The organism is Lysobacter sp. ISL-50, from assembly GCF_018612875.1.
Lineage (GTDB): Bacteria > Pseudomonadota > Gammaproteobacteria > Xanthomonadales > Xanthomonadaceae > Lysobacter.
In genome coordinates, this window is sequence record NZ_JAGGRI010000034.1 from 1 (window position 1) to 84,255 (window position 84,255).

An 84,255-nucleotide genomic window follows, 5' to 3' on the forward strand; every position below is an offset into this window, starting at 1 on the left:
GGCCTTGGTGGCGTTGGCGATAACGCCACCAAAGATCAAACGCTAAAAGCAGATCAAACGCGTAAAGCTTCCGCCATGAAGCGGCGGGTCACTTTCTTTGTCCGAAGCCACAAAGAAAGTAACCAAAGAAAGGGCTTTAGGCTGTTTCGAATCAAAAGCCACGAGTGCGATGCTTGCGCAGGCAGGTGCCACATTGGGCATCCTGCCCAAGGTGGCACCCGGCGCACGTCCTTGTGCGCCGCCCTCCGGGTGTCCTTCGGTCTCGCGAGTTACAGGCGGCGCCCGGCAACAACAACAGCAACAGCAACAACGATGGAGCAATGGCATCAAGGCGACAGCGTTAAAGCAAAAGCGGTGGAGCAACAGCAGCAAGGCAACGGCTGTAGGGCAACGGCTGCAGGGCAACAGCGGTTAGGCAATGACAGTGCGACACCAGCGCAACGGCAAAAAGCCGAGCCGAACCAAGAGCAATGGCGCGCCCGCTCCGGGCCAAAAAACCCGCCAGCCCACACCACTACACACCCATCACCCACCCAGCGCACAATTCCCGCATGACCGACCCCCGCAGCGCCCAAGCCGATGCCCTCATGGGCGAACTGCAACGCCAGGGCGCCGGGCGGTTGACGATCTTCCTCGGCGCCGCGCCCGGCGTCGGCAAGACCTACACCATGCTCGGCCGCGCCCGCGAACTGCAGCGCCGCGGCATCGACGTCGTCGTCGCCATCGTCGAAACCCACGGCCGCGCCGAAACCTCGGCCCTGGTCGAAGGCCTCGACGTGCTCCCACGCAAACGCCTGGACTATCAGGGCCGCACGCTCGAGGAAATGGACCTCGACGCCGTGCTCGCGCGCAAGCCCAAGGTCGCGCTGGTCGATGAACTCGCCCACCGCAACGCCCCCGGCAGCCGCCACGAACGGCGCTGGCAGGATGTGCTGGAACTGCTCGACGCCGGCATCGACGTCTACACCACCATCAACATCCAGCACCTGGAAAGCCTCAACGACGTCATCCACCGCATCACCGGCGTGCGCGTCAGCGAAACCGTGCCCGATGCGCTGTTCGACCGCCTGCGCGACATCGTCCTGGTCGATCTGCCGCCGCGCGAACTGATCGAGCGTCTGCAACAGGGCAAGGTCTACGTGCCCGAACAGGCCGCGCACGCGCTGCAGGCGTTCTTCTCGCCCTCGAACCTGACCGCGCTGCGCGAACTGGCGATGCAGACCGCCGCCGATCGCGTCGATAGCGACCTGCGCGAGGCCCAGACCGCGCGCGGCCTGCCCGGCGTGCCGCTGCGGCGCGCGGTGATGGTCGCCATCGACGGGCTCGGCCAGTCCGAATACCTGGTGCGGGTGGCGCGCCGCATCGCCGAACGCCGCGATTCGCCGTGGATCGTGGTCACCGTCCACACCGGCGGCGCGCCCGACGAGGCGCGCCAATCCGAACTCGACCGCGCCTTCGCCCTCGCCCGCCGGCTCGGCGGCGAGGCGGTGGTGCTGCACGGCAACAGCATCGTCGATGCCCTGCTCGATCACGGCGAACGCGCCGGCGTATCGACCATCGTGCTCGGCCGCACCCGCGAGCGGCCGCTCGCGCGCATGATCAATCGCACCCTGACCCAGCAGCTGATCCAGCGCGGCGCGCACTACGAACTGACCATCGTCAGCACGCCGGAAGCGCGCGCGAAGGCGCGGCGGTCGATGCGCGACAGCGGCGGACGCCTGCGCGGTCTGCTCAATCGCAGCGACGCGGCGCTGGCGGTGGTCGCCGCCACCCTCGCCACCGCCCTGGCCTGGGTCGCCGAGCGCTGGATCGGCCTGGGCGATCTGTCGCTGATCTTCATCGTCGCGGTGGTCGTGGTCGCCGCGCGCACGCGCATGACCGCGGCGGTGATCGCCTCGGTGCTGTGCTTTCTCGCGTACAACTTCTTCTTCATCGAGCCGCGCTTCACCCTGCTGATCGGCGCGCGCCAGGGCGTGGCCACGGTGATGCTGTTCCTGGCCGCGGCGCTGGTCGCCGGACGCTTGGCCTCGAAGTTGCGCATGCAGGTGCTGGCCTTGCGCGCGTCCAACGCGCACGCGACCGAGCTGCAAAGCCTCGGCCGCGAATTGTCCACCGCCGCCGACGTCGGCCAGGTCGTGCGCGCCGGGCGCAACGCGCTCAAGCGCTCGCTGGGCGTGGAAGCTTTCGTCTACATCGGCGACGCGCCGCTGCGCGGCGAGCAGTTGCCGGAGATGAACGACAAAGATCGCGCCGCCGCCGACTGGAGCCTGAAGCATCGCCAGCCCGCTGGCCGCTACACCGATACCTTGGCCGGATCGGATTGGTGGCTGTTGCCGTTGAAAGGCAGCAACGCCGACGCGCCGGCCGCGGGCGTGGTGGGACTGCGGTTCGCGCCGTCGTTGACGCGACTGGGCGCCGAGCAACGCCGGCTGGCCGAAGCGATGACCGACGACGTCGCCCAGGCGGTGCTGCGCACCCGCCTGGTCGCCGATCTGGAAGATTCGCGCGTCAGCGGCGAAACCGAACGCCTGCGCTCGGCGCTGCTGTCCTCGGTCTCGCACGATCTGCGCTCGCCGCTGGCTTCGATCATCGGTGCCGCCAGCAGCCTGGACAACTACGCCGAGGCGATGCCGCGCGAGGATCGCCATGCCTTGCTGGAAACCATCCGCATCGAAGGCGAACGGCTGGATCGCTACATCCAGAATCTGCTCGACATGACCCGGCTGGGCCACGGCGGGCTGGCGCTCAATCGCGACTGGATCGGCGTGGACGAGTTGATCGGCTCGGCGGTCACGCGCCTGCAGCGCTACGAACCCGGCGCGCGCTTCGAGGTGCGGCTGCAGCCCGAACTCGGCCCGATCTGGGTGCATCCGGCGCTGATCGAGCAAGCGCTGTTCAACGTGATCGAGAACGCGGTGAAGTTCTCCCCGCCCGACACGCCGGTGAGCATCGACGCGCGCCGGGTCGATAACGAGCCCGGCGCCCAGCCCGAGCAGGTGCTGCGCATCGACGTCAGCGATCGCGGCCCGGGCATTCCCGAGGACGAGCGCGCGCGCATCTTCGACATGTTCTACAGCGTCGAGCGCGGCGATCGCGGCCGCCAGGGCACCGGCCTGGGGCTGGCGATCTGCCAGGGCATGATCGGCGCGCACGGCGGCAACGTCGTCGCCCTCCCCGGCCAGCCCGATGCGCAGGGTCGCCGCGGCACCACGATCCGCATTACCCTGCCGCCTATCGAACCCGAGCCCGCCGCCGCGCCATGACCGAGGACCACGCTCCGCATTCGCACCCGCAGGCCGCGCCGCCCGCGCGCGTGCTGGTGATCGACGACGAGCCGCAGATCCGCAAGTTTCTCGACATCGCCCTGCGCGCCCAGGGTTATGCGGTCGAGCTGGCCGAGAACGGCAACGGCGGCCTGGAAACGCTGGCCACGCGCGGCGCCGACCTGGTGATCCTGGACCTGGGCCTGCCCGATCGCGACGGCCACGACGTGCTGCGCGAGCTGCGCCAGTGGTCGGGAGTGCCGGTGATCCTGTTGACCGTGCGTTCCAGCGAATCGGAAAAGGTCGCCGCGCTCGATGGCGGCGCCAACGACTACGTGACCAAGCCCTTCGGCGTGCAGGAGCTGATGGCGCGCGTGCGCGCCCTGCTGCGCGCGCACGGCCCGCAGGGCGAGACCCTGCCGGTGTTCGACGACGGCCATCTGCGCATCGACCTGGCGCGGCGCGAGGTGCATCTGCACGGCGAGCCGGTGGTGCTCGCGCGCAAGGAGTACGCGCTGCTGGCGATGCTGTTCCAGCACGCCGGACGCGTCGTCACTCAGCCGCAACTGCTGCGCGAGCTGTGGGGGCCGACGCATCAGGAGGACACGCATTACCTGCGCATCCTGGTCGGCAAGCTGCGCCACAAGCTCGGCGACGACGCCGCGGCGCCACGCTACATCGCCACCGAGCCGGGCGTGGGGCTGCGTTTCATCGAGACGCGCTGAAAGCGGGGTTCGACCGGCGCGTGCGGCGCACGCGCCTGGGCGGCCGCTTCAATTCACGATCGCGTATCGGCCGCTCAATCCGTGGCGCGCACGAGCGCGCCGAGCGTTCGTGCGCGACTACATGCTTTACGCGGCCTTGGCGCGGAATTGCGCGTACAGCGTCGGCGGCGGCGCATCGAAGTACTTGAGCAAGGCCGGGCACAGCCAGCCTTCCATGCCGATCGATTCGCTGCGATACCAGTTGCCGCTGAGGTCGGCGCGCTGCCAGTCCAGTTGCAACTGATAGCCCGGAAACGGGTGGGTCGAGAACAGCAGGGTGAAGCCGTTCTGGGCGCCGTCGATGCCGGCGACCATGTGATCGATGATCGTGTCGGCGCCGGAGACGAACGGCTCCTCGCGCAGTCCGACCGCGAGGTCGTCGAACACCCACATGCCGTGGGTTTTGTACGGATGAATCGCGACGATGGCGTTCATGGCGAGATCCTTTGGCCAGAAAGGCCGGGACTATGTTGGCAAGCGCGTGCGCAAGGCATCGGTTCGGGCCGGTGGCGCGTGCGCCGGATGAACCCGGAGATTGGAGCCGGCGTATTCGCGCAGCGGCCGCGACGGCATCCGGAACTCGACACCTGCGCCGTGCGTCGTTGACCGATGCGCTTTGCATTCGAGCGAACGCCGATACACACCATCGGATCGGCCACTTCGCGCCGCGCGAACAAGACAAACAAAACACGCAAAGAAAAAGCCGGCAATCTTTCGATTGCCGGCTTTCTTTGTAGTGGCGCGCCCGGAAGGATTCGAACCTCCGACCCCCAAGTTCGTAGCCTGGTGCTCTATCCAGCTGAGCTACGGGCGCCTAGTTGGAAAATTATGACGATTAATCAGCGCATCGTCAACATTTTTCAAACTCTTTTTTGCTGATCATCGATACCGCCAAACCGACAATCAGCAAAGAAAAGCCGCCATTGGCGGCTTCCATTTGTAACTGGCGGAGAGTGAGGGATTCGAACCCTCGATAGAGCTTTTGACCCTATACTCCCTTAGCAGGGGAGCCCCTTCAGCCTCTCGGGCAACTCTCCGCATCTATTGAAGCAATGCGGGCGGGAAGCATAACGGCTCACCCGTTTTACGGCAACGCTTGCGACAAACTTTTTTTATCAGCCGCCGGCGTTTTTGCCAGAATCGTCCGACGCGTCCTCGCCTCGCTGGATGCGCTGATAAATCTCCTCGCGATGGACCGCGACATCTTTCGGTGCGGTAATACCGATACGCACCTGGTTCCCCTTGACGCCGAGCACGGTGACGGTCACCGAGTCGCCAATCATCAGGGTTTCGCCGACGCGACGCGTCAGGATCAGCATTGAAAACCTCCTCGAGCCGGGACCGTAGTACCGGCGTTGGCATTCTTTTCCATCAGGAAGAATGCTTCAATTTGTACACAAACGTGAACCATCTTAGCGACCGGTCAAACTAGGTCGCAAGCGATAGAGGTCACTGTTCGCCATTCAGACAAGCTTACTCTCAACCCAGTGCGCAACGCCCGCCAGAGCCTGGATCAGGGCCGGGCCGTCATCGCCTCCGCCCTGCGCCATATCCGGACGGCCGCCGCCTTTACCGTTGATCTGACTGGCCACGTGAGCGAGGAGTTCCCCCGCCTTGACCTTGCCAGCCGCGCTTCCGTTCACTCCAGCGACCAAGGCCGCCTTACCGTCGCTGGCGCCCGCCAGCACGATCACCGCGTCGCCAAGCTGCTGCTTGAGGCTGTCCACCGCCTCGCGCAACGCCTTGGCGTCAAACCCTTCCAGCCGGGTCGCTATCAGCTTGACCGCGCCGATCTGGGCCGCCGAGGCGACCAGGTCGGAGGCGGCGCCGGAAGCGGCCTTGGCTTTAATCGATTCCAACTCGCGTTCGAGCTTCTTCTGCCGGTCCAGCAGCGCGCGCAGCTTGTCGGCCACATCGCCGGCGTTGCCGCCGAGAAGGCGCGCGGCCTGCTCCAGGCGCTGCTCCTCTTCGGCCACATAGTCCAGCGCGCCCTGTCCGGTCAGCGCCTCGATCCGGCGCACGCCGGCCTGGACGCCGCTCTCGGCCACGATCTTGAACAGGCCGATGTCGCCGGTGCGTGACACGTGGGTGCCGCCGCACAGTTCGGTCGAGGCCTCGCCCATGCGCAGCACGCGCACGCGGTCGCCGTACTTCTCGCCGAACAGCGCCATGGCGCCGAAGTCGATGGCTTCCTGCATGCCCATCTGGTGGACTTCGGCTTGGTAGTTACGGCGCACGTCGCTGTTGACCTGGCGCTCGATCTGGGCGAGCTCGGCGTCGGTCAGCGGGTTGAAGTGCGAGAAGTCGAAACGCAGGCGGTCCGGAGCGACCAGCGAGCCCTTCTGGGTCACGTGGTCGCCGAGCAGGCGGCGCAGGGCCGCGTGCAGCAGGTGGGTCGCCGAATGGTTGAGCACGATCGCCGAGCGGCGGGCTTCGTCCACGGCGCCCAGGACGCGGTCGCCGCGCTTGAGGCTGCCGGCGGTGAGCGTGCCGATGTGGCCGTGGAACTGGCCGGCGAACTTCTGCGTATCGCCGACCACGAAACGGGTGCCGGCTTCGTCGAGCTCGCCGGTGTCGCCGACCTGACCGCCGCTTTCGGCGTAGAACGGGGTGCGGTCGAGGATGACCACGCCTTCGTCGCCGGCGTCGAGCTGTTCGACCGGCGCGCCGTCGCGCAGCAGCGCCACGACTTGCAGGCCGCCTTCGGTGAGGTGGTCGTAGCCGAGGAATTCGGTCGGCGCCAGCTGCGCGGCCAGTTCGGCCGGCATCGTGGTCGCGTTGCCGAACTTGCCGGCCTTGCGCGCGATGATGCGCTGCTTTTCCATTTCGACTTCGAAGCCGGCCATGTCCACCGACAGGCCGCGCTCGCGGGCGATGTCGGCGGTCAGGTCGGCCGGGAAGCCGTAGGTGTCGTAGAGCTTGAACGCGTCGGTGCCGGCGATGGCGCCGTGCGAGCGCGTCGCGATCTCGTCGAAGATGCGCATGCCCGAATCCAGCGTCGCGGCGAAGCGCTCTTCCTCGGCGGCCAGCGCGGCTTCGACGAATTCGCGCTTGGCGGCCAGCTCCGGATAAGCGTCGCCCATCACTTCGACCAGCGCCTTGACCAGCTTGTGGAAGAACGGGCCCTTCTGGCCGAGCATCCAGCCATGGCGCAGCGCGCGGCGGATGATCCGGCGCAGCACGTAGCCGCGGCCGTCGTTGGACGGCAGCACGCCGTCCACGATCAGGAACGAACACGCGCGGATGTGATCGGCGATAACGCGCAGCGATTTGTTTTCCAGATCGGCGGTGCCGGTGGCCTTGGCCGCGGCCGCGATCAGATGGCGGAACAGGTCGATCTCGTAGTTGCCGTGCACGCCCTGCAGCACCGCCGCCAGACGTTCCAGGCCCATGCCGGTGTCCACGCACGGCGCCGGCAACGGCAGCAGCGTGCCGTTGGGCTGGCGGTCGAACTGCATGAACACCAGGTTCCAGATTTCGATGAAGCGATCGCCGTCCTCGTCGGGCGAACCCGGCGGGCCGCCGGCGATGTGCGCGCCGTGGTCGTAGAAGATTTCCGTGCACGGGCCGCAGGGGCCGGTGTCGGCCATCTGCCAGAAATTGTCCGACGCGAACGGCGCGCCCTTGTTGTCGCCGATGCGCACGATGCGTTCGGCCGGCACGCCGATCTTCTTGTTCCAAAGATCGAAGGCTTCGTCGTCGGTGTGGTAGACCGTGACCAGCAGGCGTTCGGCCGGAAGGCCCCACACCTGGGTCAGCAGTTCCCAGGCCCAGGTGATGGCGTCGTCCTTGAAGTAATCGCCGAAGGACCAGTTGCCGAGCATTTCGAAGAAGGTGTGGTGACGCGCGGTATAGCCGACCTGATCGAGGTCGTTGTGCTTGCCGCCGGCACGCAGGCAGCGCTGCACGTCGGCCGCGCGCACGTAGCCCGGCTTCTCGCTGCCGAGGAATACGTTCTTGAATTGCACCATGCCCGAGTTGGTGAACAACAAGGTCGGGTCGTTAGCCGGCACCAACGGTGCCGACGGCACGATGGTGTGGCCCTTGCCCCGAAAAAACTCGAGGAAATCGCTGCGGATTTCAGTGGTGGTCTTCATGCCTGGGAGATAGTCGCCTGGTCGGGAGCGGACCGCTCGACCGAACCCATGCCACCACGATGGGGGCATCGACTGGAACAGGCAACCCGGGAACCCGAAAGCCGCGTAGCCTAGCAGGCCCGGGGACTTTATGCGCAAGGCTACGCGGCAAATATGCCCAGCCGTTCAGTCCTCGGCGCAGGAACGACTGGCATTACGCACGGTTTCGCCGTCGAAGCCGCGCCGTATCAGCAGATCCGCGGCCTTTCGGCGCAATGCCGGGTCCAGAAAATAGCCCTCGCCGTAGCGCCTGCGGGCCAATTCGCGGGCATTGTCGAGCCAATCGCCTTCGTAGTTCTGCAGCGCCTCGGTGACGATCTGACTGTCCAGACCGTGCATGGCCAGCTCGGCGCGAATATGCACCGGGCCGTAGCCGTTGCCGGCGCGGCTGCGAATCATGCTCTCGGCGAAGCGGGCGTCGTTCTGCCAGCCGGCATCAGCGAGCCGATCGACGGCCGCTACGACCTCCTCGCGATCGAGCCCGCGCGAGGTCAGTTTCCGGGTCAGTTCCTTGCGCGAATGCTCGCGCCGGGTCAGCAGGCCCAAGGCGCGCTGGGTCGCAGTCTGCTCGCGCGCCCCCCGCCGGCGCGAACCGCGGGAGGAGTCGCTTAGACTTTCGTCGAATAACGGGGTGTAGTCGTTGTCGAAAGCAGCCTCGGCGTCGGAATCCGGGCCGGGTTGCGGCTCGGGCGCAGCCGGTCCGCCGGCGTTTGTCGGCCCCTCGCCCGCTCCTGTTGGTCTCGGCGATTCATCTTCGGCATCGCGGGAGCCCGGCCGGTGCGGCCAAGTAGCCGGCCACCTCGGTCGCGCCGTGGCGTCCCGCCCTGAAGATGCGTGGCTTCGTTTGGGCTCGTCTTCTGACTCGTTCACCTCCGAGCCGTACCCGGGCCGCTTCGGGCGGTTTCGGCGCTGGCCGAAGCCGCCGCCGCCCAGGCCGGAGCGACGCGGCCTGCGCCCGGCTTCCGCCTCGAACGCTGACGATGTTTCATCGTCTTCGGTTCCGGCGCCGGCAGCTGTGCCGGCCTCGGCCTCGTCGGATCGGGCCGCCCGACTCGCGCGGCTGCCCGGGTCGCCGTCGCGGCCGGCTTCATCGCGAAGCGAAGCCGCCGCCTTGACGTTGCTTTCGATCGCACGCATCCGCGCGCGCAATTCATCGAGATACGCACCGCTACGGCCGGGCGAGGGCTCATCGCCCTGCCCGGCCGTGCCGTCGGCGCCACCACCATGGCGCCGTCCGTCATCCCGATCGGAACTCATCTGACCGTGCCGGCGAGGATCAGTCCTCGGCGGCCTCTTCGCGCGGTGCGTCGTTGGGGACGAACTTCTCGCGCAGTTGCGCTTCCAGGCGCGTGGCGACCTCGGGGTTTTCCTTGAGGTACTGGCGCGCGTTTTCCTTACCCTGGCCGATGCGCTCATCGCCGCAGCTGTACCAGGCGCCGGACTTCTCGACCAGCTTGGCTTCCACGCCCATGTCGATCAGCTCGCCTTCGCGCGAGATGCCTTCGCCGTAGAGGATTTCCGTGACGACCTGCTTGAACGGCGGGGCGAGCTTGTTCTTGACGACCTTGATCTTGGTCTGGTTGCCGATGATCTCGTCGCCCTTCTTGATCGCGCCGATGCGGCGGATGTCCAGGCGCACCGAGGCGTAGAACTTCAGAGCGTTGCCGCCGGTGGTCACTTCCGGGCTCTGGCCCGGCATCATCACGCCGATCTTCATGCGCAGCTGGTTGATGAAGACCACCAGGGTGCCGGAGCGCTTGATGTTGCCGGTCAGCTTGCGCAGCGCCTGGCTCATCAGACGGGCCTGCAGGCCGGGCAGCTGGTCGCCCATTTCGCCTTCGATTTCGGCCTTGGGGGTCAGCGCGGCGACCGAGTCGATGACGACGATATCGACCGCGGCCGAACGCACCAGCATGTCGGCGATTTCCAGCGCCTGCTCGCCGGTGTCGGGCTGCGACAGCAGCAGATCATCGACGTTGACGCCGAGCTTGGCGGCGTAGATGGGATCGAGCGCGTGTTCGGCGTCGATGAACGCGGCGGTGCCGCCGTTCTTCTGGCACTGGGCGATGGCCTGCAGGGTCAGCGTGGTCTTGCCGGAGGATTCCGGGCCGTAGATCTCGACCACGCGCCCCTTGGGCAGGCCGCCGATACCCAGCGCGATGTCGAGCATCAGCGAGCCGGTGCCGATGACCTCGGTGGCTTCGACCGCGCGGTCGCCCATGCGCATCACCGAGCCCTTGCCGAATTGCTTTTCGATCTGGCCCAGGGCGGCCGCAAGCGCGCGCTTTTTGTTCTCGTCCATCGCTGTATTCCTTAAGTCTGTCGTGGTGAGGGGAAGTTAGAGGACGCGCATCGCAGAGACTGAGACCGTCGCGCCTGGACCTAAATTATCGCCCGCCACCGTGGCGGTAAGCCGGGGCACGGCCTGCGCGGGGGTCGGATTTTTCCTCGAAATCGAGGCGGAAATCGACTCATCCAGGCCTTGCAATGCCGCTTGCGCGGCGTGTACGGGCGCGCAGGCGCGCACCGAGCCGTAACGATCGACGTTGGCCTTTGCGCGCCCCATGATTCAGCGATTGGGCCGGACCAGGCCGCAGTACAGGCCTTCGATCGCGAAGTCCTGATCGGGCTGCACCTCGATCGGCGCGTAATCGGGATTGCGCGGCAGAAGACGGATGCGGTCCTTGCCGATCTTGAGCAGCTTGACGGTGATTTCATCGTCGATGCGCGCGACCACGATCTGGCCCGAGCGCGCGTCGTGGGTGCGGTGCACGCCGATCAGGTCGCCGTCGAAGATGCCCTCGTCGCGCATCGAGTCGCCCTTGACCTTGAGCAGGTAGTCCGGCGACGGGAAGAACATGTTGCGGTCGAGCAGCACGTAGTTGTCCGGCTCGACGCCGGCGCCCGAGCCGATCGGCGAACCGGCGGCGACCCGGCCCAGCACCGGCAGGCGGATCGCTTCCTCGTCGTTGGCCGAGACCAGGCCGAGCTCGCGCTGCGCCTGCTGCGGCGGCTGCAGGACGCGGATGCCGCGGGCCCGGCCGGGGGTGCGCTCGATCGCGCCGGCCGCCTCGAGTGCGTCGAGGTGGTACTGCGCGGCGCGCACGCCCTTGAAGCCCAGGGCCTTGGCGATCTCGGTCTGGGACGGCGGGATGCCCTCGGCATCGATCCGTTCCGCGATCAGCGCGAGGATGGCTTGCTGGGTGTCGGTCAGATTCATGGTTAGTAGTATTACTACTAACGACCCGTGACGGCAAGGCCGTTGAGGCGGAAATTTATTTGACATAGTCAAACAGTTATCCGAATCTGCGGCTCTGCCCTATCGAGACGCCGCCATGGCCAGCGATATCGAAACCGCCGAAGTGGACGCCATCCGTGCCTTCAACCGGTTCTACACCCGGCGTATCGGCGTGCTGCACGAGGACTTGCTGGACAGCCGCTTTCCGCTGACCCAGGCGCGGGTGTTGTTCGAACTGGCCCAGCGCGAACCGGTCGCGGCGCGCGACATCGGCGACACGCTGGGCCTGGACCCGGGTTATCTGAGCCGAATCCTGCAGACCTTCGCCGACGCCGGCCTGGTCGAGAAAACCCGCTCCGAGCTCGACGCGCGCAGCTTCGTGCTGACCCTGTCGGCCAAGGGCCGCGAGGCCTTCGCCCTGCTCGACCGCAGTTCGCACGAGGCCACCGCGGCGATGCTGGCGGCGTTGTCGCCGCTAGAGCGCGACCGCCTGCTGCGCGCGATCGGAGAAGCCGAACTCGCGCTGTCGCCGCAGACGCTGCCGGCGACGCAGCGGGTGCGGATCCGCACGCACCGGATCGGCGACATCGGCTGGGCGATCGAACGCCACGGCCGCCTGTACGCGGACGAATACGGTTGGAACGGCGATTTCGAAGCGCTGGTGGCGGGCCTGTTCGCGCGCTTCGCCGCAGCGCACGATCCCGAGCGCGAGCGCTGCTGGATCGCCGAGCTGGACGGCGAACGCATCGGCTGCGTGTTCGTGGTGCGCAACGAGGACGATGCCGATACCGCGCAACTGCGCTGCCTGTTGGTCGATCCGCGCGCGCGCGGACTCGGTGTCGGTCGCAGGCTGGTGCAGACCTGCATCGAATTCGCCCGCGCGGCCGGCTACCGGCGCATGCTGCTGTGGACCAACGATCTGTTGACCTCGGCGCGGCGGATTTACGAAGACTGCGGCTTCAAGCTGATCGAGGAAGAGCGCCACCACAGCTTCGGCCACGATCTGGTCGGGCAGGTGTGGACGCGCGAGCTGGATTGATCGCGGCGCGCGCTTTCGAGGCGCGCCGAATCTCGCGGGCGGGCTCAGGCGGCCAGCGCCTGCATGCCCATCAAGGCCGCGGCCACGGTCTGGCGGCGCACCGCCTCGCGATCGCCGTCGAAGTGGAAAACTTCCGCGCGCGGATAGCCGCCGCGGCGCTTCCAGGCGATCCAGACCGTGCCGACCGGCTTGTCCTCGGTGCCGCCGCCGGGTCCGGCGATGCCGGTCACCGCGACGCCGATGGTCGCGCCGGTATTGGCCAGGGCGCCGGAGACCATTTCGATCACGGTCTCGCGGCTGACCGCGCCGAACTGTTCCAGCGTCTGCGGCCGCACGCTGAGCAGGGCCTGCTTGGCCTCGTAGCTGTACGCGACCAGCCCGCACTCGAACCAGGCCGAGGAACCGGCGATATCGGTCAGGGTCTTGGCGATCCAGCCGCCGGTGCAGCTTTCGGCGGTGACCAGCATGTGGTGATTGAGGCGGGCGTCCTCGCCGATCTGCTGGGCGAGGCGCTGCAAGGCGATGTCGGAGGCGTCTACGGTCATGGCGCCCACTATAACGGGCGAAGGCGGCGCGGCTTTGCTGAGTGAGCGGATGCGCTTGCGAGCCACGGGCTCGCGCATCCGCGAACGCCAGGGCGGCCAGCCCTGGCCGGGTCGCCAACCAATCGGGAGCGATGCCGCCTGACTTCAGACGACCGCGTCTCCACCCGAAAGCTTCGTCGCGACAAAGCCCTGGACCCCCGCCTTCGCGGGGATGACGAGCGTGGACCTGCGCCACCCCTGCCGCGCCCGACGAAACTCCGCGAAGGATTCGCCTGCCCCGCTCCCGCCATGCCGCATGCGCGGCGGCGGGAGCATCGCCGGTCCCCAAGCCTCAGTACATCACCCGGAAGGTCATGCCATAAGTACGCGGCGCACCGAGGAAGGCATTCCACGAACCGGTCTGCAGCGGCGCATCGAAGCCGACTTGCTTGTATTCCTCGTCGAACAGATTCATCGCCCAGGCCTCGATCATCCAACGCCGGTTCTTGGCGCCGAAGCCCAGACGCGCGTTGACCACGGTGTAAGCGTCCTGCGACTTCTCCGGGTCGAGATCGGAACCGGTGTTGTAGTCGGAGGAATACTTCGCGCCGATGTTGAAGCGGCCGATCAGGTCGGAACCGAAATCCCACTGATACGTCACCGATGCCGAGGCCGACCACAACGGCGCGAAGCTCGCGCGCGCGCCGGGCAGCTTGGCCAGGTCGGCGTCGGGCAAGGGATCGTCGCCGTACTTGGTGTCGGCGTACATCACGCCGCCCTGCAGCATCAGGCCCTTGAGGCCGGTCTGCCAGAGGATTTCGGTGTCGATGCCCTGCGACACCACTTCCGGAATCGAACGCACCACGAAGCTGGTGCCGAGGAAGCTGTTGAGCTGGAAGTCGGTGTAGGTCTGGTGGAACAAGGTCGCGTTGAGCAACAGGTTGCCGCCGGCCCAGGTGGTCTTGGCGCCCACCTCATAGCTATCGACGAACTCGCCCGGGAACGAGGTGTCGTTGACCGGGGCGATGCCGGCGGTGCCCGCCGACAGGCCGTTGGAGGACTGCACGCGATCGAGATTGAAACCGCCGGCCTTGTAGCCGCGCGCGGCCGAGGCGTAGCCCATCACGTGCTCGTTCCAGCGGTACGCGGCCTTGAGCGTGCCCGACCATTCCTTCTCGTCGCGTTCCTGATTGGTCACCCGGCCGTTGTGCAAGGTGTTGGCCCACGGCAGGCACATGAAGCCGACCACCTGCGGCACCAGCGCACCGAGCGCGGCGACCGGCACGCCGCGCGCGGCCAGCGCCTGGCCGACCCGCGCCGGGTTCGACAGCGCCGCGCCGCAGCCCAGGCCGCCGTTGGGATTGCTGTAGACCGAGTCGAGTTCCTTGTTTTCCTTGGTGTAGCGCAGGCCCACGGTGATATCGAGCTGATCGGTCGCGTGCCAGGTGTTGTTCGTGAACAAGGCCACGCTCTTGCTGTTCTGCTGATAACGGTCGAGCGCGCCGAGGCCGCCGAAGCTGCTGCCGAACGGACGCCCCGCCGCCTGCGACAGGAAGGTCGCGGCGTTGGCGGTGTTGACCATGCCGGCCGGGAAACGCGCGGCGATCTGGCTCAGCACGGCGGTGGACAGATACGGCTCGTAGTGCGCGCCCAGGCTGTAGGAGTCGTTGCGCTCGAGGTCTTCGTCGGCATAGAACAGCCCGACCATCCAGTCGAGCTTGTTGGTCGCGCCGGTCAGGCGGAATTCCTGGCTGAACTGCTTGAAGCCGGTGAACGATTCGTCCGGATCGGCGTCGCGGTAGATCATGTCGGCGGTGGTGAAATCGAAGTCCAGGCCGTTGATCGCCTGCCAATCGCGCGAGGCGGTGATCGAGGTCAGGGTGGCGCCGCCGAACCACGGCGTGATCCAGTTGACTTCGGCGGAAACGCCCTTGTCCTTGATGTCCTGCGTGGTCGGGCGGTTGCTCCAGGCGCGGCGCGCGAACGGGTCGGCCACCGGCGCCACGCCGATGCCGCCGACCAGGCCGTTGACGATCGCCGAAGTCGGCCCGCGCACCGTGGTCAGGCCGACGCAGCAGTTTTCTTCGCGGCTGGTGAAATCCGCGATCAGGTTGATGTCGAGGTTCTCGGTCGGCTCCAGCAACAACTGGCCGCGCAAGGTGTGGAAGTTCTGGTCGCCGTCCTCGCGCTCGCCGCGCGGGCCGCGGCCGACTTCGACATCGGTGAAGCCGTCGCGCTTGCGCTTGGCGCCGTAGATGCGGAACGCGGCGTTCTCGCCGATCGTGGTGTTGAGCGAACCGGCCGCGCCGAGCGCGCCGTAGTTGCCGATGGTGAGTTCGCCCTCGACCGTGGTGTCGTAGCTCGGGCGGCGGGTGATCACGTTGATCACGCCGGCCGAAGTGTTCTTGCCGAACACCGTACCCTGCGGGCCCTTGAGCACTTCGATGCGCTCGATCTCGCCCAGGTCGCCGAAGCCCACGCCGTTGCGCGGGCGGTACACGCCGTCGATGACCACGCCGACGGAGGATTCCAGACCGGCGTTGTCGCCGACCGTGCCGATGCCGCGGATGCGCGCCACCGTCTGCACTTCGCTCTGGGTGCTGCTGACGGTCAGGCCCGGCACCAGCAGTTGCACGTCCTTGACGTCGCGCACGCCGGTGTCGCGCAGCAGTTGCTCGGGCAAGGCGGTGATCGAGATCGGCACGTCCTGCATCGCCTCCTCGCGTTTTTGCGCGGTGACGGTCAGACCGGCGAGCGTCTTGGCTTCCTCTTCCTGCGGCGGCGCGGCGGCTTGTTGCGCCTGCGCCTGCGAAGCGAATGCGGCCAAGCCGAACGCGATGGCCAAGGACAAGGACTTGCGACCCGGCGAGCGAGCGATCATCTGGTATTCCCCCATGTGAAAACGTTTCGTCGAAAACGTTCGGACTTCGATGTCTGCGATGCGATGACGGTGATGCGGCCTGCCTGTGTCCGGTTCCCATCCGGCACGCGCCGCGCCAGGCGTCCAGGTCGCATACGCAATCCACGCGCGATGCGGCCTTGATGTGCGAGGCGGGTATCGAATGTGCGTCCGGAAATTAGCATGACGACGGCACACGTCATGCGGCGTCGCAACACCTTTGTGTCGGCAAGTAATTGCGCTGGCGAATTCGGCGGGATAAACGAACGAACGTTCGGGTTTTAGCTGCCTGTAGGCAGCATCGATCGAAGCGGCGCGAGTTCGCTTGTTCGTATAGGCAACGAGGTCTATTCGTGATGATCGCGAGCGCGCAATCGCGAGCCATCGGATCGGGCCGCCAGTCAAGCTACGTGAACGACAGAAGCGTCGAACAGCCTCTCTCCCGCTTGCCACCCAAGGCGACTTCCCTCGGGAAGAGGGCTGGGGTGAGGGAGAGGGAGAAGACGCGGTTTCGTCAGCGACTCTTTCAGCCGCCCCACCCAATCCCGAACCAGAGTCGATTTCCCGAACAGACTCTCCACCAGATTGATCGCCACCAACGCAGTGCCGTTATCGCGATCCAGGATCGAATCGAGCTCGACGATGTCCAGCGACCCCGCCCGCTCTCGACGATCATCTCCATCGCCAACTACGCCTCGCGATAGTTGGGCCCGCCCGCGACCACGGTGCCGACGCCCGGCGCGATGCCGGGATCAAGGAAGTCCGCCGCCATCGCATGCCTGCGTCCGCCGATGTCCACGGGACGTCGATCGCGCAGTGTCGGACCCAGCGCGCATCCACCCGCGCACATCGCCACCTTGGCCCGCGACTCGTCCCCGCATCCGCGGCGTTCGTCCCGCAAAAACACAAACTCGCAACAGCGGCCCTCGCATTCGCGCGGCAGTGTTGCTAGGGTTACTACTAGCTGGCGCCACACGCTGCAGTATCGTGACAATGCCGCGCAGCGTGACCGGGTTAACGCCAGACGGACCAAGGCGGACCGGTGCGGCTTGCCGACAGCAACACATAACGATTAGCGCCTAAGTGCGCATCGCCGCCCAGCGCGGCAGTTTGACTCGGGACTCCATGAAAACGACCCTCGGCGTAGCGCTTACGCCTCCGTCTGCGGCTGCGTTGATCGCGGGAGCGTGCGTGCTCGCGGCCGCGTTCATGCCCTCGTGCCAGGTGCGCGGCCCGGGCGCGGCCGAGCCTCCGCAACTCACCGCCGTGGCCGACTTCGATGCGGCCGCGGCAGCAAAGCCTGCCGAATGCGCGACGCCGCAAGCCAAGCGCGCCGACAAACCGGCGCCGACGCCGGCGCTCGCGCGGCCGGCGCCGCGGCCGGAATCGAGCAACAACACGCGCAGCCGCTGACCCGCGGCGGCGCCCCGCTCAGCCCGCCGGCGCCCGCGCCAGCTTGCTGTGGCGGATGCCGTAGCCGAAATAGACCGCGCAGCCGATCAGCAGCCAGATCGCGAAGCGCTCGAAGGTGATGTACGGCAGGCCCGAGATCAGCCACAACGAGAACCCGATGCCGATCAGCGGCACCAGCGGCGACCACGGCGTGCGGAACGGCCGCGGCAGTTCCGGCGCGCGGTAGCGCAGCACCAGCACCGCGCTGCAGATCACCACGAACGCGCACAACACCCCGATGTTGACCAGCTTGGCCAGTTCTTCCAGCGAGAACAGCCCGGCCGCGACCGCCGCGACCGCGCCGATCAGCCAGGTCGTGCGCCACGGCGTGCGCCAACGCGGATGCGCCTGCCCGAACCAGGCCGGCAGCAGGCCGTCGCGCGCGAGCGCGAACCAGATCCGCGCGCCCGCCAGCAGATTGGCGAAGATGACGCTGGTGATGCCGCAGATCGACGCCAGCGAGATCGCGACCATGACCTTGGGCAGGCCGATCGCGGCGAACGCGTTCGCGACCGGCGCGTCGTTGCCCAGCGTGGTATACGAGACGATCCCGGTCAGCACCAGGCAGATGCCGACGTACAAGGTCATCGCGATCGCCAGCGACAGCACCACCGCGCGCGGCAGATCGCGTTGCGGGTCGATCGCTTCCTCGGCCGCGGTGGTCATCATTTCGTAACCGAACACGGCGAAGAACACGATCGAGGCGCCGGCCACCACGCCGCCGACGCCGAACGGCATGAACGGCTGCCAGCGCGCGGGATCGACGTAGGCCACGCCGGCCACGATGATCAGCACGGCCGCGCCGATCTTGATCGCCACCACCACGGTGTTGAAGCGCGCGCCCCATTCGGTCTGGAACGCCAGCAGCGCGGTGATCGCCAGCGACACGAACACCGCCGGCACATTCACTACCTGCCCGGTCTTGCCGCCGAACCAGCCGCCCTGCGCCCACAGCGGCAGGTTCACGCCGGCGGCGTCGAGCAAGGCCTGCACGTAGCCGGACCAGCCCACCGCCACCACCGCGGCGATCAAGGCGAACTCCAGCAACAGATCCCAGCCGATCAGCCAGCCGGCGAATTCGCCCAGCACCGCATAGCCGTAGGTGTAGGCGCTGCCCGACACCGGGATCAGCCCGGCGAACTCGGCGTAGCACAGCGCCGCCGCTGCGCTGGCGATGCCGGCCAGGACGAACGACAGCACCACCGCCGGCCCGGCGGTTCCGGCCGCGACCGTGCCGGTCAATACGAAGATGCCCACGCCGATGATCCCGCCCAGGCCGATCGCGGTGAGATGCCACAGGCCCAACACCCGCCTCAATTCGCCGCGCGTCATTGCTTCGGCCTGCAACAGCTCTACCGACTTGCGTCGGCTCATGCGCGCGACAAGGCTCATTGCGTCTCCCGCTGTGGTGGCGGCCGTCGCCCCCGCGACGCGCCTGCCGGCCCCGAATGCTGGCACCGGCCGGCGAACGCGGAATAGCGACGGTTCCCCTGCTGGGGCGCGGAAGTCCGCACAAAGGCGGCGCAGATGCCGGCGATGCAGGACGGTTTTTGTGGAACGGCCTCTGCGCCCGGTAAGCACTACCCTTGCGCCGGCCTTGCCTGTTCCTGGAAGGATGCGATCACAGATACCGTAGCCAGGCCCAGTCACGACGTCGTGCTTTCAGTCTGGCAAACGCCTGCGTGGGCAGCCACAGCGCCAGCGCGACAACGGCGGTAATGCCCCACACGGCGGTCACCGTGCCGACGCCGAACACGGCGCCTTGACTAGGGCCCCACGACCACAGCGAGACGAGATACAGCGCTTTCAACAGGTACAGGTGGACCAGATAGAAGAACATCGGCGCGGCGCCGAAAGTCGCCAGCGGCAGTAACGCGCGAGCGATCCTGGGCCGCTCGAACAGGCACAGCAGGCAAGCGCCCACGCCCAGCGTCAGCAACACGAATTGCAGCGACGGCGGGTATTTGGTCACGTTGAAGAAGCTCATCGCGGTCGCGGCCAGGCTGTCGCCCCACCGCCACGGCGCGTCGCCATAGGCGTTAACACCCCGCACGGCGAAGAAGCCCGCCAGCAAGAGCAGTCCGGCCATCGCGAGCCCGCGCCGCCTCGCGGCGTCGCCGGCCGAGGCGTACCAGGCGCCCGCGACGTAGCCCAACGCGATCACGCCGATCCACGGCAGGACCGGATACGAGGTCCGCAACCGAACGCCGGCGATCTCGAACCAGCCGCGCTCGTGGAGGATCAGCCACAGCGTGTGCGCGGGACCGGGCGCGCCGCCTTGGTAGCCGTCCAGAAGATTGTGACCCGCCACCAACGCCGCGCCGATTGCCAGCAACCACGGCCGCGGCAGCCAAAGCAGCGCCGCCAGCGCCACCATGCTGATGCCGATCGCCCAGATGACCTGAAGGTAGACCACGCTGGGCGGGAATTCCGCGGTCCAGGCGAAGTTGACCACGCTCAGCTCCAGCACGATCAGGAGCGCGCCGCGCTGCAACAGGAACTCGCTGGCCGCGCGCCGCGGGGCCGGTTGCTTGCGACCGTACAGGAACGCCGACATTCCAGTGAGGAACACGAACGCCGGCGCGCATAGATGGGCCAGCATCCGTGTCACAAACAGCGCCGGCTCCACCGATCCGACGTCCATGGGGTCGCTGACCTGATGGTGGAAGAAGAAGGTCTCGCGCACGTGGTCGAGCAGCATCAGCAGCATGACCACGCCGCGCAGGATATCGATCGCGGGCAACCGTTGGCTCGGCGCACCGGTTATGGAACCCGCAGGGACAGCAGACGACGCGGCCACGATCACATCTTGAAGTTCAAGGACAAGTAAGCCGAGCGTCCCGGCGCCGCCGAGAACATGGCCTGGTCGTTACCGCCCCAGAAGAAGTTGTCGTACCAGACGTACTCGTAGCGTTGGTTGGCCAGGTTCTTGATCTGGAAGTCCACGCTGAGCCGCTCGGAGGCCTGGTAGCGGGCGTTGACGTCCAGCACCTTGTAACCGCCGTATTTTCCCTGCCGGTTGAGCTCTTCGATGTAGTAGTCGCCCTGCATGCGGGCCTGCAGACCCAGCTTGAGCCGGTCGTTCCACTGGTAATCCGCGCCGAGGTTGCTGATGCAGCGCGGCGTGGCGAACACCTCCTTGCCGGCCAACGGTACGCCGCCGACGGTGTAGGCGCTGACGACTTTCGCTTCCTGCAACGCGTGCGAGGCCCACAGCGTCCAGCGCTCGCGGACTCGCGACGACACTTGCAGGTCCAGGCCTTGCCGGCGGGTCTGCCCCAGCCCGACCGAGGTGCCGGTGGCGGGCATGTTGGCGACCTCGTCGGTCGCATCCTGCCGCCATACCGCCAGCCGCGCCTCGGCCCCCGGCGCGGGCTTGAACTTCAGCCCGAGCTCGCTGCCGGTGTTGATCGAGGGCCGGTAGGTCTGTTGCCCCTGGCTAAGGTAGGCGGGCGCGGTGGAACCGGTCAGAACCTGGAACGTCCGCCCCCAGTTGGCGTAAATGTTGGCCTTGGGCCCGATCGCATAGACGACGCTGAGTTTGGGCTGCCGGATCCAGCCATAGCGCTGCAGCGGCGCGCTCACACCGCCCGGCAACTGCGTGTCGCCCGAGAATCGGTCCACGCGGTAAGCCGGCACCACCTTCAACGCCTCGAATGGCCGAAGCACCGCCTGGACGTAGCCGCCCAGGTTGTCGAGGGTGTAGCGGTCGTCGTTCTGGACGCGCGCCGGCGCGGCGTCGAACTCGGTCGGGATGTTGAAGCCATAGCGGTAGCGCCGGTATTCGTTGTCCTGCTGCTCGATGTTGGCGCCGGCTTCCAGCGTGATCCAGTCGCTGGCGATCCAGGTGACCGAACCGATCCAGCCGAGCTGTTTTTCATCCCATTGGCGGCGTTGCCGCGGCGCGTTGCCGACGGGGTAGTCGCTGAAGGTCACCTTGCGATCGTCGCGGTAGCTGTTGGCGTATAGCTTGGTACTCAGGCTGAGCCGGTCGCTCAAGGCCAGATCGACATGGGCGCTGAGCTGCCACATGTCGCGGTCGTCGCCATCGTTGGCGTTTTTGGCCGGCGACTGATGGCGGTCTGCGGCGATCTGCCTGGCGGTGAGGAACCCGGGTTCATCGGCCTCGTGGTGGTAGGAGCGAGCGATCAAACCCGCGCGCAGCGCCTGATCGTCGCTGGTGTAGAACCACTTGCCCGACAGGGTGTGCTTGCGCGAGGTATCGTGATCCCGGTAGCCGTCCGAGGCCTGGATTCCGACGAAGTAGTTCTGGGCGAAGCCACCGCCTTCCTTGCCGAAGGCCACCTGCCCTTCGCGGGTGTCGAAGCTTCCGTAGGTCAGGCGGCTCTCCAGGTAATCGCCGCCCTGCCGCGTGGCGAAGTTGAGGTTGCCGCCGATGTTGTGCAGCCCGTAGCGCGGGTCGTTCGTGCCGCGCACGACTTCGATGTATTCCACTTCCAGCGGGAACACCATGTCGATGAAGCGCTGGTTGCCGCTGTTGACGTTGCTGGGAATGCCGTCGATCAAGGTCTTGATGCCGTTGATGTAACCCTCGCCGTTGAAGGCGCGGAACGTGGCCTTGCCAGACTCCGCGCCCTGGCGCGTTTCGGTCAGCTGCACCCCGGGCATCTGCCCCAGCAGTTCCCAGCTGTTGAGGACGTTCTTGTCCTCCACCTTGTCGCGCCCCATGACATCTACCGAGGTCAGCACGCTATGGGCCTGCAGCGGCCCCTTGGCGGCATGCCGGACCTCGACATTGCCCAAGGTGATGGCGGAATCGCTGGACGGGGCCTGCGCCTGGGCAAAGGTCGCACATTGGCCGGCCAGGAGGACCGGCATGCAAAGGAGGAATCTCACTGGAACAGGTACTCAGACGATGGTTGGGAGGCAGGCTGCTGGCGCGATGGCAGTCGATCGCCCATCGCAGCCACCCGCCGCAGATGAAACATAATAACATTACACCAGAGCATTCCGAAGCTCGCATCTCCCACTCAGCCCGTATCAGGCTCAGGAAAGCGAGCGCGCGATAACGGCTGTCACCAACGCGTTACAACCGAGCGCAACAAGTCCACACCCACGCAGACCGAAGTCCATAGCCGCGGCCTAGGTAGAGAGTTGCGTGCGCCGTTGCTTCGTAGTGCGCTCCCGATGGCTATCGAAGATCGCATAGCGCTTGTGCCCCGTATTCGGGGCAGAATTGACGATCTTGCCCGTGCCGCCGATTACAGGAATACGGGCGAAAGAAAGCGGTTCCTCGATCATGGCCGCGTTGAGCACCGCCTTGATGGACCGCGTACTTTCCATGGGTAGCTGCATGTTCCCTATCATCACCCCGACGTTGCCGTCTGCTGGACCGGCGCTGCACGGCGGCGTGTCTAAACGCCCTCGGTTGTCCATACTTGCGTGCATTGCGCCGAACTAAAAAAATCATAAAACCTTGAATCAGATGCAAAAAAACCAGAAAGCCAGCTCAGCCTCGGGGTCCGAAGAGCACACCCCGCTGATGAAGCAGTTCTTCGCCGCCAAGGCAGAGCACCCCGATGTGCTGCTGTTCTTCCGCATGGGCGATTTCTACGAATTGTTCTACGACGACGCCCGCAAGGCGGCGCGACTGCTCGACATCACCCTGACCCAGCGCGGCGCCTCGGCCGGCCAGCCGATCCCGATGGCCGGCGTCCCGCACCATTCGGCCGAAGGCTATCTGGCGCGTCTGGTCGCGCTCGGCGAATCGGTGGCGATCTGCGAACAGATCGGCGACCCGGCCCTGGCCAAGGGCATCGTCGAACGCAAAGTCGTGCGCGTGATCACCCCGGGCACGGTCACCGACGAAGCCCTGCTCAACGAACGCCGCGACACCCTGCTGCTGGCGGTCTCGCGCGGCAAGCACGGCTACGGCATCGCCTGGGCCGATCTGGCCGCCGGCCGCTTCCTGGTCAACGAAGTCGCCAGCGAGGACGCGCTGGAAGCCGAAATCGCCCGCCTGGAACCGGCCGAAGTGCTGATGCCGGACGAAGACGGCTGGGCCCCGTTCCTGGCCGAACGCAACGGCATGCGCCGGCGTCCGCCGTGGCTGTTCGACGTGGACAGCGGCCGCCGCCAGTTGCTGCGCTTCTTCGGCCTGCACGATCTGTCCGGCTTCGGCCTGGAAGACAAGCCGCTGGCCACCGCCGCCGCGGCCGCGCTGCTGGGCTATGTGGAAGAAACCCAGAAGCAGCGCCTGCCGCACCTGACCTCGATCGCGATCGAATCCGGCGACGGCGCGATCGCGATGAACGCGGCCACCCGCCGCCATCTGGAACTCGACAGCCGCATCGACGGCGACAGCCGCACCACCTTGCTCGGCGTGCTCGACAGCACGGTCACGCCGATGGGCGGACGCCTGCTGCGGCGCTGGCTGCATCGCCCGCTGCGCGAGCGCGGCGTGCTGCGCCATCGCCATCAGGCCGTGGCGACGCTGATCGAAAGCCGCGCCGGCGACGACGTGCGCGAGCGCTTCCGCGCGCTCGGCGATCTGGAACGCATCCTCTCGCGCATCGCCCTGCGCAGCGCGCGTCCGCGCGACCTGTCCACCTTGCGCGACGGCCTGGGCCTGCTGCCCGACGTGCGCAAGATCCTCAGCCCGCTCGACGCGCCGCGCCTCAACGAACTGTGCGCCTCGCTCGGCGAACACGACGAACACGCCTATCTGCTGGCGCAGGCGATCGTGCCGCAGCCGCCGGTGCTGGCGCGCGACGGCGGCGTGTTCGCCGCCGGCTTCGACGCCGAGCTCGACGAACTGCGCACGCTGTCGACCAACGCCGACCAGTTCCTGGTCGATCTGGAAGCGCGCGAACGCGCCAGCAGCGGCATCCCGACGCTCAAGGTCGGCTACAACCGCGTGCACGGCTATTACCTGGAAATCAGCAAGGCGCAGTCCGACAAAGCCCCCACGCACTACACCCGCCGCCAGACCCTGAGCAACGCCGAGCGCTACATCACGGAAGAACTCAAGCAGTTCGAAGACAAGGTGCTGTCCGCGCGCGAGCGTTCGCTGGCGCGCGAGCGCCTGTTGTACGAACAACTGCTGGACGCGCTCAACGAACGCCTGGAAGCGCTCAAGCGCTGCGCCGGCGCGCTGTCGGAACTGGACGTGCTGTGCGCCTTCGCCGAACGCGCCGCTTCGCTCGACTGGTCGCGACCGGAGTTGGCCGAATCGCCGGGCTTGCGCATCGAGCGCGGCCGCCATCCGGTGGTGGAGGCGGTGCGCAAGGAACCGTTCGAACCCAACGACCTGATCCTGGATGAAGACAACGGACGCCGCATGCTGGTCATCACCGGCCCGAACATGGGCGGTAAGTCCACTTACATGCGCCAGAACGCCTTGATCGTGCTGCTGGCGCATATCGGCAGCTTCGTCCCGGCCGCGCGCGCGGTGCTCGGGCCGATCGACCGCATCCTCACCCGCATCGGCGCCGGCGACGATCTGGCCCGCGGCCAATCGACCTTCATGGTCGAGATGAGCGAGACCAGCTACATCCTGCATCACGCCACCGACCAGTCGTTGGTGCTGATGGACGAAATCGGCCGCGGCACCTCGACCTACGACGGTCTGGCCCTGGCCGAAGCCTGCGCGCGCCATCTGGCCCACAGCAACCGCGCCTACACCTTGTTCGCCACGCATTATTTCGAACTCACCGCGCTGGCCGAACCGGGCAACGGCATCGCCAACGTGCATCTGGACGCGGTCGAGCACGGCGAGCAACTGGTGTTCATGCACGCGGTCAAGGACGGCCCGGCCGATCGCAGCTTCGGCCTGCAGGTCGCCGCACTGGCCGGCTTGCCCAAGTCGGTGGTGAAGCAGGCGCGCGGACGCTTGATCGAACTGGAGCAACAGGGCCGCGACACGCCCAAGCCGTCCTTCGCCAAGGCCGCGCTGGATGCGCCGCAGCAGTTCGGCCTGTTCGCGCCGGCGTCGTCCGCGGCGTTGGATGCCTTGGCCGAGGTCGATCCGGATGAGCTGACGCCGAAGCAGGCGTTGGAAGCCTTGTATCGGATCAAGGCGCTGGCTTGAGGTTGGCTCGCGAAGCGATCTGAGCGAAAGGCTTTCGGGGCTGAAGCCCCTCCTACAAAAGACCTCGCGGCTTCGCGATCTTTTGTGGGAGGGGCTTCAGCAGCCCCGACGCTTTTGTATCCGATCGCCGATCGGCTCTGCGTCCCAATCCCGCCCGCGAGCGACCCGCTAAACTATCGCCCGGAATGGAGACCGGGAGGTTGTGTGGAAGCATTGTTGCTCGTCGTCGGCGTATTGACCGGCCTGATCCTCGCTCGTCTTTGTCGCCCCGATGCCCAAGCGGCGTCGGATCAAGGCGCTGGCTTGAGGTTGGCTTGCGAAGCGATCTGAGCGAAAGGCTTTCGGGGCTGAAGCCCCTCCTACAAAAGACCTCGCGGCTTCGCGATCTTTTGTGGGAGGGGCTTCAGCCCCGACGCTTTTGTACCCGATCGCCGATCGGCTCTGCGTCCCAATCCCGCCCGCGAGCGACCCGCTAAACTGTCGCCCCGAATGGAGACCGGGAGGTTGTGTGGAAGCATTGTTGCTCGTCGTCGGCGTATTGACCGGCCTGATTCTCGCTCGTCTTTATCGCCCCGATGCCCGAGCGGCGTCGGATCAGGGCGCTGGCTTGAGGTTGGCTTGCGAAGCGATCTGAGCGAAAGGCATTCGGGGCTGAAGCCCCTCCCACAAAAGACCTCGCGGCTTCGCGATCTTTTGTGGGAGGGGCTTCAGCCCCGACGCTTTTGTACCCGATCGCCGATCGGCTCTGCGTCCCAATCCCGCCCGCGAGCGACCCGCTAAACTGTCGCCCGGAATGGAGACCGGGAGGTTGTGTGGAAGCATTGTTGCTCGTCGTCGGCGTATTGACCGGCCTGATCCTCGCTCGTCTTTACCGCCCCGAGACTCGAGCGGCGGTCGCGGACACGGCCGCGCCTGTGGCGGAGGAGTCTTCGCGATCGGGGCTGGATGAAGCCAAGGCACCGGTCGATACGGCTTCGGAAACGATCGAATCTTCTCAGGATCAACTTTTTCGGTTGGTGCGCGAAATCGACGCCGTCGACGATCGCATCCAGCGCCCGCAGGATCTGCTCGCCCTGCCCGAGTTCCACCAGGGCGTGGAGCTGATCGCCAGCGGCGCCTTCGACGCCGACGAACTGCTGCGCCAACTCAGCGGCACCGGCTACGTGCTGCAGTCGATGATCACCAAGGCGCTGCCGCGCCGCGGCGATGTCGCGCTCGACCCGATCATCGACCACGCCGGCCAGTTCGGCGGTTATCCGCTGCACTTCCTGATTGAACACTTGCGCACCCGCGAGGACGCGCAAGCGCTGCCGCGGCTGATGCGGCATGCGCAGGCGTGGTGGTGGGACTTCGCGCCGGTGCGCCAGCAAGTGCGCGACTACCTGCAGTGGGCGGAGCAGTTCGGCGACGCCCCGGCGGCGCCGGCGCTCGACGAGATCGAGGAAAACCAGGCCAACCAGTTGCGCGAGACGCTCAAGCGCTTCAATTCGCCGGCGCTGCAGCCGCTGCTGGAGCAAGTGGACCGCGCCGCCAGCGCGCGCCGCGAAGGCCGCGTGCTCGGCGCCTTCGGCCGGGTCAACGCCGCGCCCAAACCGCAGGTGCGCATCGCCCACGACGCGCTCGCGCGCCAGCTCGAACGCCTGCACGAACTGCTCAGCGGCGACGACGCCGCCTCGGTGCTGGTGTCGGGCGAACACGGGGTCGGCAAGAGCGTGCTGATCGACCTGCTCAGCGAACGTCTGCTCGCCGACGGCTGGCTGGTGTTCGAAGCTTCGGCCGCCGAAATCCTGTCCGGCCAGAGCTACATCGGCGAGTTGGAAGAACGCGTGCGCGAAATGCTGTCGGTGCTCGACCGCAAGCGCGCGCTGTGGCGCGCGCCGGAGTTCTTCGACCTGCTGGCCAAGGGCTCGCACTCGCGCGATCCGCGCGGCCTGCTCGATCTGGTGCTGCCGGCGATCGAACGCGGCCGCTTGCGCGTGATCGGCGAAATCACGCCGCGCCAGCTCGCCCAGTTGCTGGTCGCGCGGCCGGTGATCAAGCATCACTTCGAAATTCTCAACCTGGCTCCGACCGAAGCGCCGGCGCTGGAGCCGATCGCGGCCGAATGGGCGCGCATCGAAAGCGCGCGCCTGGGCCGCGCGGTCGCCGACGCGCGCACGCTGGCCGAAGCCGCGCGCATGGCCGCGCAGTATTTTCCCGAACAGCAGGAACCCGGCCGGCTGCTGCGTCTGCTCGGCGATGCGCTGCAGACCGCGTGCGCGCAGGAGCCGGCGCAACTGCCGCTCGACGCCGAGCGCCTGCTCGCCACCATCGCCCAGCGCAGCGGTTTGCCGCTGGAGGTCATCGACGATCGCCAGAGCCTGGACCTGGACCGGCTGCGCGCGTTCTTCCGCCAGCGCGTGATCGGCCAGGACGAAGCCGTCGATGCCCTGCTCGACCGCATCGCCATGCTCAAGGCCGGGCTGACCGATAACGGCCGCCCCATCGGCGTGTTCCTGTTCGCCGGCCCCACCGGCACCGGCAAGACCGAGCTGGCCAAGGCGCTGGGCGAATTGCTGTTCGGCAGCGACGAGCGCCTGCTGCGCCTGGACATGAGCGAATTCCAGTCGGAAGACTCGGCCTGGCGCCTGACCGCCGACGAAGGCGGACAAGGCGGCGTGCGTTCGCTGACTTCGCGCATCCGCGAGCAGCCGTTCTCGGTGGTGCTGCTGGACGAATTCGAAAAAGCCCACCCGAAGGTCTGGGACTTGTTCCTGCAGGTGTTCGACGATGCGCGTCTGAGCGATCGCAGCGGCCACACCGCCGACTTCCGCCACAGCATCATCATCCTCACCAGCAACGTCGGCTCGACCATCTCGCGCAGCGCCGGCCCGGGCTTCACCTCGGTGCGCGGCGGGTATTCGCGCGACGCGGTGGAGAAGGCCCTGTTCGAAACCTTCCGCCGCGAATTCATCAATCGCCTGGACCGGGTGGTGCTGTTCAATCCGCTCGATCGCAGCCTGATGCGCGAGATCCTGCACAAGGAACTGGGCCGGGTGCTGACCCGGCGCGGCCTGCGCAATCGCGACTGGGCGGTGGAATGGGAGCCGTCGGCGATCGAGTTCCTGCTCGACCGCGGCTTCACCCCGGACCTGGGCGCGCGCCCGCTGCGGCGCGCGATCGAGCACTACCTGCTGGCGCCGCTGGCGCGCAGCATCGTCGAACACCGCGCGCCGCAGGGCGATCAGTTCCTGTTCGTGCGCAGCGCCGGCGACAAGCTCGATGTGGTGTTCATCGATCCGAACGCGCCGCAGGCGCTGGAAGCCGCGCCCGCCGACGACACCATCGCGCCGGCGCTGGCCGGCGATCTGCGCGATCTGGTCTATGCGCCGTCTTCGTCCGCCGAAGCCATCGCGCGCTTGAACGCGCGCCTGGACGAACTCGACGCCACGGTCGAATCGCTGCAGTGGGTGGCCGCGCGCGAAGCCGATTACGCGCGCATGGCCGAGTCCGACTTCTGGTCGGCGGCCGATCGCCACGGCGTGCTCGACCGGATCGAACGCCGCGACCGCATCGAAAGCGCGCTCGACACCGCCCAGCGCATGCGCCAGCGCCTGCGCCAGGACCGCGGCAGCGACGAATTCGCCGGACGCATGGCGCAGTTGCTGTTCCTGCTCGGACTGGCGGTGGACGGCCTGCGCGAACACACGCCGCAGGACGCGCTGATCGAGATCGACACCGACGACACCGGCCATCTGCGCTTCGGCGCCGACCTGCGCCTGTGGTGGCAGCAATTGCTGTCGATGTACCTGGGCTGGGCGCAACGCCGCAACATGCGCGTGGAAGTGCTGCGCCAGGACGCGGAGTGCTGCAAGGCCTGGCTCGCGGTCAGCGGCTTCGGCGCCTACGACCTGCTGCGCGGCGAATCGGGCCTGCATGTGTTCGAGGAACTCGACGACGGCGTTACCCGCCGCGTGACCTTGTCGGTGCAGGTCGCGCCCGACCTGCCCGGCCGCGCGCGCGCGACGCAGGCGGCGTCCGACGGCGACAAGCGCATCTGTCGGCGTTACCGCCAGTCGCCCTCGCCGCTGGTGCGCGACGGCGTGCGCGGTTGGCGCAGCGGCCGCCTGGATCGCGTGCTGGCGGGCGAATTCGACGTGATCCAGGGCAGCTGAGGCGGCGTTCGTTCGCGCCGCGATGACGGGATCTTTTGTTTGCGGCGCCAGCCGGGGTTCGCGCCGCTCCCGCATTCGCTGATGCGGCGCGGCGCACCGCGGCGAACCCGCCGCGCATGTTGCGAAGCACCACGCTGTCGCCTTAAACGATCAGTCGCAATTCCCGCGCACGGTCACACCGTGGCAATCGCCGGGCTTACATCATCGCCCCTGCGGCGCGGATGGGCGTCGCAGCCGCAACCATAGCCCTCCCCTATCAGATACGTCGAAAGGATCGATTTCACATAGGGATCGACCCGATCTATCGTCCCGTAGTCCCCTCGTGACACGGAGCGCCAGCGATGAGCCAGCCCGACGAACGCCACACGATTGCATCCACCGCGGTCTTCGACCCCTCGGTTCGCGACGTCCGGCACCGCTCGCCTGCGCCATGCACCGATCGGCCGCCCGGCCGCCCGGCGCCCTCCTGAGCCTCGCGCCCGCGCGGGCCGTCATGCCGGCCTGCCGGCGTCGGCCGCCCGCTGCGGCCGTCCGCGCCCCGCAACCGAACCCAGTCGTTGGATCCAACCGTCAAAGGCAGATAACCCATGTCAAACGAAAGCAAGTGCCCGTTCAACCACGCCGCCGGCGGCGGTACGTCGAACCGCGATTGGTGGCCGGAACAACTCGATCTCAAGATCCTGCACCAGCAAACCCCGCAAGCCGATCCGATGGGCCAGGACTTCGACTACGCGCAGGCGTTCAAGACCCTCGACCTGGCCGCGGTCAAGCAGGACCTGCTGGCGCTGATGACCGATTCGCAGGACTGGTGGCCGGCCGACTTCGGCCATTACGGCCCCTTGTTCATCCGCATGGCCTGGCATAGCGCGGGCACCTACCGCATCGCCGACGGCCGCGGCGGCGCCGGCGCCGGGCAACAGCGCTTCGCCCCGCTCAACAGCTGGCCCGACAACGGCAACCTCGACAAGGCGCGCCGCCTGCTGTGGCCGATCAAACAGAAATACGGCAACAAGATTTCCTGGGCGGATCTGCTGATCCTCACCGGCAACGTCGCGCTGGAGTCGATGGGCTTCAAGACCTTCGGCTTCGCCGGCGGCCGCGCCGATGTGTGGGAACCGGAAGACGCGGTGTACTGGGGCACGGAAACCACCTGGCTCGGCGACAAGCGCTACAGCGGCGACCGCCAGTTGGAGAACCCGCTCGGCGCCGTGCAGATGGGCCTGATCTACGTCAATCCGCAGGGCCCCAACGGCAATCCCGACCCGATCGCGGCGGCGCGCGACATCCGCGAGACCTTCGCGCGCATGGCCATGGACGATGAAGAGACGGTGGCGCTGATCGCCGGCGGCCACACCTTCGGCAAGACCCACGGCGCCGGCCCCGAGTCGCACGTCGGTCGCGAGCCCGAGGGCGCCGACATCGCCCAGCAAGGCCTGGGCTGGGCCAGCAGCTTCGGCACCGGCAAGGGCGGCGACGCGATCACCAGCGGCCTGGAAGTCACCTGGACCAGCACGCCGACGCAGTGGAGCAACCAGTTCTTCACCCATCTGTTCGGCTTCGAATGGGAACTGAGCAAGAGCCCGGCCGGCGCGCACCAGTGGATCGCGAAGGACGGCGCGGGCGCGGGCAGCATTCCCGATGCGCACGATCCGAACAAGCGCCACGCGCCGACCATGCTCACCACCGACCTGTCGCTGCGCTTCGATCCGGCCTACGAAAAGATTTCGCGGCGTTTCTTCGAAAACCCGGATCAGCTCGCCGACGCCTTCGCCCGCGCCTGGTTCAAGCTGACCCACCGCGACATGGGCCCGCGCGCGCGTTACCTCGGCCCGGAAGTTCCGGCCGAAGTGCTGATCTGGCAGGACCCGATTCCGGCGGTCGATCACGCGTTGATCGACGAGCAGGACATCACCACGCTCAAGGCGAAGATCCTCGCCTCGGGACTGCCGCTGTCGCAGTTGGTGTCCACCGCCTGGGCGTCGGCGTCGACGTTCCGCGGCTCCGACAAGCGCGGCGGCGCCAACGGCGCGCGCATCCGCCTGGCGCCGCAGAAGGATTGGGACGTCAATCAGCCCGAACAACTGGCCAAGGTGCTGTCCGTGCTGGAAGGCATCCAGAAAGATTTCAACGCCGCGCAATCGGGCGGCAAGAAAGTCTCGCTGGCCGACCTGATCGTGCTGGCCGGCGGCGCCGGCGTCGAACAGGCGGCGAAGAACGCCGGGGTCGCGGTCAAGGTGCCGTTCGCCCCGGGCCGCATGGACGCCAGCGCCGAGCAGACCGACGTGCATTCCTTCGAAGCGCTCGAACCGCTCGCCGACGGCTTCCGCAACTACGTCAAGGGCAAGTTCGGCGTCAGCACCGAAGCCCTGCTGATCGACAAGGCGCAGTTGTTGAACCTGAGCGCGCCGGAGTTGACCGTGCTGGTCGGCGGCCTGCGCGTGCTCGGCGCCAATGCCGGCCAGAGCAAGCACGGCGTGTTCACTCAGCGCGCGGACACGCTGAGCAACGACTTCTTCGTCAACCTGCTCGACATCGGCACGCAGTGGAAGGCGACCTCCGATGCGCAGGACGTGTTCGAAGGCAGCGACCGCAAGACCGGTCAGGCCAAGTGGACGGCCACCCGCGCCGACCTGATCTTCGGTTCGCACGCGCAGTTGCGCGCGCTGGCCGAGGTCTACGGCAGTTCCGACGCGCAGGAGAAGTTCGTGCACGACTTCGTCGCGGCCTGGGACAAGGTGATGAACGCCGATCGCTTCGATCTGAACTGATCTCGACGAACCCTGTGTGACTTTCACGCCCGGCCGGAATCGGCCGGGCGTCTTTTTTTCCGCGGCGCGCGAACGCGCCGTCGCCGCGACCGGCCCGCACCATCGATGCGCCGGCGTTGCATCGCCCGGACACCGTCCCGCCACCGCCGCGCGCGGCGTCCCATCCGCGTCGCGGCCGGCATCACCCGGCACTAACGATCCGGCGCTAGCATCAGCGTTCCTCGCACCCGGAATTACCTTCATGAGCGCCTCGCTGACCGACGATCTTCTCAACCAACTCCAGGGCCAGCCGCTGGCGCAACTGGGCAGCCAGCTCGGCCTGTCGCAGCCGCAGACGCAGAGCGCGGTGAGCGCGGCGCTGCCGTTGCTGCTCGGCGCGCTCGGCCGCAACGCCAGCCAGCCGCAGGGCGCCGAAGCGTTGTTCGGCGCGCTGCAGCGCGACCATGCCGCGCCCGCGGCCAGCAGCGGCCTGGACCTGGGCAGCGTGCTCGGCGCGGTGCTGGGCGGCGGTGGCGGCAGCCCGCAGACCGACGGTGCCGGCATCCTCGGTCATATCTTCGGCGGCCGTCAGGAGACCGCGGCGCAGGGGCTCGGCCAGGCGACCGGCCTGGAGGGCGGACAAGCCAATGCGCTGTTGAAGATGCTCGCGCCGATCGTGCTGTCCTATCTGGCGCAGCGCATGTTCTCCGGCGGCGGCCAGGCCGCGGCCTCGCCGCAGCAACTCGGCGACGTGCTCGGCCAGGAACATCAGCGCATCCAGCAACAGGGTTCGGCCGGCGGCCTGCTCAGCTCGGTGCTCGATCAGGACGGCGACGGCCAGCTCGGCCTGGGCGATCTGCTCAAGATCGGCGGCGGCCTGCTCGGCGGCGGCGGACAGCGCTGACCACCGGACTCATCCCTCGCGAAACCCCAACGGCTGCGCTGATGCGCAGCCGTTTTCGTTTGTGCTTGTCGATTGCGCGTTGTCGCGCGCGCGAGCGCCGCTACAACGCGTCGATATCGCCGAGCGCCTTGATCAGGCGCCGCGCGCGCTTGTCGGGTTTGGTCTCCGGGGCGCGGTAGCCGTTGCGCTCGGCCGCGCGCATCGCGCGCGCCTGTTCGCGCGCCGCGCGCGAGGCTTCGGTTTCGGCGTACAGCGTCTGCGCCACGCTGGCCGGGCCGCGGGTATCGCTCAGACCGGTCACCGCGACTTCGAAGATTTCCTCGCCGCGCGCGATGCGCAGCGTGTCGCCGACGCGCAACGCGCGCGACGCCTTGGCGCGCTGGCCGCCGACATCGACCTTGCCGGTTTCGACCGCCTGCCGCGCCAGGCTGCGGGTCTTGAAGAAGCGCGCGGCCCACAGCCACAGGTCGAGACGGACCGAGGCGGTTTGCGGCGCGGGCGGGGTTGGGTCTTGAGGGGGCATCTGCACGAAAGATAGCACTGCTGGTGAGGGATTTTTTTGCGGTGGGGTTGATGAAGGAAGAGCAAGAGCGAATCCCCCCTGCCCCCCTTTTTCAAAGGGGGGAACTTATTCGTCTTGGGTGGTGGTGACGAAGGGCCAGGTGGTTTCGGTTTTCTTTTCGACCATGCGTTGGACATTGCCCCCTTTGAAAAAGGGGGCGAGCGTCCTGCGCAACCGCAAAGCCGCGACGAACCAACAGCGCGGGGGATTCGCTCTTCGCGCGAACCCACCATAGATAGTGCCGCTGGTGAGAGATTTTTTTGCGGTGGGGTTGATGAAGGAAGAGTAAGAGCGAATCCCCCCTGCCCCCCCTTTTTCAAAGGGGGGGAACTTATTCGTCTTGGGTGGTGGTGACGAATGGCCAGGTGGTTTCGGTTTTCTTTTCGACCATGCGTTGGACATTGCCCCCTTTGAAAAAGGGGGCGAGCGCCCTGCGCAACCGCAAAGCCGCGACGAACCGACAGCGCGGGGGATTCGCTCTTCGCGCAACCCCACCCATCCGCACACACCACGGTCCGCTAACCCACCATCCCGGCATACTGCGCCATCCCCGCCCGGACCCCGCCATGGCCTCCAGTTCCCCTCGCGGCAGCCATCTGCTCACCGAAGGCCCGATCGGCCGCACCATGATCTCCTTCGCGTTGCCGATCATGGCCGGCAACGCCGCGCAATCGCTCAACGGTTCGATCAACTCGATATGGGTCGGCCGCTACCTCGGCGAAGCCGCGCTGACCGCGACGGCCAACGCCAACAAGATCATGTTCTTCCTGATCGGCTCGATGTTCGGCATCGGCATGGCCGCGACGATCCTGATCGGACAGGCCATCGGCGCGCGCGACACCGCGCGGGCGCGCCAGATCATGGGCACCAGCGCCACGTTCTTCATCAGCCTGTCGGCGGTGATCGCCTGCCTGGGCTGGTTCATGGCCGACAAAGTGCTGCGCGCGATGGGCACGCCGACGCCGGCGTTATCGCTGGCCGAGCAGTACCTGCAAGTGATCTTCCTGTCGATGCCCTTCATCTACGCCTTCGCCTTCATCTCCGCGGCGCTGCGCGGCGCCGGCGATTCGCGCACGCCGTTCCGCTTCCTGCTGATGTCGGTGGCGCTCGACATCGTCCTCAATCCGCTGCTGATCTTCGGCTGGGGCCCGGTACCGGCGTTCGGCATCGCCGGTTCGGCCATGTCCACCTTCTTCGCCCAGGGCCTGAGCCTGGCGGCGATGCTGCTGCACCTGCGGCGCAAGCGCCATGTGCTGTGGCTCGGACGCAAGGATGCGCACCTGCTCAAGATCGATCTGAGCGTGCTGCGCGCGCTGATCGTCAAGGGCGTGCCGATGGGGCTGCAGATGGTGCTGATCTCGCTGGCGATGATCGCGATGATCAGCCTGGTCAACGCCCACGGCACCACCACCGCGGCCGGTTACGGCGCCGCGCTGCAGTTGTGGACCTACGTGCAGATGCCGGCGATGGCGATTGGCGCGGCGTGCTCGTCGATCGCCGCGCAAAGCGTCGGCGCCGGACGCTGGGACCGGGTCGGCGCGACCGCGCGCACCGGTACCTTGTTCAACTTCCTGATGACCGGCGCGCTGATCGCGCCGCTGATCCTGTTCGACCGCTACACGCTGGCGCTGTTCCTGCCCGAGGGCAGCGCTTCGTTCGAAATCGCCCGCCATCTGAACCACATCGCGGTGTGGTCGTTCCTGTTCTTCGGCGTGACCTTCGTGATTTCCGGCGTGGTCCGCGCCACCGGCGCGGTGGTACCGCCGCTGCTGATCCTGGGCTTCGCGCTGTGGGGCATCCGCGTGCCGTTCGCGACCTTGCTGCAGCCGGTGATCGGCATGGACGCGCTGTGGTGGAGTTTCCCGGTCAGTGCGCTGTGCTCGATGCTGATGTCGATGGCGTATTACCGTTGGGGCGGCTGGCGCCGCGCGCGGATGATGGCCGCGCCCGAGCGCGTGGCGGCGCCGGTGGCGACGCAGAGCATCGCGATGCCGGCCGAAGTGCCGGCGCAACCGCCGGCGCCGGTGGCGGATATGTCGCCGGAGGAACAATCGCGCGGACTTGGTCCACGCTGATGATCATGACTCCGGCGATGAGCGCGGCGACCACGGATGTGTTCAGGCCCGACTAGATTTCTTCCAGCGCCAGCGTGAACACTCCGGCCTCGCCCTTGTCGAAGGCCTCGCGCCAGATCCGGTAACCCTCAAGGTCTTCCTCGCGCACCGGCATCCAGCCGATCACGCGCGGCCCGGCTTCGGCCACGCGCGTGCCGACGATCGGGAAATGGCCGAGCAGACGCACGGTCTTGAGTTCGGCTACGTCGGCGGCGTGCTCCAGCAGCACTTCCTCGCTGGTATGGGTATCGAACTTGCGCAGCGACATGGCGTCGCGGCCGTCGGGCAAGGCATCGATGCGCTGGACCCAGAAGAATCCCCAGCTGCCATCGCTGCGCAAATACGTACAGATATCGCCTTCGGACAAACCGGGGTTCACGTTGCTCTCCTGCCGCGGGGGCGAGTTCGAACGCGGCCGGGCCGCGTCGCGAATCCTGCACGAATCTAGCGCGAACCGGGCGCGGCGCACAGCGCCGGTCCGGCCAATCGACAGGGCCATTACGGCCATATCGAGGGATACGCGGTCGCGTCCGCGGGCCGGCCGTGGCGCGATGTTTCATCGAGGCAGCGTGCGTTGGCGTCGCCCGCGCTCAGCCGGATCGATCGCCGGCTTGGCGTCGCGCGCCCGGCAAAGCGATGGCGGCAGCGCGCGGTGTTTCCGCGGAACCATCGCATGCCGCGGGACGACCGACGCGACCGCGTCCACAAACGCAAACGGCCGCCTTGCGGCGGCCGTTCGTTGCGATGCGCGTCTTGCGCGCGACGCGGGGATTACTCGGCGGCGGCAGCGGCGCTCTTTGCGCGCGCGTAAGCGGCCAGGTCTTCCTTGATGCGCGCCTTCTTGCCTTCCAGGCCGCGCAGGTAGTACAGCTTGCCGGAGCGGACCTTGCCGCGGCGCTTGACGTCGACGGAGTCGATGATCGCGCTGTGGGTCTGGAAGACGCGCTCGACGCCGAAGCCGTGCGAGATCTTGCGCACGGTGAACGAGGAGTTCAGGCCACCGTTCTTGATCGCGATGACCACGCCTTCATAGGCCTGGACGCGCTCACGGTTGCCTTCCTTGACCTTGACGTTGACGACGACGGTGTCGCCGGGGCCGAAGTCGGGAAGCTTGCGGGTGATCTGCTCGGCTTCGAAATTCTGCAGCAGGGTGTGGATAGAGGGCTTGTTCATGGTTTACGGCCTGTTGGATTAGTTGTTGCGCGAGTGCACGTGGACCCGCGTCATGGCATCGGTACAGCAAAGGGGTACAGCTAAGCGACTAATTATAACGAGCTTTTTCCCGGTGTGGCTAGGGCCTGGAGGCGTTTACTCGGGGGTTTTGCCCGATCCGGAGGCCGGAGCGGCGCTGGAAACGGTTTCCGGCGTGCCCTGACCACCCTCCCCGGCCTGGCGGGCGGCCAGTTCGGCCCGGTAGGCGTCCAGCAATTTGCGGTCGGCCTTGGACAGGGCGGCCTCGTCCAGCAGGTCCGGCCGGCGCTGCCAGGTCCGGCCCAGCGACTGCTGCCGGCGCCACTGGGCGATGTGGGCGTGGTTGCCCGACATCAGCACCGCCGGCACCGGGCCCAGTTCGTGCTCGACCGGACGGGTGTAATGCGGGCAGTCCAGCAGGCCGTCCTCGAAACTGTCCTGCACCGCCGATTCGGCGTCGCCGAGCGCGCCTTCCTGCAGCCGCGCGACCGCGTCCACGATCACCGCCGCGGCCAGTTCGCCGCCGGACAGCACGTAGTCGCCGATCGAGATTTCCTCATCGACCTCGGCCTGGATCAGCCGCTCATCGACGCCTTCGTAACGGCCGCACAACAGGATCATGCGCTCGTGGCCCGCCAGTTCGCGGACCTTGGCCTGATCCAGCCGCGCGCCTTGCGGGCTCATGTAGATCACCCGCGCCGGCGCCGGATCGGCCGCGCGCGCGGCGCGGATCGCCGCGCGCAGCGGTTCGATCAGCATGACCATGCCCGGGCCGCCGCCGAACGGACGCTCATCGACGCGGCGGTAATTGCCTTCGGCGTAATCGCGCGGATTCCAGCCGTGCAACGACAGCAGCCCGCGCTCGCCCGCGCGCCCAACCACGCCGAACGCCGCGCATTGCGCGACGAATTCGGGGAACAGGCTGATGAGGTCGATACGCATTGAGCGAGGGGTGAGTTGAGAGGAGTGAGGAACGAGTCAGGGGTGGAAGCGGCTTTCGCTCGCTTCTTGCTGCTCTCGACTCATTCCTCAGAAATCCGGGTCCCAATCGACCGTCACGAGGTTGGCCTCGAAATCGACCGACAGCACGTACTGCGGAATCACGAACGGAATCATGCGCTCGCGCTCGTCGTCGCGGGCGACCAGCACGTCGTTGGCGCCGGTGGCGAACAGGTGCGAGACGGTGCCGAGCGAAACGCCTTCGGTGGTCGCCACGCGCAGGCCTTCCAGATCGACCCAGTAGTACTCGCCGTCCTTGGGCGGCGGCAGCACCGCGCGCGGGACGTAGATTTCGGTGCCGCGCATGGCTTCGACAGTGTCGCGGTCGGCGACATCGGGGAAGGTGGCGATCAGGAACTTGCCGCTCTGGCGGCCGCGCACGCCCGACAGCTCGCGCTCGCGGCCCTGCGGGTCGCGCACGATCCAGGGCTGGTAGCGGAAAATCGCCGCGCGCGGCTCGGTCCACGACTCGAGCTTGGCTTCGCCACGAATACCGAAGGCGCCAAGCACCCTGCCCAGCAGGATGCGGCGCGAATTATCGCTCATAGGTGCGATGGAAAGGCCGCGCGGCTCGCCCCGTCGGGAGCGGCGCGCGGCCCACCGGCTCAGGCGGCCGGGGCGGCCTTGACGGCCTGCTTGTACAGATCGGCGACCTTGTCGGTCAGCTGAGCGCCCTGGCCGACCCAGTGCTTGACGCGCTCGAGGTCGAGCTCGACGCGCTTCTCGGCGCCGGCGGCGACCGGGTTGTAGAAACCGACGCGCTCGATGTTGCGGCCGTCGCGGGCGCTGCGGCTGTCGGTGACGATGATGTGGTAGAACGGACGCTTCTTGGCGCCGCCGCGGGTCAGTCGAATCTTGACCATGGGGTCTTTTTCCTGTGTTGCCCAGCCGTCGGAATGACGGGGTAAGCCGAAAAGTTTAACCGATTCCGTGGCTTGAGCAAACCCGAGTGGGTTCGGGCGCCCGGCCGGGGGCCCTGCGGCGGCTCGGAAAGCTTGGTCTTGCCTGGATTTTGGGGGCCGAGGTCCCCTGGCTTGGCGCGGCTGGCCGGCCTCTCCGCCTGCTCGCTCCGGTACTTTTGCGGGTCTGCCCCGTTGTCTTTGCCGCCATCCGGCGCGGGTGGGAACTCCTGGCTTTGTCGAGGCATGGCGCTCAAGTCGCTGGATACCCACGTTCGCGGGGATGACGGCTTGAAGGGATTCCTCGGCTTGGAGGGATTCCTCGGCTTGGGGGATTCCTCCGGCTTGGGCGACTTACGCCGCGCAACCTGCCTACCGTCGTTCCCGCGCAGGCGGGAACCCAGGGCTCTATCGAGGCATGACTCTGAAGTCTCTGCATCCCCGCCTTCGCGGAGATGACGGCAGAGACAGAAGCCGAGACAAATCAAGGCGCGCGATACCGGCCCCAGAACGAAAAACGGCGGCCATCGGCCGCCGTTCGGATTCGCAGCGCCCGCGGCGCAATCAACGGAACGGCATGCCGCCGCGTCCGCCCATCATGCCCTTCATGCCGCGCATCAAGCCCTTCATGCCGCCGCCGGAGAGCTTGCTCATCATCTTCTCCATCTGCTGATACTGCTTCATCAGCTTGTTGACGTCGGCCGGGGTCAGGCCCGAACCCTTCGCGATGCGCGCGCGGCGCGAGCCGTTGAGCAGGCCCGGGTTGCGGCGCTCTTTCTTGGTCATCGAGTTGATGATCGCGACCATGCGCGGCACTTCCTTGCCGGTGACCTGATTCTTCACCGACTCGGGGATCTGGCCCATGCCCGGCAGCTTGTCCATGAGGCCGTGCAGGCCACCCATGTTCTGCATCTGCTCGAGCTGATCCTTCATGTCGTTGAGGTCGAACTTCTTGCCCTTGGCGACCTTCTCGGCGAGCTTTTGCGCCTTGTCCTTGTCGACCTGCTGCTCGACCTGCTCGACCAGCGACAACACGTCGCCCATGTCGAGGATGCGGCTGGCGACGCGATCGGGATGGAACACGTCCAGGCCGTCGGGCTTTTCGCCCACGCCGATGAACTTGATCGGACGGCCGGTGACGTAACGCACCGACAAGGCGGCGCCGCCGCGGGCGTCACCGTCGGTCTTGGTCAGCACCACGCCGGTCAGCGGCAGCGCTTCGCTGAAGGCCTTGGCGGTGGTCGCCGCGTCCTGGCCGGTCATCGAATCGACCACGAACAAGGTTTCCACCGGCGCAACCGCGGCATGCAGCGCCTTGATCTCGGCCATCATCGCTTCGTCGATGGCCAGGCGGCCGGCGGTATCGACCAGCAGCACATCGACGTAGGACTTCTTCGCGTCGGCGATCGCGGCGCGGACGATGTCCACCGGTTTTTGCGAGGCGTCGGAGGCGAAGAACAGTACATCGACCTGCTGCGCGAGCTGCTTGAGCTGCTCGATCGCGGCCGGACGGTAAACGTCGGCCGAGACCACCATCACCTTCTTCTTGCGCCGTTCCTTCAGGTGCTTGGCCAGCTTGCCGACCGTGGTGGTCTTGCCCGCACCCTGCAGGCCGGCGAGCAGGATCACCGCCGGCGCCGGCACGTTGAGATTCAGGTCGGCGGCCTGCGAGCCCATGACCGTGGTCAGCTCGTCGCGCACGACCTTGATCAGGGCCTGGCCCGGGGTCAGCGACTTGAGCACTTCCTGGCCGACCGCGCGCACCTTGATGCGTTCGATCAGCGCCTGCACCACCGGCAGCGCGACGTCGGCTTCGAGCAGGGCGATGCGCACTTCGCGCATCGACTCGCGGATGTTTTCCTCGGTCAGACGGCCGCGGCCGCGCAGGCGCTCGATGGTGCCGGAGAGGCGTTGGGTCAGTGATTCGAACATGGCGTGGTCGTGATCGCGGAACGACAGGGGCGGCAAGTATAGCTGGCGGGGCGAGGGGCGGATGGGAGGCAGTCAAAGGAGCGAGTTCAGAGGAGTGCATTCAGAGGAGTGAGTTGAGAGGAGTGAGCAAAAGCGGAAGCAAGGGCCGGACGCCCGCCTTTACTCACTCCTCTGAACTCACTCCTCATGCGACACTCCTGCGATGACAATCGTTCTCATCGCCGTCGTTCTCTACCTGACCGCGACCGGATTGCTGGTTTCGGCCGTGCGCCAGGACCGCGGCCGCAGCGCGCGGCTGTGGCTGGCACCGGCCAATCTGGCGGTGCTGCTGCACGGCGCCGCGCATTTCCTGGCCTGGCGCAACGCCGGCGGCGCCGACCTGCATTTCTTCGCGGCCTTGTCGCTGGTCGGGCTGGGGATGTCGGTGCTGACCGCGATCGTCGGCGCCTCCGGGCGCATGGCCGCGCTGGGCGTGCTGGTGTTTCCGCTGTCGGCGCTGATGCTGGTCGGCTACCAGATGTACGGCCACGTCCAGCACCCCGAGCCGCTGGACTGGCGCCTGCAGTTGCACGCCTGGATGGCGCTGCTGGCCTACGCCACCTTGGCGGTCGCGGCCTTGTTCGCGCTGATGCTGTGGGTGCAGGAAGGCGCGCTGCGCCGGCGCGAGTTCCACGGCTGGCTGCGCGCGCTGCCGCCGCTGGTGGAGCTGGAAAGCCTGTTGTTCCGCACCATCGCGGTCGGCTTCGTCCTGCTGACCGCGACCTTGCTGACCGGCGTGCTGTTCGTGGAGAACCTGCTGGCCCAGCACCTGATGCACAAGACCGTGCTCAGCGTGCTGTCGTGGCTGGCCTTCGGCGGCCTGCTGCTGGGCCGCTGGCGCTACGGCTGGCGCGGGGTGGTCGCGGTGCGCTGGACCCTGGGCGCGATGGCTTTGCTGATCCTGGCCTTCTTCGGCAGCAAGTTCGTGCTGGAAGTGATCCTCAAACGGGTCTGACGAAGCCCTGGTCCGCGGCTATCCGATCGCCGCCCTGCGCGACAAGCGCTCGACGTGGGCGGCGATCCACTTCAGCACCGCGATCCGCATCGCCTGTCACCTGTACCAGGGCAGCGCCGGGGTGGCCTCGATCGTGCCGATGGCCCTGGCCTACGCCTGGCTGTAGGCGCGCACCGGTCGGCTTTGGCCGCTAGTGCTGGCGTATGCCCTTCTCGACCCCGAGCCTTGTCCGTGGCCGGCTGAACGGGTGCCAGCGCGCTCGCGATCTACACGGATTCCACACCTCTCTGGCACTTGCCTGAACAGGCCCTTGCCAGATCAATATTTGCCTTGACAACTATTGCGCGGGCGCAGATTATTCCGCGCCATGACGACCTCGACCCCCAACCAGCCTTGCTCCACGTCCAACCTCGGCCTGCTGTTCCGCCAGGTGCGCGACGCCATGTGGGCGCAGATGGAACGCGAGCTGGCGCAGGCCGGCCACGATCTGACCTTCAGCCAGTTCATCACCCTCAAGGAGCTGGCGATCGGCACCGCCGGGGTGACCGAACTGGCGCGCGCGGCCCAGCTCAATCCCGGCGCCATGACCCGCCTGCTCGACAAGCTGGAAAGCCGCGGATTCGTCATGCGCGTGGCCGATCCCGACGATCGCCGCGCGCTCAACATCCACCTGACCGAAGCCGGTACGGCGATCTGGGAAGACATCGACCAGTGCGGAAAGCGCGTGCGCGAGCGCGCCATGGCCGGCCTCAGCGATTCCGATCGCGACCAGTTGTACCGCTTGCTCGAACAGGTTCGCGACAACCTCACTCTCTCCGGTTCCTGAGCCATGTCACGTCTCGACACTCGCCCGCGCCGCGGGCTGCTTTACGTGCTTACTCCCCTGGCCGCCGCGCTGATCCTCGCCGGTTGCGCCAGCACCCACGGCCTGCAGCCCGCCGGCCACGCGCTCGACGCCGACAGCCTGCAAGCCAAGCGCAGCCTCGCCGACGTGTCGGCGGCGCAATTCCCCAAGCGCGACTGGTGGACGGCGCTGGGCGACGCGCAACTCAGCGGTTTGATCGATGAAGCCCTGGCCGGCACGCCGAGCCTGGACGCCGCCGATGCGCGCGTGCGCCAAGCCATCGCCCAGGCCGGCCTCGCCGACGCCGCGCGCAAGCCCACCGTCGGCGGCGACGCGCAGTACTCCGGCGTGGAACTGCCCGAGACGCTGGCGCCGGAACCGATCGGCGGCAAGTACCTCGGCGCGCACGTGCTGATGCTGCAATTCAAGTACAGCCCGGACCTGTGGGGCGGCAAGCGCGCCCGCTGGCAGGCCGCGCTGGGCCAGGCGCGCGCCGCCGAAGTCGAAGCGCAGGCCGCTCGCCTGACCTTGTCTTCGAACATCGCCCGCGCCTATGTGTCGCTGGCGCAGTCCTTCGAAGCGCAGGACGTGGCCACTTCGGAGAAGCAACGCTCCGAGCGCCTGCTCGGCCTGGGCCAGCAGCGCGTCAAGGCCGGCCTGGACAACCAGTTGCAGATCCGCAACGCGCAGAGCGCGAGCGCCAGCGCCGACCAGCAGATCCAGGCGGCGCAGCAGCAGATCGACGCCGCTCGCAACGCGCTGGCCGCGCTGCTCGGCAAGGGCCCGGATCGCGGCCTGGATATCGCCCGCCCGACCCTGCTCGCGGCCAAGCCGCCGGCGGTGCCGGCGGTATTGCCGAGCGAACTGCTGGGCCATCGTCCCGACGTGGTCGCCGCGCGCTGGCGCGTGGAAGCCAGTTCGCACGGCATCAAGGCGGCCAAGGCCGACTTCTATCCGACCGTGAACCTCAGCGCGATCGTCGGCCTGGGCAGCGGCCATCTGTCGGATCTGTTCTCCAGCGACGCCAAGCTGCTGCAAGGCGGCCCGGCGATCAGCATGCCGATCTTCGACGGCGGCCGTCTGCGCAATCAACTGGCGCAAAGCGACGCCGAGTACGACCTCGCCGTCGCCAACTACAACCAGAATCTGGTCGGCGCGCTGCGCGAAGTCGCCGACGCGTTGCAGGCCTCGCGTTCGCTCGACGGCCAGCTGGTGTCGGCGCAGCAGGCGCGCGATGCCGCGCAGCAGGCCTGGCAGATCGCCAGCACCCGGTATCGCGCCGGCCTGGGCACGCAGCTCGATGTGCTGTCGGCGCAGCGTCCGCTGCTGCAACTCGATCAGCAGCTCGCCGGCCTGCGCGCGCAGCGCCTGGCCACGCAGATCGACCTGGATCGCGCGCTCGGCGGCGGACTCGAACTGACTTCGCCCGACCCGGTCGCGTCCACGGTTCCCAACGAATCTTCCAATAGCAACGTTATCGCCAAGGCCCCCACGCCATGACTACTGAAGTCAATCCCCAAGCCGCCACGGCCGCCGCCGCGCCGGCGCCGAAGAACAATCGCCGCAAGGCCTTGTTGATCCTGCTGACCGTGGTGGTGGTCGCCGCGGTCGCATGGACCGCGTATTACCTGCTGGTGCTGCGCTGGCACCAGGACACCGACGATGCCTACGTGCAGGGCAACGTCGTCAACATCACCCCGCAAGTCCAGGGCACCGTGGTCAGCATCGGCGCCGACGACGGCATGAAGGTCAGCGCCGGGCAAGTGCTGGTGCAACTCGATCCCAACGATGCGCAGGTCGCCTACGATCAGGCCACGGCGAATCTGGCCAACACCGTGCGTCAGGTGCGCGGCTTGTTCAGCGCGGTGGATGCCGGCCAGGCCGACCTGTCGGCGCGCGAAGTCGCGGTGCAGAAGGCCCGCGCCGACGTGAAGCGCCGCGAGGGACTGGTCGCCGGCGGCGCGGTCTCGGCGGAAGAACTGGCGCATGCGCGCGATGAACTGGCCTCGGCCGAAGCGGCGATGTCGTCCTCGCGCGGCGCGTTGGCCCGCAATCGCGCCCTGGTCGATGCGACCACCGTCGCCAAGCAACCGCAAGTTGCCGCGGCCGCCGCGCAGTTGCGTCAGGCGTACTTGAATCTGCAGCGCTCGGCGATCCTCGCGCCGGTCAGCGGCTACATCGGCAAGCGCAACGTGCAACTCGGCCAGCGCGTGCAGCCGGGCACCGCGCTGATGACGATCATTCCGCTGGATCAGGTCTGGGTCGAAGCCAACTTCAAGGAAACCCAACTGGCCAAGATGCATATCGGCCAGCCGGTGGAACTGCATTCGGATCTATACGGCTCCGAGGTGAGCTACCAGGGCAAGTTGGTCAGCCTCGGCCTGGGCACTGGCAGCGCGTTCTCGCTGTTGCCGGCGCAGAACGCCAGCGGCAACTGGATCAAGATCATCCAGCGCGTGCCGGTGCGCATCGAGATCGAACCCAGGCAGCTCGCCGATCATCCGCTGCGCCTGGGCCTGAGCATGCACGTCGATGTCGCCATCCGCGATCAGAACGGCGCCGTGCTCGCCGGCGCGCCGCCGGCCAAGGGCGTGCTGAGCACCGATGCCTACGCCAAGCAGTTGCACGATGCCGACGCGATGATCGAGAAGATCGTTCGCGAGAATTTGCCGGGCCTGCAGCACGGTTGATCGCCGCGGGTCGGAGCGGTTTTTTGTGGGAGCGAGTTTGGTGGGAGGGGCTTCAGCCCCGACGCCTTTCGCTCCGACATCGCGATCTGACCGAAAAGCATCGGGGCTGAAGCCCCTCCTACAAAAGCCAAGCTTCACCTGCAAACCCGCTTGAAAGTTTCGCCCCGCAGCAAAGACGAAGCGCCTCCCCCACGTCGTTCTTCTTCTGTCGTTCGCAAAGCATCGTTTCGAAGCCGGCGCGCCATGCGCGCTGCCTCGACCTCCCCCGACGACGCCACGCGAGCTCCGAAGCCGTCATTCCGGCCAAGGCCGGAATGACGGACCCAGGAAGGCCTCACCTCCGCTCTTGGTCCCGCGCCCGCGCGCGGCCCACCCGAACCGACAGGCAGATCCATGTCCGCCACCACCGCCAACGCCGGAGCCGCGCCCGCCGCCCCCGGGGCATTCCGGCCGCCGAATATCGCGCTGACGACGCTGGGCCTCGCCCTCGCCTCGTTCATGCAGGTGCTCGACACCACCATCGCCAACGTCTCGCTGCCGACCATCTCCGGCAACCTCGGCGGCAGCAGCAGCCAGGCGACCTGGGTCATCACCTCGTTCGCGGTCAGCAACGCCATCGCCCTGCCCTTGACCGGCTTCTTCACGCGCAAGTTCGGCGAACGCAAATTGTTCATGTGGGCGACGATGCTGTTCGTGATCGCCTCCTTCCTGTGCGGCCTGGCCAACAGCATGGGCCTGCTGGTCGCCGCGCGCGCGCTGCAGGGCTTCGTCGCCGGGCCGATGTATCCGGTCACCCAGGCGCTGCTGATCTCGATCTATCCACCGCACAAACGCGGGCAAGCCATCGCCTTGCTGGCGATGGTCACCGTGGTCGCGCCGATCGCAGGGCCGATCCTGGGCGGCTGGATCACCGACAACTACAGCTGGGAATGGATTTTCTTCATCAACATTCCCATCGGCATCTTCGCCAGCCTGGTGGTGGCCAATCAGCTGCGCGGCCGGCCGGAGCGGCTGGAAAACCCGAAGATGGACTACATGGGCCTGGCGATGCTGGTGATCGGCGTGGCCGCGCTGCAGATCATGCTCGACCTGGGCAACGACGAGGACTGGTTCAACTCGACCAAGATCGTAGTGCTGACCGTGGTCGCCGTGATCGCGCTGGCGGTGTTCGTGATCTGGGAACTGACCGAACGCGATCCGATCGTCAACCTGCGCCTGTTCCGCCATCGCAACTTCGCCAGCGGCACCTTGGCGATGGTGCTGGCCTACTCGGCGTTCTTCTCGATCAGCCTGCTGGTGCCGCTGTGGCTGCAGCGCAACCTGGGCTACACCTCGATCTGGGCGGGTCTGGCGACCGCGCCGATCGGCATCCTGCCGGTGTTGCTGACGCCGTTCGTGGGCCTGTACGCCGCGCGCTTCGACTTGCGCATGGTCGCCAGCGCGGCCTTCATCGTCATGGCCTTCACCAGCTTCGTGCGCTCGGGTTTCAATCTCGACGTGGATTTCCAGCACGTCGCCCTGGTGCAGTTGTGGCAAGGCCTGGGCGTGGCGCTGTTCTTCATGCCGGTGCTGACCATCCTGCTGTCGGACCTGGAGCCGCATGAGATCGCGGCGGGCTCGGGCCTGGCGACGTTCGTGCGAACGCTCGGCGGCAGCTTCGCCGCGTCGTTGACGACCTGGGCCTGGAGCCAGCGCAGCACCATCCACCACGCGCAGTTGACCGAGCATATCGGCGCCTACGATCCGGCGATCCAGCAGACCGTCAACACGCTCGGCAACGGCGACGCCACCCGCGGCGCGCTGGTGCTCAATCAGATGATTTCGCAGCAGGCCGCGCAGATCGGCTTCAACGAGATGCTGCATCTGATCGGCATCCTGTTCCTGGTGGTGACGGTATTCGTCTGGTTCGCCAAGCCGCCGTTCAGCGCCAAGGCCGCGGGCGGTGCGGCGGCTGGCGGGCACTGATGTATCGAGGGTGGAGGCGGCGCTAGCCGCGGTCTTTGGCTTGCGTCGTGGCATCGGCGCTCCTGCCCCTTCAGGCCTGCCTGTTGCAGGTTCGACCTGGACCACGGCGCCGCCCCGTCGGCGCACGACGGTTTCCGCTTCGCCACGTATTGACCGGCGCCTTCCGCGCTTCGCATGATGCTCGCGCCCCGCTTCGGGGCGACCGGGGAATACATCGTGAGAAAGGAATCGAACAAGCTCGGCATGTATGCATTGGCGGCCGTGGTCTTCGGCTTTGCGTTCTCGTTCGGCGCCAGCGCCGGCGACGCTGCTGCGACCTGTGAGCGCACCTGCGAGATCGAATACGCCGAATGCATGCAGGTGGTCGGCGATGAAGCCGGCTGTGGGGCGACTTATCGGGCTTGCGTTCGCAGTTGCGATTGCGCGGTGCTTTGAGGCGATCCACGCTGCGGGCCGTGGTCCGTAGCGCGGTTGCTGAGCGAAGAGCATCGGGCCTGAAAGGCCCTCCCATAAGAGACTTCGGGCCGTCGAGGTCTTTTGTGGGAGGGCCTTTCAGGCCCGATGCTTTTCGCCAAGACACTACATCACCCACCAGCGCTCAAGCCGAAACCTCCGCACGCCGCGGCGCGCTTTGCTCGGGCAAGGCCTCGCACGCCGTCGCCGCGCACTTGAGCACGAAACGCCGCCGCGCCTCGTGGTAGCTGCGATCGCTGCCGAAGAAATTGCGGTACATGTGCGCCAACTCCTCCGCGCCGTAACTCTCCAGCGGCTTGCGGCGCTCGTCGGCGGCGCGGCGGCGGCGCTTGCCGGCCAGGGCCTTGCGCACGCTGACCGGATCGGCCGCGCGTTCGGCGCGTTGCTCGACGTGCGCGACGAAATCCGCCGCGCTGGCGCCGAACGCGGCGTCGATCAAGCCGATGCGCTCGGCGCCGGCCGCGCCGATCGGGCGCAGGCCTTCGGTGAGTTCCTGCGCCAAGGTCTCGCCGACCCGGCGCGGCAGCAGATAGGTCCAGTACTCCGATCCGTACAAGCCGCCCATGCTCTTGTAATGCGGATTCATCACCGCGCCGCGCCGCGCCCACACCTGATCGGCGGCCAGCGCCAGGATCACTCCGCCCGCGCCGGCATTGCCCCGCATCGCCGAGATCACCAGGTGCGAATCGGTCAGCACGATCTCGCGCACCAACGCATTCATGGCCAGGATGTTGCGCCACGATTCCAGCGCCGGATCGGACGCGGCCTGAATGGTGTTGAGGTGGATGCCGTTGGACCAGATGTCGCTGCCGCCCATCAGCACGATGGCCCGCGTCGGCCGCTGCCGCGCCTGCAAAAATGCGGTGCGCAGGCGATCGCACTGAGCGGTGGACATGGCGCCGTTGTAGAAATCGAAATGCAGATAACCGACCGCGCCGGCTTCGCGATAACGGATCTGCCGGTAGGCGTGATCGCGCCGCCCGGCCACCGAGGTCGCCGGCCGCAGCGGCCGCTGCGCCACTTCGCGCAAGCGCTTCTCGCCCAGCACCAGGGTCGCCGGCAGCTTGATCCCGTCCTTCTCGCGCAGATGGCTCAGCCACAGCGCGCCGTCGCGCGTGCCGATGCAGATCGCGCCTTCGCGCCGGCCCAGCAACTCGCCCGGACGCCCGCGCAGGGACGGTTCCTCATGCGCGCCGAACACATGGCAGCGCACGCCGGCAATTTCGCCGCGCGCGCCGGGAAAACTGTCGCCGCTGCGGATGCGCGCGAGCAGGCTGGCGTTGTCCATCTCCCAGTCCAGGCTGCGATCGGCCGCGCGCATGCTCGCGCGCAGGCGGCCGCGCACGTTCGCCGCGGCGTAGTCCAGCGGTTGCGGCGCGTAGCCGCCGGTTTCGAAACGCTCCACCGCCTGCAACAACGCTCGGCTGGCCGCGTCGGTGACTTCGTGCCGGTACAGCTGGCTCTTGGACGCGCCGCGCATGGCGAAGCCGGCGCTGGCCCAGATGTCGCCGGCGTCCATCTCGGCCGCGGCCTGCAGCACGGTGACGCCCCAGTCGTGCTCGCCTTCCAGGATCGCCCAGTCCAGCGAGGACGGGCCGCGATCGCCGACGATGCCCGGATGCACGATCAGGCAGGTGTGGCGGCGCCACACGTCTTCCGGAATCGCCGTCTTGAGCATCGGCGCGACGATCAGCTGCGGCCGCTCGCGGGCGACGGCGGCGCGCATCGTGTCGGGATCGGATGCGATCTGTACGGATACCTGATGGCCCAGGTCGGTCAACTCGGCCCAGGCGCGCTGCGCCAGTCCGTTGTATGCAGTGCACAGGAACAAAATCCGCAGCGACATCGCACGCTCCTTCGTCACGACGAAGGATCGAATGTGTGCCAACACGTATTCATAAACATGAGCGGAGATCACAAATTCCTGCTGCACCGCAACGGGGTTTCGATTTTTCGACGGGTATCGCTGTTCCTTGCACGCGCCGTCGGAAGGCGCCGATTTCGTGTCCGTTGACTGGCGGGTATTGCGTTGTCAGAAGCCGTCGCGCGCACGCCGCGGCGACGGCCGCCCTGGCCGCGCGCCTGCGTCGAATGCGCTCGCCGCCGATGCCGCGCATCGGCGGCGGCGCGGCGCGTGGCCATCGCGCTCATGCCGAGCGTTGTCGATACCGACCAAGGAGAAGTCGATGTTCAAGCGCAAAAACAACCGGATGCTGGCGATGTGCGCGTTCTGTTTCGGCGTGGCGTTTTCGCTCAGCGCGTTCGCCGCCACCTGCGAGGAGTGCTGGCAAAGCTGCTTCGCCCAACGCGTGGCCTGCCGCGCCGCCGGCACGCCGGCCTCGGTGTGCCTGATCAACTACAACGCTTGCGGCCGCGCCTGCGGCTGCCAGATTCCCTGAGGCGGACACGGCGGGGAGCGCGCGCTCCCCGCTTCGCCGGCCCGGGTGACGCGCAACGTCGTGCGGCGGCGCAACGAATTCGCCGCGATCCGCGCAGCACCGACGCACGCCGCGCCGATGTGCGTGCCGTCGCGAACCGCGCCGCCGCGCAGCGCACGCAAATTCCGTAACGCCGGTCACATCGGCCGCCATCCGCGGCCGTGGCGAGGCACTTCGGCGGTGTTATAACCCTAGCGCTCATCGATCGGCGCGTGCGGCCGCGGTCGATCCGCACCCACTCTCGACGCGAGCGATCGCGGACGACACACCGACGACCTATCTGAGGACAAGGAATGAACTTCAAGTCGATCCTGACCACCCTTGCGGTGATTGCGCTGGCGCTGGGCCTGGGCGTCGGCGCAGGTTATCTGGTCCGCCACAGCGGCCTGATGGGTGGCGGCGGAGGTGGCGGCGGCGTGGAGGTGACCCAGGGCGATTACTCGGCGATCTACGCCAAGACCGGCGGCGACGTGGTCGTCTACACCTTGTCCACCTGCCCGTTCTGCCAGCAGGCCAAGGCGTTGCTGGCGAAGCAGAACGTCAGCTTCGTCGAGCGCGTGATCGACAAGGACGAAGTCGCGCGCAAGGAAGCCGACGGCCTCAAGATCAACAGCGTGCCGGTGATCTTCATCGGCGACAGCAGCATGCGCGGCTACAACGAAGCCAAGCTCGTCGAGCTGCTCAATACCCACGGCAAGGCCAAGGCCAAGCCGGCGGCCTGATCGGGCCGCTTCGGTACTGAGCGGACAAGCCTGCGGCCTGGTCGGGCTGCCTGGGTACTCCAGCGGATCGGCGGGCGGCGATTAGCGGCCCGCCGCGGCCCTTTGATTTGTTCGATGCGTTCAACGTGCTCGCGCTGCTGCCTGCGCTGCGGCGCTTCGCGGCGTGCGCCGTCGCGACACCGCCGCCGCTTGGCCACGCCGGCTCAACCCACCCATACCTGCAACGCCAGCGCCGCGACCGCGCCGAGCGCGGTTCCGCCGATCACTTCCGGCCGCGTATGCCGCGCCATGCGCACGCGCGCCCAACCCAGCAGCGGCAGCAACACTGCGCCGGCCAGCGCCCACGACGGCGACAACGCGCTCAGCGATACCGCCGCGAACGTCAGACTGGCCATGTGCAGCGACAACTTGATCCAGCGATTGCACAACGCCGCCACGACCAGCATCGCCGCGACCGCGACGATGCCCGGCGCCAACGCGGCGGCGCGCTCGCGCATCCACCACCAACAGATCGCCAGAACCAACAACAGCACCGCATAGAGCAACGGCCGCTCGCTGCGATGCGAAGCGTCCACCGTGCCCCAGCGCCCGGATCGGCGCCGCTGGATCACGAACAACCACGTCACCACGATCGCCGCGGCCACGCCGATCAGCGCATGCACCGATGCCTGCGGCGCGAGCAACTGCACCGTCCGCAACGTCAGCAGCGCGAACACCGCGAACGGATGCAGGACAACCGACACCGCACGTGCGAGGCGATACCCGCCGCGTTCCGGCCGCGCCACCTGGCCGGCGTCCGCGGCGGCACCCGGACCCGGACCCGAGCCCGGTTCTCGATCGAATCCGCCCTTCACGCCAACCGGCGCCGCGGCTTCGCCTGTCCCATCCGGCGCGTCGGCCCGCATAGGCTTGGACGAATCGCCGCGCTCGCCGCCGCTCACGCCGCGTCCAGCGCCTCGGACAGCCGCTCGACCGCGATCACTTCCATCTCGCCGATCCGGCCGCCGCGCGGGGCGTTGCCCTTGGGCACGATGGCGCGCTTGAAGCCGTGCGTCGCGGCTTCCTTCAAACGGTCTTCGCCGTTGGGCACCGGGCGAATCTCGCCGGACAGGCCGACCTCGCCGAAGGCGACGGTCTGCTCGGCCAGCGGCTGATCGCGCAACGACGACAGCACCGCCAGCAGCAGCGGCAGATCGACCGCGGTTTCCTGCACGCGGATGCCGCCAACCACGTTGACGAACACGTCCTGGTCGCCGACCACGATGCCGCCGTGGCGGTGCAGCACGGCCAGCAGCATCGCCAGGCGGTTCTGTTCCATGCCGACCGCGACCCGGCGCGGGTTGGACAGCGGCGAGGCATCGACCAGCGCCTGCACTTCCACCAGCAGCGGCCGGGTGCCTTCGCGCGTCACCATCACGCAGCTGCCCGGCTGCGGGCTGCGGCTGCCGGAAAGGAAGATCGCGGACGGATTGGGCACCTCGCGCAGGCCTTTGTCGCTCATCGCGAACACGCCGAGCTCGTTGACCGCGCCGAAGCGGTTCTTGAACGCGCGCAACACGCGGAAGCGGCTGCCGCTCTCGCCTTCGAAATACAGCACCGCATCGACCATGTGCTCGAGCACGCGCGGGCCGGCGATGCCGCCTTCCTTGGTGACGTGGCCGACCAGGAACACCGCGGTGCCGGTCTCCTTGGCGTAACGCACCAGACGCGCGGCGCTTTCGCGCACCTGGCTGACCGAACCGGGCGCGGCGGCGAGTTGCTCCGTCCACAGGGTCTGCACCGAGTCGGCGACGATCAGCGCCGGTTTCATCTTTGATGCGTGTTCGAGAATGCGCTCGACCCCGGTCTCGGCCAGCGCGTGCACGCCGTCCAGCGGCAAGCCCAGGCGCGAGGCGCGGCCGGCGACCTGCGACAGCGATTCCTCGCCGGTGACGTACAGGCCCGGCAGGGTCTGGGCCATGCGCGTGATCGCTTGCAGCAGCAAGGTCGATTTGCCGATGCCCGGATCGCCGCCGACCAGCACCACCGCGCCATGCACCAGACCGCCGCCGAGCACCCGGTCGAACTCGCCGATACCGGTGCTGACCCGCGATTCCTCGCTGTGGCTGACGTCCTTGAGCGCGGTGACCGCGGGCGCGTCGGCGCGGCCGGCCCAACTGCTGCGGCGGCTGGCGGCGACCCCGCCCGCGCCGGCCTTGGCCGCCGGCTCGACCACGAATTCGCTGAGCGTGTTCCAGGCGCCGCATTCGCCGCACTGGCCCTGCCACTTGCTGTAGTCGGCGCCGCACTCGGAACACACGTAGGCGGTGCGGGCCTTGGAGGCGGCGGATTTGGCGGGCGGTTTGGAAAGATTCGACACGGCGGGCGGCACTGCGATGGAGCGGAACCGCACTGTAGCGGCTGCCGGTCGCATCGTGCGAGACGTGGCGGCGCTGTCGCGGCAAAGTCCTACATCGCGCCGTGCGGCGCTGGCGGTTCGGCAGGCACCGCGTAAGCCGCGACCGCGAAACACGCCTGCGGTGCAGGCCGAGATCGCCATCGCGGCTTACGCCGCGCCTGCCGCCGGACCGGGGCCCGGCCATGCCGGCGCCAGTTTGCAAGAGGCCGGCTGGACCGGATTAACGGGATGGCCGGCGTTTACCCCGGCCGACGGATTCATCCGCGCGGTGGCCTCAGGCCGCCATCGGCCGGTTCGGCCGGTGCTGCTCGGGATAGATCGCATACAGATGCTGCTGCGGCCGCGCCAGCAAGCCGCCGACATCGTTGGCCGCGACGATGCTGTAGCCGCGCGCATCGATATCGTTCGCGATCGCGTGCCAGTCCAGCTTCGGCATGGCCATCGCGGTATCGATGGTCCAGCCGAACCGCAATCCGCCCAGCGCCTTCATCTCGTCCAGGGGCAGCCAACTGTCTGAAGGCGCCACCACGAACCCCTCGTCCTCGCCCACCACGAATACGTCTACGCGCATTTTCGTCACTGCCTTTGCTGTTGATCCGCAAGCCGGCGCATGGTGTCGATCGGCCCGATAAAAAATAGTGAAAAAGGAATGGCGAATTGGTGAAGACGCCGCCGACGCGTAGTTTGGGTTCACGTTCTATGCACGGCGATAACAAGCGCCGGGTTACGCAAAGTTTGTATGAAGGTGGTCGCATCGGCTGCGATCAGGGAAGCGGGCGGCGGGCGCCCCGGCGGCACACTTCGGTGGCGCCGGACAGGATCGAAACCGGCTTTCCCGGCGGCGCGGTGCGCGACGCGCCCGAGTCGTGCGAAATCTCAGATGCGAAGGAACCAAGCCATCGAACCGCATCCGTGTCGCAACGTAGCCGTAGGGACGATACGGGGCGTGGGTTCGAATGGCTGGTTCAGACGCGGCTAGCCCATGATCGTGCAGGCGCAGAGGCCGTTCACGATAAGCCTGAACTCCGTGCCGCATCCTGGCGCAGCCGAGAATGTCGGCGCGTGCGGCAAAGTTTTCGGCATAGGAACCCAATCCCTGAGTCAAACCACTGCGCATCCACTTCGGCTTGAATTAACGCTCAGCCCTCGGCAAGCGCGCTGACCATGACGTATTACCCATCCGGATCGCGAAGCGCGAATTCCTGCGTCCCGGTGCTGGGATTCAAGTGCGGCTCTTCTTCCAGCCTGGAGGCGAGCGACCGCGCCCTGATCAGCGCCTGCTCGAAATCATCCACGCGGAAAAACAGGATGAGCCCGTTACCGGGTTCGGCGCGCTCGGGATCGGCCAAGGGCGGGTGTTCGTGATCGCCCCATCGATGCAGGCAGATCAACACCGTCCCGTCCGTGTCCAGGATCTGCCCGAAGTAATCGTGCGCCGGAGCGGTGAGCGCCTGGCCAAACAGCGACTGATACCAGCCGAAACTGCGAGCGACATCGGCGACGCCGATGATGGTCCACGTGCGTTTCATGGTTCCTCCTCGGTTTCACATCTGTGAACTGTCAGAGACAACGCCAGCCGACGCCGGTTTCAGGCTAGTACCGGCGCCGTTAGCAACCCGTACAACGCCGCTTTTCCTCACGGAATTCATCCGTGCAAATCGGACCGGCGACACGTGCCGGCCGATCCGTGCGCCGATCTCAGCGCCGCACGACGGGCGAACTGATCTGGTAGTCGGGCTTTGGTACGCCGGCAAACCTTGAGGGTTCGGCTTAAAGAAAAAGCCCCGCGAGTGGCGGGGCTTTCTTTTTCCGGGAAGGTGCCGGCCGTTGGATTGGTGGCCGGGCGATTGTTTTCTTCTCGGATTTACGTGGTGCCGGAAATAGGAATCGAACCTACGACCTACGCATTACGAATGCGCCGCTCTACCAACTGAGCTATTCCGGCGAAGGACCGCAATTCTAGGCGGCTGCCCCCCGGGCGGTCAATTCAGACTTGTCCTGGGTCGCGGCGGCGACCTCCCGCAGCGCCGCGCAGCTGCGATCCGCGCCGTCCGCACATGCCCGCCGCGCCGGCTTGCAAGGCCCGCGATCCGCCCGGCGCGCAGCGTGACGGCGATATCATCCGCCTCATGCCCCCCATCCTCGCCGCCTGCGCCGATGCGCTGATCTTCGTTCTCCTGTCCTGGGGGCTGTGGCGCCTGCTCGGCCGCTCGGTGCCGCTGGCGGTGCTGCCGATCGTGATCGGGCTGGTGCTGGCCGCCAGCGGCTGGCTGCCGCCGGGGTTGGGCGTGCCGTCGGCGATCGGCGACAAGCTCGGCTGGGTCGGCGTGCTGGCGCTGGCGTTCAGCGCGGGGCTGGAGACGCGGCAGAGCCACTACCGGCCTCAGCCGGAGGCCGAGGCAACGCCGGTGCCGTCTTTGCCGGCCGCGGGGCCGGTGCGGGCGCGACGGTCGGTCTCGCGCTTCGCCCTCAGCGCCGGGTTGGCCCTGGTACTGCCGTTCGCGGTGGGCACCCTCGCCGCCTACGGCTATTTCAATCAATTACCCGGCTGGACCGCGCCGCGCGGCGACGGCTGGCTGGGCGCGGTCGCGATCGGGCTGTGCGTGGCGGTCAGCGCGCTGCCGGTGCTGATCGGGATCGTGCGCGAGCTCGGGCCGCTGCATCGGCCGCTGACCCAGGTCGCGCTGGCGATCGCGGTGGTGGACGACGCGGTGCTGTGGATCGGGCTGGCGGTGCTGCTGTTCCTCGCGGAAGGCACCGGCCTGAGCGGCTGGGGCGGGCTGGATGCCTTGGCGGTGGCGGCCATGATCGCGCTGGCGACGCTGGGCGCGTGGCTGCATCGCCGCTATCCGTCGCCGCCGCGCACGGCGGTGTGGCTGGCGCTGCCGCTGTATCTGGCCGCCGGCGCGTGGGCGAGTTCGCAACTGGGCCTGCACGCCTTGTTGGGCGCGTACTTCGCCGGCGCGGTGCTGGCGCCGAGCTGGGCGCGGCGATTGCCGCTGGAACGACTGGGCGGCTACGCGCTGATCGGCCTGGCGCCGCTGTTCTTCGGCCACAGCGGTCTGCGCATCGATGGCGAGGTGCTGGGCTGGGCCTCGCTGCAAGCGGCGCTGGCGCTGCTGCTGGTGTCGGTCGCGGCCAAGCTGGCGGCGTTGCTGATGTGTCCGCCGATCGCGCGCCTGCCGCGGCGCGAGGCCCTGGCCGTCGGCGCGCTGCTGCAGTGCAAGGGGCTGATGGAAATCGTCGCGGCGACGATCCTGCGCGACAAAGGCCTGCTGTCGGAACACGCCTTCGCCGCGCTGGTGACGCTGGCGGTGCTATCGACGGTGCTGACCGGCCCGCTGTTCCGCTGGATGCTGCGCGGCCGCGCCGCTACGGCGCAGGCGCGCTACGAATACGTGTGAAGTCGCATCGGCGGGGCTTGGCCCGGCCGACGCGCGAAAGCCTCAGCCGACCAGTTGCAGGCGCAGTTCTTTCGGCAGCGCGAATACCATGTTTTCCGGCTCGCCGTCGAGTTCGGCGACGTGCTGCGCGCCGAGTTCGCGCAGGCGCTCGATCACGCCGCGCACCAGCACTTCCGGCGCCGACGCGCCGGCGGTGACGCCGATGCGCTTGCGTCCCACCACCCACTGCGGATCGATTTCGACCGCGCCGTCGATCAGGTAGGCCTGCACGCCTTCGCGCTCGGACAACTCGCGCAGGCGGTTGGAGTTGGAACTGTTGATCGAGCCGACCACCAGGACCAGATCGCACTTCGCCGCCAGTTCGCGCACGGCGTCCTGGCGATTTTGCGTGGCGTAGCAGATGTCGTCGTGACGCGGGCCCTGGATCGCCGGGTACTTGCCGCGCAGCGCCTCGATCACGCTGCGGGTGTCGTCCACGGACAAGGTGGTCTGCGTGGTGTAGGCGAGGTTTTCCGGCTGATCGACCTGCAGGCGCGCGACGTCATCCGCGTCCTCGACCAGGTAGATCCGGCCCAGGCCGGCTTCGCGCCGCCACTGGCCCATGGTGCCTTCGACTTCCGGATGGCCGGCGTGGCCGATCAGGATCACGTCGCGGCCGGCGCGGCAGTGGCGCGAGACTTCCAGGTGCACCTTGGTGACCAGCGGACAGGTCGCGTCGAACACCTTGAGCTGGCGCCGTTCGGCTTCTTCGCGCACGGCCTTGGACACGCCGTGGGCGCTGAAGATCACGGTCGCGCCGTCGGGGACTTCGTCGAGCTCTTCCACGAAGATCGCGCCGCGATGCTTGAGATCATCGACGACGAAACGGTTGTGCACGACTTCGTGGCGCACGTAGATAGGCGCGCCGAGGGTTTCGATGGCGCGCTTGACGATTTCGATCGCGCGATCGACGCCGGCGCAGAAGCCGCGGGGGTTGGCTAGCAGGACGTCCATGAGGCCATTGTACTCCTGTCGCGGACGGGCGGCAGCGGGCAGAAACGGGCAGACAGGAGCGAAAAATGAGCAACAGCCAAGCTTTCGCTCACTTTTCGCTCCTCTTCACTCACTCGCGCGCTCAGGCCTTGCCCTCGCCCGCCCGGCGCTTGGCGTCGGTGCGGCTCGGGAACAGGCCGTAGATGGCGATGCCGATCGCGCCGGCGACGATCGCCGAGTCGGCGATATTGAACGAAGGCCAGTGGTAATCGCCCACGTACCACTGGATGAAGTCGACCACGTGGCCGTGCAGCATGCGGTCGATCACGTTGCCGATCGCGCCGCCGATCACCAGGGCGAACGGCAACGCCGATTTCCAGTCGCTGCGCTCGGTCCGCGCCAGCCAGCGCGCCAGCAAGCCGCTGATCGCCACCGCCAGGACCATGAAGAAATATTTCTGCCAGCCGCCGGCGTCGCTGAGGAAGCTGAAGGCCGCGCCGGTGTTGTAGCTGCGATACCAGTTCCAGAAGCCGTCGATCACCGGCACCGGCGTGTACTCGGGCAGCGACGCCAGCACCCAGGCCTTGCTGAGCTGGTCGAGCACGATCACCACGACCGAGACGATCAGCCATACGAGCGCGTTCTTGCCGGGTTTGCTTGCGGTATCGGTCATCGGGCCTGGATCTGCGAAGAAAAGAATGGAACCGGAATGCGCGCGGCCTCGAAGCCGCGCGCGGGTGCGCGCAACTCAGAACCAGCGACGGTCCTCGCCCTCGCCCGCGACATTGCTCACGCAACGGCCGCACAGGTCCGGATGCTGCTCGTCCACGCCGACATCGGCGCGGTGATGCCAGCAGCGCACGCACTTGGTCTTGCCGGTGCGCGTGGCGAGCACGGCGATGTCCTTGATGTCGTCGTCGGCGATCACGTCCACGTCGCCGCTGATGAACAGGAAGCGCAGCTCATCGGCCAGCGGCGCCAGCCAGTTCTGATCGGCGACGCCGCAGCGCAGCGAGATCTCCGCTTCCAGCGCGGCGCCGATCTGGCCGGCGGCGCGCATCGGCTCCAGGGTCTTGGCGACGCTGTCGCGCAGGGCGAGCAGGCGCTTGAAGTCTTCGTCGGACAACACCGCATCGGCCGGCAGCAAGGCCAGGCCGTCGTACCAGGTGGTGAACAGCACGTTGTCTTCGCGCGGGCCGTGCTCGGTGTTGGCCGGCAGGTGACGCCACATTTCGTCGGCGGTGAACGCCAGGATCGGCGCGATCCAGCGCACGAAGCCTTCCGCGATGCGGTACATCGCGCTCTGCGCCGAACGCCGGCCGCGCGAGTTTTCCTGCATCGTGTACAGGCGGTCCTTGGTCACGTCCAGGTACAGCGAACCCAGATCGACGCTGCAGAAATTCGACAGCGCCTGCACGATTTCGGCGAAGTCGTAACGCTCGTAGGCCGAGGCGATACGGTCCTGCAGCTCGGCGGCGCGATGCACGATCCAGCGGTCCAGCGCGACCATGTCGTCCAGGCCGACCAGATCGCGGGTGGGATCGAACCCGCTCAGGTTGCCAAGCAGGAAGCGCGCGGTGTTGCGGATGCGGCGATAGACGTCGGCGTTCTGCTTGAGGATCTTGTCGGAGACCGTCATCTCGTTGCGGAACTCGGTCGATGCGACCCACAGGCGCAGCACGTCCGCGCCCAGGGTGTCGGTGACCTTCTCCGGCGCGAGCGCGTTGAACATCGACTTGGACATCTTCTTGCCGTGCTCGTCCACGGTGAAGCCGTGGGTCAGCACCTGCCGGTACGGCGCCGCGCCGTCCATCGCCACGCCGCTGAGCAGCGCGCTGTGGAACCAGCCGCGATGCTGGTCGGAACCTTCCAGGTACAGATCGGCCGGCTTGCGCAGACCGTCCTGCGGACGCTGCGCGAGCACGCACTCGTGGCTGGTGCCCGAGTCGAACCAGACATCAAGAATGTCGTTGACCTTCTCGTAGTTGCCGGCCTCATCGCCCAGCAGTTGCTCGGCGGTCATCGCGTACCAGGCGTCGGCGCCTTCGCGTTCGACCGCGTCGGCGACCTGGCGCATGATCTCGACCGTGCGCGGATGCGGCTGGCCGCTTTCGCGATCGAAGAACAGCGCGATCGGCACGCCCCAGTAGCGCTGGCGCGAGATCGTCCAGTCCGGACGGCCCTCGATCATGTTGTAGATGCGCGCCTCGCCCCAGCCCGGCACCCACGACACGCCGCCGATCGCGTCGAGCGCGTCGCGGCGCAGCCCGGCCTGATCCATCGAGATGAACCATTGCGGCGTGGCGCGGAACACCACCGGCGTCTTGTGGCGCCAGCAGTGCGGGTAGCTGTGCTTGAGCCGGCCCGACGCCAACAGCACGTCGTGCGCCTTGAGCACTTCGAGGATGATCGGATCGACCTTGAAGATGTGCACGCCGGCCAGCGCATGCTGATCGGCCGGCGGCGTCGACGGCAGGTACAGGCCGCGCCCATCGACCGGATTGAACTGCGCCGGCGTGTAGTGATCGAGCAGGCCGTACTTCAGTGCGACCGCATAGTCTTCCTGGCCGTGGCCGGGCGCGTTATGGACGATGCCGGTGCCGTCTTCGGCCGACACGTAGCTGTCCACCAGCACCGGCAGTTCGCGCTCGGCGTAGAACGGATGCTGCAGGCGCTGGCCTTCGAGCTCGACGCCGCGCGCGCGGCCGTGCACGACCACGTCTTCGATGCCGTAGCGCTTGAGCGCCTTGGCCGCGAGCGCTTCGGCCAGCACCAGCAGGCGGCGGCCGCCGTCGGCGCGCTGCGGGCCGTCTACCAGCACGTAGTCGAGCTCGGGGCCGACGGTGACCGACAGGCTGGCCGGCAGCGTCCACGGCGTGGTGGTCCAGATCGGCACCGCGATCAGGGTGTCGTCGTCGATCGCCGCGCCGAACACCGCCGCGAGCGAGCGCGCGTGCTTGGCGACATAGCCCACGTCGATCTGGGTGGATTCCTTGTCCTGATATTCGATCTCCGCCTCGGCCAGCGCCGAGCCGCAGTCGAAGCACCAGTGCACCGGCTTGGAGCCGCGCAGCAGATGGCCGCGTTCGACGATCTTCGCCAGCGAACGCATGATGTCCGCCTCGTAGCGGAAATCCATGGTGCGATACGGGTTGTCCCAATCGCCGGTCACGCCCAGGCGCTTGAAGCCGCGGCGTTGCAAGTCGATCTGGGTGGTGGCGTATTCGCGGCACTTGGCGCGGAAAGCGGCGGCGTCGAGCTTGTCGCCGACCTTGCCGAATTCCTTCTCGACCTTGTGCTCGATCGGCAGGCCGTGGCAATCCCAGCCCGGCACGTAGGGCGCGTCGAAGCCGGCCAGCAGCTTGGACTTGACCACGATGTCCTTGAGCACCTTGTTGACCGCGTGGCCGACGTGGATCTCGCCGTTCGCGTACGGCGGGCCGTCGTGCAGGACGAAGCTGCGCTCGCGGCCGCCGGTTTTCGCGCGAATTCGCTGATACAGACCTTCGCTCTCCCAGCGCGCCAGGGTTTCCGGCTCGCGCTTGGGCAGATCGCCGCGCATCGGGAAGTCGGTCGCCGGCAGCAGCAAGGTGGCCTTGTACGGATTGCCGGGGGCGGATTGGCTCGGGTCGTTGGTCACAGCGGGTCTCAGGCAGTTTTCTCGGCCGCGCTTGCGGCTTGAGCTGGCGACGTAGACGCACGTCGAGGGTCGTGTTGCGAAACAGGCGATGCGTACGGCGGCCGGCGCTGCGCATCGAGTTGCAGCAGCTCGCGCGCCTGGGCGGCGTCGCGGTGCATCTGCGTGGTCAGCGAGGCCAGGTCGGGGAACTTGAGCTCGGCGCGCAGGTGGGCGACGAATTCGACCTCGATCCTGCGACCGTACAGGTCGCCGTCGAAATCGAACAGATGCGCTTCCAGCAGCGGCTCCACCCCGGCCACGGTCGGCCGCGTGCCCAGGCTCGACACCGACGGCCAGGGCTGGTCCCCGACGCCGTGCACCCAGGTGGCGTAGATGCCGGACAAGGCCGGCGTCTTGCCGCCGAAGCGCAGGTTGGCGGTTGGAAAGCCCAGGGTGCGGCCGAGCTGCTTGCCGTGCACGACATGCCCGCCGATCGCATAAGGGCGGCCGAGCAGCCGCGCCGCGGCGGTGAAATCGCCGGCCAGGATGGTTTCGCGAATGCGGGTGCTGGACACGCGCTCGCCGTCCAGGTGCACGGGTTCGATTTCGTGCGCGCTGAAGCCGGCGCTTTCGCCCATCCGCCGCAGCAGCGCGATATCGCCGCCGCGCGCCTTGCCGAAACGGAACTCCGGGCCGACCCAGACTTCGCGCGCGGCCAATCGCCGGACCAGCACGCGCTCGACGAATTCTTCCGCGCTCAGGCCGCTCAGCCGCTTGTTGAACCGCAGCAGGCCGACCTGATCGGCGTCCAGCGCCAACAGCCCCTCGGCCTTGGCGCGCGGCAACAGCAGCCGCGGCGGCGGCGCGCCGGGGGCGAAGAATTCACGCGGCAACGGCTCGAAACTCAGCGCGACCGCGGGCAAGCCCAGCGCGCGCGCGCGCGAAACCGTGTGGCGCACCAGCGCGCGATGCCCGAGATGCAGGCCATCGAAGGCGCCGATACATACCACACTGCCGTGCGGGCAACGCGGCCCGCTATCGACGTCACGAAACAGCCTGCTCATCAAGATTCTGGCGTGGGAGCCCGGGCTGACCCGGGACATGCTCGGAGGATTGGGGGCGAGAAATGAGTTCAGAGGAGTGAGGAGTGAGTAAAAGCCCAGCTTTTCTCGTTTCTCACCCCTCTGAACTCACTGCTAGCCCTGAAGTATAGCCGCCGCCCGCAAGTCTCAACGGCACCGGCAACGGTCAATCGCCGACGATGGCGGCGGCGGGCCGCCATCGCCGCGGCGATGGCCTCAGTGGCCGCGCAGATCGCGCAGGCGGATGCCCTGCAGCCACAGCAGCGCACCGTAGGCGCCGCCGCCGGCGCCGACCACCACCGCCAGTTTGATCAGGCGCTCCCACCACGGCCACACGGTCCAGCCCTGCCACAGCCACAGCAGGCTCAGCACCACCACCGTCATGGCCACGCTGGCCACGCCGATCTGGCGCAGGAACCGGCCCCAGCCCGGCTGGCGCCGATAGACCTTGGCCCGGCGCAGATACCAGGCCAGCTGCAGCGCGTTGGTCCAGCCGGCGATCGCGATCGCCGCCGCCAGGCAGGCATGCGCGCCGGGGATTTCGCCCAGGGCTTCGCGCGGATCGCCGCCGGTCTTGGCCAGCGCGGCTTGGCCGGCGTCGGTCAGATACAGCGCCGCCAGCAGCAGGAGCACGGTCGAAGCCAGGTTCACCAGCACCGACACCACCGCCGACTTGACCGGCGTCTTGGTGTCCTGGCGCGAATAGAACGCCGGCGCCAGCACTTTCACCAGCAAGAACGCCGGCACCGCGGTGGATTGCGCCATCAGGCTCAGGCGGATCATCTCGGTGTCGTGCGCATGCAGTCGCCCGTACTGGAACAAGGCCGCGATCAAGGCCTCGGCGCACAGCACCAGACCCAGGCAGGCCGGCACGCCGATCAGCAGGCACAGGCGGAAGCCCCAATCCAGCCCCTTCGAATAACCGTCGGTGTCGGTGGCGGCATGGCGCTTGGACAAGTGCGGCAGGATCACCGTGCCGATCGCCACGCCGAACATGCCCAGCGGGAATTCGAGCAGGCGATCGGTCAGGTACAGCCAGCTCACGCTGCCGACGATCAGGAACGAGGCCAGCGCCGTGTTCAGCAGCAGATTGACCTGGGCCACCGAGGAGCCGAACAAGGTCGGCACCATCAGCCGCATGATCTTGCGCACGCCCTGATGCGTCCCGCCCCAGCGCGGCCGCGGCAACAGCCCGAGCTTGGCCAGCGCCGGCAGTTGGAACGCCAGTTGCAGGATGCCGGCGAAGAACACGCCCCAGGCCAGCGCCAGCACCGGGTTGACGTTGAACGGCTGGGTCAGCGGCACCGCGCACACCGCCGCGGCGATCATCGAGAGGTTCAGCAGCACCGGCGACAGGGCCGGGATCGCGAATTTCTCGTAGCTGTTGAGGATGCCGCCGGCCAGCGAGGCCAGCGAGATGAACAAGGCGTACGGGAAGGTGATCTGCAGCATCTGCGTCGCCAGCCGGTACTGCTCGCTCAACGGGTCCCAGCCCGGGGCGAACAACTGCATGACCCAGGGCGCGGCCAGCACCACCACCGCCGTCATCGTCAGCAGCGCGGCGGTCAGGGTGCCGGCGACCCGATCGACCAGTTCCTTGACCGCGGCGTGGTCCTGTTTTTCCTTGTACTCGGCCAGGACCGGCACGAAGGCCATCGAGAACGAGCCCTCGGCCGAGATCCGGCGCATGAAGTTCGGAATCCTGAACGCGATGAAGAACGCGTCCATGGCCGGACTGGCGCCGAACTGCCAGGCGTACACTTGGTCGCGGACCAGCCCCGAGACCCGCGAGATCAGGGTCATGGCGCTGAAAATGACCGAGGAGCGCAACAAACCGCCGCCCTTACTCATCCCGCGCCTCCAGCCAGTTGACCCAACCCACTGAATCGGCCATACTTTTGGGTCTGATTTTCCGCAACTGCGAATTGAACCGCTTTTTCAACCGTAGTTCCTCGCTTAGTTTCTTCAACGCTTAACAGCCTAAATTTTTCAGGAATCCACCCGTGGCAAACATCAAGTCCGCCAAGAAGCGCGCCAAGCAGACTGTCGTGCGTAACGCCCGCAACGCCAGTCAGCGTTCGATGCTGCGTACCGCCGTCAAGAAGGTGCTCAAGGCCCTCGGCGAGAACGACGCCGCCGGTGCCAAGTCCGCGTTCGACGTCGCTCAGCCGATCCTCGACCGTTTCAGCTCCCGTGGCCTGATCCACAAGAACAAGGCCGCCCGCCACAAGAGCCGTCTGACGGCCCGCATCAAGGCGCTGTCCGCCGCCTGATACGCAGTCCGCAAGGACTTGTGCATGCAAAAGCCCGGCTTCGGCCGGGCTTTTGTTTGCGTGCGTGTTTTGTCCGGCGCCGCCGGTGCGAGCCGCGAACGCGCACGCCCCTGCCCGCGCGGCGGCACGGGAGGCGGATGCGGAACGCAGGCGGTCGTGCGGCACGTCGCGCATGATCGGCACGGCGTGTGAAGTCAGATTGAAGCCGGCCCCGGCCGGTTCCGCCGAGCGAGCCCCGGCGCTGCGGCGCATTGCGCGCCGCGAGCCGATGACGATGCGATAACGCCGAGCCCGCGGCTCAGGGCACATGTTCGCCGGCAGCGTTCGCCGCTTCCAGGGCGTCCGCGCGCTGACGGTCGAAGAACGCCATCACGTCCTGCATGATCGGGAAGGTGCCGTCACGGCTGATGGCCGAGACCAGATACCAGCGATCGGTCCAGCCCAGTTCATCGATGATCGCCTTCGCCGCCGCCTGCTGCTCTTCTTCCAGCAGCAGATCGGCCTTGTTGAGCACCAGCCAGCGCGGCTTGGCCAGCAATTCGGGATCGTGCTTGCGCAGCTCGTTCTCGATCGCCCGCACCTGCTCGGCCGGGCTCACGCCCTCGACCCCGCCTTCCATCGGCGCGATATCGACCAGGTGCAGCAGCAGACGCGTGCGCTGCAGATGGCGCAGGAACTGCGCGCCCAGGCCGGCGCCGTCGGCCGCGCCCTCGATCAGGCCGGGAATGTCCGCGATCACGAAGCTGCGATGCGCTTCGACGCTGACCACGCCCAGGTTCGGATACAAGGTGGTGAACGGATAATCCGCGACCTTCGGCGTCGCCGCCGAGACCGCGCGGATCAGCGTGCTCTTGCCCGCGTTCGGGAAGCCGAGCAGGCCGACGTCGGCCAGCAGCTTCAGCTCCAGCTTGAGCTCGCGCTCCTCGCCCGGCAGGCCCGGCAGGGCCTTGCGCGGCGTGCGGTTGACCGAGCTCTTGAAATGCATGTTGCCCAGGCCGCCCTTGCCGCCGCGCGCGACCAGCAGACGGTCGCCGTGCGCGGTCAGGTCGCCGATGATTTCGTCGGTTTCCACATTGGTGACCACGGTGCCGACCGGCACGGTGATGACCAGATCCTCGCCGCCCTTGCCGTAGGCCTGGCGACCCATGCCATTCTCGCCGCGCTGGGCGCGGAACTGCCTTTGATGACGGAAATCGACCAGGGTGTTGACGTTCTCGTCGGCGACGATGAACACGCTGCCGCCGCTGCCGCCGTCGCCGCCGTCCGGCCCGCCCAGCGGAATGTACTTCTCGCGACGGAAGCCGATGCAGCCGTTGCCGCCGTTGCCGGCGATGACTTGGATTTCTGCTTCGTCTACGAGTTTCATAAGAGCCGGGAATGGGGAATCGGGAATGGGGAATCGGTACAGCAGTTCGATGCGATTTTAGCGCCTCGCACCTGAGTCGCCGAGAACGGAAGGGATTGTCGGCTCAACGATTCCCGACTCCCCATTCCCGATTCCCGGCGTACAAACGAAAAGCCCCGCCGAAGCGGGGCTCCTCGCAGGACATCGCGCCGGAATTACTCGGCGGCGACGACGCTGACGGTGCGACGCTTCTTCAGGCCCTTGGTCGAGAACTCGACCTTGCCATCGACCAGCGCGAACAGCGTGTGGTCGCGGCCGAGGCCGACGCCGGCGCCCGGATGGAACTGGGTGCCGCGCTGACGCACGATGATGTTGCCCGCTTCGATGGCCTGACCGCCGTAGATCTTCACGCCCAGGTACTTCGGGTTGGAGTCGCGGCCGTTGCGGGTGGAACCTACGCCCTTTTTATGTGCCATGGCTGCTGCTCCTTACTTGTTGTCACCACCGGCGATGCCGGTGATTTCGATTTCGGTGTAGTGCTGACGGTGGCCCATCTGCTTGCGATGGTGCTTACGGCGGCGGAACTTCACGATGCGCACCTTGTCGGCGCGGCCGTGGCCGACGACCTTCGCGGTGACGCTGGCGCCCTTGAGCGCGTCGCCGAGCTTCACGCCTTCGCCGTCGCCGAGCATCAGGACGGTATCGAACTTGATTTCGCTGCCGGCTTCGACATCGAGCAGCTCGACGCGGAGCGTCTCGCCTTGCATCACGCGGTATTGCTTACCGCCGGTGACCAGTACTGCGTACATGACCAGATTCCTCTGTAGTTATTTTTGGTCCTGCCGACGCCCAACCGCGGGCGGACAGAAGCGGAATTGTAGGGACTTCAGCGAGTTACGGCAACTATGGGGAAGTCGCGCGGTGCCGGGGGCGGGCCTGGGGGCTGCGGCCGGACCGGGCGGCGACGACGCCCGTCGGAAATTATTAATTTAAAATCAACTAGTTGCATCAATCCCAGGACGATCCGAGGCATTCGGGGCAGACGTTGGCGCACCAGGCCGACTTCGGCCTGGTCTTGGCTTCGTCCGCCAGCCCGGCAGGGCATGGCCGGCAGCTCGGCGAACTAGGCTGGGTGGCCTGCCGGGGCGCCGGCTCAGCGACCAGCGTGCGGCGATCGCCCTCTCCGACAGACTTCAACCCGCACCACCGGTTACGGCACCTGGGGAATCTAAACAACCCGCCCTTGCTCCCCTCGCTTTTTGCTCGTCATTCCCGCGAACGCGGGAATGACGGCAAGAGCGGGAGCGCTACGACTTCGAAGTCTTTCGCGCGAAAGTCGCTGGATTCCCACGTTCGCGGGAATGACGGCAATTGTTTGAAGGCCTGTGGTCGTCGTGCCCAACGCGCATGCTCTTACCGAAGGCGTCGCTCTAGACCATGACGACGATCGCGCTCCACAGCCCGCACATACATCCGCAGCTGCGAATTCACCAGCAAGCATCGCTGAAACACACTCGCACGCACCGCACCCACCATGTTTCGCCCCTGCAACACCGCAAGTTTCCAACGCGTGAAGCCTCTTCACCCCGACCGCGCAAAAATCGCGTCGCGTCGCAAAGCCGCGGAAGAATCGCCTAGCAGTTCATAAAAACCGCAGACGCGCCCGCTAAAAATAGACCGACTCAGTTCACAGTTCTGAAAGAAACTTGATCAAGCGTGAAAACCGCCGCGCCCCGCGGCGAAGCCGCCGCGATCGATAAAAACGACTGATTTTCCAGGCTCCGCCGCCAGCATCAAAAAACGCACCATCTGTATGCATTGTGCGTGTATGTGCGCTCAGTCGCATTCATGCGGCTATCACAGCTTCGATGACACTTGCACGCACCGGGCGCGCTCAATTAGTTTCGAACGCGAGCGACTTGCAGGGGGTCGCGCGACAAGGAACAGCCGAGTCGATGCGCAGCGTATGCGACGCATGCGCGCCAGGATGAGGCGGTCGCGTTCTTCGGGGATTCTCTGCATGTGGTTTGCAGTCGTCGGTCAAACCGGTTTACGGCGCAGCGGCTTTGCCGCGCGCAATCGGATGCACGTGCTCTGGTTTTCCATGTCGCCCATCGCGCATGGAAACGGGAGAGTGCGTCCGCGATCCAACCCTGCAGCACGCCGGCGCCGATGCGCGCCGGGCGCGCTGCGCCAGGAAGTCCCGCGGAGGTAGAACGGCACGCCTGCCGCGGACCAAGGCCCGACGCTAGACAGGGGATGCGAAGGGGATCATGCGAAACGAAGGATCAAGGATGTTTGTCATGACTCGCAAAGCACGTTCGTTGAAATGGACCGCTCTGGCGCTGGCGACGGCGGCGATTATCGCGCCGGTGGCCTACTCCAGCGGTAAGTTCCAAGCCGTCAACAAGGCGCATGTGGCCAAGGTGGTCGCGCCCAAGGCAGCCGCCAAGCAGGCCGCCACCGAAACGCATAGGCGCTTCATCATCACCCACGCCGCCGGCGCCTCCAGCAAGGCCGCCGTTTCCAGCAGCCAGGTCTACGCCAAGGCCGCCAGCACGCTCGGCCTGGGCATCATGCCGCTGCGCACGCTCGCCACCGGCTCGAACCTGATCAAGACCGATACCGCGCTCGACGCCGCCGCGACGAAGGAACTGGCGATCGAGTTGATGAAGCAGGACCCGAGCATCATCGAAGTCATTCCCGACACGCTGAAGCACAAGACGATGGTCCCCAACGACCCCGGCTATGCGCAGCAGTGGCATTACAAGAACGGCCCGGGCGGCCTGAACCTCGAACCGGCCTGGGACATCGCCACCGGCGACGGCATCGTGGTCGCGGTGCTCGACACCGGCATCACCCCGCACAGCGATCTCAACGCCAACATCATTCCGGGCTACGACTTCATCGTCGATCCGGAAGTCAGCGTCGACGGCGACGGCCGCGATGCGGACCCGAACGATCCGGGCGACTGGCACGACGGCGAATGCGATCTGTTCGGCCAGCCCGACGACAGCAGCTGGCACGGCACCCACGTGGCCGGCACCATCGCCGCGGCGACCAACAACGGCACCGGCGTGGCCGGCGTCGCGCACGGCGCCAAGGTCCAGCCGGTACGCGTGCTCGGCAAGTGCGGGGGTTACACCTCCGACATCATCGATGCGGTGGTCTGGGCCTCCGGCGGCACCGTCGCGGGCGTTCCGAACAACACCACCCCGGCCGAAGTCATCAACCTCAGCCTCGGCGGCAGCGGCGCTTGCTCGGCGGCCGAACAGGTGGCCTTCGCCGATGCGCGCGCGCGCGGCACCACGGTGGTCATCGCCGCGGGCAACTCCGGCGGCGACGTCGCCAACTTCTCGCCCGCCAACTGCGACAACGTGATCGCGGTGTCCGCGGTCGGTCCGACCGGCGCCCTGGCCGGTTACTCCAACTTCGGTCCCAAGATCGACGTCGCCGCACCGGGCGGCTCCGGCGTGGTGCCGGCGGCCGACAACATCCTGTCCACCCTGAACCTGGGCGCGCACGAACAAGCGGGCGAAGGTTATGCGTGGATGGCCGGCACCTCGATGGCGGCGCCGCACGTCGCCGGCGTGGTCGCGCTGATGCAGTCGGCGGTGACCACGCCGAAGACCCCGGCCGAGATCGAAAAGATCCTGGTCAACACCGCCCACGTCGGCGGTCAGCCGGGCGGCTGCAGCTTCGCCAACTGGTGCGGCGCGGGCATCGTCGATGCGCGTTACGCCGTCGCCGTGGCCAAGGGCACCGAACCGCTGCCGCCCGATCCGGTCCCGCCGGAACCGGAACCGGCGATCGAGCTGGAAAACGGCGTCACCGTGACCAACATCGAAGTCGGCGCCAACGGCATCATCAAGTACCAGCTGCTGGTTCCGAACGGCGCGTCGAACCTGTTGTTCGCCATGTACGGCGGTACCGGCGACTCGGACATCTACGTCAAGTACGGCGCGGAACCGACCAGCACGTCCTACGACTGCCGTCCGTTCACCTCGTCCAACAACGAGACCTGCTTCTTCCCGACCCCGCAGGGCGGCGTGTGGTACGTCCAGGTCAAGGGCTACCGCGCTTCGGCCGGCATGTCGCTGTACCCGAGCTTCGTCGACGCCAACTATCCGCGTCGCGTCGAAGCCAAGGCCAGCGCCATGTCCAACCACCGCACCTCGGTGAACCTGTCGTGGGAGAAGGGCAAGAAGAATATCGACGTGTACCGCAACGGCGCGATCCTCAAGACCGTGCGCAACACCGGCGCCAACACCGATACCTTCCGCATCATCGGCAGCGGCACCATGAGCTACAAGCTGTGCAACAACGGTACGCAGGAATGCGCTGATCCGGTTTCGATCACGTACAACTCCAGCCGCTGATGGCAGCGTAAGCAAGGACGAAGGGCCCGGTGCGCCGGGCCCTTCGTTTTTCTTGAGGTTTGCCGCGGCGGATTGTTCAGCGGTTTGTCGTTGGTGATTGCCGCGAAAGCGAGCATCGGCGGAGTTCGCGGGTTTTCGCGAAAACCGCCGGGTTGCCGCGTTCGCGGGAACGACGAGCGAAGAAGCACGCAATCGGGCATTCGATTCACCGGAACTTGAGGACCGCTTTCGCACTCCACTGTCGGCAGCCCGCGCGACGACGCCTCGCCGCCCCTGCACGCATCGCATCACCTCGTTTCCCCCAAGCCCCATCCCAGCGGAGACTCCATGCGCACCGCCCTGTCCGTTTCCCGCACGCCCCGCTCCTCCTTTCTCGCCGGCGGCCTGCTGTTGGCCGCGCTCGCCGGCCTGAGCGCCTGCAACCGCAACGCGCCCTCCACCGATACCGCGCCCGCCGATGGCGCCGCTCCGGCCGCCGCGGCCGCGCCGGTGGTGCGCTTCGACGCCAGGCTCAGTCTGGTCAACAACAACGGCGCGATCCGCTACGACGGCACCGTCGATAGCGAGGCCACGCGCAAGACCCTGACCATCGCCCTGGCCCAGGCCTACGCCGGCCAGATCACCGGCACCCTCAACGCCGACAAGGCCGCCAAGCCGGCGCCGTGGCAGGACAAGCTGCCGCAGTTCGCCGCCGCGCTGACCATGCCGGGCGTGGCGGTGAATTTCGAAGGCAACAAGATCGAGCTCAGCGGTCAGGTCAACGATGCCGACCGCGCCGTGCTGCTGGAGAAGGCCAAGACCCTGTTCCCTGGTTTCAGCTACGGCGGCCTGTTCGAGGGCGTCGGCGGCACCGCCGCGTCCAGCGACGCCGCGGCCCAGGCCCTGGCCGCGCTGGAGCCGGGCAAGTCCGGCGCCGCCGACATCGCCAAGGCGCTGAACCAGATCAACCTGCGCTTCGACGACGGCGGCGCGCGCATCGCCCCGGCCAGCCTGGACATCCTCAGCCGCGCGGCCAAGGCCATCGCGGCCGGGCCCAAGGACGCGCGCTTCGAAATCGTCGGCCCGGGCGGCGGCGCCGGCCAGGCCGCCGACAACGAAATCCTGTCGCGGCAGCGCGCCGAGGCGGTGAAGGTCCAGTTGATCGTCAACGGGGTCAACCCGGGTGCGCTCGATACCCGCGGCGAACCGGGTACCACGACTACGCCGTTGCGCTTCAGCGTGGTCAAGTGAGGCTTGGGAGGGGTTTCGGCCCCTCGTTCTGATCGAGTGAGACTGTGGGAGGGGCTTCAGCCCCGATGCTCTTCGTTCAGATCGCTGCGTCGGAGCGAAAAGCATCGGGGCTGAAGCCCCTCCCACAAGAGCCATCCCAGGGCTGAAGTCCCTCCCACAAGAGCCGTCCTAAGGCTGAAGCCCCTCCCACAACAGCCGCCTCGCCCCGCCCCAGTTCGCGCAGTCGGCTTTGCCGGATCAGTCCGCGGCGTTCACGGCGATCCCGGGCCCGCCCGGCGCCAGCGCCTGAATCCCAAGCCCCACGGGCCCGGCATGACATCGCCGGTGACGCCCCCGCGCGCTTTGGTTCGGCGGATTTGCCCCCACCTTCCCCACTCGATACGCTCCCCTGTTCGCCGTCGCCTTTCGCGCCGGCGACTCTCCCCCTTGCAGGCACCCGATGGCGCTGGACTACATCCGCATCCGCGGCGCGCGGACGCACAACCTCAAGAACATCGATCTCGATCTGCCGCGCGACAAGCTGATCGTGATCACCGGACTGTCCGGCTCGGGCAAGTCCTCGCTGGCTTTCGACACCATTTACGCCGAAGGCCAGCGCCGCTACGTCGAATCGCTGTCGGCCTACGCGCGGCAGTTCCTGTCGGTGATGGAAAAGCCCGATGTGGACCACATCGAAGGCCTTTCGCCGGCGATTTCGATCGAGCAGAAATCCACCTCGCACAACCCGCGTTCGACCGTCGGCACGATCACCGAGGTCTACGACTACCTGCGCCTGCTGTACGCGCGCGTCGGCTCGCCGCGCTGCCCGGATCACCACTATCCGCTGGAGGCGCAGACCGTCAGCCAGATGGTCGATCAGGCCATCGCGCTCGACCCGGAGCAGCGCTACATGCTGCTCGCGCCGGTCATCCGCGAACGCAAGGGCGAGCACGCGCAGATATTCGAGCAACTGCGCGCGCAGGGCTTCGTGCGCGTGCGCGTGGACGGCCAGCTGTACGAGATCGACGCGGTGCCGCCGCTGGCCCTGCGCGTCAAGCACACCATCGAGGCGGTGGTCGATCGCTTCCGTCCGCGCGACGACATCAAGCAGCGCCTGGCCGAATCGTTCGAAACCGCGCTCAAGCTCGGCGACGGCATGGCCCAGGTGCAGTCGCTGGACAACGCCGAAACCGCGCCGTTGCTGTTCTCGTCCAAGTACAGCTGCCCGGTCTGCGATTACTCGCTGCCCGAACTCGAACCGCGGCTGTTCTCGTTCAATTCGCCGGTCGGCGCCTGCCCGACCTGCGACGGCCTGGGCGTGGCGGAATTCTTCGATCCCGCGCGCGTGGTCGTGCACCCGGAACTGTCGCTCTCGGCCGGCGCGGTGCGCGGCTGGGATCGCCGCAACGCCTACTACTTCCAACTGATCCAGTCGCTGGCCAAGCACTACAAGTTCAATGTCGATACACCGTGGCAGTCGCTGACCGCGACCCAGCAACAGGCGGTGCTGTACGGCAGCGGCGACGAGCAGATCAGCTTCAACTACATCACCGAGAACGGCGGCCGCAGCCAGCGCAAGCATCGCTTCGAAGGCATCGTGCCGAACCTGGAGCGGCGTTACCGCGAGACCGAATCGGCGGCGGTGCGCGAGGAACTGGCCAAGTTCATCAGCCAGCGTCCCTGCCCCGACTGCGGCGGCGCGCGCCTCAACCGCGCCGCGCGCAACGTCTTCGTCGCCGAGCGTCCGCTGCCGGACCTGGTGGTGCTGCCGGTCGATGAAGCGCTGAATTTCTTCAAGGGCCTGGAACTACCGGGCTGGCGCGGCGAGATCGCGATCAAGATCGTCAAGGAGATCGTCGATCGCCTGCGCTTCCTGGTCGATGTCGGCCTGGATTACCTCACCCTGGAACGCAAGGCCGACTCGCTGTCGGGCGGCGAAGCCCAGCGCATCCGTCTGGCCAGCCAGATCGGCGCCGGACTGGTCGGGGTGATGTACGTGCTCGACGAGCCTTCGATCGGCCTGCATCAGCGCGACAACGAGCGCCTGCTCGGCACGCTGACGCGTCTGCGCGATCTGGGCAACACCGTGATCGTGGTCGAGCACGACGAAGACGCGATGCGACTGGCCGACTACATCGTCGATATCGGCCCCGGCGCGGGCGTGCACGGCGGCGAGATCGTCGCCCAGGGCCACTTCGCCGACATCCTGAGAGCGCCGCGTTCGCTGACCGGCCAGTACCTCAGCGGCAAGCGCAAGATCGAAATTCCCAAGATCCGGCACAAGCCGAACCCGAAGACCACCCTGCATCTGCGCGGCGCCAGCGGCAACAACCTCAAGGATGTCGATCTGCACATCCCCGCGGGGCTGTTGACCTGCGTCACTGGCGTGTCGGGTTCGGGCAAGTCCACGCTGATCAACGACACGCTGTACGTGATCGCCGCCAACGAGTTGAACGGCGCTTCGCAAACCCCGGCGCCGTACAAGGCGGTGGAGAACATCGAGCTGTTCGACAAGGTCGTGGACATCGACCAGTCGCCGATCGGGCGCACGCCGCGCTCCAATCCGGCCACCTACACCGGCTTGTTCACGCCGCTGCGCGAGTTGTTCGCGCAGGTGCCCGAAGCGCGCTCGCGCGGCTATTCGCCGGGCCGTTTCAGCTTCAACGTGCGCGGCGGCCGTTGCGAGGCCTGCCAGGGCGACGGCCTGATCAAGGTCGAGATGCACTTCCTGCCGGACGTGTACGTGCCCTGCGACGTCTGCCACGGCAAGCGCTACAACCGCGAGACGCTGGAGGTGTTGTACAAGGGCTACAACATCAACGACGTGCTGTCGATGACGGTGGAAGCGGCGCTGAGCCTGTTCGAAGCGGTGCCGACCATCGCGCGCAAACTCGAAACGCTGATGGACGTGGGCCTGAGCTACATCAAGCTGGGCCAGAGCGCGACCACCCTGTCGGGCGGCGAAGCGCAGCGCGTGAAGCTGTCGAAGGAACTCTCGCGCCGCGATACCGGGCGCACGCTGTACATCCTCGACGAGCCGACCACGGGCCTGCATTTCCACGACATCGAGCACCTGCTCGCGGTCCTGCACCGCCTGCGCGACGACGGCAACACGGTGGTGGTGATCGAGCACAACCTCGACGTGATCAAGACCGCCGACTGGGTCATCGACCTGGGTCCGGAAGGCGGCCATCGCGGCGGCACCATCCTCGCCACCGGCACGCCGGAAGACATCGCCGCGCTGCCGCATTCGCATACCGGCCACTTCCTCGCACCGCTGCTGGGCACGCCGAAGAAGGCCAAGCCCGCTGAGCCTGCGAAGAAGAAACCGGTGGCGAAATCCGACGCGCCGGCCGCGCGCGCCAAGAAGAAATCCGCTGCATGAGCGATACCAAGAAGAAGGCCCCGGCGGCCGGCGGCGACGCCGACAAGGCCAAGCCGGCACCGCGCAAGCGCAGTCCGCGTTCGCGCAAGCAGACCGAAGCGGCGGCGGCTACCGACAGCGCGGTAACCGCGCAGGCGACCCAGCCCACGGCTTCCAACGCGCCGGTAACCGCAATCGCGGCGCCGACGCCCGCCGTCCCGCCCGCATTGATCCGCGTCCCGCTGTCGGTGCGCTGGCGCGACCTGGACGCCTTCAACCACGTCAACAATTCGCAGTTCCTCAGCTATCTGGAGGAAGCGCGCCTGCGCTGGATGGTGACCCTGCCCGGCCACGGCATGGACGAACACGTCGCGCCGGTGGTCGCCGCCGCGCATCTGAACTATCGCCGGCCGATCGAATGGCCGAACGAGATCGATGTCGAACTGTTCGTCGAGCGCCTGGGCAACACCAGCCTGAGCATCGGCCATCGCATCGTCGGCGCCCACGACGAAACGGCGATTTATTGCGACGGCAACGTCGTGCTGGTGTGGATACATCGCGACACCGGGCAACCGGCGGCGTTGCCCGAGCCCGTGCGCACGGCCTGCTCGTTGGGTTGATGACCGCGCGGGCAGGAGCGAATCCCCCGCGCTGAAGATTTTCCCGGCTTCGATTTCGCGCCGTGCGCTCGCCCCTTTTCCAAAGGGGGCACCGGGTAACGGGTTTCGCGTTCTTTCCAAGACCGATAGCGACAAGATCGCCGCGTCAGCAACCGCCTCAGGGCGCGGCTTTGCGCACCTCGAACTCGCCCAGCAGCGAGCCGCCGTCCTTGAGCCGGAACTCGATCGCCACGCGGCTGCCTTCCTTGAGCGGCGCATGCGGCTGCATCAGCATCAGATGCATGCCGCCGGGCTTGAGCACCGCGGCGCCGTCCGGGGCGATGCGCAGTTCGGGCAAGGCGCGCATCTTGCTGATCCCATCGACGATGCGGGTCTCGTGCAGCGACACGTCGGCGAAGGCCGCGCTGCTGGCGCCGACGATCACCACCGGCGCCGCGCAACGGTTCTCGATGCGGCCGAACCCGGCCATCATCGGCATTTGCATCGGCGGCAAGCGCACCCAACCCTCCCGCACCTGGGCCAGACAGCCGGCCGTGGCCGCGGCGGCCTTCGGCGGCTGCTTCGCCGCGACGCTGAATACCGTGCCGGCGGCGATCAAAGCCGCAAGCGCCAACCCCGTTCGGATGCTCGATACGTTCATCGGCCTATCATAACCCCCGAGCATCGATGGAGTTGACGATGAAACAGCTGAGCCTGCTCGCCCTGGCCGTAGCCCTGAGCGCCTGTTCCTCACCTTCCGGCGACCCCGCCGGCAAAGCCACGCCGGCCGCGTCGCCCGACGCCGACGGCGCCGATGCGCACAGCGGCGGCGCGACCCGCCTGACCGTCTACAGCGGCGACTACGAGTCGCTCGCCAACGTGCGCAGCGCCAGCGCCGGCATGCCCGGCTACGCCTTGGTCGAACGCCCGCTGCGCTTCGATCTCAAGCGCGGCGGCAATTCGCTGTCGGACAAACCGCTGCCGCCGTCGATGGACGTCGAGGCCGCGGTGCTGCAGCCGCGCAGCCCCGGCGTCAGCGTGGTGGGACAGCGCTACATCGCGCCGGTCTCGGGCGCGCAGAACGTGGTCGGCGTCGCCATCGGCCGCAAGGTCAGCGTCGAACACACCGCCGGCGGCGCCAAGCAGACCGACAGCGGCGTGCTGCTGGCGGCTGGCGACGGCCTCACCCTCGCCCTCGACGACGGCCGGGTCAAGGTCATCCGCAGCTACGACAGCTTCAGCCTGGTCGATAACGACAACGTGCTGCCGCGCCAATCGGCGCTGCAGTGGACGGTCAATGCCGCGCAGGCCGGCAACGCCGATTTCGTATTGAGCTACCCCATGGGCGGCATGGCCTGGCGCGCCGAATACCGCGCCACGCTCGCCTCCGGCGGCGGCTGCAAGCTGGCGCTGGACGGCGCGGCGCTGGTCGCCAATCGCAGCGGCCGCGCCTTCAACGACGTGCGCCTGAGCCTGGTCGCGGGCGAGCCCAATCGCACGCGCAATCTCGACTTCGTCCAGGTCACCGGCTCACGCATCCAGGCCGACAGTTACGCGGTAGCCGCGCCGGCCGCGCCGCCACCGCCGATGCCGCTCGAGCGCGCCGCCGGCGAATACCACGCCTACGATCTGTCGCAACCGGCCAGCCTGAACAACGGCGGCACCGAACGCATCGCGCTGTTCCCGCGCAACGACGCGGTCGCCTGCGAACGCATCTACTCGCTGGAAGCCAGCGACAACGGCTGGCAGCCGCCGACGCCGCTGATCGATCGCGACTACGGCGGCCAGACCGGCGACATCCCGGTGGTGTCCAAGGTCGAGTTCAAGAACGACAAGGCCTCCGGCCTGGGGCTGCCGTTGCCGGCCGGCCGCGTGCGCGCCTTCGACGGCGGCGATTTCCTCGGTGAATCCCAACTCCAGCACACCCCGTCGGGCGCCGACATCAAGCTCGAACTCGGCAAAGTCTTCGACCTGAGCGGCAAGCGCGAAGCCACCGCGTTCCAGCTCGACCGTACCGGACGGACCATCACCGAATCGTTCGCGATCACCGTCAAGAACGCGAAGAAGAACCTCGCCACGGTTCGCGTCACCGAACCCTTGCCGCGCTGGACCGATTGGGAGATCGTGTCCTCCAGCCTGCCGTCGAAGAAGAAGGACGCGCGCCACGCTCAGTTCGAGGTGCCCGTGCCGGCCGAAGGCGAAACCAAGCTGACCTACACCGTGCGCTATCGCTGGCCCCAGGACGTCAAACCATGAATTGCGTAGAAACCCAGACCCACGGCGACATCGTCGAAATCAAGCTGGCGCGCGCGCCGGTCAACGCGCTCAATCCGGCGCTGTGCAACGCCGCGCGCGAAGCGATCGAACAGGCGGTGCTGCACGGCGCGCACGGCATCGTGCTCAGCGGCGGTCCGAAGGTGTTCTCCGCGGGTCTGGACGTGCCCTACCTGATCTCGCTGGGCGATCGGCGCGATCATCTGCTGCTGGCCTGGCAGGCCTTCTTCGGCCTCAGCCGCGCATTGGCGTCCTCGCCGGTGCCGGTGGTCGCGGCGATCGCCGGCCACGCGCCGGCCGGCGGCTGCGTACTGGCCTTGTGCTGCGATTACCGGGTGATGGCCTCGGGCGACTACGGCATCGGCCTCAACGAAACCCAGGTCGGCCTGGTCGCGCCGGAAGGCATCCAGCGCCTGATGCGGCGCGTGGTCGGCACCTATCGCGCCGAACGCCTGCTGGTGGCCGGCGCGATGGTGAATGCCGAAAACGCGCTGCGCATCGGCCTGGTCGATGAACTGGTCGAGATCGACGCGGTCTCCGAGCGCGCGCGCGAATGGCTGCAGCAACTGTTGAGCCTGCCGCGCAGCGCGATGCTGCAAACCCGCGCCCTGGCCCGCGCGGATCTGATCGAGGCCCTGCGGCCGGAGCATATCGAGCTCGATCGCTTCGTCGAATCCTGGTATTCGCTGGATACGCAGGTAGCGTTGAAGGCGCTGGTGGCTAAGCTGGGCAAGTGATGGGCAGGAGCGTAGAAACGAGTTCCTCGCTTCAAAGCAGCCAAACCTCGACGCGTTCATTGCGATAACGCGCCGCCGCGTCGCGCGGGCCGGCCACCGGCAGCGCGGTGCCCATGCCGCGCGCCTGCTGCACCTTGAGACCGCGCGAAACCAGTTCCTGCGCGATCAGGTCGGCGCGGTCGTTGCTCATCATCATCGCCGCCATCGTCGAACCGGCGCTGATGTCGGCGAAACCGATCACCAGCAGGCGCCGGCCGCGGTTCGGCGGCAATTGCATGAACGCGCGCAGGCGGTCGAGGTCGCGCACCGCGCGGCTGTCGTACACGCTCGCCGCCACGCCGCTTTCGCTGGGACCGTTGAAGTTGAAGCGCAGACTCAGCGGCAGGCGCACGGCGTTATCGACCAGTTGACGGTATTCGCCCGGGCCGAGGGTGACGCGGCGTTCGCGTCCGGGCACCAGCGTCACCGCGACATGGCCGCTGCGCGCGACCGCGCGCTGACCCGGCCGGGTCATCGCATACAAGGCGAAGCTGCGGCTGAGCGCGCCCATCATCTGGCCGCCGTACAGATACAGGCGCCGGCTCAGCGGATAGTCCTCGCTCGACACTTCGGTGCGGGTCGGCGCGATCGCGCGGCCGCCGTCGGCGATCGCCAGCGGCCTGGTGCCGACGCCGTAATGTTCGCCGAGCGGAATCAGGCCGATCGCGAGCGGATCGGCGGCGACCGCGGCGATCAGTTCGCGCGCGTTCGCATGTTGCTGCGCTTCGGCGAAGGCGGCGCCGCGCATCACCCGCTCGTTGATCAGATCGCGCACCGCGCCGGCGCTGGAATCCAGGTGCAGATGCACTTGCCCGGCGGCGCCGAGTTCGCGCCAGTCGCGCGATTGCCCAGACAACAACGCGCGCAGTTGATTGAAATTCAGGCGCACGACCGGGTTGTTGCGATTGACCACCACCGCCACGCCGTCGAGCGCGATCACGAATTCCTGGTCGGGCGTGCCCAGGTCGCCGAGCTGCCAACCGGCGTCGAGTTCGGCCGCGTTCGGGCGCCGCGTCATCATCGCGATCTGGGTCTGGCCCTCGATCAGATCGTTGAAACCGCGCGCCGAATCGCTGGCGCCGATTTCCACGATCAAGGGCTGGCCGTCGCGAGTGGCGTGGATTTCGGTCAGCGCCGGCTTCGACCGGTCCACGCGGATGCCGCTGTAGCCGATATCGCGCAACCACGATTGCGCGACCGCCGGCACCAGCGCATGCGCCAGAGTGTTGGAACCGCGGATGCGCACGCGCTCGGCGTCCTGTGCGGCGGCGGGAGCGGCGAAGGCGGAAAGGACGAAGGCAAAAACCAACAAGAACGGCGAAACGACGGCACGCGGCATGGCGCGCACTCCCCCTGTGCGAATTGCGCGAAGGATGGGCGCGGCCTGTGACGCGACCGTTACGCGACGCGCGTCACTTCGATAACGTTAAGCGATCGACTTATTGCGCACAGTTGGGTTGTGCTGCGCGAACGCGCCGCGCGTGCGGGAATCGCGCAATTCGCGGCTTAAAAACGATGCGGGCGCCAATTCGCGTCGCAACTGTCGTCGCGAACGAACCATCCGAAAGCGCCTCGCACACAGACAGTTGCGCGCCATCCGGCCGGATCGAACGCCGGCAACGCGGCCGTCAGCCTTCGCCGGTCGCGATCGGCCGCTGCGAATCTTCGATCCATCCGCTCCAGGAACCGGTATACAACGCCGCGCCGTCGAAACCGGCGTGCGCCATCGCCAGCAGATGATGGCAGGCGGTCACGCCCGAGCCGCACATCGCCGCGACTTGCGCCGGCTCGCGTCCGCCCAGCAACGGCGCGAATTCCGACGCCAGGGTTTGCGGCGATTTGAAGCGGCCGTCGGCCAGGTTGGCCGAGTACGCGCGATGGCTCGCGCCCGGCACGTGCCCGGCGACGCGGTCGAGCGGTTCGACTTCGCCGCGAAAACGCTCGCCGGCGCGCGCATCGATCAGCAGGCCGCCGGAATCGAGCAAGGCGCGCACGTCCTGCGCGTCGAGCAGGCGGCGCGCGTCGAAGCTCGCCTGGTAGTGCGTCGCTTGCGGCGCCGGAATCCCGGCGTCGGCCGGCAAGCCGAGCGCGCTCCAGCGCTGCCAGCCGCCATCGAGCACGGCCACGCGCCGATGGCCCAGCACGCGCAGCAGGAACCACAGGCGCGAAGCGGCGAGCGCGCCGTCGGCGGCGTCGTACACCACCACCTGATGCTGCGGCGTGACGCCCCAGCGGCCCAGGGTGGCGGTGAAATCGGCGGCGTCCGGCCACGGGTGGCGGCCGCCGGAGGTCTTGCGATGATCCGACAGGTCGCGATCCAGATCGGCGTAACGCGCGCCGGGGATGTGCGATTGCCGGTAGGCGTTCTCGCTGGCCGCGCGATCGGTGAGCGAGGTGCGGGTGTCGATAACGATCAGATCTTCGCGGCCCAGCGCCGCGGCGAGATCCTCGGCCGATACCAGGGTGGTCCAGGCGGTCATCGCGCAGCCTCCAATCGTTGTCGCAGGTTGAGCAGCATCGACGCGGTCGCGCCCCAGATGCGCTGGCTCGGATAGCGGTATTCCAGCACGTGGCGCGCGCGGCCCTTGTACTCGAGCGTGCGCGTGCCGAGGTTGTCCGGGTCCAGCAGGAAGGTCAGCGGGACTTCGAACACTTCCGCGACCTCGCCCGGATCGGGCCGCGCCACGTAAGCCGGGTCGATCACCGCCACCAGCGGCAACACGCGAAAACCGGTGATGGTGACCAGCGGGTCGAGAAACCCCAACGGCGCGATCAACGCGGCCGGCACGCCGATTTCCTCTTCGGTCTCGCGCAGCGCCGCGGCGACCGCGTCTTCATCGCTGGGCTCGATGCGTCCGCCGGGGAAACTGACCTGCCCGCCGTGCTGGCGCAATCCGTCGGTGCGCCGGGTCAGCAGCACCTGCACGCCTTCGCCGCGCGGCACCAGACCGACCAGCACCGCGGCCTGCGCGTGCAGCGCGTTGTCGGGCAGCAGGTCGGTGACATCGTCGAGATTCCAGCCGTCGCTCTCGGGCGCGGCGTCGAGCGGATGCAGCGCCGCCAGCAGGCGCGTGCGCGCGCGCGAATCGCCGTCGAGAAAATTTCCGGCGAACGCGGACGCGGCGGAACCGGAGGCGGCCTCGGAACTCACCGCAGGCCCGCCTCGCGCTTGGGCAGCACGTCTTCCATCAGGCGCAGGCGTTCGTCGTCGTTCATTTGCGACCAGCGCGCGATTTCCGCGGTGGTGCGATGGCAGCCCATGCACAGGCCGTCGTCGCGAAGTTGGCATACGCCGATGCAGGGGCTCAGCACCGCGCGAAAAGTCGTCATATCGTCCACCGGGGCCATGCCGCCATTTTGCCTGGCGGGCCGGCCGGGTAAAGCCTCGCCGCGCGGGCGGCAAGCAGAACGGAAAATCGGCGCCATGCCGGGCATGCGCCGCCGGACCCCACAAACGACTTGCGCCGGACGGGCCGGCGCAAGTGCGTCACACAACTGCGTTCGAGCTTCGTGGTCGTATTACTTGACGCTGACCAGCTTGATTTCGAACTGCACCGCCACGTTCGGCGGGAACGGGGTGCGCGGATCGGCGCCGTAAGCCTGGGCCGAGGGCAGCGTCACTTCCCACTTGGAACCGGTCGGCATCTGCAGCAGGGTTTCCTGCATCGCCTTCATTTCGATGTCGCTGACCTTAATCGACGGGATCGAGTTGGCCGGACGCGCCTGCGCCGGACGCTCGCCCCAGGGGAACGGGCCGGCCACTTCCAGCGCCACGGTGCTCGAGGAGGTCGGCTTGGCGCCGGTGCCGTTGTCGATCACGCGGTACTGCACGCCGCTCGGCAGCACCTTCACGCCCGCCTTGGACTTATTGGCGTTGATGAAGGTTTCGCTCTTGGTCTTGTTCTCGGCCGCGGCCTTGTCCCACTCGGCCTTGGCGCGCTCGGTCTGGCGCTTCTGCATGTTCTGCACGGCAGTGCGCAGTTGCTCGACCGGCACGGACGGCTGCTTCTTGGAATAACCGTCCTGCAGACCCTTGATGATGGTGTTCACATCGACCTGCTCGCCGCTTTCCACGGCATTCCTGCCGAGGTCGTAGCCGAGCGCGTAGCTCAGCTTGCCCTTCTCGGAAGAAGTGTCCTGCGCGACGGCGTTGCCGGCGGTCAGTGCCAGGGCCGCGACGGCGGCAGCAATCAAACGCAACTTCATTCGGTGAAACCTCCGGTAATGGCACGGGGCGACCTTCGCCGCCCCGATCAGCTGGGAGCACTTTCCAATGCCCCAATGTGTAAAGCCCTGCGGTCGAAAGCCCCGGACAGGACGGGTTAGGATACCGGCGGCAGCGCTTAACCGCCACTGACGCCGCCCGCCTATGACAGCGCCGCGACCGCGGAGTTCAACGGCGGTCGCAATCCCCACTCCCCGCAATTTTCGAGAACCCTACGGCCATCACATGACCGAATCGCCCTTGCTGATCGCCGATCGCGGCGCCGTGCGCCAGATCTGCGTGAACCGTCCGGACAAGCTGAACGCGCTCAACGCGGCCACCCTGGACGCCCTGCTGGCCGCCTTCGAGGCCGCCGCGGCCGACCCGGCGGTGCGCGCCGTGGTCCTCACCGGGGCCGGCCCGAAGGCCTTCGTCGCCGGCGCCGATATCTCGGAAATGAATACCTTGACCCCGGTCCAGGGCCGCGATTTCTCCCTGCGCGGGCAGAAACTGATGCGCCGGATCGAGAAAATGCCCAAGCCGGTGATCGCGATGATCAACGGTTTCGCCCTCGGCGGCGGCCTGGAACTGGCGATGGGCTGCCATCTGCGCCTGGCCGCGGACAGCGCCAAGATCGGCCAGCCCGAGATCAACCTCGGCCTGATCCCCGGTTTCGGCGGCACCCAGCGCCTGCTGCGCCTGGCCGGCCGCGCCGCGACCCTGGAGCTGTGCCTGCTCGGCGCGCCGATCGACGCGGCGCGGGCGAAGGAACTGGGCATCGTCAACCGGGTGATCGCCGCGGCCGAGCTGGAAGCGGAGACCTTCAAGCTGGCCGAGCAACTGGCCGCGTCCGCGCCGCTGGCGTTGCGCGGCGTGCTCGACTGCGTCGCGGTCGGCGGCGAATGCGGCATCGAAGAAGGCCTGGAGTACGAGACCGCGCAATTCGGTTTGATGTTCTCCACCGACGACATGCGCGAAGGCACCGGCGCGTTCCTGGAACGGCGCAAGCCGGCGTTCCACGGCCGTTGAGTCCGGCGTGAGCGCATCGGGCCATCGCGAATCCGATAACGACGCGCCGGGCGATGCCGCCTGCGCGTGCGGCTGCACCGATCCGCGCGGCGCGGCGGCGCATGCGATCGCGCGCGCGCTGGCGCGCGACGATCTGGATCGCGCCATCGCCCTGGGCCTGTTGAACGACGACGCCGACCCGACCCTCGCCTGCGCGCATTGCACGCCCGCGTGCGCGCTCGCTATCGGCCAGGCGCGCGCGAATCGATTGACCGCGTTGGCCGCGCGCGACCGCTACCGCGCCCGCGCGCAACGGCTGCAACGCCGCGCCGACGAACGCGCGGCGCAGCGCGCC

The 84,255-nt window shown here is 67.4% G+C and carries 66 protein-coding genes, 3 tRNA genes and 2 pseudogenes; 29 read left to right on the forward strand and 42 right to left on the reverse strand.

What is annotated here, in order from left to right; all coding sequences use genetic code 11:
• From J7J50_RS18360 to J7J50_RS18370, 3 genes are all read left to right on the forward strand, one after another.
• On the forward strand, positions 1–555 hold a 555-nt coding region (locus J7J50_RS18360; RefSeq protein ID WP_215097532.1), incomplete at its 5' end, for a hypothetical protein.
• Positions 552–3,263 (forward strand): sensor histidine kinase KdpD, encoded by a 2,712-nt coding sequence (locus J7J50_RS18365; RefSeq protein ID WP_215060968.1) that lies wholly within the window; start codon positions 552–554, stop codon positions 3,261–3,263. The genes J7J50_RS18360 and J7J50_RS18365, both read left to right, overlap by 4 nt.
• Positions 3,260–3,988, forward strand: a complete 729-nt coding sequence (locus J7J50_RS18370) for a response regulator (protein WP_215060970.1) — start codon at positions 3,260–3,262, stop codon at positions 3,986–3,988. The genes J7J50_RS18365 and J7J50_RS18370 overlap by 4 nt, the downstream gene beginning before the upstream one ends.
• 126 nt (positions 3,989–4,114) lie before the next feature.
• On the opposite strand, the gene J7J50_RS18375 is transcribed toward J7J50_RS18370, so the two are convergent.
• From J7J50_RS18375 to lexA, 8 genes and pseudogenes are all read right to left on the reverse strand, one after another.
• A complete protein-coding gene (locus J7J50_RS18375; protein ID WP_215060972.1) occupies positions 4,115–4,462 on the reverse strand; it encodes a DUF6717 family protein in 348 nt (115 codons plus the stop codon).
• Between the two features lie 302 nt (positions 4,463–4,764).
• Positions 4,765–4,841, reverse strand: a tRNA-Arg gene (locus J7J50_RS18380).
• Positions 4,842–4,971: 130 nt separating this feature from the next.
• A tRNA-Ser gene (locus J7J50_RS18385) sits at positions 4,972–5,064 on the reverse strand.
• Between the two features lie 78 nt (positions 5,065–5,142).
• On the reverse strand, positions 5,143–5,346 hold the full coding sequence (csrA, locus tag J7J50_RS18390; RefSeq protein WP_036111509.1) for a carbon storage regulator CsrA: 204 nt from the start codon (positions 5,344–5,346) through the stop codon (positions 5,143–5,145).
• A gap of 144 nt (positions 5,347–5,490) precedes the next feature.
• Positions 5,491–8,124 carry an alanine--tRNA ligase gene (gene alaS, locus J7J50_RS18395; protein WP_215060974.1) on the reverse strand — a complete coding sequence of 878 codons (2,634 nt, stop codon included), beginning with the start codon at positions 8,122–8,124 and terminating at the stop codon, positions 5,491–5,493.
• A 165-nt stretch (positions 8,125–8,289) separates the two neighbouring features.
• Positions 8,290–8,754, reverse strand: a pseudogene (gene recX, locus J7J50_RS24895) (recombination regulator RecX); the annotation flags it as partial.
• A 685-nt stretch (positions 8,755–9,439) separates the two neighbouring features.
• The gene (recA, locus tag J7J50_RS18405; protein ID WP_215060976.1) at positions 9,440–10,465 is read right to left on the reverse strand and encodes a recombinase RecA; all 1,026 of its coding nucleotides are present in this window, start codon (positions 10,463–10,465) and stop codon (positions 9,440–9,442) included.
• Between the two features lie 267 nt (positions 10,466–10,732).
• Positions 10,733–11,383 (reverse strand): transcriptional repressor LexA, encoded by a 651-nt coding sequence (gene lexA, locus J7J50_RS18410; protein ID WP_057943460.1) that lies wholly within the window; start codon positions 11,381–11,383, stop codon positions 10,733–10,735.
• A gap of 115 nt (positions 11,384–11,498) precedes the next feature.
• Here lexA and J7J50_RS18415 point away from each other — a divergent pair, with 115 nt between their 5' ends.
• Entirely contained in the window at positions 11,499–12,440 is a 942-nt protein-coding gene (locus J7J50_RS18415; protein ID WP_215060978.1) for a helix-turn-helix domain-containing GNAT family N-acetyltransferase, read from the forward strand.
• 44 nt (positions 12,441–12,484) lie between these two features.
• Here the strand turns inward: J7J50_RS18415 and J7J50_RS18420 are convergent, their stop codons facing one another.
• From J7J50_RS18420 to J7J50_RS24900, 3 genes and pseudogenes are all read right to left on the reverse strand, one after another.
• On the reverse strand, positions 12,485–12,985 hold the full coding sequence (locus J7J50_RS18420; protein ID WP_215060981.1) for a CinA family protein: 501 nt from the start codon (positions 12,983–12,985) through the stop codon (positions 12,485–12,487).
• Between the two features lie 331 nt (positions 12,986–13,316).
• Complete coding sequence (locus J7J50_RS18425; protein ID WP_215060983.1) at positions 13,317–15,845, reverse strand: TonB-dependent receptor; 2,529 nt, start codon at positions 15,843–15,845, stop codon at positions 13,317–13,319.
• Between the two features lie 560 nt (positions 15,846–16,405).
• Positions 16,406–16,626, reverse strand: a pseudogene (locus tag J7J50_RS24900) (arginase family protein); the annotation flags it as partial.
• Positions 16,627–16,946: 320 nt separating this feature from the next.
• On the opposite strand from J7J50_RS24900, the gene J7J50_RS18435 reads away from it, so the two are divergent.
• The gene (locus J7J50_RS18435; RefSeq protein ID WP_215060984.1) at positions 16,947–17,276 is read left to right on the forward strand and encodes a hypothetical protein; all 330 of its coding nucleotides are present in this window, start codon (positions 16,947–16,949) and stop codon (positions 17,274–17,276) included.
• Positions 17,277–17,294: 18 nt separating this feature from the next.
• Here J7J50_RS18435 and J7J50_RS18440 read toward each other — a convergent pair whose 3' ends face one another.
• From J7J50_RS18440 to J7J50_RS18455, 4 genes are all read right to left on the reverse strand, one after another.
• Positions 17,295–18,707: an amino acid permease gene (locus J7J50_RS18440; protein ID WP_215060986.1), complete on the reverse strand. Its 1,413-nt coding sequence runs from the start codon at positions 18,705–18,707 to the stop codon at positions 17,295–17,297.
• Between the two features lie 229 nt (positions 18,708–18,936).
• Positions 18,937–20,082 (reverse strand): heparan-alpha-glucosaminide N-acetyltransferase domain-containing protein, encoded by a 1,146-nt coding sequence (locus tag J7J50_RS18445; protein ID WP_215060994.1) that lies wholly within the window; start codon positions 20,080–20,082, stop codon positions 18,937–18,939.
• A gap of 35 nt (positions 20,083–20,117) precedes the next feature.
• Entirely contained in the window at positions 20,118–22,154 is a 2,037-nt protein-coding gene (locus J7J50_RS18450; protein WP_215060988.1) for a TonB-dependent receptor, read from the reverse strand.
• Between the two features lie 264 nt (positions 22,155–22,418).
• Positions 22,419–22,631, reverse strand: a complete 213-nt coding sequence (locus tag J7J50_RS18455; protein WP_215060990.1) for a hypothetical protein — start codon at positions 22,629–22,631, stop codon at positions 22,419–22,421.
• A gap of 130 nt (positions 22,632–22,761) precedes the next feature.
• On the opposite strand from J7J50_RS18455, the gene mutS reads away from it, so the two are divergent.
• From mutS to J7J50_RS18475, 5 genes are all read left to right on the forward strand, one after another.
• A complete protein-coding gene (gene mutS / locus J7J50_RS18460) occupies positions 22,762–25,365 on the forward strand; it encodes a DNA mismatch repair protein MutS (RefSeq protein WP_215060996.1) in 2,604 nt (867 codons plus the stop codon).
• Between the two features lie 508 nt (positions 25,366–25,873).
• On the forward strand, positions 25,874–25,999 hold the full coding sequence (locus J7J50_RS25160) for a hypothetical protein (RefSeq protein ID WP_285222350.1): 126 nt from the start codon (positions 25,874–25,876) through the stop codon (positions 25,997–25,999).
• Between the two features lie 178 nt (positions 26,000–26,177).
• Positions 26,178–29,519, forward strand: a complete 3,342-nt coding sequence (locus J7J50_RS18465) for an AAA family ATPase (RefSeq protein ID WP_215056871.1) — start codon at positions 26,178–26,180, stop codon at positions 29,517–29,519.
• Positions 29,520–30,106: 587 nt separating this feature from the next.
• Positions 30,107–32,287, forward strand: coding sequence for a catalase/peroxidase HPI (gene katG / locus J7J50_RS18470; RefSeq protein ID WP_215056872.1), 2,181 nt, complete (start codon positions 30,107–30,109; stop codon positions 32,285–32,287).
• 241 nt (positions 32,288–32,528) lie between these two features.
• Positions 32,529–33,170 carry a DUF937 domain-containing protein gene (locus J7J50_RS18475; protein ID WP_215056873.1) on the forward strand — a complete coding sequence of 214 codons (642 nt, stop codon included), beginning with the start codon at positions 32,529–32,531 and terminating at the stop codon, positions 33,168–33,170.
• Positions 33,171–33,270: 100 nt separating this feature from the next.
• Here the strand turns inward: J7J50_RS18475 and J7J50_RS18480 are convergent, their stop codons facing one another.
• Complete coding sequence (locus J7J50_RS18480) at positions 33,271–33,693, reverse strand: RNA-binding S4 domain-containing protein (protein WP_215056910.1); 423 nt, start codon at positions 33,691–33,693, stop codon at positions 33,271–33,273.
• Between the two features lie 605 nt (positions 33,694–34,298).
• Here J7J50_RS18480 and J7J50_RS18485 point away from each other — a divergent pair.
• The gene (locus J7J50_RS18485; protein ID WP_215056874.1) at positions 34,299–35,807 is read left to right on the forward strand and encodes an MATE family efflux transporter; all 1,509 of its coding nucleotides are present in this window, start codon (positions 34,299–34,301) and stop codon (positions 35,805–35,807) included.
• A gap of 52 nt (positions 35,808–35,859) precedes the next feature.
• Here the strand turns inward: J7J50_RS18485 and J7J50_RS18490 are convergent, their stop codons facing one another.
• From J7J50_RS18490 to ffh, 6 genes are all read right to left on the reverse strand, one after another.
• Complete coding sequence (locus J7J50_RS18490; protein ID WP_215056875.1) at positions 35,860–36,225, reverse strand: hypothetical protein; 366 nt, start codon at positions 36,223–36,225, stop codon at positions 35,860–35,862.
• Between the two features lie 392 nt (positions 36,226–36,617).
• The gene (gene rplS / locus J7J50_RS18495) at positions 36,618–37,019 is read right to left on the reverse strand and encodes a 50S ribosomal protein L19 (protein WP_215056876.1); all 402 of its coding nucleotides are present in this window, start codon (positions 37,017–37,019) and stop codon (positions 36,618–36,620) included.
• A 135-nt stretch (positions 37,020–37,154) separates the two neighbouring features.
• Positions 37,155–37,979: a tRNA (guanosine(37)-N1)-methyltransferase TrmD gene (trmD, locus tag J7J50_RS18500; protein WP_215056877.1), complete on the reverse strand. Its 825-nt coding sequence runs from the start codon at positions 37,977–37,979 to the stop codon at positions 37,155–37,157.
• Positions 37,980–38,066: 87 nt separating this feature from the next.
• Positions 38,067–38,582: a ribosome maturation factor RimM gene (gene rimM / locus J7J50_RS18505; RefSeq protein WP_215056878.1), complete on the reverse strand. Its 516-nt coding sequence runs from the start codon at positions 38,580–38,582 to the stop codon at positions 38,067–38,069.
• Positions 38,583–38,641: 59 nt separating this feature from the next.
• Positions 38,642–38,899: a 30S ribosomal protein S16 gene (rpsP, locus tag J7J50_RS18510; protein WP_057943483.1), complete on the reverse strand. Its 258-nt coding sequence runs from the start codon at positions 38,897–38,899 to the stop codon at positions 38,642–38,644.
• Positions 38,900–39,499: 600 nt separating this feature from the next.
• Positions 39,500–40,867: a signal recognition particle protein gene (gene ffh, locus J7J50_RS18515; RefSeq protein WP_215056879.1), complete on the reverse strand. Its 1,368-nt coding sequence runs from the start codon at positions 40,865–40,867 to the stop codon at positions 39,500–39,502.
• A gap of 202 nt (positions 40,868–41,069) precedes the next feature.
• Between ffh and ccsA the strand changes: the two genes are divergently transcribed.
• The 6 genes from ccsA (at position 41,070) to J7J50_RS18545 (ending at position 47,795) form a co-directional block, all read left to right on the forward strand.
• Positions 41,070–41,861 (forward strand): cytochrome c biogenesis protein CcsA, encoded by a 792-nt coding sequence (gene ccsA / locus J7J50_RS18520; protein ID WP_215056880.1) that lies wholly within the window; start codon positions 41,070–41,072, stop codon positions 41,859–41,861.
• Positions 41,862–42,228: 367 nt separating this feature from the next.
• A complete protein-coding gene (locus J7J50_RS18525; RefSeq protein WP_215056881.1) occupies positions 42,229–42,687 on the forward strand; it encodes a MarR family transcriptional regulator in 459 nt (152 codons plus the stop codon).
• Positions 42,688–42,690: 3 nt separating this feature from the next.
• Entirely contained in the window at positions 42,691–44,205 is a 1,515-nt protein-coding gene (locus J7J50_RS18530; RefSeq protein ID WP_215056882.1) for an efflux transporter outer membrane subunit, read from the forward strand.
• Positions 44,202–45,395 (forward strand): efflux RND transporter periplasmic adaptor subunit, encoded by a 1,194-nt coding sequence (locus J7J50_RS18535; protein WP_215056883.1) that lies wholly within the window; start codon positions 44,202–44,204, stop codon positions 45,393–45,395. The genes J7J50_RS18530 and J7J50_RS18535 overlap by 4 nt, the downstream gene beginning before the upstream one ends.
• A gap of 393 nt (positions 45,396–45,788) precedes the next feature.
• Complete coding sequence (locus tag J7J50_RS18540) at positions 45,789–47,360, forward strand: DHA2 family efflux MFS transporter permease subunit (protein ID WP_215056884.1); 1,572 nt, start codon at positions 45,789–45,791, stop codon at positions 47,358–47,360.
• A 174-nt stretch (positions 47,361–47,534) separates the two neighbouring features.
• Complete coding sequence (locus J7J50_RS18545; RefSeq protein ID WP_215056885.1) at positions 47,535–47,795, forward strand: hypothetical protein; 261 nt, start codon at positions 47,535–47,537, stop codon at positions 47,793–47,795.
• A gap of 163 nt (positions 47,796–47,958) precedes the next feature.
• Here the strand turns inward: J7J50_RS18545 and J7J50_RS18550 are convergent, their stop codons facing one another.
• Positions 47,959–49,680, reverse strand: coding sequence for a hydrogenase maturation protein (locus tag J7J50_RS18550; RefSeq protein ID WP_215056886.1), 1,722 nt, complete (start codon positions 49,678–49,680; stop codon positions 47,959–47,961).
• A 340-nt stretch (positions 49,681–50,020) separates the two neighbouring features.
• Between J7J50_RS18550 and J7J50_RS18555 the strand changes: the two genes are divergently transcribed.
• Entirely contained in the window at positions 50,021–50,233 is a 213-nt protein-coding gene (locus J7J50_RS18555; RefSeq protein ID WP_215056887.1) for a hypothetical protein, read from the forward strand.
• Between the two features lie 332 nt (positions 50,234–50,565).
• A complete protein-coding gene (locus J7J50_RS18560) occupies positions 50,566–50,994 on the forward strand; it encodes a glutaredoxin family protein (protein ID WP_215056888.1) in 429 nt (142 codons plus the stop codon).
• Positions 50,995–51,197: 203 nt separating this feature from the next.
• Here the strand turns inward: J7J50_RS18560 and J7J50_RS18565 are convergent, their stop codons facing one another.
• The 5 genes from J7J50_RS18565 to J7J50_RS18585 all read right to left on the reverse strand — a co-directional run bounded on the left by J7J50_RS18565 (position 51,198) and on the right by J7J50_RS18585 (position 55,337).
• Positions 51,198–51,737 carry a hypothetical protein gene (locus J7J50_RS18565; RefSeq protein ID WP_215056889.1) on the reverse strand — a complete coding sequence of 180 codons (540 nt, stop codon included), beginning with the start codon at positions 51,735–51,737 and terminating at the stop codon, positions 51,198–51,200.
• A gap of 194 nt (positions 51,738–51,931) precedes the next feature.
• Positions 51,932–53,353, reverse strand: a complete 1,422-nt coding sequence (gene radA, locus J7J50_RS18570) for a DNA repair protein RadA (RefSeq protein WP_343222543.1) — start codon at positions 53,351–53,353, stop codon at positions 51,932–51,934.
• Positions 53,354–53,666: 313 nt separating this feature from the next.
• The gene (locus J7J50_RS18575) at positions 53,667–53,963 is read right to left on the reverse strand and encodes a hypothetical protein (protein WP_215056891.1); all 297 of its coding nucleotides are present in this window, start codon (positions 53,961–53,963) and stop codon (positions 53,667–53,669) included.
• 601 nt (positions 53,964–54,564) lie between these two features.
• Positions 54,565–54,921, reverse strand: a complete 357-nt coding sequence (locus J7J50_RS18580; protein ID WP_215056892.1) for a VOC family protein — start codon at positions 54,919–54,921, stop codon at positions 54,565–54,567.
• A 340-nt stretch (positions 54,922–55,261) separates the two neighbouring features.
• Positions 55,262–55,337: transfer RNA gene (locus J7J50_RS18585), tRNA-Thr, on the reverse strand.
• 184 nt (positions 55,338–55,521) lie between these two features.
• Here J7J50_RS18585 and J7J50_RS18590 point away from each other — a divergent pair.
• Entirely contained in the window at positions 55,522–56,796 is a 1,275-nt protein-coding gene (locus J7J50_RS18590) for a cation:proton antiporter (protein ID WP_215056893.1), read from the forward strand.
• Between the two features lie 42 nt (positions 56,797–56,838).
• Here the strand turns inward: J7J50_RS18590 and ispH are convergent, their stop codons facing one another.
• The 5 genes from ispH to murJ form a co-directional block, all read right to left on the reverse strand.
• The gene (ispH, locus tag J7J50_RS18595; protein WP_215056894.1) at positions 56,839–57,789 is read right to left on the reverse strand and encodes a 4-hydroxy-3-methylbut-2-enyl diphosphate reductase; all 951 of its coding nucleotides are present in this window, start codon (positions 57,787–57,789) and stop codon (positions 56,839–56,841) included.
• 121 nt (positions 57,790–57,910) lie between these two features.
• Complete coding sequence (gene lspA / locus J7J50_RS18600; RefSeq protein WP_215056895.1) at positions 57,911–58,441, reverse strand: signal peptidase II; 531 nt, start codon at positions 58,439–58,441, stop codon at positions 57,911–57,913.
• Between the two features lie 75 nt (positions 58,442–58,516).
• Complete coding sequence (gene ileS / locus J7J50_RS18605) at positions 58,517–61,330, reverse strand: isoleucine--tRNA ligase (RefSeq protein WP_215056911.1); 2,814 nt, start codon at positions 61,328–61,330, stop codon at positions 58,517–58,519.
• An 86-nt stretch (positions 61,331–61,416) separates the two neighbouring features.
• Complete coding sequence (locus J7J50_RS18610) at positions 61,417–62,451, reverse strand: bifunctional riboflavin kinase/FAD synthetase (protein WP_215056896.1); 1,035 nt, start codon at positions 62,449–62,451, stop codon at positions 61,417–61,419.
• A 234-nt stretch (positions 62,452–62,685) separates the two neighbouring features.
• Positions 62,686–64,320 (reverse strand): murein biosynthesis integral membrane protein MurJ, encoded by a 1,635-nt coding sequence (murJ, locus tag J7J50_RS18615; protein ID WP_215056897.1) that lies wholly within the window; start codon positions 64,318–64,320, stop codon positions 62,686–62,688.
• Between the two features lie 152 nt (positions 64,321–64,472).
• Here murJ and rpsT point away from each other — a divergent pair, with 152 nt between their 5' ends.
• Positions 64,473–64,742 (forward strand): 30S ribosomal protein S20, encoded by a 270-nt coding sequence (rpsT, locus tag J7J50_RS18620; protein ID WP_055910472.1) that lies wholly within the window; start codon positions 64,473–64,475, stop codon positions 64,740–64,742.
• 298 nt (positions 64,743–65,040) lie between these two features.
• On the opposite strand, the gene cgtA is transcribed toward rpsT, so the two are convergent.
• The 3 genes from cgtA to rplU all read right to left on the reverse strand — a co-directional run bounded on the left by cgtA (position 65,041) and on the right by rplU (position 66,896).
• Entirely contained in the window at positions 65,041–66,108 is a 1,068-nt protein-coding gene (gene cgtA / locus J7J50_RS18625) for an Obg family GTPase CgtA (protein WP_215056898.1), read from the reverse strand.
• Between the two features lie 194 nt (positions 66,109–66,302).
• Positions 66,303–66,563 (reverse strand): 50S ribosomal protein L27, encoded by a 261-nt coding sequence (gene rpmA, locus J7J50_RS18630; protein ID WP_031371911.1) that lies wholly within the window; start codon positions 66,561–66,563, stop codon positions 66,303–66,305.
• Positions 66,564–66,575: 12 nt separating this feature from the next.
• Complete coding sequence (gene rplU, locus J7J50_RS18635) at positions 66,576–66,896, reverse strand: 50S ribosomal protein L21 (protein ID WP_036113830.1); 321 nt, start codon at positions 66,894–66,896, stop codon at positions 66,576–66,578.
• A 1,494-nt stretch (positions 66,897–68,390) separates the two neighbouring features.
• On the opposite strand from rplU, the gene J7J50_RS18640 reads away from it, so the two are divergent.
• The 4 genes from J7J50_RS18640 (at position 68,391) to J7J50_RS18655 (ending at position 75,659) form a co-directional block, all read left to right on the forward strand.
• Positions 68,391–70,466: a S8 family peptidase gene (locus J7J50_RS18640; protein WP_215056899.1), complete on the forward strand. Its 2,076-nt coding sequence runs from the start codon at positions 68,391–68,393 to the stop codon at positions 70,464–70,466.
• A gap of 327 nt (positions 70,467–70,793) precedes the next feature.
• Positions 70,794–71,696 (forward strand): OmpA family protein, encoded by a 903-nt coding sequence (locus tag J7J50_RS18645; RefSeq protein ID WP_215056900.1) that lies wholly within the window; start codon positions 70,794–70,796, stop codon positions 71,694–71,696.
• A 439-nt stretch (positions 71,697–72,135) separates the two neighbouring features.
• Entirely contained in the window at positions 72,136–75,060 is a 2,925-nt protein-coding gene (gene uvrA, locus J7J50_RS18650) for an excinuclease ABC subunit UvrA (protein ID WP_215056901.1), read from the forward strand.
• A 206-nt stretch (positions 75,061–75,266) separates the two neighbouring features.
• On the forward strand, positions 75,267–75,659 hold the full coding sequence (locus J7J50_RS18655; RefSeq protein WP_251044438.1) for a thioesterase family protein: 393 nt from the start codon (positions 75,267–75,269) through the stop codon (positions 75,657–75,659).
• Positions 75,660–75,816: 157 nt separating this feature from the next.
• Here the strand turns inward: J7J50_RS18655 and J7J50_RS18660 are convergent, their stop codons facing one another.
• Complete coding sequence (locus J7J50_RS18660; protein ID WP_215056903.1) at positions 75,817–76,299, reverse strand: copper chaperone PCu(A)C; 483 nt, start codon at positions 76,297–76,299, stop codon at positions 75,817–75,819.
• 38 nt (positions 76,300–76,337) lie between these two features.
• Here J7J50_RS18660 and J7J50_RS18665 point away from each other — a divergent pair, with 38 nt between their 5' ends.
• Both J7J50_RS18665 and J7J50_RS18670 read left to right on the forward strand, forming a co-directional pair.
• Positions 76,338–77,894 (forward strand): DUF4139 domain-containing protein, encoded by a 1,557-nt coding sequence (locus J7J50_RS18665; RefSeq protein WP_215056904.1) that lies wholly within the window; start codon positions 76,338–76,340, stop codon positions 77,892–77,894.
• Positions 77,891–78,649 carry an enoyl-CoA hydratase/isomerase family protein gene (locus J7J50_RS18670; protein WP_215056905.1) on the forward strand — a complete coding sequence of 253 codons (759 nt, stop codon included), beginning with the start codon at positions 77,891–77,893 and terminating at the stop codon, positions 78,647–78,649. The genes J7J50_RS18665 and J7J50_RS18670 overlap by 4 nt, the downstream gene beginning before the upstream one ends.
• Before the next feature lie 31 nt (positions 78,650–78,680).
• Here J7J50_RS18670 and J7J50_RS18675 read toward each other — a convergent pair whose 3' ends face one another.
• The 5 genes from J7J50_RS18675 to J7J50_RS18690 all read right to left on the reverse strand — a co-directional run bounded on the left by J7J50_RS18675 (position 78,681) and on the right by J7J50_RS18690 (position 82,894).
• Positions 78,681–80,027: a substrate-binding domain-containing protein gene (locus tag J7J50_RS18675; RefSeq protein ID WP_215056906.1), complete on the reverse strand. Its 1,347-nt coding sequence runs from the start codon at positions 80,025–80,027 to the stop codon at positions 78,681–78,683.
• A 289-nt stretch (positions 80,028–80,316) separates the two neighbouring features.
• Positions 80,317–81,168, reverse strand: coding sequence for a sulfurtransferase (locus J7J50_RS18680; RefSeq protein WP_215056907.1), 852 nt, complete (start codon positions 81,166–81,168; stop codon positions 80,317–80,319).
• The gene (locus J7J50_RS25300) at positions 81,165–81,839 is read right to left on the reverse strand and encodes a CoA pyrophosphatase (RefSeq protein ID WP_343222544.1); all 675 of its coding nucleotides are present in this window, start codon (positions 81,837–81,839) and stop codon (positions 81,165–81,167) included. Before J7J50_RS25300 ends, J7J50_RS18680 begins: the two co-directional genes overlap by 4 nt.
• A complete protein-coding gene (locus J7J50_RS24910) occupies positions 81,836–82,018 on the reverse strand; it encodes a DUF1289 domain-containing protein (protein WP_251044433.1) in 183 nt (60 codons plus the stop codon). Before J7J50_RS24910 ends, J7J50_RS25300 begins: the two co-directional genes overlap by 4 nt.
• Positions 82,019–82,207: 189 nt before the next feature.
• Entirely contained in the window at positions 82,208–82,894 is a 687-nt protein-coding gene (locus J7J50_RS18690) for an FKBP-type peptidyl-prolyl cis-trans isomerase N-terminal domain-containing protein (RefSeq protein ID WP_215056908.1), read from the reverse strand.
• Between the two features lie 244 nt (positions 82,895–83,138).
• On the opposite strand from J7J50_RS18690, the gene J7J50_RS18695 reads away from it, so the two are divergent.
• Together J7J50_RS18695 and J7J50_RS18700 are read left to right on the forward strand one after the other, a co-directional pair.
• Positions 83,139–83,921, forward strand: coding sequence for an enoyl-CoA hydratase-related protein (locus J7J50_RS18695; RefSeq protein WP_215056909.1), 783 nt, complete (start codon positions 83,139–83,141; stop codon positions 83,919–83,921).
• 7 nt (positions 83,922–83,928) lie between these two features.
• A partial coding sequence (locus J7J50_RS18700) for a hypothetical protein (protein ID WP_215097535.1) occupies positions 83,929–84,255 on the forward strand: 327 nt, incomplete at its 3' end.

Coding starts and splice junctions, on each gene's coding strand:
- J7J50_RS18365 (WP_215060968.1), top strand. CDS start 552: ATGACCGACCCCCGCAGCGCCCAAGCCGATGCCCTCATGGGCGAACTG.
- J7J50_RS18370 (WP_215060970.1), top strand. CDS start 3,260: ATGACCGAGGACCACGCTCCGCATTCGCACCCGCAGGCCGCGCCGCCC.
- J7J50_RS18375 (WP_215060972.1), bottom strand. CDS start 4,462: ATGAACGCCATCGTCGCGATTCATCCGTACAAAACCCACGGCATGTGG.
- csrA (WP_036111509.1), bottom strand. CDS start 5,346: ATGCTGATCCTGACGCGTCGCGTCGGCGAAACCCTGATGATTGGCGAC.
- alaS (WP_215060974.1), bottom strand. CDS start 8,124: ATGAAGACCACCACTGAAATCCGCAGCGATTTCCTCGAGTTTTTTCGG.
- recA (WP_215060976.1), bottom strand. CDS start 10,465: ATGGACGAGAACAAAAAGCGCGCGCTTGCGGCCGCCCTGGGCCAGATC.
- lexA (WP_057943460.1), bottom strand. CDS start 11,383: ATGAATCTGACCGACACCCAGCAAGCCATCCTCGCGCTGATCGCGGAA.
- J7J50_RS18415 (WP_215060978.1), top strand. CDS start 11,499: ATGGCCAGCGATATCGAAACCGCCGAAGTGGACGCCATCCGTGCCTTC.
- J7J50_RS18420 (WP_215060981.1), bottom strand. CDS start 12,985: ATGACCGTAGACGCCTCCGACATCGCCTTGCAGCGCCTCGCCCAGCAG.
- J7J50_RS18425 (WP_215060983.1), bottom strand. CDS start 15,845: ATGATCGCTCGCTCGCCGGGTCGCAAGTCCTTGTCCTTGGCCATCGCG.
- J7J50_RS18440 (WP_215060986.1), bottom strand. CDS start 18,707: ATGAGCCTTGTCGCGCGCATGAGCCGACGCAAGTCGGTAGAGCTGTTG.
- J7J50_RS18450 (WP_215060988.1), bottom strand. CDS start 22,154: ATGCCGGTCCTCCTGGCCGGCCAATGTGCGACCTTTGCCCAGGCGCAG.
- J7J50_RS18455 (WP_215060990.1), bottom strand. CDS start 22,631: ATGCAGCTACCCATGGAAAGTACGCGGTCCATCAAGGCGGTGCTCAAC.
- mutS (WP_215060996.1), top strand. CDS start 22,762: ATGCAAAAAAACCAGAAAGCCAGCTCAGCCTCGGGGTCCGAAGAGCAC.
- katG (WP_215056872.1), top strand. CDS start 30,107: ATGTCAAACGAAAGCAAGTGCCCGTTCAACCACGCCGCCGGCGGCGGT.
- J7J50_RS18475 (WP_215056873.1), top strand. CDS start 32,529: ATGAGCGCCTCGCTGACCGACGATCTTCTCAACCAACTCCAGGGCCAG.
- J7J50_RS18480 (WP_215056910.1), bottom strand. CDS start 33,693: ATGCCCCCTCAAGACCCAACCCCGCCCGCGCCGCAAACCGCCTCGGTC.
- J7J50_RS18485 (WP_215056874.1), top strand. CDS start 34,299: ATGGCCTCCAGTTCCCCTCGCGGCAGCCATCTGCTCACCGAAGGCCCG.
- rplS (WP_215056876.1), bottom strand. CDS start 37,019: ATGAACAAGCCCTCTATCCACACCCTGCTGCAGAATTTCGAAGCCGAG.
- trmD (WP_215056877.1), bottom strand. CDS start 37,979: ATGCGTATCGACCTCATCAGCCTGTTCCCCGAATTCGTCGCGCAATGC.
- rimM (WP_215056878.1), bottom strand. CDS start 38,582: ATGAGCGATAATTCGCGCCGCATCCTGCTGGGCAGGGTGCTTGGCGCC.
- rpsP (WP_057943483.1), bottom strand. CDS start 38,899: ATGGTCAAGATTCGACTGACCCGCGGCGGCGCCAAGAAGCGTCCGTTC.
- ffh (WP_215056879.1), bottom strand. CDS start 40,867: ATGTTCGAATCACTGACCCAACGCCTCTCCGGCACCATCGAGCGCCTG.
- ccsA (WP_215056880.1), top strand. CDS start 41,070: ATGACAATCGTTCTCATCGCCGTCGTTCTCTACCTGACCGCGACCGGA.
- J7J50_RS18525 (WP_215056881.1), top strand. CDS start 42,229: ATGACGACCTCGACCCCCAACCAGCCTTGCTCCACGTCCAACCTCGGC.
- J7J50_RS18530 (WP_215056882.1), top strand. CDS start 42,691: ATGTCACGTCTCGACACTCGCCCGCGCCGCGGGCTGCTTTACGTGCTT.
- J7J50_RS18535 (WP_215056883.1), top strand. CDS start 44,202: ATGACTACTGAAGTCAATCCCCAAGCCGCCACGGCCGCCGCCGCGCCG.
- J7J50_RS18540 (WP_215056884.1), top strand. CDS start 45,789: ATGTCCGCCACCACCGCCAACGCCGGAGCCGCGCCCGCCGCCCCCGGG.
- J7J50_RS18545 (WP_215056885.1), top strand. CDS start 47,535: ATGATGCTCGCGCCCCGCTTCGGGGCGACCGGGGAATACATCGTGAGA.
- J7J50_RS18550 (WP_215056886.1), bottom strand. CDS start 49,680: ATGTCGCTGCGGATTTTGTTCCTGTGCACTGCATACAACGGACTGGCG.
- J7J50_RS18555 (WP_215056887.1), top strand. CDS start 50,021: ATGTTCAAGCGCAAAAACAACCGGATGCTGGCGATGTGCGCGTTCTGT.
- J7J50_RS18560 (WP_215056888.1), top strand. CDS start 50,566: ATGAACTTCAAGTCGATCCTGACCACCCTTGCGGTGATTGCGCTGGCG.
- J7J50_RS18575 (WP_215056891.1), bottom strand. CDS start 53,963: ATGCGCGTAGACGTATTCGTGGTGGGCGAGGACGAGGGGTTCGTGGTG.
- J7J50_RS18580 (WP_215056892.1), bottom strand. CDS start 54,921: ATGAAACGCACGTGGACCATCATCGGCGTCGCCGATGTCGCTCGCAGT.
- J7J50_RS18590 (WP_215056893.1), top strand. CDS start 55,522: ATGCCCCCCATCCTCGCCGCCTGCGCCGATGCGCTGATCTTCGTTCTC.
- ispH (WP_215056894.1), bottom strand. CDS start 57,789: ATGGACGTCCTGCTAGCCAACCCCCGCGGCTTCTGCGCCGGCGTCGAT.
- lspA (WP_215056895.1), bottom strand. CDS start 58,441: ATGACCGATACCGCAAGCAAACCCGGCAAGAACGCGCTCGTATGGCTG.
- ileS (WP_215056911.1), bottom strand. CDS start 61,330: ATGCGCGGCGATCTGCCCAAGCGCGAGCCGGAAACCCTGGCGCGCTGG.
- J7J50_RS18610 (WP_215056896.1), bottom strand. CDS start 62,451: ATGAGCAGGCTGTTTCGTGACGTCGATAGCGGGCCGCGTTGCCCGCAC.
- murJ (WP_215056897.1), bottom strand. CDS start 64,320: ATGAGTAAGGGCGGCGGTTTGTTGCGCTCCTCGGTCATTTTCAGCGCC.
- cgtA (WP_215056898.1), bottom strand. CDS start 66,108: ATGAAACTCGTAGACGAAGCAGAAATCCAAGTCATCGCCGGCAACGGC.
- rpmA (WP_031371911.1), bottom strand. CDS start 66,563: ATGGCACATAAAAAGGGCGTAGGTTCCACCCGCAACGGCCGCGACTCC.
- rplU (WP_036113830.1), bottom strand. CDS start 66,896: ATGTACGCAGTACTGGTCACCGGCGGTAAGCAATACCGCGTGATGCAA.
- J7J50_RS18640 (WP_215056899.1), top strand. CDS start 68,391: ATGACTCGCAAAGCACGTTCGTTGAAATGGACCGCTCTGGCGCTGGCG.
- J7J50_RS18645 (WP_215056900.1), top strand. CDS start 70,794: ATGCGCACCGCCCTGTCCGTTTCCCGCACGCCCCGCTCCTCCTTTCTC.
- uvrA (WP_215056901.1), top strand. CDS start 72,136: ATGGCGCTGGACTACATCCGCATCCGCGGCGCGCGGACGCACAACCTC.
- J7J50_RS18660 (WP_215056903.1), bottom strand. CDS start 76,299: ATGAACGTATCGAGCATCCGAACGGGGTTGGCGCTTGCGGCTTTGATC.
- J7J50_RS18665 (WP_215056904.1), top strand. CDS start 76,338: ATGAAACAGCTGAGCCTGCTCGCCCTGGCCGTAGCCCTGAGCGCCTGT.
- J7J50_RS18670 (WP_215056905.1), top strand. CDS start 77,891: ATGAATTGCGTAGAAACCCAGACCCACGGCGACATCGTCGAAATCAAG.
- J7J50_RS18675 (WP_215056906.1), bottom strand. CDS start 80,027: ATGCCGCGTGCCGTCGTTTCGCCGTTCTTGTTGGTTTTTGCCTTCGTC.
- J7J50_RS18680 (WP_215056907.1), bottom strand. CDS start 81,168: ATGACCGCCTGGACCACCCTGGTATCGGCCGAGGATCTCGCCGCGGCG.
- J7J50_RS24910 (WP_251044433.1), bottom strand. CDS start 82,018: ATGACGACTTTTCGCGCGGTGCTGAGCCCCTGCATCGGCGTATGCCAA.
- J7J50_RS18690 (WP_215056908.1), bottom strand. CDS start 82,894: ATGAAGTTGCGTTTGATTGCTGCCGCCGTCGCGGCCCTGGCACTGACC.
- J7J50_RS18695 (WP_215056909.1), top strand. CDS start 83,139: ATGACCGAATCGCCCTTGCTGATCGCCGATCGCGGCGCCGTGCGCCAG.